Source organism: Roseospira navarrensis (assembly GCF_009601025.1).
Lineage (GTDB): Bacteria > Pseudomonadota > Alphaproteobacteria > Rhodospirillales > Rhodospirillaceae > Rhodospira > Rhodospira navarrensis.
This window is the reverse complement of the sequence record NZ_WIVE01000002.1, coordinates 112,783-196,924: the sequence shown is the minus strand read 5'-3', so window position 1 is coordinate 196,924 and position 84,142 is coordinate 112,783. Positions and strand designations below refer to the sequence as shown.

Sequence of the window (84,142 nt, the reverse complement as noted above, 5' to 3'; positions counted from 1 at the left end):
CCGGATCGCGGATCACGATGACAACGGGCAAAGACCCCATCCTGAGACGATCACACGATCCGGTGCGGGGCCCCGGGTGGCCACCCGGGGCCCCGCAACCCGGCATCTCCACAATGCCACAAATCAAACAGACAATCCTGAGCGCCCGAGGGGCGCGAAGGTTCTCGTGATGGGGCACGAACCATGACACCCCTGTCATCTGGATGCGGAGCCCTGGGCTTTCTGGAACGCCTCTTGGTGCTGCCCTAAAATTGCTCCATATGCAGGGAACATTGCGCAGCGCGGAACACGGGTGCCCGGGTCGGAGGCACGGTCGCCCGGGCCGGACCAGCGGTCAGCCGGGGACCGAGGGGCGCGCGCCGCCGTGATGGTTCCGTGATATCACCACAGCCCCTCACGCTCTCGCCGTCGGACACATCCATGGACATGAAGACTCCGCCCCGCTCGCCTCTCCCCTCCGGCTCCCCGCCGCCGCCCCGCGCGTCCCTGACCGCGCGGCTGCGCAATCATTTCCTGGCCGGCATCCTGGTGACCGCGCCGGCCGCGATCACGTTCTTCGTCGCCTGGAAGTTCATCCAGTTCGTGGATGAGCGGGTCGCCGCCTTCATTCCCCAGCAGTACCATCTGCCGTTCAGCATTCCGGGCGTCGGCTTGTTGATCATGGTGGCGGTGCTGATCGGCATCGGCGCCTTCGCCACCGGGCTGGTGGGGCGCATCCTGTTCCGGCTGGGCGAACGCGTGCTCAACCGGATGCCGCTGATCCGCAACATCTACGGGGCGCTCAAACAGATCCTGGAGACGGTGCTGGCGCAGCAGTCCACGGCGTTCCGGCAGGTGGTGCTGGTGGAATACCCGCGCCGGGGCATCTGGGCGATCGCCTTCATCACCGGCGTGACCGAGGGCGAAGTCCAGAACCTGACCGCGCAGGAATGCGTGAACGTGTTCCTGCCGACCACGCCCAACCCCACCTCGGGCTTCCTGCTGTTCGTCCCGCGCCAGGACCTGATCGTGCTCGACATGACGGTGGAGGAGGGCATCAAGATGGTGATCTCGGGCGGCATCGTGACGCCGCCGGACCGGCGCCCGGAAGAGGTCCGTTCGCTGCCGCTGGTGGACACCACCACCGAGGATCCCGCCACCGTCGGCCCGCCCACCGATCGGCGCCGCGATGCCCCCACGGTGGGGACGGGCGGGGCCGCCTCCCCCGCGGCCGCCGCCGCCGGGCAGGCGGACGGGTCCCGCGCCCTGGAGCGGGTGTGAGCGTCTTGCCAACGGGCATCTGACGATGACCGTTGAAGTCCGTGGCCGGCCCTCTCCCCCACCCGGCCGCCCATAGGATACTGGTGTTGGGCGGCCGGGTGGGGGAGAGGGCCGGTGCCGCTGTCATAAGTCCACGAACGGATTTCGCCGAGCATCGTTGACCGTCGCGGTCGGGCGTTCCATCATCGGCGCGGTCCGGGGGACGGTCCGCGTCGCTGCGCCCTGGACGCACCGAGACATCCGCTTGCCGGACACGCGGTGGACCTCGGGTCCGGCGATTCGTTCAGGGAACCGCGCAGAATGAAAATGAACACCGTGTGCGCCGCCGCCGTGGTCGGGCTGATGACCGCGTTCGGCCCCGTCTCCGTCAGCCAGGCGGAAACGCCGCCCGACATGGCGGTCATCGCCTGGCACCTGGACGAGCTGATCACGCTCGACCCCGCCGAGGCCTACGAGTTCGCCGGCGCCGAAGTGGTCGCCAACATCTACGACCGCCTCGTCTATTACGACATCGACAACACGGACGACATTAAGGGCGGGATCGCCGAAAGCTGGACCATCAGCGAGGACGGCAGGACCTTCACCTTCACCATCCGTGACGGCGTGATGTTCCATTCCGGCAACCCGGTCACGGCCGAGGATGCCGCGTGGTCGCTGCAGCGCGTGGTGAAGCTGAACAAGGGGCCGGCCTTCATCCTGGGCGAATTCGGCCTGACGCCGGAGAACGTAGAGGAGAAGGTGCGCGCCACCGATGCCCGCACCCTGGTGTTCGAGACGGACAAGCGCTACGCGCCGTCGTTCGTGCTGAACTGTCTGGGCTCCTGGGTCAGCTCGGTGCTCGACAGCAAGACGGTGATGGCCCACGCCGAGGACGGCGACATGGGCAACGGCTGGCTGAAGACCAACGCCGCCGGCTCCGGTCCGTTCAAGCTGGGCGCCTGGCGTCCCAACGAGGTGGTGCTGCTGGACCGCTTCGACGACTACTATCGGGGGGCGCCGAACATGAAGCGGGTCGCCCTGCGCCACGTGCCGGAGAGCGGCCCCCAGCGCCTGATGCTGGAGAAGGGCGACGCCGACATCGCCCGCAACCTGGGTCCCGAGGACATCGCCGCGCTGGAGGACAACCCGGACATCTCCATCCGCCGCATCCGTCAGGGCGCCGTGACCTATCTGGGCCTGAACCAGAAGAACCCCGATCTCGCCAAGCCCGAGGTGCGCGAGGCCCTGAAGTGGCTCGTGGACTATGACGGCATCGAGCGCAACATCCTCCAGGGCACCAAGGTCACGCATCAGACCTTCCTGCCGGCCGGCTTCCTGGGCGCCATCGAGGACACGCCCTACAGCCTGGACCTGGACAAGGCCCGCGCGCTGCTGGCCGAGGCCGGGCTGGAGGACGGCTTCTCCGTCACCATGGACACCCGCAACACCTTCCCCATCGCCGACGTGGCGCAGGCGCTGCAGGCGACCTGGGCTCAGGTGGGCATCGATCTGGAGATCCTGCCGGGCGACAACAAGCAGACCCTGACCAAGTACCGCGCCCGTCAGCACGACATCTATATCGGCTACTGGGCGCCGGACTACCTGGACCCGCACGGCAACGCCTCGGGCTTCGCCTGGAACCCGGACAACTCCGACGACAGCCCGTACCGGCTGCTGGCGTGGCGCAACGCCTGGGATATCCCCGAGTACACCGCCCGCACCGAGGCGGCTTTGGCCGAGAACGATCAGGCCACCCGCCGCCAGATGTACGAGGACCTTCAGCGCGATTTCCTGAAGGACTCTCCGTTCGTCATCATGTTCCAGAACATCTCGGTGGTGGCCGAGCGCGAGGGCGTGTCCGGCTTCGAGGTCGGGCCCAACTTCGATGTGGTGTACTACCGCAACATCACCAAGGCCGCCGACTAGGCCCTGGCTGTGATCGCGTCCGGTCCGGCCTGCCCATGGGTCGGGCCGGCGCTTTTCTTTTTTTAAAACCAAAACTCTCGGGAGGACGGTTGATGAGTTTCTTCAAGACGCTGGCGGTCGGGGCCGCCGTCACGGCAAGCCTCGCCCTGTCGGCGGCGGCCCCGGCCCAGGCCCAGGAACGCCTGACCCTGAAATCCGCCAAGTCCACTTCGTCCTACTACGTGATGATGGTGCAGCTTGCGGAAATGACCCGGAAGGCCAGCGATGGCCAGATTTCCCCGACCGTGGAGGAAAGCCAGGGCTCGGTGCAGAACGTGAAGGAATCGTTCGTGCGCCCGGGCAACTTCCTGTTCACCACGCCGCCCAGCCTGCTGGCGAGCGCCCGCACCGGCGAAGCGCCCTTTGAGGGCACCACCAACGACGACGCCCGCACCCTGTTCGTGATGCCGTTCGTGACCATCCACTTCGTGGTCGGCGCGGACTCGGGCATCGACAGCGTGGCCGATCTGGCGGACCACACCTTCATCGCGGGCGGCACCGGCACCTTCTGCGAAAAGCGCACCAACAAGATCCTGGATCTGCTCGGTCTGAGCGAGTCCGTGGACATCGCCGAGGTGGAACTGTCGGCCGCCGGCGACGCCATGCGCAACGGCAAGGTGGACGGGTTCGCCACCTGCTCCGCCCATCCCACGCCGCAGTTGGTGGAGCTGGCCACCACGCTGGACCTGAAGATCCTCAGCTTCTCCGAGGAGGAGCGCCAGAAGATCCTCGACCTGGACCCGCTGTCCGGCCCGCTGACCATCGCCGCCGGCACCTATGACGGCCAGGATACCCCGGTGGACACCGTCGGCGTGCCCGTGGGCGCCTACGGCACCGTGCGGATGAGCGACGATGTGGCCTATTTCGTCACCAAGACCTTCTGGGAGTGGAAGGACAAGCTGGCCGACGAAAACCCGTGGTGGGACGGTGTGACCCGCGAGATGATCGTGCAGATGGGCGCCAAGGTGCACCCGGGGGCGATGCGCTACTACGAGGAACAGGGCGTCACCATTCCGGACGACATGAAGTAACGGCGCGATCGTGACCCACCCTGATCCTGTGTCCCGCGACCCCGCCCCCGGCGGGGTCGCCGCGTCCGGGGCCGCCCCACCGTCCTTGCGCGAAACCGTGCGGGCGCTCGGGGTGCTGCCTCTTCTGTTCGGTGCGGCCAGTGTCGGCTTCCACCTCTATCTGGTGTTCGCCGGGCTGTGGCCGCATCTCGTCACCCGCCCCCTGCATCTGATGCTGGCCATCCCCTGGGTGTTTTTCCTGGGGGCGGAGGGCGGCCGGCTGTCGCGCTGGTCGGGCTATGCGCTGGGCGTGCTGGGGCTCGCCTCCGGGGCCTATATCATCGCCTATCACCGACCGCTCGCCGACCAGTACGGCTCGCTGGAGGGCTGGTTGCAGATCACGGTGGCGATCCTGCTGATCGTCACGGTCCTGGAGATGGCGCGGCGCGCCATCAAGGCGGTGCTGCCCGCCGTGGCGGCCGTGGTGCTGCTGTACGGGGCGTTCGGTCATCTGGTGCCGGGACACTTCGGCCACGGGGAGTTGCCGGCCGGCTACTTCCTGGGCACGCTGGTCATCACCGAAGGCGGCCTGTGGAGCACCCTGACCGGGGTCTCCGTCGGCGTGATCGCGCCCTTCATCATCCTGGGCGCGTTCATCTCCGCCGGCGCGGCCGGGACCGGCTTCATGGCCCTGGCGCAGCAGGTGGCGGGGCGCTTCCGGGCGGGGGCGGCCAAGGTCGCCGTGCTGTCCAGCGCCATGTACGGCACCATTTCGGGCGTGGCGGCGGCGAACACCGCCTCCACCGGGATGGTCACCATCCCGGCCATGAAGCGCCTGGGCTATCCGCCGAGTCTGGCGGCGGCGGTCGAGGTCGTGGCCTCCACCGGCGGCCAGATCATGCCCCCTCTGATGGGGGCCACCGTGTTCGTCATGGCCGAGCTGTTGCACCGCCCGTATCTGGAGATCATGGGCGCGGCCACGCCGCCGGCCGTGCTGTTCTTCCTGACCGCGTGGTGGGGCGTCCACCAGTTCGCCATCCGCCTGAACCTGCGGCCCATGGGCACCGCCGATCTGCCCGGTTGGGGGCTGGTCGCGCGCACCGTGCCGTTCTTCCTGGTGCCGTTCACGATCCTGATCGTGTTCCTGGCCTTCACCCGGTTTACGCCGGCCTATGCGGCGGCGGTGGCGATCGTCGTGACCGTGTTGATGCTGATCGCGGACCCGGACGGGCGGGTGTCGCTGTCCGGCTGGCTGTCGCGGATCCTGACCGGGATCGTGGGCGCGGGCCGGCAGGTGGCCAACATCGCGGCCATCATCGTGTGTGCCAGCCTGATCGTCGGCGTGTTCAACATGACCGGCATCGGGGTCAAGATCACGTCGCTGATCCTGTCCGCCTCGGGTGGGGACCTTTGGCTGGCCCTGCTGCTGACGGGCCTGGCGAGTCTGGTGCTGGGCATGGAGCTGCCGACCACGGCGGCCTACATCATCGCCGTGGCGGTGGCCGGGCCGGCGCTGGTGGAACTGGGGCTGCCGGAGCTCTACGCGCATATGTTCGTGTTCTGGTACGCCCTGTTGTGCACGATCACGCCGCCCGTGTGCGGCAACGTGTTCATCGCGGCCGGAATCGCGCAGACACCCTGGATTCCCGTCTCCCTGCGGGCCATGCAGCTTGGCATAGGACTCTTCATCGTCCCCCTGGGCTTTGTGTCTAATCCGTCACTGCTGGCCCTGTCCGAAGCGCCTATCCTGACCCTGTTGGCCACCGCCAAAGTGGGACTCGGTGTGTGGCTCATCAGCTTCGCGGCCATCGATCCGTTCCGGCGCTGGTGGAGCCGGCCGGTGGCGATGGTCCTGGGGGCGGCCGTCATCTTCCTCGGCGGAGTCTGACCCGACTCCGCCGGGGGGCGGCGCCCTCCTCGGGATCAGGAGACTGACACATGCTGCACGCCCGCACTGGCCTGTCCGGCATGGTTTCGGCGCCCCATCACCTGGCCGCGCAGGCGGGGCGCGACATCCTCAAGGAGGGCGGGACCGCCGTGGAAGCGATGGTGGCCGCTGCCGCGACCATCGCCGTGGTCTACCCGCACATGAACGCCATTGGCGGCGACGGCTTCTGGCTGATCGCCGAGCCCGGCCGGGACCCCATCGCGATCCGCGCCTGTGGGCCGGCGGCGGCGGGGGCCACGCCGGAACGCTATCGGGGCCTGGGCTACGAGACCATCCCGGCGCGGGGCCCCATGGCGGCGCTCACCGTGGCCGGCGCGGTCGGCGGCTGGGCGGCGGCGCTGGAGGCCACGCGCGATTGGACGGCGCGCCCGCTGCCAGTCGCGCGGCTGATGGCCGACGCGGTGCATCAGGCCCGGGCCGGGGTCGCGGTGACGCGCTCCCAGGCGGCGTTGACGGCGTCCAAGTGGGCTGAGCTGGCAACGGTGCCGGGGTTCGCCGAGACCTTCGCCCCTGGCGGGCAGCCCCCGGCCGAAGGGACCGTGCTGCGCCTGCCCGCGCTGGCGGATACCCTGGAGCGGCTGGGGGTCGCGGGTCTCGACGACTTCTATCGCGGCGACGTGGCGCGGGCGATGGCCGCCGGCCTGGAGAGGGTCGGCGCGCCCGTGGACCTGGCCGACCTGGACGCCTACCGGGCGGCGCGCGTTGCGCCGCTGTCCGTGGACCTGTCGCACGGGCGCGTGTTCAACCATCCGCCGCCCACACAGGGTGTGTCCACGCTGATGATCCTGGGCCTGTTCGACCGGCTGGGCGTGCGGGAGGCGGACGGCTTCGCCCATGTCCACCGCCTCGTCGAGGCCACCAAGCGCGCCTTCCTGCTGCGCGACGCCCACGTGGGCGATCCGAACCGCATGAGCGTCAGCGCCGCCGACTGGCTGACGCCGACCGCGCTGAACGCCGAGGCGCGGCGCATCCATCCGTCCCGGGCGTTGCCGTGGCCCTACACCGGGCAGGAGGGCGATACTGTCTGGATGGGCGCGGCGGACCGCGAGGGCCGCGTCGTCAGCTACATCCAGAGTGTGTATTGGGAGTTCGGCTCCGGCGTCGTGGTGCCGGACACGGGCGTGATCTGGCAGAACCGGGGGGCGGGGTTCTCGCTGGACGCGGGGCCGAACCAGTTGGGGCCGGGACGGCTGCCGTTCCACACCCTCAATCCGTCGCTGGCGCGCCTGAAGGATGGCCGGGTGCTGGCCTTCGGCACCATGGGCGGCGAGGGGCAGCCGCAGACCCAGGCCGCGGTGTTCACGCGGCACGTGGTGTTCGGCCAGGACCTGCAGGCGGCTGTGACCGCGCCGCGTTGGTTGCTGGGGCGGACCTGGGGCGCGGAAACGACCACGCTCAAGCTGGAAAACCGCTTTGCGCCCGGGCTGTATGACCAGTTGCGCGCGGCCTTGCATGTGGTGGAGGTGGTCGGCCCGTTCGAGGACATGATGGGCCACGCCGGGGCGGTCTGCGTGCTGCCGACGGGGGGGATGCTCGGCGCGGCCGATCCCCGGGGAGACGGCGCCTGCGCGGCCTGCTGACGGCGCCGTCCGACCGTTCGGGCGCGACAAAAGGCGAACGCCCAGGGCGTCCGCCTTTTCAGCCGGTTCGGGTCGGTCCTGTCGCCGCGCCTCTGCCCGGGGGGCAGGGGGGGCTAATTCATGCCGTTCAGGCGCAGCACGGCCTGTCCCCACACAGAGGACTCAGGGGCGGCGATGATGTGGTCCGGTCCGCTGCCCGCCATCGCCACATCGTGGGAGGCAGGCATGAGACCGTTTCCGGTCGCGAGGCCGGCATGAAGGACCATGCTCAGAGCGATGACCGCCGCAACGCCGACGATGTGCTCGATGGGGGTGCCTGCATCTCGCTGCATTTCGATGTCTCCGTCCTTACAACCGACAGGGGGCGGAGTGCCCAGTTAAACCGCCCTCATGGTTCAAGCCCACGAGGAAATTCAGATTATGACGAAAGTTCAGGGTTTGCAAGTCGCTGATTCTTCGCAATTTTTCATAAATTTAATTTTGACCTTAAATTCCATGGGCCTATTCCGGCGCGTTAAGACAGGGGGTCAGGCCGTGATCGCGCCTGAGTCAACATGATCGGCCTGAAGGTTCAACCGATCCCACATGTTGTGGGGGTGGCGGCGCGCTGCGGACGGCGGCACGCTGAATCAACACGATCTCATATCCTGTATCAGAACAATCGGGCAAAATCTTGGCGCGGCCTTGCATTTTTGGCGTGGCAGGCATGAGCCCTGGCCCCGCCAGGACGGCGCCGACCACGGGCTCCGACACGCCGTTTCGGCTCCGTCTGGACCCGACTCCGCGCCGTCAGCGCCCGCGCAGCGGGGCCGTGAGCAGGGCCAGCATGGGCGGGCGGAGCAGGGCCACCCGCCCGTCGTAGGGATCGGCGTCGGCGCGCCTGAGGACCCGGCAGGTCTGTGCCGCCAGGATCGACAGCCGCAGGACCGGCCGGGCGGACCGCTCCGCGTGGCGGGCCGCCTGACCGGCGGTGGCCCGTTCGGCCTCGGCCGTGTCCAGGAGGGCCCGCACGCCCGCCCGGATGCCCACCCGGTCGGTGTCGCGCCCGGCGAGGATGCCCGCTCCGTCTTGCCCCGACGCCATGACGGCGTCAGTGGGCAGCCGCAGACGACCGCTCCGGATGGCCTGCGGCGTGTTCCGGGCCAGCATGGCCAGGCCCCAGGCGGTGCCCGCGTGGCGGGCGGCCTCCCGGCTGGCGGGGGTCTCCGCCCCGAGCGCCAGGGCAGCCGCCTCGGCCAGCGCGCCGTCGGTGGCCGCCGCCAGCGCGCGCGCGGCCGTGGCATCCACCGGCGGGTCAGGGGCGAGATCGTCCGCGTGGCCCTGCAGCACCGTCTCCAGCAGGGCGGGGCCGTCCGGACCGAGGCGGGGCAGGGCCTCCCGCGCCAGCGCCTCGGCCACCGGATTGCCGCGCGCGGCGGCCTGGGAGTCCTCGGCCGCGATCAGGTCGCGCCAGTACTGCAGCCGCATGACTCCGAGCACCGGCTCGCTGACCAACCCCGGGATGCGCCGCAGTTCGACGGCCAGCGCGAACAGCGCGAACAGGGCCTCGCGCCGGGCGGCGGGGGCCATCAGGGCGAGCACGAACCGATCGCGATCGTGCCGCCGGACGAGGGCGGCCGACGGCGACAGGCCAGCCTCGGGGGGGTCTTTTTGAGGCATTCCACACTTCACATCGGCATCGGGTGGACCTATGTACGCTTGGGTCCGCGCCCTTCCCATTTCATTTCACATAATCTGACGAGGTTGCGAATGGCTTTCGAGCTTCCCCCCCTGCCTTACGACAAATCGGCTCTGGAGCCCCACATGTCGGCCCAGACGCTGGAGTTCCACTACGGCAAGCACCATCAGACCTACGTCACGAACCTGAACAACCTGACCAAGGACACGCCCATGGCTGACATGGGCCTGGAAGAGGTCATCATGAAGGCGTGGGCCGACAAGAACACGGGTGTGTTCAACAACGCCGCCCAGGTCTGGAACCACACCTTCTTCTGGCACGGCATGAAGGCCGGCGGCGGTGGCGCGCCCACCGGCGCGATCAAGGAAAAGATCGACGAGGCCTTCGGATCGTTCGATAAGTTCAAGGAGGACTTCAAGGCCGCCGGCGCGACTCAGTTCGGGTCCGGATGGGCCTGGCTGGTGGTCGAGAACGGCGCCCTGAAGATCACCAAGACGCCCAACGCCGAACTGCCGATGGTCAACGGGCAGACCGCGCTTCTGACCTGCGATGTGTGGGAGCACGCCTACTATCTGGACTTCCAGAACCGCCGTCCGGACTTCCTGACCAGCTTCCTGGATAATCTGGTGAACTGGGACTTCGTGAACGAGAACCTCGCGAAGGCGGCGTAATCGAACGATCCCCAACCGACGACCGGCCACCCGGAGCCCCCTCCGGGTGGCCGTGCTGTTTTCGGACAAGAGTCAAGACGCGCGCATGGCATCCCCAGGGCAACGGGCTCAGGTTAACATGACGGCCTGTTCCGCGCTGTCAGAGCAGGCCTCCCGAGATCCCTCGTCTCGCTTCGCTCACTCGGGATGACACACGAAAAACGATTGGATGTCATCCTGAAGCCGCGAAGCGGCTGAAGGACCTCGAGCGCAGGTCTACGATCCCCTGCAAAGACCTGGAAGAGCGATCCCGTTACCCTGAGCCCGTCGCCCTGGCGGCATCCCCGTGGCGCCGCTTGTGGCGGTACATGGCCGCGTCGGCCCGGTCCAGGGCCTCCTGGAGGGACAGACCGGGCTCGAACGCACACACGCCGCAGGAGACGCTGAGCGCGCGCTCACCGCCGCCGGGCATGGTCACGGTGCGCTCGGCCACGGCCGCGCCGATCCGGTCGGCCGTGATCTGGGCGCCGATGCGGTCCATGTCCATCAGCACGACACCGAACTCGTCCCCGCCCAGCCGGCCCAGCAGGTCGGATGACCGGGTGCTCTCCACCAGGGCGGCGGCGACCTGCCGGATGACCTCGTCGCCGGCGGCGTGACCGGCGTGGTCGTTGATCGGCTTCAGGTGGTCCACGTCCACCATCAGAAGGGCGATGTCGTGGCCGTGCCGCTCGGCGTACGCGATCATGCGTTCCAGCTCGCGCACGAACGAGCGGCGGTTGCGCAGCGGCACCAGGGGGTCGATGTCGGCCAGCGTCTCCGCCTGGGCGAGCTGCTCACGCAGGGTGGCGATCTCGTGGCGCAGGTGGCCCACCTCGCCCAGCAGCATGTCCATGGCCGCCTGCACCGCGGGCGTCACCTCGCTGTCCGGGATGCCCAGCACATGCGCCACCGGCCGGTCGAGCCCGACGGCCGGCCGGGGGGCCGTGATACGGTCCTCGCGCCCCGGACGGGCATAGGCCCGGGAGGCGTGCGACGGAGCCACTCGATCCAGTTTGCGCATGGGCAGTCTCGACCCTTCCGAAGGTGAGGCTCTTTAACGCCTGTGCGTTAACGGAAGGTGACCGGATCAATATGTCAAAAGTCGGGCCGAAAGATTTTCCCCAGGCAGGCCGGCGCATTGAGGCGGATCTTGGTCTCGTCGCGTGAGATGAGCACCAGCACGAGGATCGTCGCCAGATACGGCAGCATGGACAGGATGTGCGAGGAGATCTCCACCCCCAGCCCCTGGGCGTGCAACTGCACGATGGTCACGCCGCCGAACAGATAGGCGCCCAGCAGCGCCCGGCCGGGCTTCCAGGTGGCGAAGACCACCAGGGCCAGCGCGATCCAACCCCGGCCGGCGGTCATGTTCTCCACCCACATGGGCGTGTAGGCGAGCGAAAGATACGCGCCCGCCAGACCGGACATGGCCCCGCCGAACAGGACGCACAGATAGCGGATGGCGATCACCGGATAGCCGATGGCGTGGGCGGCGGTATGGTTCTCGCCCACCGCCCGGATCACCAGCCCGGCGCGGGTGCGGTGCAGGAACCAGCCGACGGCCACGGTGAGGGCCACCGAGGCATAGACCAGCGGGTCCTGGCCGAACAGCACCGGCCCGATCAGCGGCAGGTCCGACAGCCCCGGGATGTCCAAAGGCTTCAGGCTGGTGATCGGAATGCCGATGAAGTCCTTGCCGACGAACGCCGAAAGGCCGATGCCGAAGATGGTCAGGGCCAGCCCGGTGGCCACCTGGTTGGACATCAGGCTGAGCGTCATGACCCCGAACAGGAACGCCACGAGCATGGACGCCACCATGGCGGCCAGGATCGCCAGGGGCAGATTGCCGGTGGCCACGGCGGTCGCGAAGGCGGCGACCGCGCCCACCAGCATCATGCCCTCGACGCCCAGATTAAGGACGCCGGACTTTTCCGTGACCAGTTCTCCGATCGCGGCGAGCGCCAGCGGCGTGGCGGCCCGGATGGTGGCCACCAGCAGGGCGGCGATGGCGTCGAGCCCATCCATGTCAGGCGGTCCCCCCCGTCTCGGGCTCAGGCGTGGATGTCGGCGCGGGCGCGGGCGCGCGTCGCGGCCCGAACCGCACCCGGTGATGGATCAGCACATCCGACGCCAGCAGGAAAAACAGGATCATGCCCTGGAAGACGCCGGTCATGGCGCGCGGCAACCCCATTTCGATCTGCAGGGTGTCGCCCCCCAGATAGGTCAGCGCCATGAACAGGCCCGCCAGAAGAATGCCGAGCGGATGCAGACGGCCCAGGAACGCAACGATGATGGCCGTGAATCCGTAGCCCGGCGAGATCTGCGGGTGCAACTGCCCGATGGGGCCGGCAACCTCGACCATGCCCGCCAGCCCGGACAGCCCGCCGCCGCACAGCAGGCCCAGCCAGACCACCCGGGCCTGACTGAACCCGGCATAGCCGCCCGCGCGCGGCGCGAGGCCGATCACCTTGACCTGGAAGCCGATGAACGAGTGCATGAGCAGCACCCAGACCGCGCCCACGGCGACGATGGCGAACAGCGCGCCGGCGTGCAGGCGGGTGCCCTCGATCAGCGCGGGCAGCATGGCCGAGTCCCCGAACAGCGCGGTTTCCGGGAAGTTGAACCCGGCCGGGTCGCGCCAGGGCCCGTGCACCAGATAACCCAGCAGCAGCCCCGCCACGTAGGTGAGCATCAGGCTCACCAGGATCTCGTTGGCGTGGAAACGGGTCCGCAGAAAGGCCGGGATGGCCGCCCAGGCCATGCCGCCGATCATGCCCGCGACCACCATCGCCGGCAGCAGCCACGGGGCGTTCGCGTCGCCGGCCCACAGCGCCAGTCCGCCCGCGAAGATGGCGCCCAGGATCAACTGCCCCTCGGCGCCGATGTTCCAGACGTTGCCCCGAAAGCCGACCGCCAGCCCCAGGGCGCACAGCACCAGCGGGGTGGCCTTCACGACCAGTTCGCTGAGCCCGAAGCTGGTGGTCAGGGGGGCGACGAAAAAGACGTACAGCGCCTCGACCGGGTCGTAGCCCAGCGCGCCGAACATGACCAGCCCGGCCAGGGCTGTCAGGGCCGCCGCCACCAGGGGGGTCAGATACACCATCACCCGGGAGCGCTCCGGGCGCGCCTCCAGCCTAGGCCACATGCCCCGGTCCTTTCATCGTCGTGTCGTCGTTGGTGGGGCCGGTCGGCCCGTGGTCGGTGAACAGGCCCCCCATCAACAGGCCGATGTCCTCCGCCGTCACCGCGTGGATGGGCTGGCTGTCGGACAGCCGCCCGGCGGCGATCACCGCGATCCGGTCGGACAGGGTGTACAGCTCGTCCAGGTCCTGCGAGATCACCAGGATCGCCGCGCCCCGGTCCCGCAGATCCACCAGAGCCTGATGGATCGCCGCCGCCGAGCCCGCGTCCACGCCCCAGGTGGGGTGGGCGGCGACCAGAACCTTGGGCGCCTGAAGGATTTCGCGGCCGATGATGAACTTCTGAAGGTTGCCGCCGGACAGGCTGCGCGCCTCGGACTCGCTGCCGCGCGCGATCACGTTGAAGGCGTGGATCACCCGGCTCGCAAAACCATGCGTATGACGCCGCCGCACCAGGCCGCGCCGGACCAGGCTGCCGTGACGGTAGGCGGACAGCAGGGCGTTGTCCGCCAGGCTGAGGTCCGGCACCGCGCCTTGCCCCAACCGCTCTTCCGGCACCACGGCCAGCCCCAGGTCGCGCCGGGCGCGCGGTCCCAGGTGTCCGGCCGGCGTGCCGTTGATAAGGATGGCCTCGGGCCGCGCCACCAGGCGTTCGCCGGACAGCGCGCGCATCAGGGCATTCTGTCCATTGCCGGCCACGCCCGCGATGCCCAGGATCTCGCCCGGCCGCACGGCCAGGGAAATGTCGCGCAGGTCCGTGCCGTGCGGATCGTCGCGGTCCATGTCCAGCGCGTTGACCGCCAGGAGTGGGGCATGGTCTTCGCTGGTGGTGGTCCGGCGCTCCGACAGATCCGGCAGCTCGGCGCCGATCATCATGCGGGCCAGCGAGCGGGCGGTCTCCGCCCGGGGGTCCACGGTCGCGATCATGCGGCCGCCGCGCAGCACCGAGGCCCGGTCGCACAGCGCGCGGATCTCGTCGAGCTTGTGGGAGATGTACAAGATCGACCGCCCCTCCGCCTGCAGGCGGCGCAGCACCTCGAACAGCGCCAGCGCCTCGCGCGGGGTCAGCACCGAGGTGGGCTCGTCGAGGATGATGAGTCGGGGATCGCCGAGCAGGCAGCGCACGATCTCGACCCGCTGGCGCTCGCCCACGGACAGTTCGTGGACATGGCGGGTGGGGGAGACCGCGAGGCCGTAGCCGTCGGACACGGCCCGGATTCGCTCGGACAGGGCCTCCATACCCGGGGCCCCGTCCAGGCCCAGGGCGACGTTCTCGGCCACGGTCAGGGACTCGAACAGCGCGAAGTGCTGGTAGACCATGCCGATTCCCAGGCGGCGGGCGTCCGACGGGGTCTGGACGCGGACCGGCTGGCCCTCCCACCACATCTCGCCGGCGTCGGCGGACAATACGCCGTTGACGATCTTCATCAGCGTGGATTTGCCGGCGCCGTTCTCGCCGAGCAGGGCGTGACACTCCCCGGGCATGACCGAGAGGTCCACCCGGTCGTTCACCAGAACCCCCGGGAAACTCTTGCAGAGTCCCCTCAGGTCGAGGCGCGGTGTGCCGGGCGTCGGGCTCATCGCCCGCACCCTCTGGTGAGTCGGTGTCGCACCGCCATGTCCGCTCCGTTTCGCCTGGGGCGCGCGGTTGGCTAGCCCAGCGCCGCGTATCCGCCGCGATAGTAGATCAGGGGCGCGCCGTCCTCGGTGCGGTCCACCCGTGTGACCGTCGCCACGATGATGTCGTGGTCGCCGCCGTCGGCGATGTGTTCGGGCGTGCACTCGATGACGGCCAGGCAGCCGTCCAGCACGGGCGCGCCGTTCCGCCCGGGGGTATGGGCGATGCCGGCGAAGCGATCATCGCGCTTTTCGGCGAAGCGGTTGGAGACCGCCTGTTGCCTGTGCGACAGAACGTTGACGGCAAAGGGGCCGCGCCGGAAGGTCTCGCGGTTCGAAACGCGTTTATCGAGGCAGATCAGGATCATCGGCGGATCCAGCGAGACCGAACAGAAGGCGCTGACGGTCAGGCCGACCGGCTGTCCCGTGTCGTCGAGCGCCGTGACCACGGTCACGCCGGACGCGAAACTGCCCAAGGCTTTCCTGAAGGACACCGAATCAACCGTCATGAACCCCTGCCTCGCCTGTCGTGCGGTGCAGGCGTCTTAGCGCATCACGGCAGGAGCGCCAACGCCTGATTTCCGTTGGCCGAAACCAGTTGTTCATGTATGTCGCTACATCATGAGGTGTCGAACGCCGACCCATGTGGTCGTGCGGCTGGAAGTCCGACAGGACCGAGACGCCTCGGGGCTGCGACCCCAGAAGGGGTGATCGCCCGGACGCTTGAACAGGGTTGCGTGCACCGATGCTCGTCATCGTAGGGACTATCGTCGTTATTGTTTCCGTTCTCGGCGGCTATGCCCTTGCTGGGGGACACCTGGATGTTCTCTGGCAGCCGTACGAATTCGTGATCATTTTCGGTGCGGCCTTCGGCGCCTACGTTATAGGCAACCCAAAAACACTTCTGTCAAACACGTTCAAGGCCATTGGCCCCATGCTGAAGGGGCCGAAGTACAAAAAGGCTGACTATTTAGAGCTGTTGACGCTCTTGTATACGCTGTTCAGATTGGCGAAGACGAAGGGCGATCTGGCGCTGGAAAGCCACGTTGAGAAGCCGGAAGAGAGCCCCCTGTTCCAGAAGTTTTCCGGGTTTTCCTCCAATCACCATAATCTTGAGTTTCTCTGCGATTATCTGCGTCTGTTGACCCTTGGCACGAACAACTCCCACGAGGTCGAGACGATCATCGAAGGCGAGATCGAGTCTCATCACAAGGAGCACCACGCCGTCGCCGAGGCGGTGACCAACATGGCCGACGCCATGCCGGCGCTGGGCATCGTGGCGGCGGTGCTGGGCGTGATCCACACCATGGGTTCGATCACCGAACCGCCGGAGGTGCTGGGCCACCTGATCGGCGCCGCCCTCGTCGGCACGTTCTCCGGCGTGCTGTTCTCCTATGGCTTCTTCGCGCCGTTCGGGCGCGCCATCGGCAACGCCTATGATGCGGACACCGAATACCTGAATTGCATCAAGGCCGGTCTGCTGGCCCACATGCAAGGCTATGCGCCGCAGGTTTCCATCGAGTTCGCGCGCAAGATCCTCTCGCCCTCCGTGCGGCCCACCTTCGCCGAGGTCGAAGACGCGGTCACGAATTCGTCGGACTGAGGTCCGCCCCGGGCCGCCCGGCGTAAGACGGCTGTCTTAACCTCCTGTTCAAGCCCCGCGCCTATGGTAGGGGGATGTCTCAAGGTCTCAGTGCAAGGGGCTTCCGGCAAACCGATCCATGGCCGACGACAAAAACGCCATCATCATCAAGCGCGTCAAGAAAGGCGGGCACGCCCACCATGGTGGAGCGTGGAAGGTGGCGTACGCCGACTTCGTGACGGCCATGATGGCGTTCTTCCTGCTGTTGTGGCTGCTCAACTCGGTGACGGAAGAGCAGCTTGAGGGCATTTCCAACTACTTCGCCCCGACCGCCGTGTCCTCCAGTTCCAGCGGCGCGGGCGGCATGCTGGGCGGGCAGGTGGTGGGCGAGGGGGCGAATCAATCCCAGTCCGCCTCGCCGCTCGATCAGCCCATGCTGCCGCCGCCAACCGTGGGCTTCGGCGGCAACGACTTCACCGACCCGGCCGAGGGTCTGACCCTGAACGAGGATCAGCCCGATGTCCCCACCGGCGAGGGAGAGAGCATGGGCGAGGGCGACGGGCCGGGCGACGGGGCCGCCGCCGAGGATCCGGCGGCCGCGGCCGCCGCACAGGCGGCGGCGGAGTCGGCCCGCGAGGCCGCCCAGGAAGACGGGTTCGAGCAGGCGGCCCAGGCGCTTCGGCAGGCCATCCAGGCCGTCCCGGACCTGGAGAAGTTCAAGGAGAACCTGATCATCGACGAGACCGAGGACGGCCTGAAGATCCAGCTTCTGGACCAGGATCGGCTCGCGATGTTCCCGGCGGGCTCATCGGCGATGTATGAGCACACCCGCATCCTGCTCCGTCTGGTCGGGGAGGCCATCAAGGAGATCCCGAACACCCTGCTCATCACCGGGCACACGGACAACGCGCCGTTCCTGGACCCCACGGGCTACAGCAACTGGGAACTGTCGGCCGACCGGGCGCTGGCCAGCCGGCGCGTGCTGCTCTCGGCCGGCATCGACCCGGCACGCATTGAGGCCGTCATCGGCAAGGCGGGCGTGGAGCCGCTGCTTGCGGATGCCCCCAACGATCCGCGCAACCGGCGCATCGACATCGTGCTGTTGCGGAATGCCGACCTGTACGACGCGGCCTTGGCGGACCAGATTCCGCCGCTGCCCAGCGTCATCGACGCCGCGCCCGCCCGGGATTTCTGATCCGATTCACCCGCGCGGCCATCCGGTCGAACCGCCTGCGGCCCCGGGGCAACGGGTTCAGGTTAACATGACGGCACGGTCCGCGGCGTCGGAGCAGGCCTGTCGAGATCCCTCGTCTCGCTTCGCTCACTCGGGATGACTCACTAAACTATAAGAGGTCATCCTGAGGCCGCGAAGCGGCTGAAGGACCTCGAGCGTAGGTCTCCGACCCAGGGCAAAGACCTGGAAGAATGATGCCGTGAACCTGAGCCCGTCGCCCTGCCCGCGCCACGGACCGGGTTGTCGTCTGCGGGAGCATGGTCCATATGTCGGACAGCGGGCCACGCCGGCCCGGCCCCAGCAGAGTCGGTGCGATGATGGACCAGACACCGCTGAAGAAACCCCAGTTCTTCTTCACCACGGCGCCGATGCCGTGCCCGTATCTTGAAGGACGGCTGGAACGCAAGATCGTCACCGACCTGACCGGGCCGGGTGCGGACGATGTGCATGACGCCCTGTCCCGGGCGGGGTTTCGCCGCAGCCACACCATCGCCTATGCCCCGGCCTGTCCCGGATGTCAGGCCTGCCTGCCGGTGCGCATCGTGGCCGGCGCGTTCACGGCGCGCGGCACGCTCAAGCGAATCCGGAAGGCCAATGCGGACCTGTCCGTGACGGTGCTGCCGGCCAGCGCCACCGCCGAGCAGTACCAGTTGTTCTCGCGCTATCAGCAGGCGCGCCACGGGGACAGCGACATGGCGCTGATGGGGTTCTTCGACTACCGCTCGATGGTGGAGGACAGCCCCATCGACACGGCGATGGCCGAGTTCCGCGATCCCGACGGCACGCTGGTGGCCGGATGCCTGCTCGATCGCATGAACGACGGCCTGTCGGCCGTCTACTCGTTCTTTGATCCGGACAGCCCACCCAAACGCAGCCTGGGCACGCATATGGTGCTCTGGCTGGTCCAGCAGGCCCGGACCGAGGGCCTGGACTACGTCTATCTGGGGTACTGGATCGAGGACAGCCGCAAGATGGCCTACAAGCGCCGTTTCCGGCCCTTGGAAGCCTTCGGGGCCGAGGGCTGGCAGCGGCTCGAGACGGGGCCCTCACCGGACGCCGACACGGACGACGGCGCTTAGGATCCGGCGGCGCGGCGCGGTCCCGGCCTCACCGGGTGGCGGGCAGATCCACGTCCAGAATGCTCATGTTGAAATCATAGGACACCTCGCCCTCTTCCTCGTCACGGTAGAGCGTGCCGATGAATTCGCCGTCGAGCCACACCTCGACGGGTTCGTTCGCCTTTTTGGGGGCCTTGACGGTGATGCCGTCGTTGCCGAAGGTGCGGCGCAGATAGGTTTCGACCAGCGTACATTCCTGGCGGTTCAACACGGCCTCCCGTCGTTGTGAAGTCGGGGACTGACGGACCGCCCCCGATGGCGGACGCCCCGGTTGCAGCACGGATCGCCCGTGAGGGTCAATGGGGGTGGCCGGATTTCCGTCCGGCCGGGGGTGAATCATAACAAGCCGGGAAACGGGCGGGGCCGCAGTCCGGCTGATCTTTCGGGACCGTGTGGGGGGACCCTTCCTGATGATTGCTGCCGTGCTGGGCGCCTGGGTCGCGGGTGCGCGCCGTTACCGCTGGGCCGTCCTGGCCCTGTCCGTGCTTCTGACCGCTCTCGCCCTGTGGGCGGTGGCGACCCGGATCGGGGTCTCAACCGACACCTCCACCATGCTGGACCCGGACCTGCCCTTCCAGCAGGAGAACCGGGCGCTCAAGGCCGCCTTCCCCCAGTTCGGCGGCGAACTGGTCATCGTCATCGATGCCGAGACCGCCACGCGGGCCGACGAGGCCGCCCAGCGCCTGACGGAGGCGCTGCAGGCGCGGGACGATCTGTTCGCCTTCGTCTCCGATCTGGCGGGACACCCCTTCTTCCGCCGCAACGGCCTGCTGTTCCTGTCGCTGGACGAGGTCTATGCGCTGTCCGACACCCTGGCGGAAGCGCAGCCCTTCCTGGGCACGCTGTGGCGGGATCCGTCCCTGCGCGGGCTCGCCGCGCTGATGGATGATGCCGCCGATCAGATCACCGACGGCGGGCTGGCCGGGGTGGCTCTGCCGCTGGGGCCGGTGTTGGAGCGCATGGCGTCCGTCGCCGATGCGCAGGCGGCCGGGGAGGGGGCACGGCTGGACTGGCGCGCCATGATCCAGGACGGGGAAGACGCGGCCGGGCCGGCCCGGCATCTGGTGCTCGCCAAGCCCAAACGGCAGTTCGGCAGCATGACCCCCGCCGGGGACGCCATGCGGGCCATCCGCGCCACCGCGCGGGATCTGGGCCTGACGCCCGAGTCCGGCGTGCGGGTGCGGTTGACCGGGGCCGCCGCCATGGAGACCGAGGAACTGGCCAGCGTGCAGACCGGCATGGACATCGCCGGGGCCATCACCTTTGTGGCCGTGGTCACGCTGCTGATCCTGGGACTGCGCTCGCCGCGCCTGATCCTCGCCACCGTGGCGACCCTGGTGGCCGGCCTGTGCTGGACGGCGGGACTGGCCGCGCTGACGGTGGGCACGCTGAACCTGATCTCGGTTGCGTTCGCCGTGCTGTTCATCGGCCTGTCGGTGGACTTCGGCATTCACTTCGGTCTGCGCTTCAAGGAGAGCCGCGACCGGGGCGTTGAGCCCGGGCCGGCTCTGGGGGATGCGGCGCGGGGCGTCGGCCCCGGGCTGGCGCTGTGCGCGGTGGCGGCGGCCATCGCCTTCCTGTCGTTCCTGCCGACGGACTATCGGGGGCTGGCGCAACTCGGCCTGATCTCCGGCATGGGCATGGGGGTGGCGTTCCTGGCCAACCTCACGCTGCTGCCGGCCCTGCTGGCCGTGTGGCCGCCGCGTTCGCGCCAGAGCACGGGTGCGGGGACGGACGGAGCCGCCCGACTGGCGGGCCGCCTGGATGCCGGCCTGCGGCGCCATGCTCGCACCGTGGCCCTGGGCGCGCTGGCGCTGGCGGTGGCGGCGGCGGCGCTCGCCCCCGGGGCGCGGTTCGACTTTGATCCGCTCAACCTTCGAGACCCGGAGACGGAGTCGGTCGCCACATTGTTCGATCTGCTGCAGGACCCGCGCGTGACGCCCTACACCATGGACATCCTGGCCCCGGACCTGGAGGCGGCCGAGGCGCTGGCCGCGCGGGTCGAGGCCCTGCCGGAGGTCTCCAGCGCCATCACCGCGCGCGATCTGGTGCCCGCGAACCAGGACGACAAACTCTACGCCATCCAGGACATGGCGCTGTATCTGGGGCCCGCTCTGGCCCAGGAGCCGGAGCCGGCGCCCGATGCGGACGCGCGCCGCGCCGCCCGGGATCGGATGGTGGCGGCGCTGGAGCGGATCGCCGCCGCGTCCGGCGTGGACTCCGCCACGCGCACGGCGGCGGAGCGGCTGGCCGGGGTGCTGGCCGGGATCGAGGGGCCGGAGGCGCTGGCCCGCGTGGGCGCGGGCCTGACCGGCGATCTGCCGCCCATGCTGTCGCGGCTGCGGGAGTCGCTGGCGGCCGGACCCGTGACCCTGGAGGACCTGCCCGAGGGGCTGCTGGGGCGCTATCTGGCCGAAGACGGCCGGGCGCGCGTGGCGGTGCGCCCCGCCCTGGACCCGCGCGATCCGGACGACCTGGCCCGGTTCGTCGATGCCGTGCGGGCCGAGGTGCCGTCGGCCACCGGCTCGCCCGTGCTGATCCGGGAGTCGGGGCGGACCGTCATCCGCGCCTTCGCCGAGGCGGCGGCGCTGGCGCTGGTGGGCATTACGGTCCTTCTCGCCGTGACCCTGCGGCGGCTGCGCGACATCCTGCTGGTGTATGCGCCGCTGGCCCTGGCGGCGCTGCTGACGGTGGCGACGGCGGCGCTGTTCGGTCTGCCGTTCAACTTCGCCAACGTGATCGTGCTGCCTTTGCTGTTCGGACTGGGGGTCGCGAGCGCCATCCATCTGGTCCACCGCGAGCGCGACGAAGCCGACGTGAGCCAGGCCATGACCAGCAGCACGCCGCGCGCGGTGGTGTTCAGCGCGCTGACCACCATCGGCTCGTTCGGGTCCATCGCGGCGTCGAGCCATCCCGGTACGGCCAGCATGGGCGTGTTGCTGACCATCGCCATCGGGCTGACGCTGGTGTGCACGCTGGGGGTGCTGCCCGCGCTGCTGGCCCTGTGGCCGAGCCGCAGGGACGGAGTCTAGATACCCCTCCCCAACCCTCGCCATTCCATGGGGAGGGCGTTCGGTCGGCATCCGGTGAACCGGGACTCCTCCCCCATTCATGGGGGAGGTCGGGAGGGGGGTCAGGCGTGAAGCGCGATTCTCATCCGGGTCATCGGCGATCAGCGGGTCAGAAGGATGAGTTCGGTTCCTTCAGGAACGCAATCTCCTCCTGGGAGGACTCGCGGCCCAGCACCGCGTTGCGGTGCGGGAACCGGCCGAAGCGGGCCACGATCTCGTGATGGCGGTGGGCGGATTTCTGCGCGCCCTCGATCCCCAGCCGGTCATACAGGGCGAGGGATCGTTCCTGCTCCACCAGATCCTCGGAATGCTGGAACGGCATGTACAGGAACAGCCGCTCCACGGGTGACAGGGCCGCATCGTGGCCGTCGCGCAGGGCCTGCTTGGCCACATCCAGCGCCCTGGAGTCGGTGGCGAAGGCGGCCGGCGTGCCCCGGTGGACGTTGCGCGGCGCCTGATCGAGCAGCAGGATCAGCGCCAGCGCGCCGTGCGGTGTGGCGGCCCAGTCGTCCAGCGCGCCCGAGGCGGCCTCTTCGGAAAGGCGTTCGAACCGCGCCCGCACCTCGGCATCGAAGGCGTCGGATTTCTGGAACCAGATGTCGCGGAACGTGCCGTGCTCGTCAGAGCCTGGTTCGCCGAACCAGAAATCGAGCAGGGCGCGGGCCTGCGGCGGCGCGAGGGGCGGGGGCTGGGACGGTGTCATGCCCTGGCATCCTGGAGTGTTTCGAGGGGCTCACGGCCCGGTCCACGAGGAGGGATGTCCAGATCGAGTCCGCCGATGGTCTCGACGCGGCGGCGGATGTCGGCCCAGAGGTCTGCCCCGGACGGCGAAGCGGATGCCGGCCGGTCGTGCAAGGCGTGTTCGATGATGGCGCGGGCCTCGTCTTCCGCCGAGCGGCCGTGGCTGGCGGCGCTTCGCCGCAGGCGGGCGGCAACGGCCTCATCAAGGACGGAAATCGTCAGACTGGTCATGCTGGCGTCACTCTCCCATCACGGCATGGCATGATAGGGCCGTCCGGCCCCCGGTTGAAGGCCGGATCCTACCCCTCCGGTCGGTCGCCCCTGCGGTACGGCCCGAAGGCGGTCAGGGCGGCCATATCCTCGCTGACCATGGCGCGTTCCTGCTCGACGAAGCGGGCGACGGCGGCGCGAAAGCCCGGCTCGGCGATCCAGTGGACGGAGTGGGTCGCCTGCGGCAGGTAGCCGCGCTGGATCTTGTGTTCGCCCTGGGCGCCCGCCTCGACCCAGCGCAGGCCGTGCGCGATGGCGAAGTCCATGGCCCGGTAGTAACAGGCCTCGAAATGCAGATCCTTGTACTCCGCGAGCGCCCCCCAGTTGCGGCCGTACAGGGCATCGGACCCGATCAGGTTCAGGGCGCCGCAGACGAACTGGCCGCTGTCGTCGTCCGTGCCCATGACCAGCGCGACCCGGTCGGCCATGCGCTCTCCCAGGATCTGGAAGAAGTCCTCGGTCAGGTAGGGCCGGCCCCACTTGCGGTCCGCCGTGGACAGGTAGAACTGGTAGAAGGCCCGCCAGTGATGCGGGGTCAGGTCGTCCCCGGTCAGCACCTGCAGAGTCACGCCGTGCCCGTTGGCGCGCTCGCGCTCCTTGCGGATGGTCTTGCGCTTGCGGGACGCCAGCGTGTCCAGGAAATCCTGGAAATCGCGGTAGCCCTGGTTTTCCCAGTGGTACTGCTGGCCCTGGCGGTGCAGGAACCCCATGCCCACGGCCACATCCGCGTCCTCCCGCGTGGGGAAGGTGACGTGCACGCTGGACAGCGCCGCCCGCTCGGCCAACTGGACCATGGCCGCCAGCAGGGCGCGGCGCAGGTGCGCGGGATCCGGCGCGTCCGGCCGGACCAGCAGGCGCGGCCCCGTCACCGGGGTGAACGGCACGGCGCCCTGGAGCTTGGGATAGTACCGGCCGCCGGCCTGCTCATAGGCGTTGGCCCAGCTCCAGTCGAACACGTATTCGCCGTAGGAATGGTTTTTCAGGTACAGCGGTGCGACGGCCACCAGGGTGCCGTCGTGGTCCGGGATCACCAGATGCTGCGGGCGCCACCCCGTGCCGGGGCCGACGGAGCCCGAATCCTCCAGCGCCGACAGGAACGCATGGCGGACGAACGGGTTGGCCTCGCCCGCGCAGGCGTCCCAGTCGGCCGCATCCACGTCGTTCAGGTCGGCGAGCACGGACACGGCCAGGGTCTCGCCCCGGGGGACGGATCGCGGCGAGGGCTGGCGGAACGCGGGGTCGTCATGCGACATGGCGGATCCCGGGGCAAGGGGGAGACGGCGGCATCTCAAGCCCATGTGGGCACCCACCGCGCCGCCACCAAGGCCCCCGGCGCTGCTTCCCTTTACACCTCCGGGATGGTCTGGCCGGTCTTCTCCCAGTCGCTCAGGAAGGCGGCCAGCCCCTTGTCGGTCAGCGGATGACCGTAGAGCTGGCGCAGCACGCCCGGCGGCAGGGTCACCACGTCGGCGCCCAGGCGGCCGGCCTCGATCACGTGCAGCGGGTTGCGAACCGACGCCACCAGCACTTCCGTCTTGAACGCCGGGTAGTTGCCATAGATGGCCATGATGTCCGCGATCAGTTCCATGCCGGTCTGGCCGATGTCGTCCAGGCGGCCCACGAACGGCGAGATGAACGTCGCCCCGGCCTTGGCGGCCAGGATCGCCTGCGCGGCCGAGAAGCACAGCGTGACGTTGACCATCGTCCCGTCATCGGACAGGGTCTTGCACGCCCTCAGGCCGTCCGGGGTGAGCGGCAGCTTGATGGTCACGTTGGGTGCGATCTTGCGCAGGGCGTGCGCCTGACGCAGCATGCCGTCAGTGTCCGTGGCCACCACCTCGGCGCTGACGGGACCGGAGACGATGTCGCAGATCTCGGCGACCACATCGACGAAGTTGCGGCCGGCCTTGGCGACCAGACTGGGGTTCGTGGTGACACCATCCACCAGGCCGGTGGCGGCAAGGTCCTGGATCTCGGCCACATCGGCCGTATCGACGAAGAATTTCATGGTGGAGACAAGTCCTGTGTTACCGATCCGGCGTGCGACCCGGCGGACGGCGCGGCCAGGGCCGGCGCGCGCGGGGCAGTGTAGCCGATGACCCCCGGTCCCGCCACCGCAGGCGGCCCCGACGCGGGCGCATCCCTGTTCGGCGCATCGCGCAGGGTCGCCGTGCTGCTGCCGGTGCCGGTCGAGGCCCCCTACGACTACGCCGTGCCGCCGGAGCTGGAGCCGCTCGACCCCGGTGCGCTGGTCCGTGTGCCCCTGGGCAAGCGGATCGAACTGGGCGTGGTTTGGGGCGAGGGCGCGGCGGATGTGCCCGAGACCAAACTCCGCCCCGTGCTGGAGCGCCTCGACGCGCCGGCCATGACCGAGTCCCTGCGCCATCTGGTGGAGTGGTGCGCGGCCTATACCCTGGCCCCCATGGGACAGGTGCTGCGCATGGCGCTGTCGGTGCCCGAGGCATTGGACCCGCCCAAGCCGCGCACCGGCTACAGCGCCCGTGTGTCGGGGCTGGAGGGCACCAGCCTGCGCGCCACCGATGCCCGCCGCAAGGTGCTGGAGGCCGCCGCCCGCTGGCCGTCGTCCGAGCCGCCGCCCTCCGCCGCCGATCTGGCCCGGCGCGCCGGGGTGGGACCGGCGGTGGTCAAGGGTCTGGCGGAGGGGGGCGCGCTCGCCGCCGTGCCGGTGGTGGAGGAGCCCGACATCCCGCCGCCCGATCCGCGCCGGCCCGGCCCCACGCTGTCGCCCGATCAGGCGGCGGCGGCGGACACCCTGCGGGCGGCGGCCCGGTCGGGCTTCTCGGTCTCGCTGCTGGAGGGGGTGACGGGCTCCGGCAAGACCGAAGTCTATTTCGAGGCCATGGCCGAGACCCTGGCCCAGGGCCGGCAGGTGCTGGTCCTGCTGCCGGAAATCGCGCTCACGGCGCGCTGGCCGGAGCGGTTTCGCCAGCGGTTCGGGGCGCCGCCCGCGCCCTGGCACTCCGACCTGCCGCGCGCCCAGCGCCGCGACATCTGGCGGGCGGTGGCCTTCGGCCGCGTGTCGGTGGTGGTCGGCGCGCGCTCGGCCCTGTTCCTGCCGTTCCCCGACCTGGGGCTCATCATCGTGGACGAGGAGCACGACGGCGCCTTCAAGCAGGACGACGGCGTGCCCTACAACGCCCGCGACATGGCCGTGGTGCGCGGTCGCGCGGGAGGGTTGGCCGTGGTGCTGGCCTCGGCCACGCCGTCGCTGGAGACCGTGCTCAACGCCCGCAGCGGCCGCTACACGCACGTGCCGTTGCCCCGCCGGCATGGCGGCGCGGAGGTGCCGACGCCGGAACTGCTCGACCTGCGCGCCCATCCGCCCGAGAAATGGCAGCGCCAGGGCGTGCCGGCGCAATCGTTCCTGGCCCCGCCGCTGCTCAAGGCCATGGAGGAGACCCTCTCCCGGCGTGAACAATCGCTGCTGTTCCTGAACCGCCGGGGCTACGCGCCGCTCACCCTGTGCCGGGTCTGCGGCCACCGGCTGCAGTGCCCGAACTGCTCCACCTGGCTGGTGGAGCACCGCCACCGCCGCGTTCTGCAATGCCACCACTGCGACTACCGCACCCCGCTGCCGCAGAAATGCCCCTCGTGCGAGGCGCCGGACGCGCTGGCGCCCTGTGGCCCGGGCGTGGAGCGGCTGGCGGAGGAGGTGGCGGCCCGCTTCCCCAAGGCGCGCATGGTGGTGGCGGCATCGGACACCCTGTTGGGGCCGACGGCGGCGGCCGAGTTGATGGAGCGCATCGAGCAGGGGGCCGTGGACATCGTCATCGGCACCCAGGTGATGGCCAAGGGTCACCACTTCCCGCTGTTGACGCTGGTGGGGGTGGTCGATGCCGATCTGGGGCTTGCGGGGGGTGATCTGCGCGCGGCCGAGCGGACGTTCCAGCTTCTGCATCAGGTGGCGGGCCGGGCGGGGCGCGCCCAGCGGCCGGGGCGGGTGCTGTTGCAGACCACCGACCCGGCCCATCCGGTCATGCAGGCGCTGGCCGCCAACGACCCCGAACGCTTTCTGTCGGTCGAGGCCGAGACCCGCAACGCCCTGATGATGCCGCCCTTCGGCCGGCTGGTGGCGCTGATCGTCTCGGGGCTGGACGAGCGCGCGGTGATCGAGGCCGGCAAGGCCCTGGCCCGCCACGCGCCCTATGCCGAGGACGTGGAAGTGCTCGGCCCCGCGCCCGCGCCGCTGGCCGTGCTGCGCCGCCAGCACCGCCACCGCCTGCTGCTGAAGGCCGCACGGTCGGTGCGCGTTCAGCCGCTGGTGCGGGACTGGTTGGCGGCCGTGCGCCTGCCCCCCGGCGTGCGCGTGCGCGTGGACGTCGATCCCTATGGGTTCATGTGATAGCGTTGCGAGGGCACAGAAGGGCTCGTCGCCTCGTGCCCGTTTCAGTGGGGGTGTCGCCGGAGGATCTGTCCATGATTCCGTCCGAGACTGTCCGTCTGCATCGGGATGCCGTGCTCGTGCTCGCCCGCGCGCACAACCTCGCTGATGTCCGGGTGTTCGGCTCGGCGGCCCGTGGTGAGGACCGAGCGGGGAGTGATCTGGACCTTTTGGTGGTCCCGCTGCCCGATACCACGACCCTGTTTGACCTGGTGGATTTCAAGGCCGATGTGGAACGGCTGCTCGGCGTGCCGGTGGATGTTCGGACGGCGGAAGACCTGCATCCCCGGTTTCGGTCGAGCGTGGTGTCGGAGGCGATCACCCTATGACGGCCGACCGGGAGCGGTTTTCCCTGGGCGACCTGTTGGGGTTCATGATCGACGCGGTTCAACGCATTGAACTGTATCTTGAGGATGTCCAAAAGGAAGACTTCCTGGCGGATGCAGCCGCGTCGAATATGATAAGGGATGCGGTGGTCTTCAATATCGGTGTGCTTGGAGAGGTCGCGCACGATATTGAGCGTTCATACCCCGACTATGCCAAAGATCACCCAGAGATACCGTTCTCCAGGCTTTATGCCATGAGAAATCATATTTTCCACGGGTACCACTCGATCAACTACGAGATTGTCTGGACGACGTGCGTCAACAGCATCGGGCCCTTGATGGCGGTGTTGGTTTCGGCGCGGGAGGACCTGCCGTCATAGGCGGAGACCCCTGACGCCCCTCAATCCTCCTCCGCCCAGGCGGCTTTCGGGTCGGCGCGGGTTTCGCGGCTGGGGAAGGCCTTCATCATCCACAGCAGCAGCAGCAGGCCCGGCACGGCGGCCAGAGTGGTGAGCAGGAAGTAGCTGACCCAGTCCACCTGATCGGCCAGCCAGCCGCCGCCGGCGGCGAAGAAGGTGCGCGCGAAGCTCATCAGGCTGGAGACCAGCGCGTACTGGGTCGCCGTATAGGCGATGTTGCACAGCGACGACAGATAGGCCACGAACGCGGCCGTGCCCATGCCGCCGGTCAGGTTCTCCACGCCGATGGTCACGACCAGCCATCCGACGTCCGGCCCCACATAGGCCTGCCAGGCGAACACCAGATTGGAGGCCGCCTGCAGGATCCCGCAGACCAGCAGGGCCCGCATGATGCCCTGATGGGCCACCAGCAGGCCGCCGGCCAGTCCGCCGATGATGGTCATCACCACGCCGAAGCCCTTGGAGATCACGCCCACCTCGGTCTTGGTGAAGCCGATCTCTTCGTAGAACGGCATGGCCATGATGCCCAGCAGGGCGTCGCCGTACTTGTAGAGCGCAATGAACACCAGGATCAGAATCCAGTGCCGGCGCGTCATGAAGTCCAGGAACGGGCACACGACGGCGCCGTACAGGAACCCGGCCGTGTCGCGCAGCCAGGGCGGCAGCCCGGCCCGGCGCTCCAGGAACGCTTCCACCCGGGCTTCCTCGGCCGAGGCCTGGGCGGTGGCGGCACTGCGGTCCGGCTCCGGGCTCAGCAGGGTGGTGACGATGCCGATGCCCATCAGGCCCGCCATGGCCGCGTAGGCCCAGAACCAGCCGCCGATGTCGGCGATCACCAGCGCCCCGCCGCTGGCCGCCACCATGCCGATGCGGTAGCCCAGCACGATGGTGCCGGCCCCGGCGCCGAGCTGGTTCTCGTCCAGGCTTTCCACCCGGTAGGCGTCGATGACGATGTCCTGCGTGGCCGAGGCGAAGGCCAGCAGCACGGCCCACAGGGCGGTCCACCACAGGTCCGTCGCCGGATCGGTGCTGCCCAGCCCGACCATGCAGGCGATGATGAGCCCCTGGGCCACCAGCAGCCAGCCGCGCCGCTGTCCGAGGAGAGACGTCAGCAGCGGCAGGCGCAGCCGGTCCACCAGCGGCGACCACATGAACTTGAAGCCGTAGGCGGTGCTGGCGAAGGCGAACAGGCCGATGGCGGTCTTGGAGACGCCGGACTCGGCCAGCCAGTAGGACAGCGTCGAGAACACCAGCAGCAGCGGCAGGCCGCTGGCGAAGCCCAGGAACAACACCCGGATGACGCGGATATCGCGATAGACGGCGAGGCTCTGCCACCAGGACTGCAGAGACGGGGACGACAGGGGCACGGCGGGCGGGCCTTTCACGTCGGACAGGAAGGAGGGACCGGGCCGCCATGATCGGGGTCCCGCCCACCGGACGCAAGGCGCGAAGGCCGGCTCGCGTTATTCCGCTTCGGGCTGCTGCGACTCCCCGTCGCCACCATGGGCGGCGCGCATCCGCTCAAGCTGGGCGCGGAACTTCTCGCAGGGATCCACGTCCTCCAGCGCCGGCGTGAACAGGATCAGGTCGAAGGGCCGGCGGTCCGCGCTTTCCGCGCCATCGTCAGACCGCAGATCGGCGGCGGTTGGGGCGTCCGGCAGGTCGGCCGGGGTCTCCAGGATGCCCACCACCAGAGCACTCGCCTGAGGGGCCAGCCGGTCCAGGTACCAGGGCACGGCCCGGTCGGCCCGCACATGGCCGTTGCCGGCGATCAGCACCGCGCCGTCGGTGGCGTCCAGCGCCCGGCCCGCCAGCAGGGCGCGGGCCATCTCGCCGTCGCGCGCCCGCTGGGCGGCGATCATGCCGGGCAGGGCGGACTCGGGCAGCATGTCGCAGTGTCCGCGCAGGATCTCCTGCCCCAGCGCCTTCGACAGCCGGTCGGGCAGGGGACTGTCCAGGGCGCGGGGCGCAAGGCCCTCGGGGCCGACGACCGCTTCCGCGCCCTCGGACGCGACCCGGCGCACGTCGCCCGTGGGCAGGTTTCCGGTCAGGATGGGCAGATCGGCCGCCAGCGCCACCTCGGCGATGGGCTGGTATTGCGCCCAGTCGGGCCAGCCGCTGTCGGCCCAGGCCACCGCCGGCCCCAGGTCGGCCGCCGAAACGTCGTCGCGCGCGAGGAACCCCGCCAGCGCATCGGCCTGGCCGGTGTCCAGCATTTCCATGACCACGGCCGGCCGGCGCCCGGCCTCCGTCATCAGGCCGAGCAGCCAGGCCTGGGCCGCGTGGTGGTCGGGATTGTCGTGCTTCTCGCCCAGCAGGACCACGTCCGCCCCGGCCAGACGGGCGGCGAGGCTGGCGGGATCCAGGCGCGCGCCCGTTCCCGGGTCCACCACGGCCCCGACCATGGGGTGGTCGGCGCGGATGGTGGTCTGCCACGCGCCGTCCCAGGGGGGCGCGGCGGCAAGGGCCGAGGCGCTGCCGCCCGCCACCAGGGCGGAGCAGAGCAGAAGGGGCAGGGCGGTGCGGCCGGGACGGGTCATGACGGCAATCCTGTGCGGAGAGTGATGGGGCTCAAAACCTTATACTGGCCGGCTTTTGTCCTGACTCGTCAGGACAAAAGCCATACGCCGCTTCGCGGCGCCGGTGCAGTCGCACCGGCCGCCCGGCCTATGAAGTCACTTCATAGGCCGGGCGGTATTACGCTCCAAATGGGGCGCCGGTTTCCTCCCTGCCACCGCTGCGCGCCTGCGCCCGCCCCCTACTGGTCGCGCAGGGCGCGGGTCCAGGCCTCCATGGCGTCGTTGGCGACCGGCATGGGCGCTTCCATGAAGGTGATCTCGAAGCGGTCGTCCAGCTCGGCGATGCCGATGGAGCGCGGCCGCACGGCCAGCACCGCCGGTCCGGGCAGCTTGACGCCGAAGCAGAACACCACGTTCTTGGCCGCCTTGATGGACGGCGCGATCTCGCCGCCGATGCCCGTGGTGTGGGCGTAGTGGTCGAACTCGGCGATGAAGGTGACGGACGGGGTCTCGTCGATCCTGCTCTTGTAATAGGCGACGATGTCGTCCACCGACGTCATGGAGGTTTCCGCGAACGGCAGCTCCATGTGATAGACGGGGTACTTTTCCTGAAGGACATACTGGCGCATGGGGGCTCTCCTGGTCGGCGGCGTGCCGGTGATGGATGGCCCACCCATGCCCCGAAAGCGCGCCTGCCGGCATTGACGGAGCGCAACGGTCGGATGCGCGGGGGTTCACCCCTTGCCGGCCAGAGCCCCCCGCCCGCCGTCCACGCCGATCACCTGCCCCGTGATCCAGGAATTGAGCGGGTCCAGCAGCACGGCGGCGATGCGGGCCTGATCCTCGGCCTCGCCCAGGCGGGGGATCGGATGCGCCTTGGCCAGGCCCTTCGCCATGGCCTCGCTGCCGGTCATGGGGGACGCCATGGCGGTCCGCGTCAGGCTGGGCGCGACGGCGTTGACGCGCACCGACGGGGCGAGGTCGGCGGCCAGACTGCGGGTCAGGCCCTCCACCCCGGCCTTGGCCGCGCCGATCACGGTGTGGTTGGAGAACCCGCGCGTGGCGGCGACGGACGAGAACAGCACCACGGCCCCGTTGCCGTTGGTCAGGGCGGATGCGGCGGCCTGCACCGCCAGCAGGGCGCCCGTGACGTTGAGCGCATAGGTCTCGCCCATGGCGGCGGCGGAGACACGGCGCAGCGGCATCAGCGGGATGGATCCGATGCAGTAGGCCAGGCCGGACAGGCGTCCGTCGGCCTCGTCCACCAGGGCCGCGACGGCGCCGGACAGCGCGTCCGGATCCAGGGCGTCGGCGGCGCGGGTTGCGCGGACACCGGACAGGCCGGCGGCGGTCTCCTCCAGGCGGGCGGCATCGCGCCCGTGCAGCAGCAGGGGCGTGCCGCGCGCCGCCAGCAGATGGGCGAGGGCGGTGCCGACGCCGCCGGTCGCGCCGAGGATCAGAACGGGATCGGGAGTCTCAGACATGCACGGGGAGTCCTTCGAGGGGGGAGGGGGGGAACAGACCCTGCCCCTACGGCCCGCCCGCCCGCGTCGGATCACCCGCCGTCAGTTCCGCCCCACGACCAGATCGGCCAGGAAGCCCGGCCCCAGGTTGCCGAACAGCCAGATGGCATCGCACATCCCGTCATCCAGGCGGATCCCGATCCGGCACAGCGGCGGGGCATTGAACCCGGTCAGGTCGCGCACCGTCTCGGGCTCCAGGTCGCCCACCACCGAGACATCGACCATGCGCGCCGACCCGCACAGCGAGGCATAGCCGCCGGTGTCGAAGTCCAGATAGGTGACGGGGATCTCTTCCAGCGCCGCCCCGGGCTCGCGCACGGCGACGGCCAGGAACGGACCCTCCGGATGGTCCAGGTCCAGATAGACCAGCGACAGGTCGGGTTCGCCGTCGCAGGTCACGTCGTCGCGCCGCACCGTGAGGCGAGACGGATCGACGGACTGACCCCAGAGAAACCGCGCCGTCTCGGCGGCATCGGGGCGCGGCGCGCCACTCTGCGCCGACGGCGGGGCCGATGGCGGCGCGGCGCCCATGCCGGTGGACAGCGGCGGCGTGCCTCGGACGAACGTACCGTTCCAAACGCCCGCCGAGCCCGGCGGGTTGTCGCAGTAGCTCCACTGGCCGCGCAGGGAGGTCTCGTCGGGCAGGGACCAGGTCACGAGGCCCCAGTAGTGCGAGCCCTCGTACGCCTGTTCGCAGCGCATCCGGGCGTTCGGTTGTCGCCAGACGCCGGCGATGCTGCGCTGGGCGCGGTCCAGGGTGGCCTCGACCCGCCCGGTGTAGTCGGGATACAGCCCGGTCACCCGGTCGCCGTCGCGCACGGTCAGCACCAGGGGGCCGAAATCGGTGTCCCACTGGCTGGATTGGGCGGCCCCCGGGCCGGCCGGCAGCGCCGCCAGGGCCAGGGTCGTCCCCCCAAGCGTCAGTGCGGACCACAGTCCCGAGACCCATCGTCGCATTGTCGGTCCTCCCTGTCCGGTGTCCTCCGGGAGCCCCGATCCTACCGCAACAGCCGCCGCCCGGCATCAGTCCATGTCCCGGGCGGGGGGTGTGGCCGTGACCGTGACCGTGCCTACCCCCGCAGTTCCCCGCCCGAGGCCTTGACCACGGCGGCGACGATCTTCTTGGCGGTCGCGTCGATCTCGTCGTCCTTGAGGGTGCGGTCCGACGCCTGAAGCGTCACGCACAGCGCGACGGACTTCTTGCCGGCCTCCAGGCGATCGCCCTGGTAGACATCGAACACCGACACATCGCGGATCAGCGCCTTGTCCGCCCCCCTGGCGGCGCGCACCATGGCTTCGGCCGGCACATCCGCGTCCACCAGGAAGGCGAAGTCGCGGTCCACCGGCTGGAACGGGCTGGCGTTGAGCAGCGGGCGGGCCTTGGTGGGCTTGGCCTTGGGCTCGGGCACGGCTTCCAGCATGACCTCGAACGCGGCCACGGGCCCCTTGACGTCCAGGGCCTTCAGGACACCCGGATGCAGCTCGCCGAACCAGGCCAGCACCTTCGGCCCCAGCTTGAGCGACCCGGAGCGGCCCGGGTGGTACCACGCCGGGGCCTCGGCCACCGTCTGGAGGCTGGCGACCGGCGCGCCCGCCGCCGCCAGCGCCGCCAGGGCGTCGGCCTTGGCGTCGAAGGCATCGACCGGGCGCGGCCGCGCATCCCAATGGCGCGGGCCGCTCTGGCCGACGCGCAGGCCGGCGGCGACCATGCGCTGTTCGCCCGGCTCGCCGCCGTCGAACTGCGGGCCGACCTCGAACAGGGCGGCGTTGGGCACGCCCCGGTCGGTGTTGCGCTGCGCGGCCGTGGCCAGGTTGGGCAGGATGGACGGCCGCATGACGTCCAGGTCGCTGCTGATCGGGTTCGCCAGATCCAGGGCTGGGGCGCCGCCCCCGAAGGCCTCGGCATGAGCGCGCGGCAGGAACGACCAGGTGACGCACTCGTTCAGGCCGCGCGCGGCCAGGGTGCGGCGGGCGGCCACCCGGCGCACCTGGGCGTTGGTCAGCGTCTGCGACGGGATCGGCTCGCGCGGCATCGAGACCGTGGGAATGCGGCCATAGCCATGAACGCGCGCGACTTCCTCGATCAGGTCGTGCTCGGCGGTGATGTCCGGCCGCCACGAGGGGCGCAGGACGGTCAGCACGCCGTGGTCGTCCTCGGCCAGCACCTCGCAGCCCAGGCCCTCCAGGATGCGGCGGCAGGCGGCCGTGTCCAGGCGCAGGCCGCACAGCCGCAGCACCTGCATGGGGTCGAGCGGGATTTCCGTGCGCCACGCGGGCGGAGCGCCGTCGATGACCAGATGCGACGCCTCACCGCCGCACCAGTCCAGGATCAGGCGCGTGGCGGCCTCGGCGCCCAGGACGGCGCTTTCCGGATCCACGCCGCGTTCGAAGCGGTAGCGCGCGTCGCTGTCGATGCCCAGGCGGCGGCCCGTGGCGGCGATGCGGCGCGGGTCGAACAGGGCGCTTTCCAGGAACACATTGACGGTGGTCTCGGTGCAGCCCGTGCTCAGGCCGCCCATGACGCCGCCGATGCCTTGCGGGCCGGCGTCGTCACAGATGGCGACGTCCTCGGGCGAGAGGGCGTATTCCTTCTCGTCGAGCGCCAGCAGCGTCTCGCCCGGGCGGGCGAAGCGGGGATGAATGTCGCCGGTCAGCGTGTCGGCGTCGAACACGTGCAGCGGCCGGGCGAATTCGTAGGCAATCAGGTTGGTGACGTCCACCAGGGCGGAGATGGGGCGCAGGCCGATGGCCGCCAGCCGGTCCTTGACCCACTGCGGGCTGTCGCCGTTCTTGACGCCCCGGATGTACCGGCCGACGAACATGGGGCAGGCGTCCCGGGCGTCCGCATCCAGGCCGCTGGTGACCTTGACCGGGCTCTCGAACGTGCCGGGCACGGGCTCCACCGTCAGCGGCTTGAGCGTGCCCAGGCCGGCGGCGGCGAGATCGCGGGCCACGCCCCGGACCCCCAGGCAGTCCGGGCGGTTGGGCGTGATGGCGATCTCGATCATGGGATCCAGCGGCAGGACCTCGGTGACGCTGACACCCAGGGGCGCATCGGCGGGCAGTTCGATGATGCCCGCGTGGTCGTCGCCCAGACCCAGCTCGCGCGACGAACACATCATGCCGCGGCTTTCGACGCCCCGGATCTTGCCGACCTTCAGCACCTGACCGCTTTCCGGGATGGTCATGCCGGGCCGGGCCAGCACCACCTTGATGCCGGCGCGGGCGTTGGGCGCGCCGCAGATGATCTGAAGGTCCGCCTCGCCCTCGGCGCCGGTGCGCACGGTGCACAGGCGCAGCTTGTCGGCGTCGGGATGCTTCTCGGCCGTGACCACTTCGGCGACCGTGAATGGCGCCAGGGTGGCGCGCAGATCGGTCACGCCTTCCACCTCCAGGCCGAGCATGGTCAGCCGGTCGGTGATCTCGTCAAGGGAGGCGTCGGTCTCCAGGTGATCCTTGAGCCAGGACAGGGTGAACTTCATCGGCCGAGCCCTCCATGCAGCGTGGGCACATCGAGCGCGCCAAATCCGTAATGGCGCAGCCAGCGCAGGTCGGACTCGAAGAACGTCCGCAGGTCGGGAATGCCGTACTTCAGCATGGCGATGCGCTCCAGGCCCACGCCGAAGGCGAATCCCTGGTACTCGGCGGGGTCCAACCCGCAGGCGCGCAGCACGTTCGGATGCACCATGCCGCAGCCCAGGATCTCCAGCCAGTCGTCGCCGGCGCCGATGCGCAGGTCGCCGTCCTTGCGCGAGCAGCCGATATCCACCTCGGCCGACGGTTCGGTGAAGGGGAAGAACGACGGCCGGAAGCGCATCGGCACGTCGTCCACCTCGAAATAGGCTTCCACGAACTCCTGCAGGCAGCCCTTCAGGTGGCCCATGTGGGTCGCTTGGTCGATGACCAGACCCTCGACCTGATGGAACATGGGCGTGTGCGTCATGTCGGAGTCGCTGCGATAGGTCCGCCCGGGGGCCAACACGCGGATCGGCGGCTTCTGGCTCAGCATGGTGCGGATCTGGACCGGCGAGGTGTGCGTGCGCAGCACATGGCGCGACCCATCGGGCCGTTCCGGCAGGAAGAACGTGTCGTGCATCTCCCGCGCCGGATGGTCGGGCGGGAAGTTCAGCGCCGTGAAATTGTGGAAGTCGTCCTCGATGTCCGGCCCTTCGGCGACGGCGAAGCCCATCTGGCCGAAGATCGCCACCACCTCGTCCCAGGTCTGGCTGATGGGGTGGATCGAGCCCGTGCCTTCGGGGCGCGCCGACAGCGTGACGTCGATGCGCTCGTGTTGCAGGCGGTCCTCCAGGGCGGCCGCCTCCAGGGTCGCGCGGCGCTGCTCGATGGTCCGGGCGACCGCGTCCTTGACCCGGTTCATCTCCTGACCGAAGGCCTTGCGCTGCTCCGGATCCATGCCGCCCAGGGACTTCATGAGCGCGGTCACGCGGCCCTTCTTGCCGAGGGCGGCGACCCGCACCTCGTCCAGGGCGGCCAGATCGGGGGCGGCCTCGACGGCCTCGGTCAGTTCGGCACGCAGTGTTTCCAGATCGTCCATCAACTTGTCCATCGGCGCGGCATGGGGAGGAAACGGCACGGGACGCCCGCATAGCACCCGGGGGCGATTGTGAAAAGACCGCCACGGGACGGCCGCGACCCTGCCATGCACCCGGTGCATATCATTCCACCGTCATCCGACGATGACGGCTGGTGCCCGTGGCCGGTGCCGCATATCAAAAAACCGCCCGCCGAACCCGGCGAGCGGCTTTCCGAGAGAGTGGCGCGGCCGGGCGTTACCCGCGCGCGGCGCGGGCCTGTTCGCACAGCGACGCAAACGCGTCGGGCTCGTGCACGGCCAGATCGGCCAGGACTTTACGGTCCAGGTCGATGCCGGCCTTCTTCAGGCCGTCGATGAACACGCTGTAGGTCAGGCCGTGCAGGCGGGCGCCGGCGTTGATGCGCTGGATCCACAGGCCCCGGAAGTCGCGCTTCTTCTGGCGACGGTCGCGGTAGGCGTACTGAAGGCCCTTTTCGACCTTCTCGATGGCGATGCGGTAGTTGGTGGCATTGCGACCACGATAGCCTTTCGCCAGCTTCAGAATTTTCTTGTGGCGGGCATGGCTCACGGTGCCGTTCTTGGCGCGGGACATGGTTCTCTACTCCTGTCGGACGGCAGCCCCCGGGCGGCGACGCTGGATCAGCGGCCGTAGGGCAGGAAGTTGCGCTTGATGATGGTTGCGTCGGCATCGCTCAGGATGAACGTGCCGCGCGCCTGGCGCTTCATCTTCTGCGGCTTGTTGCGCAGCATGTGGCGCTTGTAGGCCACGTTGGCGCGCACCTTGCCGGTGCCGGTCAGGCGAAACCGTTTTTTCGCCGCGCTCTTCGTCTTCATCTTGGGCATTTCAATTGTCCTGTTGTCGGCCCGCCGATGGTCTGCGGCACCCCCGGAGGGGTGCTGTTCCCAACGACGGGCGGGGTCTTCGATCCGGGATGGTCGGGCATGCCCTGGCGCGTCCCCGGGGCGATCCGGGTCAAGACGCGCCGCGCCACGCCATCCCTTTTGCGGAACGGGCGCTCTTACCCCATCCGGCCGTCGCGCGCAAGAGCAAGACCCCGGCCGAATGCCCGGTGGCGTGCGCAAAATGCCACGGTGGCGGGCGCGCGCCGGGGCAGGGGGCGTTGCCGTCCTTGTAGACGAGCGTCCGGCCTGTATACACTGACAGACCACGAACGGTTGGCCGCTGCTCGCGCCCCCGCTCAGACCCGCAGGAGACCACCGCATGGCCTCTCCCTTCCCATGCGACATGTCGGACCGACGAGGAGACGGGCGCCCTGAGCGCCGGGCGATGCCGCGGCACGCGGTCCCTCTGTCCGGCCGCTGGGTGGCCGAGGGCCGCTGGGTGCATGTGGTGGTCGAGACGATTTCCCCCAGGGGCGCGTCGCTGTCAGGACTGGTGAGGCTGCCGATGGGCGCCCGCGGCACGTTGACCCTCGAAGGCTTCCCGGTGCCGATTCCGTGCGATGTCCGCTGGTCCCGGGATGGTGTGGCTGGTGTGGCCTTCCGTCTCGCCGAGGCCGACTCGGAGAGCCTGCGCGCCCATATCGAGCGTCACCTGGGTATGGGCACCATTCAGTTGCCGCCCCTGTCGCTTTCCGCCGGTCTCGATTAGCGGAGCGGTGCCGTGGCACCCGACACCTTTCCGTCACCGCAGGACGACACCCCCGCCACGGCGGGCGGCCCGGGCCCGCTCTCGGTTCTCGCTGCGCTGGCGCAGGACCTGACGGACCCCGGTCTGTCCGTCGAGACCATCGCCCACCGCACGACCGCCGCGTTGCTCAGCTTGCCGGGCGTGGCCGAAAGCCGCCTGCTGCGCCTGCCCGGTCGGCTGGAGGTGAGTCGCGCAGGAACCGCCGCGCCGCCCCCCCGGACGCACGATGCGCCGGACCGCCTGACCCGCACCGTGACGGTGGACCGCCGCGCCTGGGGCCTGCTGGAGGTGGCGCTCCCGCCGTCCGATCCGCCGCCTGACACGACCGTGGCCGACGCGCTCACCCTGGCGGCCGTGCTGGTGGCGCGCGCCGTCTGCCAGGCCGAGGGACTGACCCGCACCGCGCCCGGCGCGCAGGCCTTGGCGATGCGGGAGGCGATCGGCGCCCGCCTGGATGCGGGCATGACCATGGTCGAGGCCCTGCACGGGCAGGCGGCGTCGCTGCTGTCGATGGCGCAGGCCGACGTCATGGTGGTCAGCGCCCTGGGGGAACGCCTGGCCATCGGCTGCACGGAAACCGAGGCCGACACCTTGATCTGCGGCTGCCGTGGGGCCGGGGACAGCCCCGTGGTGTCGCCGCCGGGCGCTGCGATCGGCAGCCCCGGAACGGCCCCGGGGGACTGGGGAGCCTGCGCGCTGCTGCCGTTCGGCGTGGGCGGGGGCGACGGCCTCGCGATCGCGCGGCGGGCGCCGCCGGAGGGTGTGGACGGGGCATTCTCTCCGGAGGAGGCGTCGGACCTGCTCCGGCTGCATCGGTTCCTGCTGGAACGCTTTGCGTTGATGAGCATCCATCGGCGCGGGCTGCTGGGGCGGCAACTGACCGACGTCGCCGGGGCACTGCTGACCGGGCCGGGCGGGCAGGCGTTCGAACAGGCGCTGGGCATCGCGGCGCGCGCCGTCGGGGCCGACCGCGCGATGATCGTGGCGCCCCCCTCCGAGGGCGGAGGCGGAACCGGGGCGCGGGCCTCGGGACGGCTGCAGGTGTATCAGTGGGTGCGGTCCGATCTGCCGCCCGGGGTCGCCCTGCCGCCCTGGCGGCCCTCGACCGACCTGCTGGCCCGCCTTGAGACCGAAGTCGCGCGGTCGGGCGTGCTGCGGCGGCCGCGCGCCGCCGAGCTTCCGGCGGTCCTCCGCGAGGGGCCGGCGGCGGCGCCGCTGGGCGCGGCCCGGTCGCTGCTGGTTCTGCCCATGGCCGAACAGCCCCGTATCGGCGGCGTGGTCGTGTTCGCGGCCCTGTGCCAGACCCGGGCGTGGTCGGACCGGGACGTGCTCTTTGCGTCCTTCGCGGCCGAGTTGCTGGGCCAGTGCCTGCGCGGCTGCGCGACGATGGCGGACGCCGGGGGCGAGGATCGGTTCCGCGCCCTGTTCCACCAGTCCCGGGACCCGCTGTTCCTGCTGGATCAGGAGGCCCGTCTGGTGGACATGAACAGGGCGGCCGAAGAGCTGACGGGATTCACCCTTGCGGCCTTGCGCTCGGTCCCGATCGAGACCACCGCCTGCGTGGACGGGCGGCCGCTGACCCGCGCCGCGCTGCTGACCCGGCTGGCCATGGTCGAACCGGGCCGGCTGGGACACATGGAGGCGGATCACCTGCGTCCGGACGGGGTGAGGGTGCCGCTGGAAATCGCCATGCGGCGTTTTGCGTCCGGCGGCCAGGTTCTCCATGTGCTGTCGGCGCAGGACATCTCGGCCCGCAGGGCATCGGAGGAAGCGGCGGACCGGCGCGCGGCCCGGGACGAACTCATGCTGTCGCTGGCCAAGCGGTTCGTGCGCCAGCCGCTCGATACGGCCGCCGCCCATGCCTTCGAGCGCGTGGGCCAGTTCCTGGGTGTTGGTTCGGTCGTGATGCAGGAGCCGGGCGGGACGGGCGACGATCTTTCCACCCGTCTGGTGTGGCAGGCCGACCCGGAACGCTGCGTCTGCCCCCGCATGATCGCGGACCTTCCGAAGGCGCGCCTGGGGCTGGCCGTGGGGCGGTGGTGGCGCTGGTCGTCGGGGCACGACGGCGAGGGCGAGGGCGACGGCGCGGGGGGTGGGGTCCAGGCCGACGGCGTGTCCCGACGGGTCACCGCCAAGCAGTTTCTGGCCGCGCCCGTGGTGGTGGAGGACGAGGCCGTCGCCCAGATCGTGCTCGCGGACTGTTCCCAGTCGCAGCGATCCTGGTCCGACGAGGACACGCGGCTGCTGGCGTTCCTGTGCGAGCTGTACGCCATCGCGCTGTCGCACCTGCGCGAACGCAGCGCGCGCGCGGCCAGCGAGCGGCGCCTGGAAGCCTTCACCAGCAACCTGCCCGGCGTGATCTGGCGCCGGGTCCGGCGGCCGGACGGCTGCCTCGTCTATACCTTCATGTCCGGGAATCTGTGGCAGTTCATCGGTGTGACGTTGGAAGAGGTGTTGCGCGATCCGGATCTGGCGCTGAACACCATTCACCCGGAGGACAAGCCCGGGTTCCTGCAGAGCGTCGATGAGGCGGCGGCGGCACAGGCCGACTGGTCCCACGAGTTCCGCCTCGTCTCCCGCACCGGCGAACAGAAATGGGTCCACGCGAGCGGCGTGTTCCAGCGCCTGTCCGACGGGTGCGTGGCCTGGGACGGGTTCACGCTCGACATCACCGACCGCAAGCGGTCCGAGCAGGCGTTGCGGGAGAGCGAGACGCGCTTCCGGACCGCGTTCAACCGGGCGGCCGAGGGCATGGCCCTGATCGGGCGGAACGGCCGCTGGCAGCGGGTGAACCAGTCCCTGGCCACGCTGCTGCGCACATCGGCCGACGTCGTGACCGGAACCCCGGTGATCCGCTGGGTCGACCGGGCGCACCGTCAGGACGTGCGCGACCTCATGCGGCCGGCGGGCGGCGTGCCCTCCACCCTGCTGGAGACCCAGGTGCAGGCCCGCCGGGCCGACGGATCGTCGGTCTGGGTGCATGGCAAGGTGGCGCCCGTCCTGGATGACGGCGGCGCGGTGCTGTACTGGGTGGCGCACATCCAGGATGTGTCGGCGCAGCGGGCGACGCAGGATCTGCTGGTCGCCGCCCGCGACCAGGCCGAGGCGACCGCCCGCGCCAAGAGCGACTTCCTGGCCATGATGAGCCACGAAATCCGCACCCCGCTGACGGGCATCATCGGACTGGCCGAGCTGTTGCAGCGGGATTCCCTGGCGCCCGCGCCGCGCCGCCGGGCCGGGCGCATCGAGTCCGCCGGACGGCTTCTGCTGGGCATGCTGGACGATATCCTGATGCTGTCGAAGGGCGAGTCCGGCCGGATGGCGGCTATCCACACGGTGTTTTCGCCGGCCAGTGTGGTTTCGGAGGTTCGGGGGCTGCTGTCGGCCAATGCCGAGAGCAAGGGGCTCCGGCTGTCCATGGATCTGGCCCCGGGGTTGCCCGCCCGCGCCTCCGGTCCGGCGCCGTTCGTCCGGCAGGTGCTGTTCAACCTCGCGGGCAACGCGGTCAAGTTCACGCATCGCGGCCGGGTTTGCCTGCGGGCGACATGGGTGGACGGTGCCGCCGCGACCGGGCCTGACGGGGCCGTGACGCGCCCGCACCTGCTGCTGGAGGTCGAGGACACGGGGATCGGCATTGATCCGCGCGACCGGGTCCGGCTGTTCGATCCCTTTTCGCAGGCGGTGCGGGACCGGGCCGGGCAGAGCCGGGGGGGCGTCGGCCTGGGGCTGGCGATCTGCCGACGCATGGTGGACGCCATGGACGGATCCTTCGGCATGGACAGCGCCCCCGGTCAGGGCAGCCGCTTCTGGTTCCGCGTGCCGCTGGAGCCCGTGCCGGACCAGGGAGAGGCCGCCGGCGGCGCGGATCCGCGCGACGTTCCGGGGCGGCCCGGGGGCCTCACGGTCGTCGTGGTGGATGACGACGACATCAACCGGGAGGTCATGGCGGGCCTGCTGGCGGCGCTCGACTGCAAGGCGATCGGATTCCCCGACGGCCGGGCACTGCTGGCGGCGGCGGCGGACGGCGGCTTGCGGCCTCCCGATGCGGTGTTGATGGACCTGCACATGCCGGGTCCGGGCGGGGCGGAGACCACCCGGCGGCTGCGGGACATGGGCGGTGTGTGGGAAACGGTGCCGGTGCTGGGTGTGACGGCGGGGGATACGGGGGCCTCGCGGCTCGGCAAGGGCGCGGGAGCCGCTGGGGGGGTGATGGGCATGGCGGCGTGCCTTGTGAAACCGATCACGCTCACGGCGCTCGGGGCGGCCCTGTGCCGCCATGTCGCGCGCAGGGCGGAGTCGGCGGCGTCTCCGACGGATCCACCGGCGTGCAGCGACCCCCTCCCGCATGACGACGATGACGGCCCGGATGCGGCATCCGATCCGCGTGTCCTGGACGCAACGGTCTGGCGGCGGCGCGTGACGCTGCTGGGGCGGGACCGTCTGGCCGCGCGGATCGCGGACCTGGATGCGGTCGCCCGGGATCTGGGGGTCTGGGCCGGTGGAGAGGGCGAGCGCGATCCCCACGCCATGGCCGTGCTGGCCCATCGCATCAAGGGGGCGGCCGTGACGCTCGGCGCCACCGTTCTGGCGGCCTGGGCCGGGCGGCTGGAACGGGCCATCCTGGCCAGCCATCCGGTTGCCCCGGACCAATCGGACGCGGGGGCGCCGGGCGTCACGGCGGCCACGCCGGTGGTGGCCGAGGCGGCCGGCTTCCTGTCGGCCTGGGCGGCCGCGCATCGGGCGTTCCTGTCCGGGCTGGCGGCGGCCGGCCTGGAGGGCGCGGAGGGGTGATCCGGCCTACGCCTCGTCCACGATGTCCACGTCGGCGGTGAAGATGTAGCCCGCCCGGTGCACCGTGACGATCAGGCGCGGCTGAGACGGCGCATCCTCCAATTTCTGGCGCAGGCGGCGAACCAGCACGTCCACGGTCCGCTCGGTCGGCTCGAACGGGACCGGGCGGTGGCCGGCCAGCAACTGCTGGCGGGTCATGACCTCGCCGGCGTTTTCGGTGAACGCGCTCAGCAGATCGAACTCGGCCCCGGTCAGGCGCACCTCGCCCCCCCGCGTGTCCCTGAGCGAGCGGGTGTGCATGTCCATCTCCCAGTGCCCGAAGCGACGGCGGCGCGCCTCGCCCGTGCGGCGGGCGCCGCTGCTCTCCAGACGCCGCACCAGGGCGCGGACCCGCACCACCAGTTCGGCGTCGTCCACCGGCTTCACGATATAGTCGTCGGCTCCCAGTTCCAGACCGGAGAGGCGGTCTTCCCGGGCATCGCGGGCCGAGACGATAATGAGCCCCACGTCCGAAGTCTGGCGCAGTTCCCGCGTCAGGGTGAACCCGTCCTTGCCGGGCATGGCAATGTCGAGAAGGATCACGTCCACCCGGTGCTGGGCGATCACGGTGGCCATTTCCTGACCGTCCCCCGCGGTCAGGGTGCTGAACCCTGCCGTCTCAAGGGTCGCGCCGAGGCAATCGCGCGTGATCGCGTCGTCATCGACCACCAGTACGGTGGCGCGGTCGTGGAGAGGGCCGTCCGGTTCCAGCACTGGCGTGTTCCGTCGCGGTTGAGTGAGCCGGTTCCCCCAGCCCCGGTTCCCCCAGCCTCGGTGATACCCGGGCCCGGCCCGGCCCGCAAGGGGCGGCCGCGCCGCGACTCGAGTCGCGCCATTTACACGCAACTTGACTGGCTTTTTCGTCACCCTGTCGGCGAATCTGCTCCGCACGTGGCGCAACGCACTGCATTGTCAAGGGGTTAGAATGCGGTTGAGCGCCTGTTCTTTTGGACTCTTCATGGCCTGGCGCAAGATTGCTATAGTTCGCATCATGCCAAGAAACCAAGGCAAGGCCAGCCGTTCAGGCTGCGTTGACCTCCACCTCCAGAAAGGATGCGTGTGATGTCTGATACTTCCGGTGCGGGTGGTCCCAGCGGCTCCAGCGGTGTGCTGTCGTCCACCATGCGATCCATCACCCGGCAGGCGGGCGATCCCCAGGACCGCGAGGTCCGGCGGGTCGAGGATGTGGTTGACCTGTCTCCCGGCGCGGCGCAACGCGAGCAGTCGGAGCGCCCTGTCGAGCCCGCCGATGCGGGCGATCAGGCCCACAATCCCGGCTCGCAGAAGAATATGATGCTCGAGCGGCTGAAGGCCGACGAAAAGCTGGAGGCGGCCGAGCAGGCGGCGCGCGAGGCCGAACAGGCGCGCGAGGCCCAGCGGTCCCCCGACGGCGACGACGCCGTGACCCTGGAACAGCCGGTGAATATCGGCATGGCCGCCGCCATCAATATCGGGGCCCGCGACATGGTGCGGCGCTTCGACACCAATGGCGATTCCCACCTGGACTACGTCGAGCGCAACCAGGCCCTTGAGGCCGTGCAGTCCAACGAGCGCGTCGTGCCCGGCGGCGGGCGCATGTCGCAGCGTCAGGCGGAGGTGCAGCAGGCCTTCGCGGGCGAGGGCGAGGTTTTCCTGGCAGAGCAGGAAGCGCGCCGCGTCCAGTCCGAGCGGCAATGGGCGCAGGCCCAGGCCGAGCGGGGCGGCGAGGGCCAGGCGTTCCTTGCCGAGCAGCAGGCGCGTGAGGCCAAAACCGCGCAGCGTGTGGCCGAACTGGACGAGAAGGCGGAACGGAGCCGCGCCGAACGTCTGGCCGCGCTGGAAGCGGAGCGGGCGCAACTGGGGCAGGGCGGCGGCGCCGAGCTGACCGGCGAGGCCGGGGCGGCCCGCCCTGCGGCCGGACCGGACAGCGCCTATCGGCGCTCGGAGGATCTGGCCCTGCGGCCGACCACCGTCTCCAAGGTGAAGGCCTGACCGGATCGTGAGCCCTGCGGCGCAGGGCACGGGGTCCGTTTCGATCCCCCGGGGGGCTTCCCTCGGGGGATCGTGCGTTCATGACCGCCCGGTCCATGGCGGGACGTCACGCGCCGGCCCCGCGACGTGGTGCAGGCGATGAACCACGCCGCGCCGGGTTTTCGCCGGTCGGGATCAAGACGCTTGCCTCCGGCCGCGGGGGCGGGGAGTCTGGCGGCCATTCGCCGTCCCGTCCGTTGACCGCAAAGGCCCCGTTCCGTGCTCGACCCCGCGTCTCCGGCCGCGCCGCCGGTTCTTCGTGTCGCCGACCTGACCCTGTGCACCCCGGACGGCCGCCCCCTGCTGGAACGGGTGGCCCTGACCCTCCGGGCCGGCGAGATCGTGGTGCTGACCGGGCCCTCCGGCTGCGGCAAGAGCACCCTGCTGCGCGTGCTGGCGGGGCTCGGCCGGCCCGGGGACGTCGCCGCCGGCACCGCCGTCACGCCGACGGGCGCCCCCGTCGATCTGGCCGCCGCACCCGAAACGGCCCGCTTCGGCGCGCTGGTGTTTCAGAGCCTCGGCCTGTTTGAGGATCTGACGGTGGCCGAAAACCTGGCCATCGTGGCGGACCACGACGGCTCGGATAAGACCGCGACACCGGGCAGCGGGGAGTCGGCCGCCGTCGCCGAGGCCCTGCTGGCGGGGCTGCCGCGCGACCGCTCGCCGCGTCTGTTGAGCGGTGGACAACAGCAGCGGGTCGCCATCGCCCGCACGGTTCTGTCCGATCGCCCGGTGCTGCTGTTCGATGAACCCAACGCGGGCCTGGATGCCGCCGCCGGGCGCGATCTGGCGGGTCTGATCGCGCGCGTGGCTCGCGAGACCGGGCGCGGCGTCCTGATCGTCGCCCACCACCTGGAGCCGTTCCTGCCCTACGCCGGGCAGGTGCTGTTCATGGACCCGGCATCGCGCATGCTGGAGTCCCTGCCGGCCGACCGGGCGGTGATCGAGGCCCGGCTGCTGGCCGCCGCGGCGGTGGGCCGCGCCGCGACCACCGAAGACCCGCCGCCGATGCCGACGCCGTCGCTGTCAGAAGAGTCGCCCGAGCGGCCGCAAGACCCCCGGTCGGTCCGGCGGCGCTGGCTGTGGCGCTATCTCAGGAACTATCTGTGGAGTCTGGCCCTTTGCCCGGCCGCGCTGGCCTACATGGGACTGGCCGCGCTGCTGGTGGGGTTCGTGACCACCTGGTTCACGATCCAGACCATGCCCTATCGCACCGTGCTGTCGCCGCTGATCCTGAATGATCTGCTCTCGGCCATGGGCGCGTTGCAGTTCCGGGTGATGGTGCCCCTGCTGACGGCGATCCTGCTGGCGTCGCGCGCCGGGGCCATCGTGGCCGCCGACATGGGGCACCGGGTCCATGCCTCGCAGATCCTGGCCATGCGCAATCTCGGCGTGCCGGACCGGCTGTACCTGAGGGGGGCGATCACGATCACGGTGGTCGCCGCCGCGCTGGGGTTCTCCGTCGTCCTGTTCGGCCTGTCGGCGCTGACCTCGGAACGCACCTTCAACATGCTGCTGTATCCCGACGAGTCCATATCGCGCTGGTGGGAGCACTTCTTCGCCCAGCTCGTGGACGAGGATCGCTGGATCCCGCGCGGGCTCGGCTGGCTGCTGCTCAAGATGACCCTGAGCGGGCTGGTGATCGCCGGGGCCAGCCTGCGCGCCGGCCTGTCGCCCAAGCAGACCGGGCTCGACATCAACGACGGCATCTCCACGGCCGTGACCACGGCCCTGGGTGGCGTGCTGATCGTGCACGCCCTGGTCGCCATGGTCGAGTTCGGGCTGTAACGGTCGCCACGCGCGCGGCGCATGAATTTCCCCGGGGCGAGCCGCAAGCCGATTTCATGTGTCCGGCCGGGGAAAGGGCTCCGCCGAAGCGGGCGGCTCGCGTACACTTGGAGGCCGCCGCGCGCCTCCCCACCAGGACATCAGAGCCCCGCCATGCAGCCCGGTCGCCTGCCGCCCCTGAACGCCCTGCGTGCCTTCGCGGCCGCCGCCCGCCACCTGTCGTTCACCCGCGCCGCCGAGGATCTGCATGTCACCCAGGCGGCCGTGAGCCATCAGGTCAAGGCGCTGGAGGACTATCTGGGTGTGCCGCTGTTCCGGCGCGGCACCCGGGCGATTCACCTGACGGAAGCGGGGCAGCGCTACGCGCGCAAGGTCCAGGACGCCTTCCGGGCCCTCCACGAGGCGACCGACGCCCTGCTCGCGCAGCAGGATTCGGGGCGGCTGGTGGTCACCGCCATGACCAGCTTCGCGGCCAAGTGGCTGATCCCGCGTCTGGGCGACTTCCTGTCGGGGCATCCGGAGATCGAGTTGCGGCTGGAAACCGGCATGGACGTGGTGGACCTGCTGGGCGGCGAGGCCGATGTAGCGCTCCGTCTGGGAACGGGCCCCTATCCCGATCTTCATGCCGAAGTGCTGATGCGCGACGAGGTGTTTCCCGTCTGTGCTCCGGCGCTGCTGGGCGGGACGCATCCCCTGCGTGAGCCGGCCGATCTGGCGCATCACGTGCTGCTGCAGGACGGCGGGCTGGACTGGGGCGTGTGGCTGAAGGCGGCCGGCGTCACCGGCGGCATCGATCCCTATCACGGTCCCGGGTTCCTGGATTCCACCATGAGCATCCAGGCGGCGGTGGCCGGTCACGGCGTGCTGCTGGGGCGCACCGTCCTGATCGCGGACGAACTGGCGTCGGGGCGGCTGGTGGCGCCGTTTGATCTGGGGATCGAGAGTGCGTTCGCCTATTGGTTCCTGTGCGCGCCGGACCGGCTGGCGGGGCCGCGCGTGGAGGCCTTCCGGTCCTGGATCCGGGCGCAGACGGCGGCGGCCGGCCTGGTCTGTCCGGTCTCGCGGGTGCTGACGGCGGAGGAGGCGCCCGGGGTGGTCTACAACGCGCACTTCGGGCGGGCGTCGCAGGGAGGGGGCTGACCCCGACCGAGTCCGGAGGCCGGTCCAGCAGCCGCACCAACCGCGCGCGCCGGCGCAGGCGAAGTCGCACGCGACAGGGCGTGACCGGCGCGCCCGTTGCCCTTACTCTCCCGCGCCATGCATCTGCTCGCCGCCACACCGGGCGTGGTCAGCGATGGCAGCGAGGCCGTGGACCTGGGCCAGGACCCCGCTGATGTTGTCATCCTGACTGCCGCCGACACCGAAATCGCCGGCCTGTCCGCCGCCCGCGCGCGGCTGGGGCCGGGCGCGCCGTCGCTGCGCCTCGCCAACCTGACGCGGCTGGGGCACAACTACTCGGTGGACCTGTACGCCGACGCCGTGCTCCGCCACGCCCGCCTGATCGTGGTGCGCCTGCTGGGCGGGCGGGCCTACTGGCCTTACGGCGTGGAGACCATCGTTGCCCTGGCGCGGGAGACCGGCGCGCGGGTGGCCCTGCTGCCCGGCGATGCCAACCCGGATCCGGATCTGGCCGAGGCGTCCAACGTGCCCGCGTCCGACCTGCACCGGCTGTGGCAGTACCTGGTCCATGGCGGCGTGGACAACGCCGAACACCTGCTGCGCCGCTGCGCCGACCTGCTGGAGACGCCCGGCTTCGCGGACTGGCGCGAGCCCACGCCGCTGCCGCCGGCCGGGCGGCACGGCCCGGCGCCCGCCGGTGACCGGCCGGTGGCGGCGCTGGTGTTCTACCGCGCCCTTGCCCAGGCGGGCGACATGGCGGTGGTGGAGGCCCTGCACGCGGCCCTGGCGGCTGAGGGCCTGGACGTGCTGGCCGTCCACGTCACCAGCCTGAAGGATCCCGTCGCGGCGGCTCTGCTGTCCGAACTGCTGGCGGAGACCCCGCCCGCCGTGATCCTGAACCTGACCGGCTTCGCGGTGGCGACCGGGCATCGGGTGCAGGACAGCCCGTTCGCCGCCCACGATGTGCCGGTGCTGCAAGCCGCGCTGGCCAGTTCTTCCGCTGAAAGCTGGCGCGAGGGAGCCCACGGCCTGATCGCGCGCGACATCGCCATGTCGGTGACCCTGCCGGAGGTGGACGGGCGGGTGTTCACCCGCGCCGTTTCGTTCAAGGGGCTGCACCGTTGGGACGAGGCCGCCCAGGTGGATGTGACCGGCCATGTGCCGGAGCCGGACCGCGTGGCCTTCGTTGCGGCCCTGTGTGCGCGCTGGGTGGCGGTGCGCCGGACGCCGCCGGGTGAGCGCCGGGTGGCCCTGATGCTGGCCAACTACCCCAACAAGGACGGCCGCCTGGGCAACGGCGTCGGCCTCGACACCCCGGCCGGCACGGTGGAGGTGCTGCGGGCGCTGGCGACGGCGGGCTATCGGGTGGAGGGCCTGCCGGCGGATGGGGCCGCTCTCATGGACGCCCTGAAGGCGGGCCCCACCAATGCCCTGGAGGCCCGGGCGGCGCGCACGGTCCGGGTGGTGCTGCCGCTGGAGACCTACCGGGCCGCCCTCGACCGGCTTCCGGAGGCCGCACGCGCGGAGGTGTCGGCGCGCTGGGGCGATCCGGCCGACGATCCGTCCTATCTGGCGGACCGGGGCGGGTTTGCGCTGTCCATGATGGTGCTGGGGCATGTGGCGGTCGGCATCCAGCCGGCGCGCGGTTATCACATCGACCCGGTGACCAGCTACCACGACCCGGCGCTGGTGCCGCCGCACGGTTATCTGGCGGTCTACATCTGGATCCGGGAGGTGTTCGGCGCCCATGCCGTGGTCCATATGGGCAAGCACGGCAACATGGAGTGGCTGCCCGGCAAGAGCCTGGCCCTGTCGGAGTCCTGCTGGCCGGAGGCCGTGTTCGGTCCGCTGCCGCACCTCTATCCCTTCATCGTCAACGACCCGGGTGAGGGCACCCAGGCCAAACGTCGCGCCCAGGCGGTCATCGTCGATCACCTGACGCCGCCGCTGACCCGCGCGGAGAGCTACGGCCCCCTGCGCGACCTGGAACGGCTGGTGGACGAGTACCACGAGGCCGCCGGCGTGGACCCGCGCCGGCTGGTGGTGTTGCGCGAGGAGATCCTCTCGCTGGCGGAATCCAGCGGGCTGGCGGCGGACCTGGGCCTGCCGCCGCCGCGCGACCTGCGCGCGGAGGAGGGTGCGTCCGAGGCCCTGGCGGCGCTGGATAACCATCTGTGCGAGCTGAAGGAACTGCAGATCCGCGACGGCCTGCACGTGTTCGGCGTTTCGCCCGAGGGCGATCAGCGCACCGACCTGCTGGTGGCGCTGGCGCGCCCGCCGCGCGGCGACCGGCCGGAGCAGGCGTCGTTGACCCGGGCGCTGGCGCAGGATCTGTGTTTGTGGATCGCCCCGGGGACGGACGGGCCGGTTGGGGACATGGATGAGCGGGTTCTCTTCGATCCCTTGGAGACCGGCGACCTGGGGCGCCCGTGGACCGGCCCGCGCCCGGCGGTGTTGGCGGATCTGTGCCGGACGGGGGTTGAACCCCCGTCCGGAACGGTCCCGGGCGGAGGTGAAACCTCCGCCCGGCAGGAGGGGCGTCCCCGGACCGGCCCGCGCCCGGCCGGAATGGACGACGTGATGGCTGATCCCTGGCGGACGGCCGGGGACACGGTGGAGCGGCTGGAAGCGCTGGCCCGCGCCCTGGTCTCGGGGGCGATGGACCCCGATCCGGCCTGGACCGCCACCCGCGCCGTCCTGGACCATGTGCGTGACCGGCTGGCGCCCGCCGTCGAGGCCTGCGGGCGGGCCGAGATCGCCGGCCTGCTGGCCGGACTGGACGGCCGCTTCGTGCCGCCCGGCCCGTCCGGCGCGCCGACGCGGGGCAAGCCGGAGGTGCTGCCCACGGGCCGCAACTTCTTTTCGGTGGACAGCCGCCGCGTGCCCACCCCGGCCGCCTGGACGCTGGGCTGGCGCTCGGCGTCGCTGCTGATCGAGCGCCACGTGATGGATCATGGCGACTGGCCGCGCGCCGTCGCCCTGTCCGCCTGGGGCACGGCCAACATGCGCACCGGCGGCGAAGACATCGCCCAGGCGCTGGCGCTGATGGGCGCCCGGCCGCGTTGGGAGCCCACCTCCGGCCGCGTGATCGGGTTCGAGATCCTGCCGCTGTCGGTGCTGGACCGGCCGCGCGTGGATGTGACCCTGCGCATCTCCGGCTTCTTCCGCGATGCCTTCCCGGCCCAGGTCGATCTGGTGGACTCGGCCGCGCGCGCCGTTGCCGCGCTGGAGGACGAGGGCGAGGACATGAACCCGCTCGCCGCCCGCGTGCGCGCCGAGAGTGCGCGCCTGGAGCGGGAGGGCGCGGCCCCCGACGAAGCCCGCCGCCGCGCCGGCCACCGGGTGTTCGGCTCGCGTCCCGGGGCCTACGGGGCCGGTCTCCAGGCGCTGATCGATGAGCAGGGGTGGGAGACGGACGCCGATCTGGCCGCCGCCTACGTGGCCTGGGGCGGCTATGCCTACGGCGACGGCGCGGCCGGGCAGGGAGCGCGCGACCTGCTGGAGTCGCGCCTGTCGCAGGTGGACGCGGTGTTGCACAACCAGGACAACCGCGAGCACGATCTGCTTGATTCCGATGACTATTATCAGTTCGAGGGCGGCTTGACGGCGGCCGTCCGCACGCTGTCGGGGCGGCAGCCGGCGGTCTATCATTCGGACCACAGCCGCCCGGAAAGCCCGCGTGTGCGCACCCTGGATGAGGAGATCGCCCGCGTCGTACGCGCCCGCGCCGCCAACCCGAAGTGGATCCGGGGCGTCATGCGGCACGACTACAAGGGTGCGTTCGAGATCGCGGCCACGGTGGACTACCTGTTCGCCTTCGCCGCCACCGCCCGGTGCGTGAAGAGCCACCACTTCGACTTGCTGTTCGACGCCTACCTGGAGGACCCCGAGGTGCGGGACTTCATGGCCGACGTGAACCCGGACGCCCTGCGCGAGATGGCCGCCCGCTTCCAGGAGGCCCTGGACCGGGGCCTGTGGACCCCCCGGCGCAACGACACCGGCCCGCGTCTGGCCAGCCTGTTGACCTGAGTCGGCGAGCGTCCGCCGCTCTCTCCGAGTCGCGCATCCGCCATTTGCCGCACCGGCCCTTTTTCGGCTGTTTACGGGGCTTTAGAGGAGTATTGTTGGAACCGCGTGCAAGGGCTGTGCTGCAGCGGGAAAGGATCGGCCATGGCGGACTCGGTGATGACTCAGGGCGGCTCCATCCTGGATGCCGATGCACCCGTGGCCAAGGAATCCGAGGTCGATGCCCTCAAGCGGCGCCTGCACAAGCACTTGCGGCACTCGCTCGGCAAGGGGGCGGTCGGCAGCACGGCCCTGGACTGGTACATGGCCCTGGCCCTGTCCACCCGGGACCTGATGGTCGAGACCTGGATGGACAGCACCCACCGGGCCTATGCCAACGACGCCAAGCGGGTCTACTACCTCTCCATGGAGTTCCTGGTCGGCCGTTCCCTGACCGCCAACCTGCTGGCCACCGGCTCGCTGGGTCTGGCCCGCCAGACCCTGACCGACATGGGGCTGGACTTCGACGCCATCCTGGACCAGGAGCCCGAGGCCGCGCTGGGCAACGGCGGCCTGGGCCGGTTGGCGGCCTGCCTGATGGAGAGCATGACCACGCTGGGGATCCCGGCCTACGGCTACGGGATCTACTACGACTACGGCATGTTCTCGCAATACATCGACGGCGGCCAGCAGGTGGAGATGCCGGAACGCTGGCTGCGCCATGGCAACGTGTGGGCCTTCGACCGCTCGGATGTCACCCTGCCGGTGCGGTTCTACGGCCGCACGGAAGACGCGCTCGACGTCCGCAACCACAAGGTCCGGCGCTGGCTGGACGGCGAGGAGGTGTTCGCCGAGGCCCATGACCTGCTGGTGGCCGGGCACGGCTGCTGGACCGTCAATTCCATCCGGCTGTGGTCCGCCCAGGCCAGCCGCGAGTTCGACCTGCGGCGCTTCAATCAGGGCGACTACATCAACGCCGTGGCGGAACAGAGCTTCTCCGAGAGCCTGTCGCACGTGCTGTACCCAGACGACTCCACCAGCATGGGCAAGGAACTTCGGCTGAAGCAGGAGTATTTCTTCGTCGCCGCCTCGCTGGCGGACATCGTGCGCCGCTTCCGGTCCATCCACGACGACTTCACCAAGTTCCCGCAGAAGGTGGCGATCCAGCTCAACGACACCCATCCGGCGCTCGCCGTGCCGGAGCTGATGCGCATCCTGATCGACGCGCACGGCATCGGCTGGGACGAGGCCTGGTCCATCTGCAACGGCACCTTCAGCTACACCAACCACACCCTGCTGCCGGAGGCGCTGGAGACCTGGCCCGTCGGGCTGATCGGCCACATGCTGCCCCGGCACATGGAGATCATCTACGAGATCAACCATCACTTCCTGGAAGGCGTGCGCCACCGCGCCACGCAGCCGGACGACACCCGCGTCGGGCGGCTGTCGATGATCGACGAGGCGGGCGAACGGCGGGTGCGCATGTCGCATCTGGCCTTCGTGGCGAGCCACCGCGTGAATGGGGTCGCGGCCCTGCACACGGACCTGATGCGAGCCGGCATCTTCGGCGATCTGCACCGCGAGTTCCCGGACCGCATCGTCAACAAGACCAACGGCATCACGCCGCGCCGCTGGCTGCAGGCGGCCAACCGGCCGCTGACGGCGCTCATCACGCGCCACCTGGGGGACCGCTTCGTCGCCCATCTGGACGACCTGCGCGGGCTGGTGCCGCTGGCCGAGGATGCCGCCTTCCGCGAGGAATTCCGCGCCGTCAAGCGCACCAACAAGGAGGCCTTGTGCCGCTACGTCGATGCCCGGCTGGGCGTCGAGCTGGACCCGAACAGCCTGTTCGATGTGCAGGTCAAGCGCATCCACGAATACAAGCGCCAGTTGCTCAATGTGATGCACGTCATCACGCTGTACAACCGGATCCGAGAGGGGCGGGCGGACGATCAGCCGCCGCGCACGGTGCTGCTCGCCGGCAAGGCCGCCCCCGGGTACCACATGGCCAAGCTCATCATCCGCCTGATCCACGATGTGGCGCGGGTCATCAACGCCGATCCCCTGGTGGGCGAACGGCTGCGGCTGGTGTTCGTGCCGGACTACAACGTCTCGGTCGCCGAGCGCATCATGCCGGCCGCCGATCTCTCCGAGCAGATCTCCACCGCCGGAACGGAGGCCTCGGGCACCGGCAACATGAAACTCGCCCTGAACGGCGCGCTGACCATCGGCACGCGGGACGGCGCCAACGTGGAGATCGGCGAGGAGGTGGGGGAGGAGAACATCTTCTTCTTCGGTCTGACCGCCGACAAGGCCGAGGTGCTGCGCACCAAGGGCGGGCACGACCCGTGGCAGTACTACACGGGCGATCCGGAATTGCACATGGTTCTGGACATGATCGGGCAGGGGGCGTTCAGCCCGGCCGAGCCGGACCGCTACCGGGCCATCGTCGATACCCTGACCCGGCACGGCGACTATTACCTGTTGCTCGCGGATTACGCGGACTACATCGCCTGTCAGGAGCGGGTCGGGCTGGCCTATCGGGACGACGAGGCGTGGAGCCGCAAGGCCATCCTCAACGTCGCCCGCATGGGCCGGTTCTCAAGCGACGTGACGGTGAGCGAGTACGCCCGGGAGATCTGGCGCGTGCCGGTGCGGGACGATCCGGCGGGGATGTAACTAAACCACGGCGACCACGATCAGTCGCGCGCCCGAGACCAGCAGACCGGCCATGATGAGGCGCCGGAAGGCGCGGTCGTCCACCCGGCGGCGCACCCAGCGGCCGAGCGGATAGCCGGCCAGCAGGATCGGCGCCAGCGGCAGCGACGCGATGAACAGGGGCAGGGTCAGCGTGTCGGTCGCGCCGAAGGCGATCAGCATCATGACGTTGGTCACCGACCACAGCGTCCCGATGGCGGCCACATAGGTGGCGCGGTCCAGCCGCAACGCCGTCATGTACATAATGACCGGCGGGCCGAAGATCGTGGTCGTGCCCGCCAGCAGGCCCGTGACGGCCCCCAGAAGCGCGCCGGCGACCTTCTCCTGACCGGGGCGCAGGTGCAGGCGCGGCAGGCGCTCGCTCAGCAGCGAGACCGTCACCACCACCACGCCCAGCACCAGCAGGATGGCGTCCGTGGGCACGCTGGCCAGGATCACGGCCCCCAGGCCCAGGCACAGGGCCTTGGCCAGCAGCAGCGGCCAGAACCGGGCCAGGATCTCCCGCACCCGGCCGCCCTCGCGCATCATCAGCAGGTTGCCCGCGAAGGCGGGCACGACGACCAGCGCGATGGCGTCCTTGACCGGCAGCACCAGCGTCAGGATGGAGATCACCACGATCGGCACGCCGAACCCGATGGCCCCCTTGATGACGCCCGCCAGCAGGAACGCGATCCCGACCGCGCCCCATTGCACGAGGGTGTAGTCGGGCAGCGGCAGGTCCGCGAGCGGGATCATGGACCGGGCGTCCCGTGGCGCTGGCGGGCGTGCCAGATCAGGGCCGTGCCGGTCAGCGCGAACAGGCCGATGGCGGGGAAGGTCACCGCATAGCCGCCCAGCACCGGCACCAGGGCCGAGAACAGGGCAGGCCCGACCGCGACGCCGCCGAAGGTGAAGAACAGCGACCCGCCGGTGGCCATCCCCACTTGCCCGGGTGGGCACAGGCGCGCGACCTCGGCCAGGAACACCCCGTTCCAGCCGATGGCGGAGATGCCGAACAGGGTGAGCAGGGCGGCAATCGCCCCGGTGGGCCACGCCGGGGTCATGAACCCGGTGGCGACGGCGCAGCCCAGCGAGATCAGGCCGATCAGCGCCAGGGTGAGTATGCCGCCCTTCAGGCGGTCCGCGAGCCAGCCCCAGAACACGCGCCCCAGCGCGCCGGCCACCTGGGCGACCGAGGCCACCATGCCGGCCAGCACCAGCGAGCGGTCCAGGCCCTCCACCAGCAGCGTGACCATGAATGTCGTCAGCGACAGTTGCACGGCGGCGAAGCAGAACGTCATCAGCGACACGGCGCGCAGCCCCGGATGACGCCACACCAGGGCGAGCCCGGCCAGCGGCGTCCCCCGGCGGCGCGCGCCGGGCGTGCGGTCGTCGTCCCAGGCGGGCCGGGCGGCCTGCAGCAGCACGGCCATCGTCAGCGCCAGCGCGGCCGACACCGCAAGGCCCGTCTGCCATCCCTGGGTCAGGGCCACCGCCGGCAGCAGCAGGCCCGCCAGCACGCCACCCAGCGGAACCCCCGTCTGCTTGAGCGAAAAGATCAGGTTGCGCCGATGCGGCGGCGAGAAGCGGAACAGCACGTGCGACGACGCCGGGTTGGTCATGCCGTAGCCCCAGCCGATCAGCGCGGATGCCGGCACCAGCGCCCACAGCGTGCCGGTGGCCCCCAGCGCGCAGCCCGCGCCGGCGAAAAGAAGCGCGAACTGGCTGGTCCGCCCGGCGCCGTGACGGGTCACCACGCCGCCCGCCAGCACGGCGGAGACCGCCCCGCACAGGTAGACCAGGCTCATCTGATAGCCCACCGACTCGGGCGGCACGCCCAGCGCGCGGGTCATCTCCGGCCCCAGCGTGGCCACGGTCAGGGTGGCGAGCGTCACCAGCGCCTGGACCAGGGTGGTGGCGGCGACGATGACGGGCAGGCTGCGCGCGGCGGCGGCGGGGGCGGGCGGAACGGTGGTGTCAGGCACGGAACGGCTTTCTGTGGGGCAAAGGGGGAGCCTGTCATAAAGCACGGAGGCCCATCGGGGAAAGCCTGACGGACCCGCTGCGCTATGACCAATGGGGAGGTGCGGCGTGTCACAAGGGCAATTCCCCAGAGGGCGACCCTGTGCTATAGTCCATCCGTTGGAGTGTATGCGCGGCGGCGATCCGCCGCGCGGCGCCGCTGCATCACACTGAGGGAAGAAGACCCATGGTAAGCGCGCTTTCGGGATCCGGCACCATATCCCTGCTGAACGGGACGGCCTCGCTGACCGGCGGGGCCAACAAAACGTCGCTCATGATGACGCGGATCGGCGAGCGCATGTTTGAAACCATGCGCAAGCAGACCGACCAGGTCAACGCGGCCTTTGACGCGCGGATCGAATCGCTGTCGGCGCGTCAGGGCACCATCGCCGGGCGGGCGCGCGATGCCAGCCGCATCCTGGATGGCGTGGAAAAGTCCGAAGAGCAGATCACCGAGATCAAGGGCTACCTGCGCGACCTGAAAACCATCGTGGCGAAGGCGGTCAAAAACCCGTCGGCCTCGGATTTTTATTCCGAGCAGTTCAACGCGAAGATCACCGAGATCAACCGCGCCGCCAACCGCTATTCCGGTGATTTCAATCTGATCGGCCGTCCCAACGACCTGACCCTGTTGCCCGACAAGAAGACCGTGCAGGTCTCCGACTTCGGCGGCAACCTGGAGCTTCAGGCCAAGTACGCCGGCACCTCGTTCAACATCAAGGGCACGGGCGACAGCGCGGGTCTGTTCTACCAGAACAAGTCCACCTCCAATGTCATGTACAAGGTGGAGCGCATCGGCAACGATGATTCGCTGTCGGTGGTCGGCCACGACCAGGGCCGCATTTCCAATCTGGTGGTGGGCGATGATGGCTCCATCAGCTTCGACGTGGACGGCGGGGCGAGCAGTTTTACCGGCACCCTGCAGAAGGGCGGGCTGGAGATCATGCCGTCCTGGTTCTACGGCGATCTGTCGGACGCCACGGGCACGGACGACGCCATGACGGCCATCCGCAAGGCGGAGAAGCTGTTGCAGGACGCGTCGTTTTCGGTGACCCAGGTCAAGATCCAGGTCGAGCCCAAGTTGCGCCGACTGGAGCAGGACAAGCAGGAGCTTCTGGACGAGATGTCGAAGGCCTCCGGCGAGCAGTACCGCAAGGTGGCCGAGATCGAGGACGAAACCCGCGCCCAGTACAATGCCATCGAATCCAGCCTGAACTCCCAGGCCAGCGCGCTGTCGGGCTATCAGTCCATTCTGGCGTCCGGCACATCGGGCAAGTTCGTCAACACGCTCGGGTAACAGACGCTGCACCGAGATGGTGCGATGCCACACCGAAAAAAGCGGGGCCATCAATGGGGCCTCGCTTTTTTCGTGGGGGTTCCGAAAGAACTGGTGGGCCCGGCAGGACTCGAACCTGCAACCAGACCGTTATGAGCGGCCGGCTCTAACCAATTGAGCTACAGGCCCGGGGGATCGGGCAGGGCACGCCGCGCGCGGCTCCGCTCCCGGGAGGAGCGAAACTGTATCCATTCACCCGGCGGGGTCAAGGGATTCGATGGGCGCGCGGCTGCGAGCGCAGCTAAACCGCCACCAGCGCCGCCGCCACGCGGCGGTCCTCGGCCAGCAGGACGTTGTAGGTGCGGCAGCCGGCCCCCGTGTCCATGGGCTCCGGCACGATGCCGTGATCCTTCAGCGTGCGCCGCAGGTTCGACGGCACCAGGGTCATGGACGGGCCGCACCCCAGGATCAGCACCTCCACGTCGTCGGCGGCCGCCAGCACGTCGGCGAGACCCTCTGCGCTGATCTCGCCGGACCACGGGTAGACCACGTCGGGAAACACGAGCACCGAGCCGGTGTGCTGCACGCCGCTGATGCGGAAGGCGCCGTCGCCGTAGGCCTGGACGAGTTGGCGGTGGCCGGGAACAAGGGGGGTGATATCCATCGCGGAGGCGTCTCGTCGGTCGGAGGGCGAGGGGAGGTCCTGACGTGGGCGCACCGCGCCCGCCGTCAACCCCCGGCCTTGTCGGCCGGTGCGGGCCCGCCGTCGGCGCCGGCCTCCGCCTCCGGGTCCTCGCCCGCGACGGCTTCGCGGCGGAGGTCGAAGTAGACCAGGATCGGCACCGCCACATAGACCGTCGAGTAGGTGCCGATGATGATGCCGAACGCCAGCGCGGCGCTGAAGTTGCGCAGCACGTCCCCGCCCAGGAACAGCAGTGACAGCACGGCGATCAACGTGGTCAACGAGGTCAGGATGGTGCGCGACAGGGTCTTGTTCAGCGCCAGATTGAGCAGGTCCACCAGCGCCAGTTTCTTGAACTTGCGCAGCTTCTCGCGCACGCGGTCGTACACCACCACGGTGTCGTTGATGGAGTAGCCGGCCAAGGTCAGCAGGGCGGCGACCGTGGTCAGGTCGAATTCCAGCCGCAGCACGGAAAACAGCCCGAGCGTAATCAGCACGTCGTGGATCAGCGCGACCATGGCGCCCACGGCGAACTGCCACTCGAACCGGAACCAGATGTAGACGACGATGGCCAGGATCGACAGCGAAACGGCCCAGATGCCCGCCTCGATCAGCTCGCCGCCCACCTTTGGGCCGACGAGTTCCACGCGCCGGTACTCCACGCTGTCGCCAAGCACGCCCTGAATGGCCTTCAGCGCGGCGCTTTCCTGCTCGTCCGTCGTGTCCTCGGGCTGCTGCACGCGGATCATGACGTCGCGGGCGTCCTCGCCGATATGGGTGAGCGACACCGCGCCCAGGCCCAGCCCGTTCAGCCTGTCACGCAGGGCGCCCATGTCGGGCTCGGCGGGCATCCGGGCCTCGACCAGGATGCCGCCGGCGAAGTCGATGCCGAAATTGAGCTGTTGCACGCCCAACGAGACCACCGCCGCGACCATGAGGACGACGGAGAGGACCAGGGCGTGCAGGCGCCGCTTCATGAAGTCGATCGAGGTGTCGACCGGAACCAGGTTAATCAGGCGGGGCATGGCGGCGGGTCCTCAGATCGGCAGGGCTTTGTGCTGGCCGCGGCGCAGCCAGGTGACGACCATCAGGCGGGTGACCATGACGGCGGTGAACATCGACGAGACAATGCCGATGCTGAGGGTGACGGCGAACCCCTTGACCGGGCCGGAGCCAAAGTAGAACAGCAGCCCGGCGGCGACCAGCGTGGTCACGTTGGCGTCGACGATGGCCTTGAAGGCCTGACGGAACCCGGTTTCGATGCTGTTCATCAGGGTGCGGCCGTTGCGGGCCTCTTCGCGCATGCGCTCGAAGATCAGCACGTTGGCGTCCACCGCCATGCCCATGGTCAGCACGATGCCGGCGATACCGGGCAACGTGAGCGTGGCCCCCAGCAGGCTGAGCGCCCCCAGCAGCAGGAACAGGTTGATGAACAGCGCCACCACGGCCATGCCGCCGAACAGGCCGTAGCTCGCGATCATGAACACGACCACCAGCACGAGGCCGAGCAGGCTGGCCAGCGCGCCGGCCTCGATGGAGTCGGCGCCGAGGCCGGGGCCGACCGTGCGTTCCTCCAGCACCGTCAGCGGGGCGGGCAGGGCGCCCGCGCGCAGCAGCAGGGCGAGGTCCTGCGTCTCCTGCACGGAGAACCGCCCGGAGATCACACCGGAGCCCCCCAGGATGGGCTCGCGGATCACGGGGGCGCTGATGACCTGACCGTCCAGCACGATGGCCAGGTTCTCGCCCACGTTCTCCTGGGTCACGCGCCCGAAGCGGCTGCCGCCGGCGGTGTCGAACCGGAAGCTGACGACGGGCTGGTTGTCCTGGAAGTTGGGCTGCGCGTCCACCAGCCGGTCGCCGGAGACCTCCACCCGCTTGCGCACGGCATAGCGGGGCGGACCGCCGGCGTTGTTCTCGGCCGCCGGCATGATCTCGGTGCCGGGCGGGGTCTGGCCGGCGTTCAGTTCCTGCGGCGAGACGCGGTCGTCCACCAGATGGAAGTTCAGCTTGGCGGTCCGGCCGATCAGGTCCTTGATGCGCTGCGGATCGTCCACGCCGGGCAGTTCCACGATGATCCGGGTCTGCCCCTGGCGCTGAATGGTCGGCTCGCGGGTGCCGGTCTCGTCCACGCGCTTGCGCACGATCTCGATGGACTGCTCCACGGCCTGGTTGCGCCGCTCCAGCATGGCCTCCTCGGTCAGGGCCATGACGAAGCGGCCGTCCGCCTCATCCGTGACTGTCACGGCGTCGTCCAGGTCCGCCAGCAGGCGCCCGGCCTCGTCCCGCTGGTCCACCTGCGGGATGGTGACCACCGCCGAGGTGCCCTCGACCCCCAGCCCCACATAGCGGATGCGGGCCGAGCGCAACTCGGCGCGGGCGCTTTCCACCAGGGCCTCCAACTGTTCGCGCACCACGACGTCGGTCTCGACCTCCAGCAGAAGGTACGAGCCGCCCTGGAGGTCCAGGCCCAGCGTGACGGGCTGCCACCAGGAGGGCAGGGTGTCGGCCTGGCCACGGATGGCGTTCGGCACGGAGAAGAACAAGCCGGCCAGGCAGATGGCCAGGACCAGCCCGATCTTCCATTTCGCGAAATACAGCATGGGAGACCTTCGGAGTAAGCGGACGGCGGACGCGCCGCGATCAGGACTTCTTGCCGGAGAGCAGACCCTTCAGCTTGCCGGCGGTGCCGCCGTTGCCGGAGCCCGACCCGTCATCGGGGCCCTGGCCGCCGTCCTCGTTCGCGGGCTTGCCCTTGGACTCGCCGCCGCCGGAGACCGGCTCGGTCTTGGACAGGACGTTGGCGATCATGTCGCGCATCACACGGACCCGGACGTTCTCGGCGATCTCGACGGAGACTTCCGTCTCGTTCACCACCTTGACCACGGTGCCGACGATGCCGCCGTTGGTCACGATCCGGTCGCCGCGCCGGATGGCCTCCAGCATGGCCTTGTGCTCCTTCATCCGCTTCTGCTGTGGGCGGATGAGAAGGAAGTAGAAGATCACGAAGATCAGGATCAGGGGCAGAAAGGCCCCCAGGCCCTCCATCGCGCCGCCACCGGCGGCCTGGGCATAGGCGGGGCTGATCAGCATCCCGGCGCTCCTTGAAACGGTGTGTCTGCGAAGGCGGGCGGCGGCGTCCTGCCCGCCCCGGCCTCCGGATGATCGGAGCCCGGACTATACTCATCCCGCGCCGCGTTGCAAACGCGACCGCATGGGACCGGCAGGGCAATCGGGTGAAGGCACGTTTGGCGACCTGCGAGACCTCGTAGGGCGGGTTCGCGCCGAAGGCGCAACCCGCCGCATCGCCGCCACGCGGCGGCGTGGCGACCACACGCCCTTTCAACCGATTGCCCTGATGGGACCGGCGTGATGGGGTCGGCTTGCCGCCTCCGGTCGCCATGATATGGTGCGCGCGCCCTGCCGACCCGTGCGATCAAGGATGGAGCGCCGTGTTCATGCCGAATTTCGATCTTGCGATCCGTGCCCTTCAGGACATCGCGGAGGCCCTGCAGCGGGCCGTGCCGGCGCGTCCGGCCGAAACCGATCTTCATGCCGCCGACGCCTTCGTCTGGCACGCCGACACGCCGCGGCTGGAGCCGGTGGCGCAGGTCAACCGCATCCCGCTCGCGCTGCTGCAGGGCATTGACCGCCAGATCGAGACCCTGGCCGAGAACACCCGGCGTTTCGCGCGCGGCCTGCCGGCCAACAACGCCCTGCTGTGGGGGGCGCGCGGCACGGGCAAGAGCTCGCTGGTCAAGGCGGTGCACGCGGCGGTCGCGGACGAGATGCCCGAAGCGCGTCTGGCGCTGGTGGAGATCCACCGTGAGGACATTCCCACCCTGCCCACGCTGCTGACCCGGCTGCGCGTCTCCGGTCGGCGCTGCCTGCTGTTCTGCGACGATCTGTCGTTCGACGGTCAGGACACCAGCTACAAGTCGCTGAAGGCCCTGCTGGAAGGCGGCATCGAGGGCCGCCCGGACAATGTGGTGTTCTATGCCACCTCGAACCGGCGGCACCTGCTGGCGCGGGACATGGTCGAGAACGAGCAGTCCACCGCGCTGCACGCCGGCGAGGCGGTGGAGGAGAAGGTCTCGCTGTCGGATCGGTTCGGCCTCTGGCTCGGCTTCCACAACGTGGACCAGCAGACCTTCGTGGACATCGTGCTGGGGTACGTCCGCCACCACGGGCTGCCCATCGACGAGGACACCGTGCGGCGCGAGGCCATCCAGTGGGCCACCACGCGCGGCAGTCGCTCGGGTCGCGTCGCCTGGCAGTACATCCAGGACCTGGCGGGCCGCCTGGGGCAGCCGTTGTCCGGATAGGGAGCAGGGCAACGGGCTCGGGTTAACGGGATTGATCCCGCTGCGATCCGCGACGGACTGGAGACCTGGGCTCGAGATCCTTCCGTCGCTTCGCTCCGTCAGGATGACATCCTATAATTTATTTGTCATCCTGAGCGCCCGAAAGGCGCGAAGGATCTCGAGAGCCAGACTGAACCCTGCGGACTGCGCAATCCCGTTAACCCCAGCCCGTTGCCCTGTGGCAAGGAGGGGGATCCAAGGTCCCGGTGTCAGCCCTCCGGGGGCGGGGTCGGCGCCCGCGCGGCGCCCATGGCCTGTCGCAGCAGGCCCTGGAGGGTCATCAACTCGTCGATGACGGCCGTGACGGTCTGGCGCTGGTCCGCGTCGAGGCCGGAGGGTCGGACCCCGGTGTCGATCTCATTGGCGGTCGATGCTGGCACGGCCTCCTCGGACCCGGGTCCCTCGTCGTCACCGGATGCCGAGTCGAGCGGCTCGCCCAGGGCGAGGCCAACCGGGCCCACCGGGCCGCCCTCGGCTTCGGCGCGCTCCTGGCGCTCCTGCACGGTGTTGACCAGGGCCTTGGCCCCGGAGTCGCGCAGCAGCTTCTGCACGCCCTTGATGGTGTAGCCTTCGCGGTACAGCAGGTCGCGCAGGGTGGTCAGCAGCACCACGTCTTCCGGCCGGTAGTATCGCCGGCCGCCGCCGCGCTTCATGGGCCGGATCTGCGAGAACTTGGTTTCCCAGAACCGCAGGACGTGCTGGGGAACATCCAGTTCGGCGGCCACCTCGCTGATGGTGCGGAAGGCGGCGTCGGATTTCTGCGTGCGCCGTCCGGCGCCCTCGCGGGCCTGCCCGTCAGCCACGGTCTTGTCCTTTCGATCGGGTACACTGGCCCCGGTCATCATGCACCTCCATGATCCTCTTGGGCCGCCGTGTTGATGCGGGACTTGAGAAGTTGGGACGGTCGGAACACCAGCACCTTGCGGGGCATGATGGGGACCTCCTCGCCGGTCTTCGGATTGCGCCCGATCCGCTGGCCCTTCTCGCGCACGGAGAAGCTGCCAAACGAGGAAATCTTGACGGTTTCGCCGCGCGCGAGCGCCTGCGACATTTCCGTCAGCACTGACTCGAGAAGATCGGCCGACTCGTTGCGGGACAAGCCAACTTCCTGATAGACCGCCTCGCTGAGTTGGGACCGCGTGATGGTTTGCCCGCTCATGTTCCGTCACCTTCTGTCCCGCGTCGGCCCGCCGGATCCATGGCGGGACTGTCGGGCCATTCTGGATGCCGACCGTCCCTGTGCGCCGCGACATGGCCACGACAGGACGGCCGTCGAGACCGTTCCGGTCGACCTGGGTCGCGCGCCTGTCCTGGGCGGAAACACGGGACCGTGGGGTCGGGCCGGCCAGATGAACTGTTCTCAAGAAACAGTACCGGGTCCCCGGAAAGCCGTCAATATCAGGGATTTGAAGGCGAGAGATTAAACCCCCGTCGGAGAAGTGCGGGCGGCCAGGAAGCTACAGGCGGATCAGGACCGAACCCCAGGTGAAGCCGCCGCCCATGCCCTCAAGCACCGCCAGATGGCCGGGACGAATACGGCCATCGCGGATGGCCTCGTCCAGGGCCAGCGGCACCGACGCCGCCGAGGTGTTGGCGTGCCGCTCCACCGTCATCACCACCTTGTCCAGGGGCAGGCCGACCTTGCGGGCCGTCGCCTCGATGATGCGCTGGTTGGCTTGATGGGGCACCAGCCAGTCGATATCCGTGGAGGACAAGCCGGTTGCGGTCAAAGCTTCATCCACCACTTCAGCCATATTGACCACGGCGTGGCGGAACACCTCGCGCCCCTGCATGCGCAGCAGGCCGGTGGTCTGGGTGGTGGACGGGCCGCCGTCCACGTGCAGCAGGTCGTGATGACGGCCATCCGCGTGTGCGTGGCACGACAGGATGCCCCGGTCGCTGCGCGGATCGCCGGCGGCGTCCTCGGCCCGCAGCACCACGGCGCCGGCGCCGTCGCCGAACAGCACGCAGGTGCCGCGATCCTGCCAGTCCAGGATGCGCGAGAAGGTCTCGGCGCCGATCACCAGGGCGGTGCGGGCCTGACCGGCGCGCAGATAGGAGTCCGCCGTGGTCAGCGCGAAGATGAACCCGGAGCACACCGCCTGCAGGTCGAAGGCCATGCAGCCGGCCGCGCCCAGGGCCGCCTGCACCTTGGTGGCGGTGGCGGGGAAGGTGTGGTCGGGCGTGGCCGTGGCCAGCACGATCAGATCCAGGTCGGCCGGGTCCAGCCCGGCCGAGTCCATGGCCGCGCGGGCGGCCGCGATGGCGAGGTCCGAGGTGCTCTCGCCCTCGGCGGCGAACCGGCGCTCGCCGATGCCGGAGCGCTCGCGGATCCACGCATCGGTGGTGTCCACGGTGCGCGCCAGCTCATCGTTGGTGACGATGCGATCAGGGAGACGGGACCCGCTTCCGATCAGGACGGACCGCTTGACCATCAGCCGTTCGCCGCCCGTTCCAGAGTGGCGGCGTCCAGGCCCGAGGCCCGCTGCACCTTGAGGAACTCGCCCCGGATGGTGTCATTGAAGCCGTTGGAGATCAGGTCCACCGCCACGCATACCGCGTTGGCGAACCCGAGGGCGTCCGTGCCGCCGTGCGACTTCACGGCGATTCCGTTCAGGCCGAGGAACATGGCGCCGTTGTAGCGGCGCGGATCGGCCCGCATGCGGACCTTGTTCAGGGCCGGGCGGGCCAGCAGATAGCCCACCTTGCTCATGACCGAGCTGCCGAAGGCCTGCCGCAGGAACGATGTGTACAGCTTCGATGTGCCCTCGATGGCCTTCAGGGCGACGTTGCCCGTGAATCCGTCGGTGGCGACCACATCCACCGTGCCCTTGCCGATGTCGTCGCCCTCGACGAAGCCCTCGAACCGGATCGGCAGCGAGCTTTCCCGCAGGACGGCCGAGGCCTGGCGCAGGGTGTCGGTGCCCTTCTGGTCCTCGGTGCCGATGTTCAGCAGGCCGATGGTCGGGTTGTCCAGCCCCAGCACGGTGCGGGCGAACACCTCGCCCATGATGGCGAACTGCACCAGATTGTCGGCGTCGCACTCGGCGTTCGCGCCCAGGTCCAGCATGACGCAGTCGCCGCGCTGGGTGGGCATCAGGGCGGCGATCGCCGGACGCTCGATGCCCGGCAGGGTCCGCAGCACCAGCTTGGCCATGGCCATGAAGGCGCCGGTGTTGCCAGCCGAGACCACGCCCGCGGCCTCGCCTTCCTTGACGGCCTGGATGGCGCGCCAAAGGCTGCTGTCGCGCCCGCGACGCACGGCCTGGGACGGCTTTTCGTCGCCGCTGACCACGCCGTCGGCGTGCCGCACCTCGCAGACCTGCTTCAACGTCTTGTGGCGGTTGACCACCGGGGCCAGCGACGCCTCGTTGCCATGCAGCAGAAACCGGACACGCGGGTGCCGTTCATGGGCAATGCGGATGCCCTTCAGCACCATGTCCGGCGCGTGATCGCCGCCCATGGCATCCAGGGAAAGTGTGAGGCTTTCGCTCAAAGGAACCCCATTCGCCGAGCTGGGTTGGGTGTGCCACGCCGGGTCAACACACGGAAGGATGGCATGCGCATCGCGCACGCCACCCGATCAGGCCGCTTCGGGATTGACGACCTCGCGGCCGTCGTAATGACCGCAGTGCGCACAGACATGATGCGGGCGCTTGAGCTCGCCGCAGTTGGCGCACTCGTTGTACGGGCCGTTGTTCACGGCGTGGTGGGAGCGACGCATGTTCCGCCGCGACTTGGAAGTCTTACTCTTGGGTACCGCCATGGGACTCGTCCAGGTTTCGGGGCAACGGGACGCCCGGACCCCACTGCGGCCGACGTCGAGTCGGCGCGGCGTGACGGCGGAGCCGCCGGGGGCTGCTGTTCGCCAAGGGATGTCCGGGCACGGGCCGGACTATGTAACGGAAAACGTATGCGCCCGCAAGCAGCCGGGCGGGGTGTTCTCGGCCTTTTTTGAGGGACATCCCGGAACGAGGAGTCCCGGGGGCCGCCGTCAGCCCCGCCGTCAGCCGTTATTCGTCCGCGTCTTCAGCGCGGCCAGCGCGGCGAAGGGGGAGGGGCGGTCGGCCTCGTCGCCGTCGGCCGGGTCCTCCGTCGGGCCCGCCGACACGGGTCCGTCCAACGCGGCGTCCGGCGCGCGGGGGTGCGGGTCCAGGGCGAGACCGAAGGCTTCCGCCAGCGCCTCACCCACGTCGATCAGGCCGTCCACGATCGGCTCGGGCGGATCGCTGTCGGCGTCCGGGTCGATGTCCACCGCCGCGCCCGCGTCCGCGTCGGTCTCCGCCTCGGCGGCGCTGGAAAAGCGCAGCCGGACGGACTCCGTCACCGTGCCGGGCAGGGGAGCCAGGGTCACGACGCAGGTCTGGACCACATCCGCCTCCAGCGTGCCGGACAGCTCCACCCGCACCACGCCCCGTTTCGCGCCGAGCGGGCGCAGCGTCACGGTGCCGTCCAGCCGGTCCAGGCGGTCCACGCCGAACCGCGCGGCCAGGGCCTCGCGTTCCCCGGCATCGGCGGCGATCTGGATCGACCGTCCCTCCGCCGGCAGCGGCTCGGCGGGAATGGGGCGGCTGAATTCGGGAGCGGGCAGGGGGCCGGACATCGGGAGCCTCAGGACAGTGCGGGTTCGGATGCGATCGGCAGGCCGGGATAGCGGGCGATGCCGTGTGACAGGTCGTCCCACGTCCAGGTGTCGGCCGTGGCCACCAGGGTGCGGACGTAGGTGGCGAGCGCGGCCAGCCCCTCCGGCGGGGCCGCGACCTTCTGATAGACGTTGCGGTCCAGCGCCTCGCGCAGGGTTCGGTCGCCGTCGTCGGCGTCCAGCCCGGCCTCGTAGCTGGCGACGCGGCCATAGAACGCCTTGGTCAGCTTCTTCATGCGCGACCCGATGCGCATGTCGCTGACCCCGGCCTCCCGCAGGTTGGTGTCCAGGTCGCGCAGCATGTGGTCGAACAGCGCCTGGGACAGGCCGCTGGCGTCGGTGTCGGCCTCGGCGCGGCCGGTGGCGGCGGCCTGCTCGTGGCTCAGGCGGCCCAGGGCGCGGAACAGCACGAAGGCATGCAGCACCAGCATGTCGTAGCGGCCGTCCAGGGTGTCGGGCACCTGCCAGTCCAGGTACATGGCCGGCTGGCGGGTCTGGCGGACGACCTCGCCGTACAGGGTTTCCACCGCGGCCCGCGCCTGGGCGCGGTCCTGGCGGTCTTGTTTGGTGCCGAACAAAAACTCAAGCATGGTCGGGTCGTTCCGCGGAGTGAGGGGGGAGAGCCGGGCGCGCCGGGCATGAGTGGCCCCGCCGCGCCCTTTCCAATGAAAACGCGGGTGATATATAAGGGGCCGGAGGGGCCGGCGCAAACGCGCCGGCCAACAGGACCGTGGCGCGGGCCCGGATGGCCCGCAGTGAGGGAGGTGAACGGGTGAGCGTCGAACCGGCAGATCGGCCCGGCTTCAGGCCGGCGGGCGGACGGGCGCGCCGTCGCGGGCTCTCCCGAGTGGGCACGGCCGTGGGCCTGGCGCTGGCGGGCGGCCTGCTGCTCGGGGCCTGTGCGCCCGACATCAACGCGCGCGGCAATGCCCCGACCGAGGAACGGCTGTCGCAGATCGAGCCCGGCAAGCAGACCCGCGCCGAAGTGGCCGCGTTGCTCGGCACGCCGTCCACCACCGCCACCTTCGATGACGAGACCTGGTACTACATCAGCGGCCAGACCAAGCAGTTCGCCGTTTTCGAGCGCGAGGAGCTGGCCCGGCGGGTGATCGCCATCCGGTTCGGGGCCGACGGCACGGTGGAAGACATGCGCGAACTGGGCCTCGCGGACGGCCGCGAGGTGGATGTGGTCTCGCGCGAGACGCCCACGCTCGGCAACGATCTGAGCATCATCGAGCAGCTTCTGGGCAACCTGGGCCGGTTCGAGGGCAGCAGCGGCAACCCGGCCACCACCCAGACGATTCCGGGGCTTTAGGCGGGACCCCGGGCCGGCGGTCTGGCATGGCAGAGTGCTCACGGTGACATGACCGCGCTTGCCGCTTCGTCGGCGCCCGGCTCTCGAGATCCCTCGTCTCGCTTCGCTCACTCGGGATGACACATAAACTTGCAGGATGTCATCCTGAAGCCGCGATGCGGCTGGAGGATCTGGAGCGCGGGTCTCCGACCCGTTGCGAACACTTGCAGCAGCGATCCCGTTACCCTGAACCTGTTGCCCTGGCCGGGACCGGATCAGCCCCTGCCGCCGCTTCCGTGCTCCGGCAGGATGCCCTGCGGCCGCGCGATCAGGATCACCTGAAGCAGCACCCCGATCAGCAGCACGCGCAGCGCGCCCGCCTGGGTGGCGTACTCGGCCCCGAGGGCGTCGGTGAGGAACTGGGTCGCCGACCACAGCACCCAGATGGCCAGCGCGCCCAGCAGCGCGCCCTTGTTGTTGCCGGCGCCGCCCGCGATCAGCATCACCCACACCAGGAACGTGCCGTACAGCGGCAGGAACGCTTCCGGGCTGATGAACCCGATGAAGTGGGCATAGAGCGCGCCGGCCATTCCCATCAGGCTGGAGCCGAACACGAACGCCTGCAGGCGGAAACGGGTGACGTCCTTGCCGGCGGCGCGCACGCCGTCCTCGTTCTCGCGAATGGCGCGCAGCACCCGGCCCCAGGGGGCGACGCGGGCGCGCTCCACCATCCAGAAGGCGAACACGACGAAGGCCAGCACCACGGCCAGGGAAATCAGCGGGCTGTTGGACTCCAGGGTCTCGACGAAGGGGCGGGGAATGCCCGGGATGCCGCGCACGCCGTTGGTCAGCCAGTCCTCGTTCTTGAGCGCGAGGCGGATGATCTCGGCGATGCCGATGGTGGCGATGGCCAGATAGTCCGAGCGCAGCCGCATGGTCACCCGGCCGATGGCCACCGCCACCAGGGCGGACGTGACCATGGCGCCGGCCACGCCCACCAGGAAGGGCAGGTCGAAGCCGCCCAGGTGCGCGTCGGTCGGGTTGGTGGTCAGGATCGCGCTGGTGTAGGCGCCGACGGCGAAAAACCCGGCGATGCCGATGTTGATCTGTCCGGTCAGGCCGAACTGCACGTTCAGGCCCAGCGCGAGAATGGCGTAGATGCCCGCCTGCGTCAGGAAGAAGACGCCGTAGGTGAGAAGGCCGTCCATCTCCATCACGGGGTTCCTCTCCTCACGGATTGCCTTTGAACAGGCCCTGCGGCCGTACGATCAGCATCAGCACCATCAGCGCGAAGGCGACGGCGGGCTTGTAGGTGGGGTTGATGACCATGGTGGACATCTCCATCGCCAGCCCGATGACCATGCCGCCGGCGATGGCGCCATAGGGGCGTCCGATGCCGCCCAGGATGGCGGCGGCGAACACCGGCAGCAGCAGCGACCAGCCCATGACCGGGTGCAGGCGGGTGTCCATGCCCAGGAAGATGCCGGCCACGGCGGCCAGCCCGCCGCCCACGGCCCAGGTCACCATGATGACCCGCTCCGACGGAATGCCGGAGACCAGCGCGAGATCCATGTTGTCGCTCATGGCCCGCATGGCCTTGCCCATCTTGGTGCGGGTCAGGAACAGGTGCAGCGCGATCACCAGCACCACCGCGCCCAGTACGATCCAGACGTGATCCGGCTTGATGACCAGATCACCCACGCGCCAGGGCATCTGGATGCCGCTGGCATACACCTCGTTGTGCGGTCCCCAGATCAACTGCACGACACTGCGCAGCGCGATGGCGATGCCGAACGAGGAAATGAGCAGGATGATCGGGGCGGCCTTGCGCAAATGTCGATAAACCGTCTGGTCGATGGCGATCGCCACCAGCGCCGCGCCCACGATCGCGAACGGCGCCGAGGCCCAGACCGGGAAGCCCAGGCCGACCACCAGCGAGAGCGCGAAATAGGCCCCCAGGGTCATCAGGTCGCCATGGGCGAAGTGGGCGAAGCGCAGGATGCCGAAGATCAGCGACACCCCGATGGCGCCCAGGGTCAGGATGCTGCCCAGCACCACGCCGTAGATCGCCAGCTGCAGAATCTCGGTCATGATCGGCCCTCAGCCCCCCAGGAACATTTCGGCCACGTCCTTGTTGGCCAGAAGGTTGGCGCCCGTATCGTCGATGCGGTTGCGCCCCATCGTCAGCACGTAGCCCCGGTCGCAGACCGCGAGCGCCTGCTTGGCGTTCTGCTCGACCATCAGGATGCCGATTCCGGCGGCGTTGATCTTCTGGATGCGCTCGAACGTCTGGTCGATGAAGATCGGCGACAGGCCGGCGGTCGGCTCGTCCAGCAGCAGCAGCTTCGGGTCCAGCATCAGGGCCCGGCCCATGGCCAGCATCTGGCGCTCGCCGCCCGACATGGACCCGGCCACCTGACCGCGGCGCTCGGCGAGGCGCGGAAAGAACGAGTAGATGCGCTCCATCTGGGGCCGGATGTCGTCGGTGCGGATGAACGCGCCCATTTCCAGGTTCTCCTCCACCGTCATGGAGGGGAAGACGTTGCGCTCCTGCGGCACGTAGGAGATGCCCTGGCGCACGATCTGGTCCGGCCGCAGCGGGGTGATGTCGCGCTTCTCGAACAGCACGGCCCCCTCGCGGATCTTCACCAGACCGAAGGCGGCTTTCATCAGCGTGGACTTGCCGGCGCCGTTGGGGCCGATGATGACGACGATCTCGCCCGGCTCCACCCGCAGGTCCACGCCGTGCAGGATGTCAGCGCCGCCGTAGCCGCCGGTGACGCCCTCGATGGACAGCAGGGTCATGGCCGCCACTCCTCGTCGCCGGAGTCATCCTCCGGGGCGCCGTCGGCCGCGTCGCCGTCCGGGACGCGCTTGCCCACGTCGTCTTCGGTCATGGCGGAGACCCCGCGCCCGGAGACGCCGCCGCCAAGATAGGCGTCCTGCACCTGCGTGTTGGCGCGGATGTCGGTCATCGGGCCCTCGGCGATCACCTGCCCCTGGGCCATGACCACCACCGGGTCGCAGAGCTGCGCGATCAGGTCCATGTCGTGCTCGATCAGGCAGAAGGTATAGCCGCGCTCCTGGTTCAGGCGGCGGATGGCATCGCGGATGTTGTTCAGCAAGGTGCGGTTGACGCCGGCGCCGGGCTCGTCGAGCAGCACCACCTTGGCGTCGATCATCATGGTGCGGCCCAGCTCCAGCAGCTTCTTCTGACCGCCGGACAGATTGCCCGCCAGTTCGTCCGCCACATGAGTGAGGTTCAGGAAGTCCAGAACCTCGTCCACCTTCTCGCGCACCGTCCGGTCCTGCCCCTTGACCTTGCCCCAGCGGAACCAGGCGTGGCCCAGGCTCTCGCCCGCCTGGCCGGGGGGCACGATCATCAGGTTGTCGCGCACGGTCATGCGCGAGAACTCGTGCGGGATCTGGAAGGTGCGCACCAGCCCCCGATGGAACAGGGTGTGCGGCGGCAGGCCGGTGACATCCTCGCCGTCCAGGACCACGCGGCCCTCGTCGGCGGTCAGGAAACCGGCCAGGATCGAGAACAGGGTGGTCTTGCCGGCGCCGTTGGGGCCGATCAGGCCGGTGATGCCGCCGGTCGCCACGGTGAAATGCACCGAGTCGACCGCGCGCAGGCCACCGAACGCCTTGGAGATGCCTTCGATCTGGATCACGGGGCGGGACCTTCCGTCGCGGCGGGGACGGGATTCGCGTTGCACTGGAGAGACTAGGCCGCAAACCGTTCCGGCCGCGCCACACCCCCCTCAAGGCGCGGGTGTGTACCCTAACGAAGCCCGCCCGGCAAGCCCCGGGGGAACCGGAGCGCGCACTCCATGGACGAACACGCGCGCGCACCGTCCACCGGCCACGGAAAAAGCCGCCAACCCAATGGGCTGGCGGCTTTTGGAATGGTGGGCGCGGCTGGGATTGAACCAGCGACCCCTACGATGTCAACGTAGTGCTCTCCCGCTGAGCTACGCGCCCGCCGTGGGGGTGTCTCCCCTGCGGAGGGCCGCTTATCTACTCCGGCCGGACGGCCAATGCAACCCCTTTGCGCACCGGATCGGGTGTCGGCGCAGGAACTTTTTCCCATCCTCCCGGAACCGCGCTACCATGAGCCGTAGGCCGTAACGTCCCCCTCACCCCGAGGCGGCTGGGTGTCGGGCCGCGCCCGAGGCGAATGTCCATGACAGGGATCGAAGAGATAGGCGGGCCCGGCGGAGAGCCCATCCGGATCCTGCGCCCCGCGCGGCAGAGCCGTCCGCTCGTGCTGGCGTCGCCCCATTCCGGGATGCGCTACCCGCGGGCGTTCCTGGCGCTGTCCCGGCTGCCGCTGTCCGACCTGCGGGCCAGCGAGGACTCGCACGTGGACACGCTGTTCCGCGGCGCGCAGCGCCTGGGGGTGCCGCTGCTCAGCGCCCTGTTCCCCCGCGTCTACGTGGATGTGAACCGCGAGCGGCTGGAGCTGGACCCGTCCATGTTCCACGATGCCCTGCCGCCCGAGACCCGCACGGAGTCGCCGCGCGTGCGGGCCGGCCTGGGCACGCTGCCCCGCCTGGCCGGGGAGGGCTATCACATCTACCGGCGCAAGCTGTCGTTCGTGGATGCCGAGCGCCGCCTGCGCGCGTGCTACGACCCCTATCATGCGGCGCTGCGGGACCTGATCGAGGCGACCCGGGCGCGGTTCGGCTATTGCGTCGTGCTGGATTGCCACTCCATGCCCAGCGCGGCGGTCGCCGAGCCCGGCCGGGGGGCGCTGCCGCCCGATATCGTGCTCGGCGACCGCGACGGGGCGTCGTGCGATCCGTGCGTGACGGCCGCCGCCGAAGCCGTGCTCTCGGCCGCCGGCCTGCGGGTGCGGCGCAACCAGCCCTATGCTGGGGGGTTCACCACCAGCCACTACGGCCGTCCGCGTCAGGGTGTGCACGTGCTGCAGCTCGAGATCAACCGCGCCATCTACATGGACGAGGCCACGCGGGAGCCGCACGCCGGCATGGCGCGTCTGGCCACGGTGCTGCCCGGTCTGGTGGGGGCCCTGGGCGCGCTGCCGGGCATGGCGCTGGCCGCGGAGTAGGGGCGTCCCGGCCGTTCCCGCCCTTCCTGGCACAGACGTTGCTTACCATCCGGTGTCCGGATCCGCCACGGCGGCGGGTCCCCCTGCCGGGTTCTCCGCGATGTCGAGTGTCTCCATCGCCCTCCGTCTGTTCCGCCGGGTCCTCGCGCGCCCCTCGCGCGTCGTGGTCCTGGGGCTGCTGGCCCTGGCCGTCGGGCTGCCTCAGGCCCCGGCCGAGGCGGAGCCGCTGGCGTCGGCCAGTCAGCTCTGCCTGGATCAGACCATGCGGCAGGAGCGGTTGACCGACATCCCCGCGCATGTGCTGACGGCGATTTCGATGGTCGAGTCCGGCCGCTGGGACGGCGCCCGGCAGGCAAGAGTTGCCTGGCCCTGGACGGTCACGAACGGCGGATCGGGCAAGTTCTTCCCGACCAAGGCCGAGGCCATCGCCCACGCCCGGGCGCTGCAGGCGCGGGGCGAATGGAACATCGATGTGGGGTGCATGCAGATCAACCTGCACTACCACGGCGATGCGTTCGCGACCCTGGAAAAGGCGTTCGAGCCCAAGGCCAATGTGGCCTATGCCGCCGAGTTCCTGATGAATCTGCACCGCGAGACCGGCTCGTGGACCCAGGCGGTGTCGCGGTATCACTCCCGGACTCCCCATTTGGCGGAACGCTACATGGGCAAGTTCCGCATCGCGTGGCGCGAGGCGGAGGAATTCGCGGTCGTCGCCAACCTGCCGCCGGTGACCGACATCAAGGCGGAGGCCGAGGCCATCGCGGCGGCGCGGGAAGCGGAACGGGCCCGGCTGCTGGCCGAGCAGGAAGCGGAGCGGGAGGCCGCGCGGGCCTATGCCGAGGACTGGCGCGCCGAGAAGGTGCGGGCCTGGCTGGCCCGGCGCGATGCGCGGGCCGAGGGCGAGGGCGACAATGCCTCGTGATCCGGATCGGCCATCCTCTCCCATCGGTCTTTTTGGATGCCTTTGGCAGGGCAAGGGCCCAGGTTAAGGGTATCGCTTCTGCAGGTCGTTTCAGTGGGTCGGAGACCTGCGCCCGAGATCCTTCAGCCGCTTCGCGGCCTCAGGATGACATCCTATAATTTTATTTTGTCATCCCGAGTGAGCGAAGCGAGACGAGGGATCTCGAGAGGCGTGCTCCGACGGTGCGGGGACAGCCGTCATTTCAACCTGAGCCCGTTACCCATGCCTTTGGTGTGTCTCTTGACAGGGTCGCCACGGAGTGAGTCCTCCGCGCCACACCCGGAAACATAGCGACTCGGCGGATTGGCTTGCTCTTGACAGGGCGACTCGACCCTGCCTGACTGGGCACATGTCGTCTTCCGCTCCCCAGCGCCGCCGGATCCAGTCCATCGCCGTGCCCCTGCTGGGCGTGGCGGTGCTGAGCTATTTCGGATACCACGCCATCCAAGGCGAGCGGGGGCTCATCCGGTGGTGGCAACTGCGCCAGGACATCCGCGTCGCCATGGACATGCGCGAGGATCTGGCGGCTCAACGCGAGGTGTTGGAGCGCCGCGTTCGTCTTCTGAAGCCCGAGCACCTGCATCCGGACATGCTGGACGAACGGGCCCGCGTGATGCTCAATCTGGTGGGGCCCGACGAAGTGGTCATCCTGCCACCCGGTGAGTGACACCGGGGCGTCCGGAGGCGCGCCATGGCCGATCCTGTCCCTCCCGAGCCGACCGGCTCCACGACAGCGGGGTGGGCGGCGTGCTGAGGAAATACACCTACCTCGTGGCGCTCGCCCGGGAGCGGCATTTCAGCCGCGCGGCGGCGGCCTGCCATGTTACCCAGCCCACCCTGTCCAACGCCATCCGCCAGCTTGAAGAGTCGCTGGGCGTGCCCATCGTGGAGCGCGGCCAGACCTTTCGCGGCTTCACGCCGGAGGGCGAGACCGTGCTGGCCCACGCCCGGCGCATGCTGGCCGAACAGGACGCCCTGACGCAGAGCCTGCGGGCGCGCGGCACGGGGCTGGCGGGCACGGCGCGCCTGGGCGTGATCCCCACCGCGCTGCCGGCGGTCGCCCCCCTGCTGGCGACGGTGGCGGCGCGGCATCCGGCCCTCCGGTTCGTGGTCCGCTCCCTCAGTTCGCGCGACATCGAACGGGGTCTGCACGCCTACGAGCTGGATGCGGGCATCACCTACCTGGACAACGAGCCGCTGCCGGCCGTCCGGCGCGTGCCCCTTTACACCGAAACCCCGCTGTTCCTGTGCCGGCGCGCGGCGGACGACCCGGAGCCCCCGGGCGAGGGCATTCCCTGGGCCGAGGCCGCCCGCCATCCTCTCTGCCTGCTGACCCCCGACATGCAGAACCGCCGGATCGTCGAGGCCGCGTTCCGCGCCGCCGGGGTGGCCGTGGACCCGGCGGTGGAGACCGCATCGCTCATCACGCTGTTTGCGCTGGTCCAGCAGGGGCCCTGGGCGAGCATCGCGCCGTCGTTGCTGCTCTCCACCATGCGGCCGGATCCGGCGGTGGAGGCCCGCCCGCTCGTGGCGCCGTCGATCCGGTATTCTGTCGGCCTCGTCTATGCCGACCGCGACCCGACCCCGCCCCTGGTCGCCGCGTTGGCGGCGGCCGCGGCCGGGATGTCGGTGCCCGACGGCCTGGGTTGACCCGGTTCCGTCTCTTGCGAGGGTTCGGGCGGACCGACTAGGCTTCCATCCTGGCACACGTGCTCGTGGTCCGCATGCGGCGGTCCCCCTTCACCCCCGACACAGAGAGGTCCCCATGAGCGACAAGCCCCGCTTCGCCGTGCTGCTGTCCGGCTGCGGCGTGTTCGACGGCGCCGAGGTCACCGAAACCGTGACGACCCTTCTGGCCATCGACCGACAGGGCGGCGCCTATCGGTGCTTCGCCCCCGACATCCCGCAGTTGCACGTGATCGACCACAAGTCGGGCCAGCCGATGGAGGGCGAGACCCGCAACGTGCTGGTGGAGGCGGCGCGCATCCCGCGCGGGGCCATCGACGACGTGGCGGTGTTCGATCCCAGCGAGTTCGATGCGCTGATTCTGCCGGGCGGGTTCGGCGCGGCGAAGAACTTCTGCACCTTCGCGGTGGATGGGCCGGACTGCGCGGTGGACGAGAACGTCGAGGCCGCGATCAAGGCCGCGCACACGGCCGGCCTGCCCATCGGGGCGCTGTGCATCGCGCCGGCGGTCATCGCCCGGGTGCTGGGCGACGTGACCGTGACCATCGGTTCCGACGCCGGCGTGGCCGAGGGCATCGGCGCCATGGGCGGCACCCACAAGACCACCACCCACGCCGAGATCGTGGTGGACGAGGCCAACAAGCTGGTCACCAGCCCGTGCTACATGCTGGACGCCACCGTCTCGCAGATCGCCGACGGCGCGGACAACACCGTGCGGGCGCTGATGGGCATGATCGGCAAGGGCTGACCGGCGCCCGTCACGCGCCCTTCACATGCGCCCAGATGCTGAGCAGGCCGATCAGGATGAAGCCGATCCCGGCGATCAGCTTCAGTGGCAACATGGACAGCGTGCGTTCGGCCATCGTGCCCAGAGCGACGGCGGCGGCGGTGGAGGCGACCAGAGCGCCCGCCGCCGCCAGAAACACCAGCATGGGATGGACCTTGCTGTCGGTGGCGAACAGCAGGGTGGCGATCTGCGTCTTGTCGCCGAGTTCGGCCAGGAACACGGTGACGAAAATGGCAAGCAGCGACTGAATCACGGGGATGGGTCCCTGATGATGGCGGCGGGTGCTGAACAGTGGGCGAGGGCATAGCACCGTCGTCCCGCCCGGGCAACGCACCGTGGCGAACCGGCAGGGCTCCGAATCCAGATTGCTGTTCCGTGACTCTGCAGGGGTCGAACCCGCCTCACGAGGTCCTTCGGTCGCCCCCGGCGACGCGTCGGGTCGCCGCAAAGGAGCGCGACCATCGGACCGATGGTCGCGGGGCTCCCTCAGGACGATACACTTGTAATAGAGAGTGTTATCCTGAGCGCCCAAAGGGCGCGAAGAATCTCGTGATGAGGCACACACCATGACACCCCCGTCATCCGGATTCGGAGCCCTGGGTGCGCCGGGCCTGCTCCGCTCAGGAGGGAAGGGGCGGGGGGGCGTCGCCGTCCGTGGGGTCCGTGTCGTCCGGGCCGAGGGCGTCCCCGTGGGCGGCCTCGCCCTCCGGGTCCAGGCTGTCCAGCACATCCAGTTCCACCGCCAGCGGTGATTCCGCCCCATCCGGCGGGAGCGGCGCGGCCGGCCAGTCCGGCATGCCGGGCCCCGGTTTCACCAGATGGGGCGCCAGCCGCCAGCGCCGGGGCGGCTGGCCGAACTCCTGCCGGTAGCATTTCGTGAAATGCGAGGCGGAGGAAAACCCGCAGGCCACCGCCACCTGCAACACGGTCAACGAGGTCTGCGCCAGCAGCGCCCGGGCGCGCTGCAGCCGGAGGCGCTGGTAATACCGCGACGGCGAAACCCCGATGTGCTTGCTGAACAAGCGTTCAAGCTGGCGGTGCGACACGCCGATGTCCGCCGCCAGGGACTCGACTGGAAGGGGTGTCTCCAGTTGCGCTTCCATGAGAGCGATGGCCGCCAACACCTTGGGATCGCTGACGCCGACGCGCTGGCGCAGCGCCATGCGCTGCGGGTCCTCGGGCCGGCGGACCACGGTGTGGATCAGCGCCTCCGCCACCTTCATCGCCAGCCCGTGGCCGTGGTCCGCATGGATCAGGGCGATCATCATGTCCAGGGCCGCCGTGCCGCCGGCGCAGGTGAAGCGGTCACGGTCGATCTCGTACAGGGTGGCGGTGATGTCCAGGCGCGGGAACTCCTCGGCGAAGCCCTCCACGTTCTCCCAATGGATGGTGCAGCGATAGCCGTCCAGCAGACCGGCGGCGGCGAGCGCCAGCGCCCCGGTGCACAGGCCGCCCAGATGCGCGCCGCGGCGGGCGTGACGGCGCAGCCAGACGGTGACGGCCGGGTCCCGGTAGCCCTCCATGCCCATGCCGGCGCACACGATGACGGCGGCCGCGCCGGGGTCTTCGCTGCCCATGGTGGCGTCCGGCAGAACGTGCACGCCATTGCTGGCGGCGGCCGCCGTGCCGGTGGTGGTGAGGATGTCCCAGCGATAGAGCGGACGATCGGACAGCCGGTTCGCGGTGCGCAGGGCCTCCACCGCCGAGGTGAAGGCGAGCATCGAGAACCGCTGGAACAGGAGAAACTGGAACAGGCGCGGCCTGTCCTGATCCCGCCGAGATACCATCCGGGCCGCTCCTTCGGCCGCCGCGCCCCGCCTCCCCTGACGGGAACCCATCCCACCATGATGCCGGTGACGGCCCGGCCCGGTAAATAGCGATTCGCAGAGTCGAGCCCCTTTATTTCGTCATGGTATCGAAGGTGGCGCGGCCTGTGCGGCGGTGCGCAGGGCCTGAGGCGTGGTGCCGTATGCGGCCTTCAGGTTTCGCGAAAAATGGGAGGCGTCGGCGAAGCCGCATTCCTGCGCGATTTCGGTGAAGCTGCGGCCGGTGCGGGTCACCAGCCAGTGCCCGTGCCGCAGCCGGAGCCGGCGGGCGTAGGCGGACGGCGTGGTTTCCAGTTCGTCCCGGAACAGGCGTTCAAGCTGGCGGCGCGAGAGTCCCACCCGCCGCGCCAGATCGCCGGTGCGCGGCGGTGTGGCCAGCGTGTTGTCGAGAATGCGCAGGGCCTGGCGCAGGCGCGGGTCCCGCACCTCGGGGCCGCCGTCGCCGATGGCCATGGGCTGCGGTGCATCGGCCGGTCGGGCGGCGTCGCTCACCAGGATGTTCAGCGCCTTGCGCGCGGCGGCCGCCCCCAGGTGCCGGTCCACCAGCCAGGCCGCCAGATCCACTGCGCCGGTGCCGCCGGCGCAGGTGATGCGCGGGCCGTCCACCACGAACAGACGGTCGGCGACCGGAGTGACGTCCGGAAAGGCCTGCACGAGATCGCGGTGGTGGTACCACGACACGCAGCACTGCCGATCGCGCATCAACCCGGCGTGGATCAGCGTGAACACGGCGGTGCACAGCCCCACCAGGGGGACGCCGGCGGCGGCGGCCGTGCGCAGGTAGCCGGTCACGGCTGGATCCTGGACCGGCCCCTGATGGATCAGCCCGCCCACCACCACGATGTAGTCGAACCCGCGCGGTGGGGTCAGGCCGCCGTCCGGGGTGATGCGGGTGCCGCAACTGGCGCGCACCGGGCGGCCGTCGGCCGTCATGGTGGTCCAGCGGCAGTCGATCTGGCGGCTCATGTCGCCCTCGTCGGCGGCCAGCCGGAGCATGTCCACGAAGCCGGCGAACGGCAATAGCGTGAACCGAGGCAGCAGCACGAACGCCACTTTCAGGCGGGCGGTGCGGGGCGGCGGCGGGCTCATGGCATGGCGCATCCATACCGGGGTCGCGGGGCCAGCGCGGCTGCGACATCTCGTGCGGCGGTGCACACCATGGGCGCGGTCCCCCGGGTCTGGCCACGCGGTTGATATCGAAGGGTTAAATGCCGCAGGGGCGGAGTCAATGCGGGGCTCGATACGATGGCGCAAAAATGCAAGGAAGCTGTCCCCGCCGTTCTAGTCATGTCGCGTTGCTTCACGGTCTCCTTGGGCTGCGGACCGGGAGTCGGCGGGGTCCCCGCCGGAGGGTCCGGCCGAGGACGTCGGGAGGGCTGTCGTGGCGCGATATTCGATCTGGTCCCTGGCGCGCAACGCGCTGTCGCATCACCAGCACTGGCCCCGGCAGTGGCGCAGCCCGGAGCCCAAGCGCCACTACGACGTCATCATCGTCGGGGGCGGCGGCCACGGTCTGGCGACGGCCTATTACCTCGCCAAGGAACACGACATCACCAACGTGGCGGTGCTGGAGAAGGGGTGGCTGGGCGGCGGCAACACCGGGCGCAACACCACCATCGTGCGCTCCAACTACCTGTGGGACGAAAGTGCCGCGCTCTACGAGTTGTCGCTGAAGCTGTGGGAGGGTCTGTCGAAGGACCTGAACTACAACGTCATGCTCAGCCAGCGCGGGGTGCTGAACCTCGCCCACAGCCTGGGCGACGTGCGCGCCGGCCGGCGCCGGGCGGAGGCCAACCGTCTGAACGGCATCGACTCGGTGTGGCTGGAGCCCGCGGGCGTCAAAAAGATCGTGTCGATCATCAACACGTCCAGCACCCTGCGCTATCCCATCCTGGGCTCGACATGGCAGCCGCGCGGCGGTGTCGCGCGGCATGATGCGGTCGCCTGGGGCTATGCCCGCGCCGCCGACGCGCGCGGGGTGGACATCATCCAGAATTGCGAGGTGACCGGGCTGTGTCGCGACACCGCCGGGCGGATCACGGGCGTGGAGACGACCCGGGGTCCCATCGCGGCCGGCAAGGTGGGGATTGTCGCGGCCGGGCATACCTCGGTGCTGGCGGCGATGGCGGACATCCGCCTGCCGATCCAGTCGCATCCCCTTCAGGCGCTTGTTTCGGAGCCGATCAAGCGGGTCCTCGACTGCGTGGTCATGTCGGGGGCCATCCACGTCTACGTCAGCCAGTCCGACAAGGGCGAGCTGGTCATCGGCGCGGGCATCGACGGCTACAACTCCTATGCGCAGCGGGGCAGCTTCCACGTGCTGGAACACCAGACGGCCGCCCTGGTCGAGTTGTTCCCGATCTTCGCCCGCCTGCGCATGATGCGCACCTGGGGCGGCATCGTGGACACCTGCCCGGATGCCTCGCCGATCCTGAGCAGGACGCCCGTGCCCGGCCTGTACATCAACGGCGGCTGGGGCACTGGCGGCTTCAAGGCGACGCCCGGGTCGGGCTTCGTGTTCGCCCACACCATCGCCCGGGACGAGCCGCACCCCGTCAACGCGCCGTTCTCGCTCGATCGGTTCGTGACCGGCGCGCTGATTGACGAGCACGGCGCCGCCGCCGTCGCCCATTGATTTTATCGAACGGACCCTGCCGGAAGGACCCGTCATCATGCTGCTGATCGAGTGCCCCTGGTGCGGGCCGCGCGAGGAACCGGAGTTCAGCTACGGCGGGCAGGCCCATCTGGCCCGGCCCGCGGATCCGGCTGCGCTGTCGGACGAGGACTGGGCCTCGTTCGTGTTCCTGCGCGACAACCCCAAGGGCGTCTTCGCCGAGCGCTGGTGCCACGCCGCCGGCTGCCGGCGCTGGTTCAACGTGCTGCGCGATACGGTGAGTCACCGGGTGCTGGCGGTCTATCGCATGGGCGAGGCGCGCCCCTCTGTTCCGGAGACCGAGGGGGCCGGGCGATGAGCGACCGCACGCAGGACTATCGCCTGCCGGCCGGCGGGCTGATCGACCGGACGCGGCGCATCCGGTTCCGCTTCAACCATGAATGGATGGATGGCCATCCGGGCGACACCCTGGCCAGCGCGCTGCTCGCCAACGGCATCCATCTGGTCGGCCGCTCGATGAAGTACCACCGACCGCGCGGCATCCTGGCCGCCGGGGCCGAGGACCCGGGCGCGCTCATCCAGCGCCGGGTGACGGGCGAACCGGCCCGCACCGATCCCAACTGGCGCGCCACCCAGACCGCTTTGGTGGACGGCCTGGAGGCGGAGAGCGTCAATGTCTGGCCCTCGGTCGAGCGCGACCTGGGCGCGGTGATGGGCGCGCTCTCGCCGGTCATGGGCGCGGGCTTCTACTACAAGATCATGCAGGGCTCGCGCTTCATGTGGCAGCGCGTCTACGAGCCGCTGATCCGCAAGGCCGCCGGCTTCGGCACATGCCCGGACCTGCCGGACCCGGACCGCTACGAACAACGCCACGTCCATTGCGACGTGCTGGTGGTCGGCGGCGGCCCCGCCGGACTGGCGGCGGCGCGGGCGGCGGCGCGCTCGGGCGCGCGGGTGATCCTGGCCGACGAGGACGAGCGCTTCGGCGGCAGCCTGCTCGCCCGCCCACGCACGGTGGAGGGCCACGCCGGTCCGGAATGGGTGGCCTCGGTCAAGGCGATGCTGAAGGCCAATCCCGAGGTTCGCCTGCTGCCGCGCACCACAGTGTTCGGGTACTACGACGGCAACTATCTGATGGCGCTGGAGCGGGTCACGGATCATGTGTCTCTGGCCGAGGCTCCGGCGGGGGCACCCCGCCAGCGCCTGTGGCACATCCGGGCGAAGCGGGTGGTGCTGGCCACCGGCGCCCACGAACGCCCGCTGGTGTTCGGCGACAACGACCGGCCGGGCATCATGCTGGCCGGCGCGGCGCAGGAATACCTGCACCGCTGGGCCGTCCTGCCGGGGCGCGACGTGGTGGTGTTCACGACCAACGACCGCGCCTACGAGGCCGCCCTTGACCTCCACACGGCGGGGGCGACGATCCACGCCATCGTCGATGCCCGCGCCGAGCCCGGTCCGGCGCTGCCGGCGGCCGCGCGGGCGGCGGGTATTCGGGTGGTGACCGGCTATGTGGTTGCGGGCACCACCGGCAAGACGCACATCACCGGGGCCAGCATCAACAAGCTGCAGGCGGACGGCCGGGCGCAGCCGCACTGCCTGGAGACCATTCCCTGTGACCTGCTGCTGGTCTCGGGCGGGCTGTCCCCGGTGGTGCATCTGTTCAGCCAGTCCGGCGGCAAACTGCGCTACGACACCGACCGGCTGGCCTTCGTGCCGGACCGCGCCGTGCAGGCCCAGGCCAGCGTCGGCGCCTGCGCGGGCACCTTCGACCTGGCCGGGTGCCTGGCCGAGGGGGCTGCGGCGGGCGCCGAGGCGGCCCGTCTCGCCGGCTTCGATCCGGGGCGCGGGGCAGGGGAGGCACCGGCCTGCGACTCTGAACCGGCGCTGGGGTCGGACTCGCCCCTGTGGCAGGTGCGTTATGCCAAGGGCACCGAATTCGACTGGGGCAAGCCGTTCGTCGATCTGCAGAACGACACCACCGCCCACGACATCCAGCAGGCCGCGCGCGAGGGCTTCGAGAGCGTCGAGCACGTCAAGCGCTACACCCTCACCGGGTTCGGCACGGACCAGGGCAAGACCGCCAACATCAACGGCCTGGGGGTGCTGGCCGAGGCGCTGGGCCGGCCCATGGGCGAGGCGGGGACCACCACCTTCCGCCCGCCCTATACCCCCGTGACCTTCGCCG

At 70.0% G+C, this 84,142-nt stretch carries 73 protein-coding genes and 2 tRNA genes (1 of these 75 cut by a window edge); 31 read left to right on the top strand and 44 right to left on the bottom strand.

The features are described 5' to 3' along the window. The first annotated feature begins 420 nt into the window (after window positions 1-420). The 5 genes from GHC57_RS02100 (at window position 421) to GHC57_RS02080 (ending at window position 7,742) form a co-directional block, all read left to right on the top strand. Window positions 421-1,260: a DUF502 domain-containing protein gene (locus GHC57_RS02100; protein WP_170294627.1), complete on the top strand. Its 840-nt coding sequence runs from the start codon at window positions 421-423 to the stop codon at window positions 1,258-1,260. A gap of 300 nt (window positions 1,261-1,560) precedes the next feature. Continuing rightward, window positions 1,561-3,165 (top strand): ABC transporter substrate-binding protein, encoded by a 1,605-nt coding sequence (locus tag GHC57_RS02095; protein WP_246152068.1) that lies wholly within the window; start codon window positions 1,561-1,563, stop codon window positions 3,163-3,165. Between the two features lie 92 nt (window positions 3,166-3,257). Continuing rightward, window positions 3,258-4,235 (top strand): TAXI family TRAP transporter solute-binding subunit, encoded by a 978-nt coding sequence (locus GHC57_RS02090; protein ID WP_153340626.1) that lies wholly within the window; start codon window positions 3,258-3,260, stop codon window positions 4,233-4,235. Between the two features lie 10 nt (window positions 4,236-4,245). Continuing rightward, complete coding sequence (locus tag GHC57_RS02085; protein WP_343031077.1) at window positions 4,246-6,102, top strand: TRAP transporter permease; 1,857 nt, start codon at window positions 4,246-4,248, stop codon at window positions 6,100-6,102. A 50-nt stretch (window positions 6,103-6,152) separates the two neighbouring features. Next, complete coding sequence (locus GHC57_RS02080) at window positions 6,153-7,742, top strand: gamma-glutamyltransferase family protein (RefSeq protein ID WP_153340624.1); 1,590 nt, start codon at window positions 6,153-6,155, stop codon at window positions 7,740-7,742. Between the two features lie 113 nt (window positions 7,743-7,855). Here GHC57_RS02080 and GHC57_RS19265 read toward each other — a convergent pair whose 3' ends face one another. Together GHC57_RS19265 and GHC57_RS02075 are read right to left on the bottom strand one after the other, a co-directional pair. Beyond that, window positions 7,856-8,074 carry a hypothetical protein gene (locus GHC57_RS19265; RefSeq protein ID WP_170294626.1) on the bottom strand — a complete coding sequence of 73 codons (219 nt, stop codon included), beginning with the start codon at window positions 8,072-8,074 and terminating at the stop codon, window positions 7,856-7,858. Window positions 8,075-8,531: 457 nt separating this feature from the next. After that, window positions 8,532-9,401, bottom strand: a complete 870-nt coding sequence (locus GHC57_RS02075) for a squalene/phytoene synthase family protein (RefSeq protein WP_170294625.1) — start codon at window positions 9,399-9,401, stop codon at window positions 8,532-8,534. Window positions 9,402-9,491: 90 nt separating this feature from the next. Between GHC57_RS02075 and GHC57_RS02070 the strand changes: the two genes are divergently transcribed. Further along, a complete protein-coding gene (locus GHC57_RS02070; protein WP_153340620.1) occupies window positions 9,492-10,091 on the top strand; it encodes a superoxide dismutase in 600 nt (199 codons plus the stop codon). 292 nt (window positions 10,092-10,383) lie between these two features. Here the strand turns inward: GHC57_RS02070 and GHC57_RS02065 are convergent, their stop codons facing one another. From GHC57_RS02065 to GHC57_RS02045, 5 genes are all read right to left on the bottom strand, one after another. After that, window positions 10,384-11,133, bottom strand: a complete 750-nt coding sequence (locus GHC57_RS02065; RefSeq protein ID WP_153340618.1) for a GGDEF domain-containing protein — start codon at window positions 11,131-11,133, stop codon at window positions 10,384-10,386. 74 nt (window positions 11,134-11,207) lie between these two features. Further along, entirely contained in the window at window positions 11,208-12,137 is a 930-nt protein-coding gene (locus GHC57_RS02060) for an ABC transporter permease (RefSeq protein ID WP_153340616.1), read from the bottom strand. Between the two features lies 1 nt (window position 12,138). Next, window positions 12,139-13,257, bottom strand: a complete 1,119-nt coding sequence (locus GHC57_RS02055; protein ID WP_246152067.1) for an ABC transporter permease — start codon at window positions 13,255-13,257, stop codon at window positions 12,139-12,141. Further along, window positions 13,247-14,833: an ABC transporter ATP-binding protein gene (locus tag GHC57_RS02050; RefSeq protein ID WP_153340614.1), complete on the bottom strand. Its 1,587-nt coding sequence runs from the start codon at window positions 14,831-14,833 to the stop codon at window positions 13,247-13,249. The genes GHC57_RS02055 and GHC57_RS02050 overlap by 11 nt, the downstream gene beginning before the upstream one ends. 71 nt (window positions 14,834-14,904) lie before the next feature. Further along, entirely contained in the window at window positions 14,905-15,378 is a 474-nt protein-coding gene (locus tag GHC57_RS02045) for a flavin reductase family protein (protein ID WP_153340612.1), read from the bottom strand. Window positions 15,379-15,614: 236 nt separating this feature from the next. On the opposite strand from GHC57_RS02045, the gene motA reads away from it, so the two are divergent. From motA to GHC57_RS02030, 3 genes are all read left to right on the top strand, one after another. Next, window positions 15,615-16,472: a flagellar motor stator protein MotA gene (gene motA / locus GHC57_RS02040; RefSeq protein WP_153340610.1), complete on the top strand. Its 858-nt coding sequence runs from the start codon at window positions 15,615-15,617 to the stop codon at window positions 16,470-16,472. A gap of 118 nt (window positions 16,473-16,590) precedes the next feature. Next, on the top strand, window positions 16,591-17,646 hold the full coding sequence (locus GHC57_RS02035) for a flagellar motor protein MotB (protein ID WP_153340608.1): 1,056 nt from the start codon (window positions 16,591-16,593) through the stop codon (window positions 17,644-17,646). Between the two features lie 356 nt (window positions 17,647-18,002). Beyond that, on the top strand, window positions 18,003-18,764 hold the full coding sequence (locus tag GHC57_RS02030; protein ID WP_153340658.1) for an arginyltransferase: 762 nt from the start codon (window positions 18,003-18,005) through the stop codon (window positions 18,762-18,764). A 28-nt stretch (window positions 18,765-18,792) separates the two neighbouring features. On the opposite strand, the gene GHC57_RS19755 is transcribed toward GHC57_RS02030, so the two are convergent. Continuing rightward, the gene (locus tag GHC57_RS19755) at window positions 18,793-19,011 is read right to left on the bottom strand and encodes a DUF3126 family protein (protein WP_246152066.1); all 219 of its coding nucleotides are present in this window, start codon (window positions 19,009-19,011) and stop codon (window positions 18,793-18,795) included. 202 nt (window positions 19,012-19,213) lie between these two features. Here GHC57_RS19755 and GHC57_RS02020 point away from each other — a divergent pair, with 202 nt between their 5' ends. Beyond that, complete coding sequence (locus GHC57_RS02020; RefSeq protein WP_153340604.1) at window positions 19,214-21,835, top strand: MMPL family transporter; 2,622 nt, start codon at window positions 19,214-19,216, stop codon at window positions 21,833-21,835. A 148-nt stretch (window positions 21,836-21,983) separates the two neighbouring features. Here GHC57_RS02020 and GHC57_RS02015 read toward each other — a convergent pair whose 3' ends face one another. The 4 genes from GHC57_RS02015 to fsa all read right to left on the bottom strand — a co-directional run bounded on the left by GHC57_RS02015 (window position 21,984) and on the right by fsa (window position 24,893). Next, a complete protein-coding gene (locus tag GHC57_RS02015; protein WP_153340602.1) occupies window positions 21,984-22,577 on the bottom strand; it encodes a DUF924 family protein in 594 nt (197 codons plus the stop codon). Further along, window positions 22,574-22,846, bottom strand: coding sequence for a FitA-like ribbon-helix-helix domain-containing protein (locus GHC57_RS02010; RefSeq protein ID WP_153340600.1), 273 nt, complete (start codon window positions 22,844-22,846; stop codon window positions 22,574-22,576). The genes GHC57_RS02015 and GHC57_RS02010 overlap by 4 nt, the downstream gene beginning before the upstream one ends. A 68-nt stretch (window positions 22,847-22,914) precedes the next feature. Further along, window positions 22,915-24,138 carry a GNAT family N-acetyltransferase gene (locus tag GHC57_RS02005; protein WP_153340598.1) on the bottom strand — a complete coding sequence of 408 codons (1,224 nt, stop codon included), beginning with the start codon at window positions 24,136-24,138 and terminating at the stop codon, window positions 22,915-22,917. Window positions 24,139-24,230: 92 nt separating this feature from the next. Then, the gene (fsa, locus tag GHC57_RS02000; RefSeq protein WP_153340596.1) at window positions 24,231-24,893 is read right to left on the bottom strand and encodes a fructose-6-phosphate aldolase; all 663 of its coding nucleotides are present in this window, start codon (window positions 24,891-24,893) and stop codon (window positions 24,231-24,233) included. Window positions 24,894-24,980: 87 nt separating this feature from the next. Here fsa and GHC57_RS01995 point away from each other — a divergent pair, with 87 nt between their 5' ends. The 3 genes from GHC57_RS01995 (at window position 24,981) to GHC57_RS01985 (ending at window position 27,993) form a co-directional block, all read left to right on the top strand. After that, window positions 24,981-27,248 (top strand): primosomal protein N', encoded by a 2,268-nt coding sequence (locus tag GHC57_RS01995; protein ID WP_153340594.1) that lies wholly within the window; start codon window positions 24,981-24,983, stop codon window positions 27,246-27,248. A gap of 74 nt (window positions 27,249-27,322) precedes the next feature. Beyond that, the gene (locus tag GHC57_RS01990) at window positions 27,323-27,616 is read left to right on the top strand and encodes a nucleotidyltransferase family protein (protein ID WP_153340592.1); all 294 of its coding nucleotides are present in this window, start codon (window positions 27,323-27,325) and stop codon (window positions 27,614-27,616) included. Further along, window positions 27,613-27,993, top strand: coding sequence for a HepT-like ribonuclease domain-containing protein (locus GHC57_RS01985; RefSeq protein ID WP_153340589.1), 381 nt, complete (start codon window positions 27,613-27,615; stop codon window positions 27,991-27,993). The genes GHC57_RS01990 and GHC57_RS01985 overlap by 4 nt, the downstream gene beginning before the upstream one ends. A gap of 20 nt (window positions 27,994-28,013) precedes the next feature. Here the strand turns inward: GHC57_RS01985 and GHC57_RS01980 are convergent, their stop codons facing one another. The 9 genes from GHC57_RS01980 to rpmI form a co-directional block, all read right to left on the bottom strand. After that, window positions 28,014-29,399: an AmpG family muropeptide MFS transporter gene (locus tag GHC57_RS01980; protein WP_343031076.1), complete on the bottom strand. Its 1,386-nt coding sequence runs from the start codon at window positions 29,397-29,399 to the stop codon at window positions 28,014-28,016. 96 nt (window positions 29,400-29,495) lie between these two features. Further along, the gene (locus tag GHC57_RS01975) at window positions 29,496-30,572 is read right to left on the bottom strand and encodes a ChaN family lipoprotein (protein WP_153340588.1); all 1,077 of its coding nucleotides are present in this window, start codon (window positions 30,570-30,572) and stop codon (window positions 29,496-29,498) included. 218 nt (window positions 30,573-30,790) lie between these two features. Continuing rightward, complete coding sequence (locus GHC57_RS01970; RefSeq protein ID WP_153340586.1) at window positions 30,791-31,180, bottom strand: DUF6858 family protein; 390 nt, start codon at window positions 31,178-31,180, stop codon at window positions 30,791-30,793. Window positions 31,181-31,285: 105 nt separating this feature from the next. Beyond that, window positions 31,286-32,035, bottom strand: a complete 750-nt coding sequence (locus tag GHC57_RS01965) for an SDR family NAD(P)-dependent oxidoreductase (protein WP_153340584.1) — start codon at window positions 32,033-32,035, stop codon at window positions 31,286-31,288. 81 nt (window positions 32,036-32,116) lie between these two features. Then, window positions 32,117-33,031, bottom strand: coding sequence for a hypothetical protein (locus GHC57_RS01960; protein WP_153340582.1), 915 nt, complete (start codon window positions 33,029-33,031; stop codon window positions 32,117-32,119). Between the two features lie 113 nt (window positions 33,032-33,144). Next, window positions 33,145-35,556 carry a phenylalanine--tRNA ligase subunit beta gene (gene pheT / locus GHC57_RS01955; protein WP_153340580.1) on the bottom strand — a complete coding sequence of 804 codons (2,412 nt, stop codon included), beginning with the start codon at window positions 35,554-35,556 and terminating at the stop codon, window positions 33,145-33,147. Then, the gene (gene pheS, locus GHC57_RS01950) at window positions 35,553-36,629 is read right to left on the bottom strand and encodes a phenylalanine--tRNA ligase subunit alpha (protein ID WP_153340578.1); all 1,077 of its coding nucleotides are present in this window, start codon (window positions 36,627-36,629) and stop codon (window positions 35,553-35,555) included. Before pheS ends, pheT begins: the two co-directional genes overlap by 4 nt. Window positions 36,630-36,864: 235 nt before the next feature. After that, window positions 36,865-37,221: a 50S ribosomal protein L20 gene (rplT, locus tag GHC57_RS01945; protein WP_153340576.1), complete on the bottom strand. Its 357-nt coding sequence runs from the start codon at window positions 37,219-37,221 to the stop codon at window positions 36,865-36,867. 47 nt (window positions 37,222-37,268) lie between these two features. Beyond that, entirely contained in the window at window positions 37,269-37,472 is a 204-nt protein-coding gene (rpmI, locus tag GHC57_RS01940; RefSeq protein WP_153340574.1) for a 50S ribosomal protein L35, read from the bottom strand. Between the two features lie 379 nt (window positions 37,473-37,851). On the opposite strand from rpmI, the gene GHC57_RS01935 reads away from it, so the two are divergent. After that, window positions 37,852-38,241, top strand: a complete 390-nt coding sequence (locus tag GHC57_RS01935) for a PilZ domain-containing protein (protein WP_153340572.1) — start codon at window positions 37,852-37,854, stop codon at window positions 38,239-38,241. A gap of 12 nt (window positions 38,242-38,253) precedes the next feature. After that, the gene (locus GHC57_RS01930; protein ID WP_153340570.1) at window positions 38,254-43,071 is read left to right on the top strand and encodes a PAS domain S-box protein; all 4,818 of its coding nucleotides are present in this window, start codon (window positions 38,254-38,256) and stop codon (window positions 43,069-43,071) included. Between the two features lie 6 nt (window positions 43,072-43,077). On the opposite strand, the gene GHC57_RS01925 is transcribed toward GHC57_RS01930, so the two are convergent. Continuing rightward, a complete protein-coding gene (locus GHC57_RS01925; RefSeq protein ID WP_170294624.1) occupies window positions 43,078-43,824 on the bottom strand; it encodes a response regulator in 747 nt (248 codons plus the stop codon). Between the two features lie 348 nt (window positions 43,825-44,172). On the opposite strand from GHC57_RS01925, the gene GHC57_RS01920 reads away from it, so the two are divergent. The 5 genes from GHC57_RS01920 to GHC57_RS01900 all read left to right on the top strand — a co-directional run bounded on the left by GHC57_RS01920 (window position 44,173) and on the right by GHC57_RS01900 (window position 54,711). After that, window positions 44,173-45,081: a hypothetical protein gene (locus GHC57_RS01920; RefSeq protein ID WP_153340566.1), complete on the top strand. Its 909-nt coding sequence runs from the start codon at window positions 44,173-44,175 to the stop codon at window positions 45,079-45,081. 258 nt (window positions 45,082-45,339) lie between these two features. Further along, window positions 45,340-46,908 carry an ATP-binding cassette domain-containing protein gene (locus tag GHC57_RS01915; protein ID WP_153340564.1) on the top strand — a complete coding sequence of 523 codons (1,569 nt, stop codon included), beginning with the start codon at window positions 45,340-45,342 and terminating at the stop codon, window positions 46,906-46,908. A 153-nt stretch (window positions 46,909-47,061) separates the two neighbouring features. Further along, window positions 47,062-48,048 carry a transcriptional regulator GcvA gene (locus GHC57_RS01910; RefSeq protein WP_153340562.1) on the top strand — a complete coding sequence of 329 codons (987 nt, stop codon included), beginning with the start codon at window positions 47,062-47,064 and terminating at the stop codon, window positions 48,046-48,048. Window positions 48,049-48,165: 117 nt separating this feature from the next. Next, entirely contained in the window at window positions 48,166-52,056 is a 3,891-nt protein-coding gene (gene cobN / locus GHC57_RS01905) for a cobaltochelatase subunit CobN (RefSeq protein WP_153340654.1), read from the top strand. A gap of 141 nt (window positions 52,057-52,197) precedes the next feature. Then, complete coding sequence (locus GHC57_RS01900) at window positions 52,198-54,711, top strand: glycogen/starch/alpha-glucan phosphorylase (RefSeq protein ID WP_246152065.1); 2,514 nt, start codon at window positions 52,198-52,200, stop codon at window positions 54,709-54,711. Here GHC57_RS01900 and GHC57_RS01895 read toward each other — a convergent pair whose 3' ends face one another. Both GHC57_RS01895 and GHC57_RS01890 read right to left on the bottom strand, forming a co-directional pair. After that, window positions 54,712-55,485: a sulfite exporter TauE/SafE family protein gene (locus GHC57_RS01895; protein WP_153340560.1), complete on the bottom strand. Its 774-nt coding sequence runs from the start codon at window positions 55,483-55,485 to the stop codon at window positions 54,712-54,714. It abuts the gene before it with no gap. Then, window positions 55,482-56,714: an MFS transporter gene (locus GHC57_RS01890; protein WP_170294623.1), complete on the bottom strand. Its 1,233-nt coding sequence runs from the start codon at window positions 56,712-56,714 to the stop codon at window positions 55,482-55,484. Before GHC57_RS01890 ends, GHC57_RS01895 begins: the two co-directional genes overlap by 4 nt. 224 nt (window positions 56,715-56,938) lie before the next feature. Here GHC57_RS01890 and GHC57_RS01885 point away from each other — a divergent pair, with 224 nt between their 5' ends. Next, window positions 56,939-58,048: a hypothetical protein gene (locus GHC57_RS01885; RefSeq protein WP_153340556.1), complete on the top strand. Its 1,110-nt coding sequence runs from the start codon at window positions 56,939-56,941 to the stop codon at window positions 58,046-58,048. Between the two features lie 91 nt (window positions 58,049-58,139). Here GHC57_RS01885 and GHC57_RS01880 read toward each other — a convergent pair. The 5 genes from GHC57_RS01880 to yajC form a co-directional block, all read right to left on the bottom strand. Continuing rightward, window positions 58,140-58,216: transfer RNA gene (locus GHC57_RS01880), tRNA-Ile, on the bottom strand. A 112-nt stretch (window positions 58,217-58,328) separates the two neighbouring features. Beyond that, a complete protein-coding gene (locus GHC57_RS01875; protein ID WP_153340554.1) occupies window positions 58,329-58,691 on the bottom strand; it encodes an Mth938-like domain-containing protein in 363 nt (120 codons plus the stop codon). A 65-nt stretch (window positions 58,692-58,756) separates the two neighbouring features. Continuing rightward, the gene (secF, locus tag GHC57_RS01870) at window positions 58,757-59,734 is read right to left on the bottom strand and encodes a protein translocase subunit SecF (protein ID WP_153340552.1); all 978 of its coding nucleotides are present in this window, start codon (window positions 59,732-59,734) and stop codon (window positions 58,757-58,759) included. 12 nt (window positions 59,735-59,746) lie between these two features. After that, complete coding sequence (secD, locus tag GHC57_RS01865; RefSeq protein ID WP_153340550.1) at window positions 59,747-61,309, bottom strand: protein translocase subunit SecD; 1,563 nt, start codon at window positions 61,307-61,309, stop codon at window positions 59,747-59,749. Between the two features lie 40 nt (window positions 61,310-61,349). Next, entirely contained in the window at window positions 61,350-61,799 is a 450-nt protein-coding gene (gene yajC / locus GHC57_RS01860; RefSeq protein WP_153340548.1) for a preprotein translocase subunit YajC, read from the bottom strand. Between the two features lie 365 nt (window positions 61,800-62,164). On the opposite strand from yajC, the gene GHC57_RS01855 reads away from it, so the two are divergent. Further along, window positions 62,165-63,031: an ATP-binding protein gene (locus GHC57_RS01855; RefSeq protein WP_153340547.1), complete on the top strand. Its 867-nt coding sequence runs from the start codon at window positions 62,165-62,167 to the stop codon at window positions 63,029-63,031. Window positions 63,032-63,279: 248 nt separating this feature from the next. On the opposite strand, the gene GHC57_RS01850 is transcribed toward GHC57_RS01855, so the two are convergent. The 7 genes from GHC57_RS01850 to GHC57_RS01820 all read right to left on the bottom strand — a co-directional run bounded on the left by GHC57_RS01850 (window position 63,280) and on the right by GHC57_RS01820 (window position 68,302). Beyond that, complete coding sequence (locus tag GHC57_RS01850; RefSeq protein ID WP_343031074.1) at window positions 63,280-63,873, bottom strand: MerR family transcriptional regulator; 594 nt, start codon at window positions 63,871-63,873, stop codon at window positions 63,280-63,282. A 38-nt stretch (window positions 63,874-63,911) separates the two neighbouring features. Continuing rightward, complete coding sequence (gene ihfA / locus GHC57_RS01845) at window positions 63,912-64,229, bottom strand: integration host factor subunit alpha (protein ID WP_153340543.1); 318 nt, start codon at window positions 64,227-64,229, stop codon at window positions 63,912-63,914. Between the two features lie 298 nt (window positions 64,230-64,527). Next, window positions 64,528-65,505, bottom strand: a complete 978-nt coding sequence (locus GHC57_RS01840) for a beta-ketoacyl-ACP synthase III (protein WP_153340541.1) — start codon at window positions 65,503-65,505, stop codon at window positions 64,528-64,530. Continuing rightward, window positions 65,505-66,566: a phosphate acyltransferase PlsX gene (plsX, locus tag GHC57_RS01835; protein ID WP_153340539.1), complete on the bottom strand. Its 1,062-nt coding sequence runs from the start codon at window positions 66,564-66,566 to the stop codon at window positions 65,505-65,507. Before plsX ends, GHC57_RS01840 begins: the two co-directional genes overlap by 1 nt. A gap of 87 nt (window positions 66,567-66,653) precedes the next feature. After that, window positions 66,654-66,836, bottom strand: coding sequence for a 50S ribosomal protein L32 (gene rpmF, locus GHC57_RS01830; RefSeq protein ID WP_153340537.1), 183 nt, complete (start codon window positions 66,834-66,836; stop codon window positions 66,654-66,656). 240 nt (window positions 66,837-67,076) lie between these two features. Continuing rightward, complete coding sequence (locus GHC57_RS01825) at window positions 67,077-67,673, bottom strand: YceD family protein (protein ID WP_153340535.1); 597 nt, start codon at window positions 67,671-67,673, stop codon at window positions 67,077-67,079. An 8-nt stretch (window positions 67,674-67,681) separates the two neighbouring features. After that, complete coding sequence (locus tag GHC57_RS01820; RefSeq protein ID WP_153340533.1) at window positions 67,682-68,302, bottom strand: ubiquinol-cytochrome C chaperone family protein; 621 nt, start codon at window positions 68,300-68,302, stop codon at window positions 67,682-67,684. A gap of 182 nt (window positions 68,303-68,484) precedes the next feature. Here GHC57_RS01820 and GHC57_RS01815 point away from each other — a divergent pair, with 182 nt between their 5' ends. Continuing rightward, window positions 68,485-69,027, top strand: a complete 543-nt coding sequence (locus tag GHC57_RS01815; RefSeq protein WP_343031072.1) for an outer membrane protein assembly factor BamE — start codon at window positions 68,485-68,487, stop codon at window positions 69,025-69,027. 254 nt (window positions 69,028-69,281) lie between these two features. Here the strand turns inward: GHC57_RS01815 and GHC57_RS01810 are convergent, their stop codons facing one another. From GHC57_RS01810 to GHC57_RS01790, 5 genes are all read right to left on the bottom strand, one after another. Continuing rightward, window positions 69,282-70,220 (bottom strand): branched-chain amino acid ABC transporter permease, encoded by a 939-nt coding sequence (locus tag GHC57_RS01810; RefSeq protein WP_153340650.1) that lies wholly within the window; start codon window positions 70,218-70,220, stop codon window positions 69,282-69,284. A gap of 16 nt (window positions 70,221-70,236) precedes the next feature. Then, complete coding sequence (locus GHC57_RS01805; protein WP_153340529.1) at window positions 70,237-71,097, bottom strand: branched-chain amino acid ABC transporter permease; 861 nt, start codon at window positions 71,095-71,097, stop codon at window positions 70,237-70,239. A gap of 9 nt (window positions 71,098-71,106) precedes the next feature. Beyond that, window positions 71,107-71,811, bottom strand: coding sequence for an ABC transporter ATP-binding protein (locus GHC57_RS01800; protein WP_153340527.1), 705 nt, complete (start codon window positions 71,809-71,811; stop codon window positions 71,107-71,109). Beyond that, on the bottom strand, window positions 71,808-72,680 hold the full coding sequence (locus tag GHC57_RS01795) for an ATP-binding cassette domain-containing protein (protein ID WP_170294622.1): 873 nt from the start codon (window positions 72,678-72,680) through the stop codon (window positions 71,808-71,810). The genes GHC57_RS01800 and GHC57_RS01795 overlap by 4 nt, the downstream gene beginning before the upstream one ends. Before the next feature lie 235 nt (window positions 72,681-72,915). Then, window positions 72,916-72,990 (bottom strand) — tRNA-Val (locus GHC57_RS01790). A 202-nt stretch (window positions 72,991-73,192) separates the two neighbouring features. Between GHC57_RS01790 and GHC57_RS01785 the strand changes: the two genes are divergently transcribed. The 5 genes from GHC57_RS01785 (at window position 73,193) to elbB (ending at window position 77,475) form a co-directional block, all read left to right on the top strand. Further along, a complete protein-coding gene (locus GHC57_RS01785; RefSeq protein WP_153340525.1) occupies window positions 73,193-74,080 on the top strand; it encodes an N-formylglutamate amidohydrolase in 888 nt (295 codons plus the stop codon). 100 nt (window positions 74,081-74,180) lie between these two features. Further along, window positions 74,181-75,002, top strand: coding sequence for a lysozyme family protein (locus tag GHC57_RS19450; protein WP_246152064.1), 822 nt, complete (start codon window positions 74,181-74,183; stop codon window positions 75,000-75,002). 388 nt (window positions 75,003-75,390) lie between these two features. Next, on the top strand, window positions 75,391-75,708 hold the full coding sequence (locus GHC57_RS01775; protein WP_153340523.1) for an FtsB family cell division protein: 318 nt from the start codon (window positions 75,391-75,393) through the stop codon (window positions 75,706-75,708). Window positions 75,709-75,788: 80 nt separating this feature from the next. Then, entirely contained in the window at window positions 75,789-76,691 is a 903-nt protein-coding gene (locus tag GHC57_RS01770; protein ID WP_170294621.1) for a LysR substrate-binding domain-containing protein, read from the top strand. A 115-nt stretch (window positions 76,692-76,806) separates the two neighbouring features. After that, a complete protein-coding gene (gene elbB / locus GHC57_RS01765; protein WP_153340521.1) occupies window positions 76,807-77,475 on the top strand; it encodes an isoprenoid biosynthesis glyoxalase ElbB in 669 nt (222 codons plus the stop codon). Window positions 77,476-77,485: 10 nt separating this feature from the next. On the opposite strand, the gene GHC57_RS19750 is transcribed toward elbB, so the two are convergent. From GHC57_RS19750 to GHC57_RS01750, 3 genes are all read right to left on the bottom strand, one after another. Then, entirely contained in the window at window positions 77,486-77,767 is a 282-nt protein-coding gene (locus tag GHC57_RS19750) for a TMEM165/GDT1 family protein (RefSeq protein WP_343031071.1), read from the bottom strand. A 367-nt stretch (window positions 77,768-78,134) separates the two neighbouring features. Next, window positions 78,135-79,301: a GlxA family transcriptional regulator gene (locus tag GHC57_RS01755; protein WP_153340518.1), complete on the bottom strand. Its 1,167-nt coding sequence runs from the start codon at window positions 79,299-79,301 to the stop codon at window positions 78,135-78,137. Window positions 79,302-79,421: 120 nt separating this feature from the next. Beyond that, a complete protein-coding gene (locus GHC57_RS01750) occupies window positions 79,422-80,429 on the bottom strand; it encodes a GlxA family transcriptional regulator (protein WP_246152063.1) in 1,008 nt (335 codons plus the stop codon). A 292-nt stretch (window positions 80,430-80,721) separates the two neighbouring features. Between GHC57_RS01750 and GHC57_RS01745 the strand changes: the two genes are divergently transcribed. The 3 genes in view from GHC57_RS01745 to GHC57_RS01735 are tightly spaced (at most 37 nt apart) and all read left to right on the top strand, a layout consistent with a single transcriptional unit that may run on beyond the window. Continuing rightward, the gene (locus GHC57_RS01745) at window positions 80,722-81,975 is read left to right on the top strand and encodes a sarcosine oxidase subunit beta family protein (RefSeq protein ID WP_170294620.1); all 1,254 of its coding nucleotides are present in this window, start codon (window positions 80,722-80,724) and stop codon (window positions 81,973-81,975) included. Between the two features lie 37 nt (window positions 81,976-82,012). Continuing rightward, a complete protein-coding gene (locus tag GHC57_RS01740) occupies window positions 82,013-82,312 on the top strand; it encodes a sarcosine oxidase subunit delta (RefSeq protein ID WP_153340514.1) in 300 nt (99 codons plus the stop codon). Then, a protein-coding gene (locus GHC57_RS01735) for a sarcosine oxidase subunit alpha family protein (protein WP_153340512.1) crosses the window boundary here: on the top strand, window positions 82,309-84,142 show its 5' portion. 1,229 nt of this gene lie beyond the right edge of the window; only the first 1,834 of its 3,063 coding nucleotides appear in the window; the start codon lies at window positions 82,309-82,311; its stop codon lies off the right edge, out of view. Before GHC57_RS01740 ends, GHC57_RS01735 begins: the two co-directional genes overlap by 4 nt.

Coding starts and splice junctions, on each gene's coding strand:
- GHC57_RS02100 (WP_170294627.1), top strand. CDS start 421: ATGGACATGAAGACTCCGCCCCGCTCGCCTCTCCCCTCCGGCTCCCCG.
- GHC57_RS02095 (WP_246152068.1), top strand. CDS start 1,561: ATGAAAATGAACACCGTGTGCGCCGCCGCCGTGGTCGGGCTGATGACC.
- GHC57_RS02090 (WP_153340626.1), top strand. CDS start 3,258: ATGAGTTTCTTCAAGACGCTGGCGGTCGGGGCCGCCGTCACGGCAAGC.
- GHC57_RS02080 (WP_153340624.1), top strand. CDS start 6,153: ATGCTGCACGCCCGCACTGGCCTGTCCGGCATGGTTTCGGCGCCCCAT.
- GHC57_RS19265 (WP_170294626.1), bottom strand. CDS start 8,074: ATGCAGCGAGATGCAGGCACCCCCATCGAGCACATCGTCGGCGTTGCG.
- GHC57_RS02075 (WP_170294625.1), bottom strand. CDS start 9,401: ATGCCTCAAAAAGACCCCCCCGAGGCTGGCCTGTCGCCGTCGGCCGCC.
- GHC57_RS02070 (WP_153340620.1), top strand. CDS start 9,492: ATGGCTTTCGAGCTTCCCCCCCTGCCTTACGACAAATCGGCTCTGGAG.
- GHC57_RS02065 (WP_153340618.1), bottom strand. CDS start 11,133: ATGCGCAAACTGGATCGAGTGGCTCCGTCGCACGCCTCCCGGGCCTAT.
- GHC57_RS02060 (WP_153340616.1), bottom strand. CDS start 12,137: ATGGATGGGCTCGACGCCATCGCCGCCCTGCTGGTGGCCACCATCCGG.
- GHC57_RS02055 (WP_246152067.1), bottom strand. CDS start 13,257: ATGTGGCCTAGGCTGGAGGCGCGCCCGGAGCGCTCCCGGGTGATGGTG.
- GHC57_RS02050 (WP_153340614.1), bottom strand. CDS start 14,833: ATGAGCCCGACGCCCGGCACACCGCGCCTCGACCTGAGGGGACTCTGC.
- GHC57_RS02045 (WP_153340612.1), bottom strand. CDS start 15,378: ATGACGGTTGATTCGGTGTCCTTCAGGAAAGCCTTGGGCAGTTTCGCG.
- motA (WP_153340610.1), top strand. CDS start 15,615: ATGCTCGTCATCGTAGGGACTATCGTCGTTATTGTTTCCGTTCTCGGC.
- GHC57_RS02035 (WP_153340608.1), top strand. CDS start 16,591: ATGGCCGACGACAAAAACGCCATCATCATCAAGCGCGTCAAGAAAGGC.
- GHC57_RS02030 (WP_153340658.1), top strand. CDS start 18,003: ATGGACCAGACACCGCTGAAGAAACCCCAGTTCTTCTTCACCACGGCG.
- GHC57_RS02020 (WP_153340604.1), top strand. CDS start 19,214: ATGATTGCTGCCGTGCTGGGCGCCTGGGTCGCGGGTGCGCGCCGTTAC.
- GHC57_RS02015 (WP_153340602.1), bottom strand. CDS start 22,577: ATGACACCGTCCCAGCCCCCGCCCCTCGCGCCGCCGCAGGCCCGCGCC.
- GHC57_RS02010 (WP_153340600.1), bottom strand. CDS start 22,846: ATGACCAGTCTGACGATTTCCGTCCTTGATGAGGCCGTTGCCGCCCGC.
- GHC57_RS02005 (WP_153340598.1), bottom strand. CDS start 24,138: ATGTCGCATGACGACCCCGCGTTCCGCCAGCCCTCGCCGCGATCCGTC.
- fsa (WP_153340596.1), bottom strand. CDS start 24,893: ATGAAATTCTTCGTCGATACGGCCGATGTGGCCGAGATCCAGGACCTT.
- GHC57_RS01995 (WP_153340594.1), top strand. CDS start 24,981: ATGACCCCCGGTCCCGCCACCGCAGGCGGCCCCGACGCGGGCGCATCC.
- GHC57_RS01990 (WP_153340592.1), top strand. CDS start 27,323: ATGATTCCGTCCGAGACTGTCCGTCTGCATCGGGATGCCGTGCTCGTG.
- GHC57_RS01985 (WP_153340589.1), top strand. CDS start 27,613: ATGACGGCCGACCGGGAGCGGTTTTCCCTGGGCGACCTGTTGGGGTTC.
- GHC57_RS01975 (WP_153340588.1), bottom strand. CDS start 30,572: ATGACCCGTCCCGGCCGCACCGCCCTGCCCCTTCTGCTCTGCTCCGCC.
- GHC57_RS01970 (WP_153340586.1), bottom strand. CDS start 31,180: ATGCGCCAGTATGTCCTTCAGGAAAAGTACCCCGTCTATCACATGGAG.
- GHC57_RS01965 (WP_153340584.1), bottom strand. CDS start 32,035: ATGTCTGAGACTCCCGATCCCGTTCTGATCCTCGGCGCGACCGGCGGC.
- GHC57_RS01960 (WP_153340582.1), bottom strand. CDS start 33,031: ATGCGACGATGGGTCTCGGGACTGTGGTCCGCACTGACGCTTGGGGGG.
- pheT (WP_153340580.1), bottom strand. CDS start 35,556: ATGAAGTTCACCCTGTCCTGGCTCAAGGATCACCTGGAGACCGACGCC.
- pheS (WP_153340578.1), bottom strand. CDS start 36,629: ATGGACGATCTGGAAACACTGCGTGCCGAACTGACCGAGGCCGTCGAG.
- rplT (WP_153340576.1), bottom strand. CDS start 37,221: ATGTCCCGCGCCAAGAACGGCACCGTGAGCCATGCCCGCCACAAGAAA.
- rpmI (WP_153340574.1), bottom strand. CDS start 37,472: ATGCCCAAGATGAAGACGAAGAGCGCGGCGAAAAAACGGTTTCGCCTG.
- GHC57_RS01935 (WP_153340572.1), top strand. CDS start 37,852: ATGGCCTCTCCCTTCCCATGCGACATGTCGGACCGACGAGGAGACGGG.
- GHC57_RS01920 (WP_153340566.1), top strand. CDS start 44,173: ATGTCTGATACTTCCGGTGCGGGTGGTCCCAGCGGCTCCAGCGGTGTG.
- GHC57_RS01910 (WP_153340562.1), top strand. CDS start 47,062: ATGCAGCCCGGTCGCCTGCCGCCCCTGAACGCCCTGCGTGCCTTCGCG.
- cobN (WP_153340654.1), top strand. CDS start 48,166: ATGCATCTGCTCGCCGCCACACCGGGCGTGGTCAGCGATGGCAGCGAG.
- GHC57_RS01900 (WP_246152065.1), top strand. CDS start 52,198: ATGGCGGACTCGGTGATGACTCAGGGCGGCTCCATCCTGGATGCCGAT.
- GHC57_RS01895 (WP_153340560.1), bottom strand. CDS start 55,485: ATGATCCCGCTCGCGGACCTGCCGCTGCCCGACTACACCCTCGTGCAA.
- GHC57_RS01885 (WP_153340556.1), top strand. CDS start 56,939: ATGGTAAGCGCGCTTTCGGGATCCGGCACCATATCCCTGCTGAACGGG.
- GHC57_RS01875 (WP_153340554.1), bottom strand. CDS start 58,691: ATGGATATCACCCCCCTTGTTCCCGGCCACCGCCAACTCGTCCAGGCC.
- secF (WP_153340552.1), bottom strand. CDS start 59,734: ATGCCCCGCCTGATTAACCTGGTTCCGGTCGACACCTCGATCGACTTC.
- secD (WP_153340550.1), bottom strand. CDS start 61,309: ATGCTGTATTTCGCGAAATGGAAGATCGGGCTGGTCCTGGCCATCTGC.
- yajC (WP_153340548.1), bottom strand. CDS start 61,799: ATGCTGATCAGCCCCGCCTATGCCCAGGCCGCCGGTGGCGGCGCGATG.
- GHC57_RS01855 (WP_153340547.1), top strand. CDS start 62,165: ATGCCGAATTTCGATCTTGCGATCCGTGCCCTTCAGGACATCGCGGAG.
- ihfA (WP_153340543.1), bottom strand. CDS start 64,229: ATGAGCGGGCAAACCATCACGCGGTCCCAACTCAGCGAGGCGGTCTAT.
- GHC57_RS01840 (WP_153340541.1), bottom strand. CDS start 65,505: ATGGTCAAGCGGTCCGTCCTGATCGGAAGCGGGTCCCGTCTCCCTGAT.
- rpmF (WP_153340537.1), bottom strand. CDS start 66,836: ATGGCGGTACCCAAGAGTAAGACTTCCAAGTCGCGGCGGAACATGCGT.
- GHC57_RS01825 (WP_153340535.1), bottom strand. CDS start 67,673: ATGTCCGGCCCCCTGCCCGCTCCCGAATTCAGCCGCCCCATTCCCGCC.
- GHC57_RS01820 (WP_153340533.1), bottom strand. CDS start 68,302: ATGCTTGAGTTTTTGTTCGGCACCAAACAAGACCGCCAGGACCGCGCC.
- GHC57_RS01810 (WP_153340650.1), bottom strand. CDS start 70,220: ATGGAGATGGACGGCCTTCTCACCTACGGCGTCTTCTTCCTGACGCAG.
- GHC57_RS01805 (WP_153340529.1), bottom strand. CDS start 71,097: ATGACCGAGATTCTGCAGCTGGCGATCTACGGCGTGGTGCTGGGCAGC.
- GHC57_RS01800 (WP_153340527.1), bottom strand. CDS start 71,811: ATGACCCTGCTGTCCATCGAGGGCGTCACCGGCGGCTACGGCGGCGCT.
- GHC57_RS01785 (WP_153340525.1), top strand. CDS start 73,193: ATGACAGGGATCGAAGAGATAGGCGGGCCCGGCGGAGAGCCCATCCGG.
- GHC57_RS19450 (WP_246152064.1), top strand. CDS start 74,181: ATGTCGAGTGTCTCCATCGCCCTCCGTCTGTTCCGCCGGGTCCTCGCG.
- GHC57_RS01775 (WP_153340523.1), top strand. CDS start 75,391: ATGTCGTCTTCCGCTCCCCAGCGCCGCCGGATCCAGTCCATCGCCGTG.
- elbB (WP_153340521.1), top strand. CDS start 76,807: ATGAGCGACAAGCCCCGCTTCGCCGTGCTGCTGTCCGGCTGCGGCGTG.
- GHC57_RS01755 (WP_153340518.1), bottom strand. CDS start 79,301: ATGGTATCTCGGCGGGATCAGGACAGGCCGCGCCTGTTCCAGTTTCTC.
- GHC57_RS01750 (WP_246152063.1), bottom strand. CDS start 80,429: ATGAGCCCGCCGCCGCCCCGCACCGCCCGCCTGAAAGTGGCGTTCGTG.
- GHC57_RS01740 (WP_153340514.1), top strand. CDS start 82,013: ATGCTGCTGATCGAGTGCCCCTGGTGCGGGCCGCGCGAGGAACCGGAG.